Source organism: Paenibacillus sp. P46E, assembly GCF_001909095.1.
Lineage (GTDB): Bacteria > Bacillota > Bacilli > Paenibacillales > Paenibacillaceae > Paenibacillus_AQ > Paenibacillus_AQ helianthi.
Genome location: NZ_LVYZ01000035.1, coordinates 1 through 115,343, shown reverse-complemented (window position 1 = coordinate 115,343; position 115,343 = coordinate 1). Strand labels below are relative to the sequence as shown.

The following is a 115,343-nucleotide window of genomic DNA, read 5'->3' as shown; positions in this document are numbered from 1 at the left end:
GACTAGTTGAAGCACTGCTGTTGCGGAAGGTATTCACCAAGCTCACGATGCTGCCGAGACTGGAATTCGGATCGCCTGAACCATATTCTCCGCCGTTTCCCTGATCCTCATATTTAACTGTTGTGGCATCTGCGGGAATACCGGTGATTGTTGTCGTTGCTCCCGCATGAAGTCTGTAGATATCGGTAAGTGAACCCAGGCCATCCATGACGCTGTAGCTCTGTTTTCTCCGGTCATCCAAATAGGCTGCATCAGCCTCACTGGAGGTTCGTTTGGCGGCCATGTCTACCACCTTTTGGATGTTGGCATCCAGCACGCTGCTGTTCAATTTCGTGCCAGTATCCCAGGCAGCACCAGGAGTCCACAGTTGTTCAAACCCGGAAAGAGTCCCGATCGCTGGGTTTGAGAGGGTCGTCTTGTTGGAGGAAGTATTGATTTTGTAATTGTCTACATAATACCCCCAGGCCGGTGCAGGCGGCAGCGCCACTGATTCCGGGATGGGAGCCGCACTCGCACTCGCAACCATTCCACTTATGGAACTTAAAAGTAATGACAGACCCAAAGCGGCTGATACTTGCTTTTTCCTAAATCCCATTCTCAAAATGTATCACTCCTCTGTTTTAGTTCGACATCACTGTAGCATTCGGGTGATCCGGGCCTCAATACAACAAATTCCCCATTCTATAAAAATCGTATGTTCTCTTTAGAATCAGGCTTCTTTACATAAACAGGGTCGATGTATAACGCTCTGTGAACATACTTCCAATAAGATTAGGAGATGGTTAAGATGCTTCAACACTTTCGAATCCGGAGACAACAACGATGAAAAAAAACGGGAACTCTGCTTTTGCCAACCTCGCTATTTCCTATGTAACGATCGTGATGGTCATTGTCCTTTTGCTCTGCTCCATCTTTTATATGTATTTTCCTAAAAACTACAATGAAGAAATCCAAAAAAAGAATCAGATTATCCTGGAGAGTGCGGCCAACTATATCGAATCGTCTGTGTTTCAGCGGGTGCAGCAAATTTATCTGGATCTTTCCCTGGGTGAGCCCGTTAGTATTGATGTATTTGCCAAAGAGACCCTTCAGGGCAATCACGGCACTGTACTGGATCTGCAGGACCTGCTTAAGAATGAAGTCGCGGATTATGCGGACATTGTTTCTGCAGTTCATTTGTATTATCCCAAGCCAAACATCATGATTTCGTCGGACGCCGGGCTGCGATACTTGGATCAGGAGCGTGAAGACACAGCCGCGGCAGTAAGCTGGATGGAACGTTTGCAGAATAGCGATTCAAGCTTTGTGTGGACCGAAGCGCGCATGGCACCCCAGGACATCAATAGGAGTTTGTCAGACGATAACCTGGCGGGCCCTATGATTTCATACGCACATAGCTATCCTTTTCACTCCACCGGTGCCGACTGCGACCTGATGATTGCTATCGATATGAAGGAGGAGGCCATCAGCGGAATCATCCGGCATATTATGCCTTCTGATTATAAGAACACTTTTGTTATGGGGCCAAGCGGGACGATTATCTCTGCGGCGGACAAAGGAATACTGGGTCATAGCGCCGGAAGCAGCTCACCTATCAACAAAATTCTGTCTTCCACAGCGGTAGCTGAAAGCTTCACCGAAACGATAAACCGGGGGTCCAATGAGGTTTCTTTTCACACCTTTCCATCCAATGACTGGAAAATATATAACATCACACCTACAGACAACTACTATCAGAAATCGATTCTATTGCAGAGGATGGTGCTCCTGATTTGTCTGCTGGCGGCTATCGTAGGTATGGTCCTGTCCGGTATTTTCACCGTCGCCATTTATGACCCCCTGAAGCGCTTAAGGGACAAAATGAAAGGCATGTTCGACAATACCCCGGATGCCGGGCTGAATGAATACACACTGATTGATACAGCCATCAACAGATTGACCCGCAAGGTGAGCAGTCTCGAGGAAACCCTGCAAGCCAACAGTCCGGTCATCAAGCATAATATCGTGCTCAATCTCCTGAATAACAGCTACAGTGAGGAGGAACTTGCGGAGCAATTGCAATCTATCCATATTCCCCTAACGTATACCCGCTACTGCTGCATGCTGATAGACCCGGTTAGTCCGGGTTTCAAAGCGCTCCATTCCAAAACTGCGCAATTTGTTCTCTACCGGATGATTAATCAATTGGAAGCTGCGGATTTTGCTGGATGCCATATCATTGCAGAAGAGCTTCCGGATAAAAAAGTAGCGGTTATTGTGTGTACAGACAAAGCAAAGGAAGGGCTGCTGGAGCAGATTTCAAACTTCATTCTTTCAGAGGCGGAACGCGGCTTTAACCTGAAATTCAAAATCTCCCTGGGCTGCTGGGTGCAGCGGTTTATGGAGGTGTATAAGAGCTTTGGTGAAGCGAAGATCCTTGCTAAATATGGATTCCTCCTGCCTGAGGTTTCCATTATTAAGGATACAAGCCTGCTGGAGAGGGAGGGCAGTCCTAACGAAATCCCGCAGACGGTTCTGCTGAAATTCAAAGAAAAGCTTCAGGCAAGGAATATTGAGGGTGCTTCCGCAGCCGTTGACCATCTATTGGATCAGATGCGGGAAGGGGTGTATTCTGCAGATTACTGCCGCTTTATATTGCTGAATACGGTATCGGTATACTCGGATTATCTATTAAGTGTGAGGTATACCCCATCGGATCATGTCAAAATAAACTTATACAATGAATATACTTCCATTCATGATATCAACGGCTATAGGGAATGGCTGACGGATTCCATTGCGGTGTGTATTAGTCATATGGAGAAGCGGAGCGACAATCGGACGAGCGAGAGCATTGAGGCGGTTAAGCGATATATCAGCTCACATCTTTCGGAGGAGCTTTCGCTCGATACGGTTGCGGGCAAGGTCTTTCTAAGCCCCAAATATCTCAGTAAGATATTCAAGGAAGAAACCGGGACAAACTATATTGAATATGTGACCGGGAAAAGGATGGAAAAAGCCCTGGAGCTGATGGCTAACCATAATATGACCATCGAGCAAATTGCGAACACCGTTGGATATGGCACGACAGCTTATTTTATCAAAAAATTCAAAGAGAAGAACGGTTATACCCCTAAGCACTATATACGACAATTAATGGAGCAGTCATAGGAGGCCGTGGACATGAAAATGAACCGTCTTCAATCACTCTCGTTCCTGTTGCTGTTGATGATGCTGATGTCTGCTGTCGGTGGATGTGAAGCTCCCCGGGATACCGGAGAAACCGCTCAAGCGGCACCTGCGTTGGACAGCGCCTATACCATTTCCTGGACGATGCATCAGAATGAGCCGGTTCCCGAAGATGCGCAAATGCTTACATATATCGAGAATAAATTCAAGGTGGACCTGAAGGTCTGGAATCTTGAAAATAATAAATATGAAGCGCTGCTGAACCTAAAGCTCGCACAAGGGCAAATTCCGGACCTGTTTCGGATCAGGCAGCCGCAGGATCTTTTGAAATACGAGTCACAGGGAGCGCTTGCCGAAATTCCTAAGGACATTCTGCTCCACAATGCACCGAACCTCATGCAGGAGATCCATCACAATGCTCCCGGATATTTGAACTATGGGGAAATTGGCGGGAAGCTCTATGGGATCCCTGTGGTGAATCCGACGAATATCTATAGAATCCCAGTTGTGTACAGAAAAGATTGGCTGGATAAGCTTGGGCTTGGGGTTCCAGAGACCTTGGCGGAGTTTGAGAAAGTCATGTACGCCTTCACGAACAATGATCCGGACGGTAACGGCAAGAAGGATACCTATGGGCTCTCCAGTGAAGGGATGAATGTTGTTTTTGGGGCGTTCGGACAGATTGTTTTTGCCGACCAGCTGTATTTCAATGTCAAGGGGCAGAACCTGGTCATTGGAGCTCTGGAGCCGGAGATGAAGGAAGCCCTGGGACTTCTGCGAAAGTGGTACAAGGATGGTATTATTGATCCTGAATTCATCACCGGAGAGAATAAGGGCGGCTACAAACACCTGTCCCATGCTTTTATCAACGGAAGAATCGGGATGACCTCGATGGGGAACTACTATCACTGGATTCAAGCCGGAGATTACATGGAGCTGGATGAAAAAGGTGAAGAGGTACCTGTGGAGGCCACGTTCAATGCACGAGAGCTTGCAGCCAAGAACAAGGACGCCAGGATCATATTCGGGCAGCCTGTGACCGGCCCCCAGGGGAAAAGTGGTTCGAAGGCGTATGATATGCTGATGAGCTTCACGGCGATTGGTGCCGACGCCGTCAAAGAGCCGGGGAAGCTGGAGAAAATTCTGCAGATTCTGGACTATGTCAGTGCGAATCCGGATGAGGATGAAGCAATGTCCATGCTGTACGGGATTCAGGGGGTACATTGGGAGTGGTCGGACAAGTCCACGGGTGATTTCATGATCCTCCCCCCGTTTGATGCCATCACCAATTATACCAACCGGATCGGCGCCGGAATCGGAATGACCGTTCCGCGCAAGCCTATGGGCCGCAGAGAGCAGTGGGCCTCGACCTTGGGCTTGGATAAGAATGGGATATACAATGCTCTGAAGGTTTCCACACCTTCACTCATGAAGTACAGCGCTGGGCTGATCAAATTCAAAAACAAAGCCTATATTTCCATTATCACCGGGGACCAGCCCATAGATTATTTCGATTCCTTCTTCAAGGAATTTATGGGAGCGGGCGGTGAGCAGGTTTTGCAAGAGGCCAATGACTGGTACCATATGGAGCCGGAAAATGAATAGGAGAGAAAATGAATATAAAAAACCGCGTAAGCCGGAATTTCTCCGGTGTACGCGGTTTTATATTTAGAGCCATCCTTTATGGCCATGTTGGTTAGTTTAGTTGGAATTAGTGGTATTTCACCGATTTGATCCGTGCCTCTTCCTGATAGGAGAGCGGGCTTGGTGAAGGTGGAGTATGCAGGTGACGTTCTGCCGAATATTCAATTTTCCAGTAATCCTCTTCTTCCGAGGCCATCCATGGCTGCCACATTCCCGATACCCAATTCTTAAGTTCTTTAAGTCCTGCCAGCATTTCTTCCATCCTCCTTGGGCTATGAAATCTATGATTCAAAGCTCCTTTTGGTTACGCTTTCATTATAACATATAATTACGATATTGAAAGGTGTGTCCGCCTGAAATAGACAGAAAATTGTGAACAAATTACGTAGATAAAGGGAATTGTATCTGTTTGAGAGATATGTGTCCTCCCTGTGGAGACAACGTTGATTATTCCTGAATAGTGGGGAAAAGTGACGGAAACAGATCATTCAATAAAAAACGGCTGCCCCGTTTTGAGGCAACCGCATGAACTAATTCTATAGGACAGATCTGTTATTTGATCCGTTTCAATGCTGCTTCCTGGTCAATGGATCGTCTGGACAGCAAATCAAGTGTGACGTCATGTCCCCGCAGCGTTTCTTCGATACGCTCTATGGTGTCACGGGTGGCAATCACTTCGGCGTTCACTTCCGATACGGCCTGCTGGATCAGTGGGATTAACTTGGTATCCTCTTTAATACTGGCGATATCCAGTTTTATGTCACTAATCTCGGATTTCATGTCACTAATCTCGGATTTCATGTCACTAATCTCGGATTTCATGTCACTGATCTCGGATTTTATGTCACTTAAGTCAGACTGTACACCAGTTATAGCAGTAAGTATTTGTTGAAGTAAGAGGTCACTCATCGTCACAGCTCCTCAGTTATTAATAATAAATTATCGATGGATGATGGATGCGAAAGGGTGTTCTTCATCGGTGTAATTTTGATTCATTATAGCATAAATGTGAGTGGACAAGAATTGGAAAAAGCATGAACTCGGATGGATTCCCCGTGAAAAAACAGAAACCTATAATTCTGACTGGTTTTTGCACTAATTATTGGGATATTTTCCATTTACCAAAGGTGCTATATTGATTTTCGTAAGCGGTTTCAAAAAACAATAAGGGAGGAAACAACTTTTTATGGCTAAAAAGAAATCGTTCCTGTCACTTGTATTAATCGCCGTTTTACTGCTTGCCATGGTTACACCTGTGGTATCCGCTGATTCATCGGAACAGGCACCGCACACCAACGCTGCAACCGCAAATCTGCAATCTTATGTGGATGCGCTGCTACCAGGCTGGAACCTGGGGAATACGCTGGATGCAACGGGGGCGGATGAAACCTCTTGGGGCAATCCGGCAGTTACTCAGGAACTCATTAAGAAGATTGCCGCCCAAGGGTACAAAAGCATTCGCATTCCAGTAACCTGGGATGTTCATGTTGGAGCCGCTCCGGGCTATACGATTGATCCGGCTTATTTGGCCCGGGTTCAGCAAGTGGTTGACTGGGCAATTGGCGAAAATCTGTATGTTATGATTAACCTCCACCATGATTCCTGGTTATGGATCAGCAAGATGGAGCAGCAGCATGATCAGGTATCAGCCCGTTATAACGCGATTTGGACACAAATTGCGAATAAATTCAAGAACCATTCCAGTAAGCTGATGTTCGAGAGCGTCAATGAGCCGCGTTTTACCGATGGGGGGACTACTGATGAGAACAAGGCGCTCCAGATGCTGGACGAACTGAATGTATCCTTTCGCAGTATAGTCAGAAAATCCGGTGGAATGAACGCCACCCGTCCGCTGGTGCTCTCTACTTTGGAAGCGTCTCCAACACAGGTCCGCATGGACTCGCTATATAATACCATCGCAAAGATGAACGATTCCAACCTGATCGCGACCGTGCATTATTATGGTTTCTGGCCGTTTAGCGTCAACATTGCAGGCTATACCAAATTCGATACGGATACCCAGAATGACATTAATACCACTTTCACGAATGTATATAATACCTTTACTTCTAAAGGGATTCCAGTCATCGTAGGCGAATACGGCCTGCTTGGCTTTGATAAGAACACGGGTGTGATTGAACAAGGCGAGAAATTGAAGTTTTTCGAATATCTGGCCTACTATCTGAAGTCGAAACAAATTACACCGATGCTGTGGGATAATGGCCAGCACTTTGGCCGTACCACCTATCAATGGTCTGATCCTCAGTTATACAATATAATGAAAACCAGCTGGAGCAATCGTTCTTCAACTGCTGAGAGCGATCTCATCAACTTGAAAAAAGGTGCATCTGCCAAAGACGTGACAGTGAAGCTTAACCTGAATGGAAATACGCTGTCCTCCATCTTTTTCGGGAGTCAGCAGCTGCTGCAGGGAACCGATTATACACTGAGCGGTGACCAGCTAACCTTCAAGGCTGCCCGGATCACCAGTCTTACGTCCTCCGGCAAGCTCGGTGTGAACGCAGTATTGACTGCACATTTCAACAAAGGGGCAGACTGGAACTTTAACGTGATTCTGTATGACACGCCGGTACTAAGCAATGCTCAAGGGACTACCAGTTCATTTAAGATTCCTGCTGTCTTTAATGGGACTACCCTGGCAACCATGGAAGCTGTGTATTCCACAGGCGGCAATGCCGGTCCGCAAAATTGGACGCCGTACAAGGAATTCGCTTATGCATTCACGCCTTCCTACAGCACGAATGAGATCAGCCTGCTTCCGGCCTTTTTTAACGAAGTCAACAATGGTGATGTCATTCTGAAGTTCCATTTTTGGAATGGTGAAGTTGTAAGCTACAAAATGACGAAAAACGGGACGAGTGTTACCGGGGTAACGATGTAGCGAATGGACTAAGCAAGAGCCTTCTTTTATCCTTCGGGCTGAAAGAGGGCTTTTTTGTTGCTGTTGAACAGGCGGTTTTGCCATATATCCCTGGGAGTTTTGGAGATACTATCTAAATCTTAGGCGAAGGTGTGGTTAGCCTTACGGCTACCAACCCGCATTGCCATGGAGAGTACATAGGCAAACTATTTAAATTTAGAAATATACAAAATAGGGTAATGGGTGTAAAATTGCTTTACTTGAGTTTCCGGAACATGGACAGCGAATCTATGATCTCGCAAAACGGATTGCATCAATAAAGGCCCCTCACCCGTTTCCACTTGTTACACGTCCTTATGTGAATTAATTCGCATGTGCAGATCGTATATCGCCAGTCCGGCCTGAAGCAGGAAGAGAAGCTCAGAAACCAATCAACAGAGAAGATGGAGGCTACCCGAGGAACATGAAGAGAACAAACTTGAAACACCTGATGATGCTGTTAATGCTGGTTGCTGCGTTTAGTGTGGTGGCGGCGGGCTGCGGCTCAAATACGAACAATACAGGCAAGGCAGATACAGGAAATGCTGCTGGAGACGCACCGGCTGCAAGCGAAGCACCCGCAGAGTCGGCTGAACTGACACTGGGACTTTTGCCTTCGATTGATGCTATTCCATTCATTTTGGCTCATGAGCAGGGTTTTGACAAAGAGCATAATGTGAATCTCAAAATTCAGACCTTCAAGAGTGCCAAGGATCGGGATGTGGCTTTTCAGGCCGGCAAGGTGGATGGCATCAGTGCCGATCTGGTGGCCATCTCGATTTATAACGAAGCGGGTCTGGATGTGAAGATTACAAGCACCACCACTGGCGAATTTGATCTGCTGACTGGTAATGACGAGATTCAGGATGTGAAGGATCTGAAGGGGAAAACAGTGATTTTATCCAAAAACACCTCAACCCAGTATACGGTCGCTACTATGCTGAAGCAGGCGGGTCTGACGGAAGCTGATATTAAGGTGACTGAAGTGCCCCAGATCCCGACCCGTCTGGAGTTGCTGAAGAACCACAAAGCCGATGCGGCTGTATTACCCGAGCCTTATGTCACTATGGGCAAAACGGCGGGGCTGCGCGTGCTCAGTTCGACCAAGACTGCAGGAGTGAACCCGTTTGTGCTGGCCTTCCCGCAAAGTGCGATTGATGCCAAGGGACAAGCCATTCAAGATATGTACGCCGCATATGATGAAGCAGTAGCCTACATGAAATCGCATGACCAGTCAGAGTATATCGATCTGATTATCAAGGAGGTCGGCTATCCGGATACCTTGAAGGATCAGATTACAGTGCCGGCATACCAGCCGGCGAACCAAGTAGATGTGAAGGAAGTGGAAGCGGCGTTCGCCTGGGCACGGGAAAAAGGCCTGCTGACCAAAAATATATCGGCTGAAGAAGTGATCTCCGATGTCCAGTTTAAGAAATAGCGGTCTTCGCATCAAAGACCTTCAAGTGGAATATACAAGCGGGCAACCGGCGCTCGGACAAGTCAGCCTGACCTTGCCTGAGCATGGAATCTATACGATTATCGGGCCTTCCGGCAGCGGCAAATCCACGCTGTTGCGCGCGGTAGCGGGATTGCTCCCAAGTTATGGGGGAGAATTGCTGTTCAACGGAAAATCCGTACATGACAAAGAAACACTGATCGGGCTTGTCCCGCAGAACTACGGGCTGCTGCCCTGGAAAACCGTCCGTGATAACATTCGGGTGGCTATGCGGATTACAAGTCCGGACCGGGAGAGCAAGAGAGTCACGGAAGCGGGAATTTCCCACTGGCTGAAGTCGATGGGGATAGCTGAACTTGCCGGACGCTACCCGCTCTCACTCAGCGGAGGTCAGCAGCAGCGGGTAGCCATTGCCAGGGCGTTTGCCATTCGGCCAACGATTTTGTTGCTTGATGAGCCATTCTCCGCACTGGACGCCATTACCCGTGAAGCGCTGCAGCAGATTTTCCTGGACAATTGGCTGGCACATCCGGCAACCACATTATTTGTTACTCATGATGTGGAGGAAGCGATTCTGCTCGGGCAGAAAGTGATTGTAATGCCGTCTGCGAAACAGGATACTCCCGAAATTCTCGACAATACCCCTGTGTTTGCCATGAAGCATGAAGAGAAACGGGACAGCAATGAATTCTTTGAGCAGAGCAAACGGATCAGAAAGGTAATGCTTGCGAAATGGTGAAAAAACGGGGTCTTCCACATTTACTGCGGTTATTATTTGTTTTTTTGTGCATGAACATCATTTGGTATATAGCCTATCTGCTGATGAATCACCCGATTCTCCCCAGCCCCGGAGCAGTCTATGAAGCTATGTTCCATCTGGGAGCCAGGGATGTAGCGCTGAATGTAGGGTACAGTCTGCTGCGCATCTTTGAAGGTGTGCTCCTGGCGCTTCTGATCGGCCTGCTGATTGGTCTTCTGATGGGTCGCTCACAGCTGTGGAACCGGCTGCTGGACCCGGTAGTGTACCTGACGTATCCGATCCCCAAAATTGCGCTCCTGCCGGTGGTTATGCTGTTCTTCGGTCTTGGCGAAATCTCCAAGGTGCTGATGATCATGCTGATCCTGCTGTTCCAGGTCATCATCTCCGTGCGTGACGGCGTCAAGGCGATTCCTGAAAGCACATATGATGTCTTGACCAGCATCGGTGCAAGCACAGGACAGAAATTCTGGAATGTGACGCTTCCCGGAGCGCTGTCGGTCATTCTCAGCACGATCCGGATCTCGCTTGGAACAGCGATTTCCGTCCTGTTTTTTACCGAAATTTACGGGACAGAACACGGCATGGGCTTCTTTATCATGGATGCCTGGCTGCGGCTGGATTATCCGGAGATGTACGCAGGTATTATGCTGTTCAGCCTGGTCGGCTTTGTGCTGTTCCTGCTGGTGGATGTTCTGGATTACAAGTTTATGAAATGGCGGCGTTGAAGAAGGCGGCTCAGAGATGAGCCGTTTTTTTCCTTGGCACAAATATCGTCCAGCATATCCCCAAAAGCAAATAAGTTCTTCACAACTTTAGGATATGCTGTATATATAAGAAGGAGGGAAACGAAATGAAAAAAATCGGGTTAGGCATTATCGCATTAGTATTGGTTATGGGAATCGGCACGAGCGTGTATGCGGCAGGCAATGACGATGGACAAAGCTGGTTTGAGAACATGCTGCCATTTGCGAAGCAGATGCATCCTGATCTGACCGACAGTCAGGTTAAAGATATGGTGAACCATTGCCGAAGCGGGCAAGGGACTAACACGAGCGGTATGATGGACCGTACATCAGGACGCGGCGGTATGATGAATTTCTGATGATAAAAAAATGAAGATGGACCTCCGGCCCCGTAAGGGCGGGGTCTGTCTTTTTATATAGAAGGGACGGTTGTCTATGAATACTTCAACCATTCTGCTTGTGGATGATGAGACGGATATTCTTGAGGTCATCAGGGCCTATCTGGAGAAGAACCATTATATAGTATACGAAGCCGAGAACGGAACTAGCGCGCTGCAGCTTTTTGAACGTGTGAAGCCTGATCTGGTGGTTCTTGATCTTATGCTGCCGGATATATCCGGTGAAGAGGTCTGCCGTATTATCCGCAGCAGCTCAAGCACTCCCATTCTTATGCTTACCGCGAAGAGCAGTGAGGATGATCTGGTGGACGGTCTGCTGAGAGGTGCGGATGACTACATGACCAAGCCCTTCAGTCCGCGTGAACTGCTGGCACGAATAACCAGCCTGCTCAGGAGAGCGCATCCCCCGCAGAATCAGATGCAAGGCAGTGCCCTGAACTTTGGAGGGGGCGGCCTCTCCATTGATGCGGAACGGCATGAGGTTAAAGTGGACGGTGAGCTTGCCATGTTAACTCCACTTGAATTCAAGCTGCTGGAGTGTCTGACAAGGAGTCCTAAGCGGGCTTTCAGCCGTTACGAGCTGGTTAATCTGATCCAGGGGGATGATTTCGACGGTTTTGAACGGACTATTGATGTGCATATCAAGAATCTGCGGCAAAAAATCGGCGATGATTCCAGGCGTCCCCGCTATATTGCGACTGTGTTCGGCGTCGGCTATAAATTTTTGGTGAACCGGGATGAATAAAAGCGGATTACGGACCAAACTCCTGCTATCCCATTTAGGTGTGGCCTTATGCTCTTTGCTAATCATTATGTTCCTGGTTAACCTGGTCATGAGCTTCTCTTTCGGAAGGTATGTGGAGGCGCGGCAGCGCGCGGAGGCAGGGTTCCTTCTGGCTGATCTGGAGCAGGCCTATGATTCCTCGAATTCCTGGAGCATGGACACATTGATGTCATTGTCCCATCAGGCCATGCTGCGGGATTATTCTATCCGACTCTATGATGCAGCGGGTAAACTCATCTGGGATACAGGGAATATGGGGATGTCGGCGGTTGCTTCAGATGAGGCTGCCAGCCGTTATTCGGTGATGGGCAACGGAGCGAATGTGGGTACACTCGAAATTCAGGGGAATGGCGGAGCAGAGCAGATGCAGAACCGTGACTTTTTGCAGATGTTCAATCGGCTGTCATGGGGCGCACTGCTGCTGGTGCTTGGCGGGGCCTATCTGTACAGCAGATACATGGCCAAGGATCTAAGCCGGCCACTCGTGCGTATCAAGGGAATTGCGGTACGGATGAGAGAAGGAGATTTGACGGAAAGGGTTACCCTGCCTGCCAGTAGACAGACGGAGATTGATGAGGTTGGACAGGCACTTAATTATCTCGCGGATACGCTGCAGCAGCAAGAAAAGCTCCGGAAGAATCTCACAGCCGATGTGGCCCATGAGTTGCGTACACCCTTGACCACTGTCCAGAGCTATATTGAGGCTTTTCAGGATGGAGTGTGGGAAGCCACGCCTGAGAGACTCCAGATCTGTCATGGACAAATCCTGCGGCTGGTGCAGCTTATTGATGATTTGGAAAAGCTGAATGCTGCCGAGAACCCGATGCTTCAGCTGCGGTCTGAGCGCCTGTGCCTGAATGACGTGCTCCGGGATTCAGTTCATTCCGTTGCGGGCAGACCGGAGCTGGACCAGGTAGTCTTGACGCTGAAGGAGGAGACGGAGCACTGGGTCAGTGGTGACTATGAACGGCTGGTGCAGGTATTCGTCAACTTGTTGAATAACGCGCTGAAATTTACCAAAGAAGGTCAAGTGGAAATCACCTTTTTGGAGAATCCCTCTGAGGTCATAGTAAGTATTGCCGATACGGGGGCAGGAATCGCTGAGAATGAGCTGCCTTACATTTTTGAACGATTTTACCGGGGAGAGAAGTCACGCAGCCGTAAAACCGGGGGAGCAGGGATTGGACTTGCCATTGTAAAAGCAATTGTCGAAGCCCATGGAGGCCAAATAACCGTATCCAGCACTTTGGGTTCAGGCACGAAATTCGATGTTCATCTGCCTAAATAAATATCCTTTGACAATGCTTCATCTATTGTGCCGCAAACGCAGGGCCTCACTGTCGATAAGACAGATGGGGTCTTTTTTGCATAAGGTTGTAATTTCCTGTCGTAAATAAAATATGGAAAAAATATGCACATATCCTTATACTTAGATAGAATAATGGAAGCATATTGAGGAGGATGAATTTTTTGGATAGACATGCAAGTAAACCGTACAGTACACCCTTCATTCATCAAACAGTCAAAACCGCACTGATTACTACAGTAGCCCTCGCTCTGTTGTTGCCCGGCGGACTGGCCGCAGCGGATTCAAGCCATACTACCGTTTCAGTGCCAATGGTTACGGAAGCTCAAGGACAAGCCGCAGATGCCCCTGATCCCTCCAAAGCCAAGATCACAGAGGATCAGGCCGTTGCCAAGCTCAGAGAGCTGTTTCCCGTTCTGAAGGATGCAACCGTTTCCGGTACCCGGCTGGGTGGGGACGGTTCCTGGCCAGCCAGCGGCAATCAAATGATGTGGAATATTTCGTGGAGTTTTGAGATCGGCAACTCAGGTTATGGTTTTTCGAGCCAGGTTGATGCGCTTACCGGGGACTTGATCAATACTAACATGCCTTATCCTTTCTTGCGGGAAGATGCATATTATCCACCCAAGTTGACGCGTGCAGAGGCACTGGAGCAGGCACGGAAATTTATTGCCAAAGCGGCCCCTTCCCTGGGTACAGGTGACATTCAGCTGGAGGATAACGAGGCCATGAATCCGGCAGGGGGAAGCCTGTTCGGAACGGTTCAGTACAACTTCTCCTTCAAACTCCTGACCAATGGACTGCCTACATCTTCGGATGCACTCGGGATCACTATCGACGGCAACGGCAATGTCCTCCAGTTCAATAAGCAGTCTCCTGGACTGGTGTACCCGTCGGCCAAGCCTGCCATTACTCTGGAATCAGCGCAGAAGAAGTATACGGACAGTTTTGCCTTGGGACTCTACTATATTCCGGTTTACAAGGATAGCCTTGTGGAGCGGTGGGTGCTGGGCTGGCGTCCGCAGGAACAGTCGCTATATTCGATAGATGCCCAGACCGGAAAGAGAATAGACAACGAAGGCACTGAAGTCTCCTCTTTGCCGGTAACCTATGAGGCCGTGCCTCAGACGAAGGAACGGTTCCAGGCAGTCAATACCGGCAAGGGGCTTACTGCCGCAGAAGCTGCTAAGCTTGTACAGCAGGTTATGTCAATTCCGGCAGGACGCAAGCTTAGTGAGCAAATGCAGGGCAACAGCTACCCGAATACGAAGCAAAAGGTCTGGAGACTGTCCTGGCGGGCGAACAGCAACGCGCCTATGGCCGGATTTCCACCTACCTCGTACGCCGAGGTGGATGTGGCAACCGGCCAAATATACCAGTATCAGCTGGAGCAATTCACCGGCAATACGGATGTGAAGCCGCAGCCTGCACCTGCCGGAGGAAAGAAGCTGTCTCAGGCAGAAGCCAAGCAGCAAGCGATTATGCTGGTTAACCGTTTATATGACCAGGCCAGCAGCGTTCTTAAGCTGGCTGAGCATGGCGGGACATGGAATGTGCTTCCAGATGGTAAAGGCTACCGTTTTCAATTTGTCCGTTATTATAAGGGTATCCCGCTAAGTGACTCAGGCATTACGCTGGTCATGGATATGTACGGCAGACTCGAAAGCTATTCCGCAATGAGCAACAGTGATCCCGCAACGATAAAAGAGCAGCCCGCCCCGGCTATATCCCAAAGCGAGGCGCTGAAAAGCTATAAGGACCGGTATGTCCTGAAGCTTCAATATAGCCGCATAGGCGGAATGTACACCAACAATGTCTACGTAAAACCGCTGGTGAAGCTTGTCTACAGTCCACTGCCGGTCAACGAACAAGATCTGTCTGCAGTCCTGGATGCATCCACAGGTAAATGGGTGCAGGTTAACGCCTATGCCGGTCAGAATAAGGTTGTGCCTGAGACAGTTGACGTAAAGGGCCATTCTGCGGAAAAAGCATTAACGGAGTTAGTGAAGTATAGTGTACTTGTCCCTGATGCTGACGGTAAAATAAATCCGGATCAGGAAATCACGGTGGGAGATTGGTTTACCTTTATCGTCAAAGCCTCAACTCCATACTACTCAGCATATTCGAATGTAACAGAACCGAAGGCCGTTGCCGGTGTAAGCCCGGACAATGAGTATTATAAGGTAATAAGCTTTGCTGTAGACTCCGGCTGGATCAGCAAGGAAACTGTGCTGCAGCCTGACAATAAGCTAAGCCGCGAACAGCTCGCCGTGCTGCTGGCCTCCTTTTTGAGATACAATAAACTCTCTTCGTTCCTGGTAAATGATACCGCTGTGACCAGCCTTAGTGACAGCGCTGCTATTAAGGAAAAAGGTGCGGTGGCGCTCGTTGTGAAGCTGGGGTTATTACAGGGAGACAACGGCAAATTTAATCCGCAGCAAAATGTTACCAAAGCCGACATCGCCACCGTGTTGATGAAGCTTGTAGAACTGCAGGGCAGAGTAGACACGGGTATCGGCCAGAATATCCGCCAGTACTAGCTTTATCTGCAGGCATAGCCAGGATGGGTATAGCTTATTTAATGGTCCATGAAGTGCTGAATCTGCAAATGGAAACACAACAAAGCCTGCTCCCCGCCTGATGGCGGGATGCAGGCTTTTGTGTGTTTGGCTAGACAGCTGATGTTATTTACTCAACTGCTTATCCACTTCACGAACCGGATTCTCGCCTTCGTTCGCTTCAACGGTGTGACTGCTCATGAACCAACCGGTGGCTGCAATGATTACAAGCACTACATAGAAGGTAGCCTTCCACCAGGTGCTGTGGGCGAAATCTTCAGAGAGCACACCCAGCGAAGGATGGGCCAGAGTGATGACGGCCAGCTTGACGCCGACCCAGCCGACAATAAAGAATGCGGCAACTTCAAGACCTGGACGGGAGTGGAGCAGCTTGACGAAGAAGGAGGCTGCAAACCGCATAATGACCAGTCCGATGAATCCACCTGCGAAGATGACAAGGAACTGTCCGCCGTCAAGACCCCCGATATTGCTGATTCCGCTTGGCGGAAGCGCAACGGCAAGCGCAACAGCCGCCAGGATAGAGTCAACGGCAAAGGCGATATCTGCCACTTCGACCTTTAGTACGGTAAACCAGAAGCTGGACTTCTTCTTTTCAACGGCTTTTTCACTGCCGCTTTCAGCAGCTTCATCGGTAACAGGCTTCTTGAACAGCACTTTTCGGAAAATATGATTACCGGCAATGAACAGCAGATAGATCGCGCCAATGGCTTGTACCTGCCAGATGTCCACCAGATAAGAGATAACAAAAAGCGAACCAAATCGGAACACAAACGCCCCGGCCAACCCGTAGAACAATGCCTTTTTACGTTCCTCATCAGGAAGATGTTTAACCATGATTGCCAGTACCAGTGCGTTATCTGCGGCGAGCAACCCTTCCAGTGCTACGAGAACGAGCAATACCCATCCGTATTCTAATAATAATCCCCAATCCATTGCTGCTTCCTCCTCATTTGGATGTAAGTACCACCATTAAATTCCTGTGATACCATTATCTTTGCCAAAAGTATATAAAAAAGACCTTTACCAAGCAGATCAGCCTTTGGAATAAAGGACTAACCTGATTGGTAAAGGTCTCGCTAACAATAGTTCATTGCCGATAAAACCGGAGAACATCCTCACATTCTCGTATTGACGATTTTATCTAACAGCTACTCCCCTTTACGGGATATATTAAATTTTATTGGTTGCGTGTGTGACTTAAAAGTATCATATATGACTTGAGAGCCATTGTCAATGCCTGTGAGAATAAATATCACTAGAAAATGACTAGAATGGAAACGGAAACATGATACATCTGAGTTAGATAATATAACATGTGATATGGCGAAACTGCAAACATAAGGAAAATGAGGGCTTTTTAAGCCTAAACTTGATTGACGATGTGTAGGAATGAAAATATGATGAGACTAATTACAGCGGCAAGGCGAGTTTATGTTATGAAATATAACATTAACTCATTTGACTCTGACAGATAAACTCTATTAGTAATTGAGCAAATGCTTACGAATCGAGTTTTGCTGTGAAGTTGATTCAAAGAGGTAGCGCTCCGTAAAACTTAAGCAAATGCTTACGAAGCGAGTTTTACTCGATGACACATCAGGGAAGCAGATGCTCGTGAAACTTTTAGGAGGTGGGAAATGATGCAGCCGTCGTCGTGTATATCAAGTACAGCAGAGGAGGAGCTCAGCCGCCACCCTTGCTACAGCGAGGAAGCCCATCGGTATTATGCCAGGATGCACATCCCGGTAGCTCCCGCCTGTAACATCCAGTGCAATTACTGCAACCGCAAGTTTGACTGCGTGAATGAGAGCAGGCCTGGAGTGGTCAGTGAGGTGCTTACCCCGGAGCAGGCAGAACGTAAAGTGAAAGGGGTAACTGCTCAGCTCATGCAGCTTTCGGTAGTCGGCATTGCCGGTCCCGGCGATCCGCTGGCGAATCCTGAGCAGACGTTCGATACGTTCGCCCGGGTTAAGGAATATGTGCCGGATGTCTCCCTGTGCCTCAGCACCAACGGATTGACGCTCTACAGGCATGTCGATGAGATTATGGAGCTTGGCATCCGCCATGTCACCATCACCATCAATGCCATTGATCCTGAAGTCGCTGAAGAGATTTACCCTTGGGTGTTCGACGAAGGCGTGCGCTACGAAGGAAGGGCGGCAGCGGAGCTGCTGATCAGCCGCCAGCTCCTCGGTCTGGAACTGCTGGCAAAGCTGGGGATTCTCGTCAAGGTCAATTCCATCATGATTCCAGGGGTTAACGACCATCATCTACCCGCAGTGTCCAAAAGAGTAAAAGAGCTCGGGGCTACACTGCACAACGTCACACCGCTTATCATCGCACCAGGGAGCCAGTACGAGCTGGATGGCCGCAAAGCGCCCCGTCCGAAGGAGCTGCACAATCTGCAGGAGCTTCTTGGCCGCGACGGCATGAAGGTGATGCGTCACTGCCGGCAATGCCGGGCTGACGCCATCGGGCTGCTTGGCCAGGACCGGAACCAGGACTTCCCTCTTGAAGGGATGGAAGCTGATCCGGTGATCAACCAGGAGGCCAGAGCTTTGTTCCAAGGTGAGCTTGATGCGAAGATCCGTGAGCGGGTCCAGGCCAAACAGTCCAGACGAATGCAGGAGAATGCCCCGAAGGTAAGGGTTGCGGTAGCTACCCGGGGCGGCGACAAGGTCAATCAGCATTTCGGGCATGCGACAGAATTCCTGGTATACGATACCGACGGAGCGGATGTACAGCTGCTCGGTGTCCGCAAGATACAGGCCTACTGCCAAGGCAAAGCAGACTGTAACGGTGATAAAGCTGCCACGCTGCAAGAAATCATATCCATACTAAGTGATTGCCGCATTCTTCTCTGCTCCGGCATTGGGGATGGCCCGCGTGCCAGCCTGAACAAAACCGGAGTCTTGCCTCTCGTCCGTAAAGGTGGAATACAGGAAGCGATTCTCGAAAGTGTGAAGTACAGCTCTTATTTTGAAAATATAAACATTTCGAAGGGATGATGAATCATGAGACAAATAGCTTTCTACGGTAAAGGCGGCATCGGTAAATCTACAACTTCCCAAAACACTTTGGCCCAATTGGCAACCAAATTCGAACAAAGAATTATGATCGTTGGCTGTGACCCGAAGGCTGACTCCACCCGCCTGATTCTGAACACCAAAGCACAAAATTCCGTATTGGAACTTGCGGCCGAACTGGGTTCGGTAGAGGATCTGGAGCTTGAAGATGTGCTGCAGACCGGATTTGGCGACATCATCAACGTAGAGTGCGGCGGACCTGAACCGGGTGTAGGCTGCGCAGGACGCGGAATCATTACTGCCATCAACTTTTTGGAGCAGGAAGGCGCGTATCAGGATCTGGACTTCGTATCCTATGACGTACTGGGCGACGTGGTTTGCGGCGGGTTCGCAATGCCAATCCGCGAAGGCAAGGCACAAGAGATCTACATCGTCTGTTCCGGTGAAATGATGGCCATGTACGCTGCTAACAATATTGCACGCGGTATCCTGAAATACGCAACAAGCGGCGGCGTGAGACTGGGCGGACTGATCTGCAACAGCCGTAACACTGACCGTGAAGATGAGTTGATCATGGAGCTTGCCCGTCGTCTGAACACTCAAATGATTCACTTTGTACCCCGCGATAACATCGTTCAACATGCCGAGCTGCGCAGAATGACAGTAGCCCAATATAACCCTGCTCATCAACAAGCTAAGGAATACGAAATCCTGGCTGAAAAAATCCTCAACAATAAAATGCTGACGATCCCTACTCCGATTTCCATGGAAGAGCTGGAAGAGCTGCTGATGGAATTCGGTATCATCGAAGATGAAGAAGCAGCGATCAAGAAGCTCAAAGCTTCCGGTCAATAAGACTGCCCAAGCCGTGATTACCCAGTCATCCGGTGAATGGAGTGGAGAGACGTCTTCACCGGATGAACTTTCAGTGGCTAATGGCCACGCAGGCAGCTTAAGCATCCTGCACCACGATAAGGAGGGTCAATAAATGGGACTGAATATCGAAGAGAATAAGAAATTAGTAGAAGAGGTTCTGGAAGCCTACCCCAAAAAAGCAAAGAAAGACCGCGAGAAGCATTTCCAGATCAATACCGAAGAAGCTCAATCCTGCGGCACCTGTGCCCTGAAATCTAATATTAAATCCCGTCCGGGCGTAATGACGCCCCGTGGATGCTCTTATGCAGGCTCCAAAGGTGTGGTATGGGGCCCCATCAAGGATATGGTTCATATCAGTCACGGTCCCATCGGCTGCGGACAGTACAGCTGGGGTACACGCCGCAACTATGCCAACGGGACGCTGGGAATCGATAATTTTACGGCTATGCAGATCACAAGTGACTTTCAGGAAACGGACATCGTATTCGGCGGTGATAAGAAACTGGAAGTGATTATGCGTGAGATCACAGAAATGTTCCCCCTTGCCAAAGGGATTTCCGTACAATCCGAATGTCCGGTCGGTCTGATCGGCGATGATATTGAAGCGGTATCCAAAAAAATGTCCAAAGAACTGGAAATGCCGATTGTTCCGGTACGCTGTGAAGGATTCCGCGGCGTCAGCCAATCGCTGGGTCACCATATTGCCAATGATGCTATTCGCGATTTCGTACTTGGCAAAGCTGAGCTGGCTGAAACCGGCCCATACGATGTCAATATCATCGGCGATTATAATATCGGCGGCGATGCATGGGCTTCGCGGATTCTGCTGGAAGAAATGGGCCTCCGCGTTATTGCCCAATGGTCGGGCGACGGTACTCTGAATGAACTGGAAATTGCCCATAAAGCTAAGCTGAACCTGATCCACTGCCACCGCTCGATGAACTATATGGTGGAGCATATGGAGAGGGCCTACGATATTCCGTGGATGGAATACAATTTCTTTGGTCCGACTAAGACCTATGAGAGCCTTCGTGCGATCGCAGCCCGGTTCGATGAGACGATTCAGGAAAATTGCGAGAAGATGATCGCCAGACACCAACCGGAAATGGATAAAATCATCCATAAATTCAAACCGCGGCTGGAGAACAAAAAGGTTCTGCTGATGATCGGAGGACTGCGTTCCCGTCATACGATCGGTGCATATGAGGATTTGGGCATGGATATCGTAGCATCTGGTTATGAATTCGCCCATAAGGATGACTATGAAAAGACCTTCCCGATGATGAAGGAAGGAACCATCATTATGGATGACCCGACTGCATATGAGCTGGAAGAGCTCGCTCAGAAATTGAATGTCGATCTGGTAGGCTCAGGCGTCAAAGAAAAGTATGTGTATCACAAGATGGGCGTTCCGTTCCGCCAAATGCATTCCTGGGATTACAGCGGTCCGTATCACGGGTTTGACGGCTTTAAGATTTTTGCCAAGGATATGGATATGACCGTGAACAGTCCGGTATGGAATCTGATCAGTAAGAAGGAAAAAGTGCAGAAAGAGGGGGCGGGTGTATGAGTAAGGAGAGACTGGATATTCCAGACTACAACTCACTTTTCGCAGAGGAACGCTACGTTCAGCAGCGGGCAAACAAAAAGCAATTTGAGGCGCCCTGCAGCGACCAGGATACGGCAGAAGCGCTCGCCTACTCCAAGTCCGCAGAATATATGGAAAAGAACTTTGATCGTAAAGCTGTGGTCATCAATCCGCATAAAGCCTGCCAGCCGCTAGGTTCGGTCATGGCCGCACTCGGATTCGAGAAAACACTGCCATTCGTTCATGGGTCACAGGGCTGCAACTCTTATTTCCGCAGTCATCTCAGCCGCCATTTCAAGGAACCTACGCCTGCGGTTTCCTCATCCATGACCGAAGATGCAGCAGTATTCGGCGGCATGAACAATCTGATCGACGGATTGGAGAACAGTATTGCCCTTTACAAACCGGAGATGGTGGCCCTCTGTACAACTTGTATGGCTGAAGTTATCGGTGACGACCTTTCATCTTTTATTGGCAATGCCCGCATTAAAGGCGTGATCACGGAAGAATTTCCGGTAGCCTTTTGTAATACGCCGAGCTTTGTCGGCTCGCATATCACCGGCTATGATTCCATGCTGAAAGGCATTTTGAGTTACCTGTATGAACGCTCTGGAAGTAAGGCTAACCCTGGAAGCGGTGCGGAATCCGGTGAGAAGCTGAATGTATTGCTTGGTTTTGAGCCTTACACCGGCAACTTTGCGGAAATCCGCAAAATTCTTGACGCTTTTGACACCCAATATACGATCCTTGGAGATCACAGCGGCAACTATGACTCTCCGGCAACAGGCGAGTATGAATATTATTACGGCGGTACGAAGCTTGCTGATGTCCCCTTGGCGGCTAATGCGCTGGGATCGCTGTCTCTTCAAAAATACACCCTGAAGAAGACGCAGGATTTCATCAGCGGAACCTGGAACCAGCAAATCACTGCAATGTCTACGCCACTGGGGATCACCGGTACGGATAAGCTGCTGGAAGCGGTCAGCGAGCTGACGGGGCTTCCGGTTCCAGCTTCACTTACCGAAGAACGGGGCCGGGTCGTGGATGCCCTGACGGACAGCCATCCTTATCTGCACGGCAAACGGGTAGCGCTCGTAGGCGATCCTGACCTGTTGATCGGACTCATTGGATTCTGCCTCGAAGTGGGGATGGAACCCGTGCATATCGTCTGCTCAAACGGTGATGTGGATTTTAATGATGTGAAATTCAAGGACGAAGCTCAGGCTCTTCTGGATTCAAGCCCTTATGGTTCGGAGGCTGCCCTGTACATCGGCAATGACCTCTGGCATATGCGTTCGCTGCTCTTGAATGATCCGGTTGATCTGGCTATTGGAAGCTCCCATCTGAAATTCGCCGCTAAGGACGCGGGTGTTCCGCTGATCCGGGTAGGATTCCCGATCCTCGACCGTCATCATATGCACCGTTATCCCATTATCGGTTACCAGGGTACTCTGAACCTGCTGAGCCTGATCGTGAATACCGTACTGGATGAGCTTGACCGTAACAACTCCGGCTTTAACTATGATTTGGTCCGGTAAGAAATTCTTACTTGAAGCAGAATAAATCTAAAATGATTTCACCCGGCGTTCTCTGGTTCCTACATCTTGGCGAAGAATTCTTTCAGCCAAACTTCTGGGGCGGGGCAGGCCGGGAATTTGGCAATCATGTAGAATGGCCGTCTTAGCAGCGCAAGGTTTGCGTGAAGCAAGCAACTTTTTGCGAAGGAGATGAAGAGCCGATGGAACCTGTTCGAAAAAACGAATTTGACTCCGGGGCTTGCGGGAGCCTGGCCCCCAAAGTAAAGCCCTGTCCACGGCCCAAACCGGGTGAAGCGGCTGGAGGCTGCTCCTTCGACGGAGCCCAAATTACACTGCTGCCGATTATGGACGCTGCGCATCTTGTCCATGGTCCGATTGCTTGTGCGGGGAACAGCTGGGAGAGTAGGGGGACCCTGTCCAGCGGCCCGTCCCTGTCTCAATATGGTTTTGCTACGGATCTTACGGATTCCGATATTATTTTTGGCGGAGAAAAGAAACTGAAGGATAGTATTGACTATATTGCCGAGCGCTTTGCGCCTCCGGCAATATTTGTATATTCAACGTGTGTGACTGCTCTGATTGGTGAAGACATGGATGCTGTCTGTAAGACTGCAGCCGAGCGGCTCGGCATCCCGGTCATCCCTGTGAACAGTCCAGGATTTGTCGGCAGCAAGAATCTCGGCAACCGTCTGGCCGGAGATGCGCTGCTGCAGTATGTTATCGGGACCGGGGAACCGGCTCCTGAGATGCCCATGGGTATCAACCTTATAGGCGAATATAATATTGCCGGTGAGATGTGGGATATCGAGAAGCTGATGAACAGTACCGGTATTTCGGTGACCTCACGTATTACTGGGGATGCCCGTTATAAGGAGCTTACCTGGGCGCATCGTGCGAAGGTGAACATGGTTGTCTGCAGCCGGGCCTTGCTGGGGCTCGCCAAGGAGATGGAGTCGAGATACGGTATTCCTTATTTCGAAGGTTCTTTCTATGGCGCCAAGGAAACAACCTATTCATTAAGACAAATGGCCTATTTGATGAATGACCGCGAAATGGAGCGCCGGGTAGACCGCCTGACCGAACGTGAAGAGGCCCGTCTCACCCAGGATCTTCGCCCATACCGCAAGATTCTGAAAGGCAAGAAGGCGGTGCTCTATACCGGCGGCGTCAAAAGCTGGTCCGTTATTTCTGCACTTAAGGAGCTTGGTGTTCAGGTAGTGGGCGTTGGTACGAACAAAAGCACGGAAGATGACGTCCGGCGTATCGCTGATCGTGTAGGCGACGACACCGAATATATCCCCGAGGGCGGAGCCAGCCGCATCCTCAAAACGGTCCGGGAACGCAAAGCGGATATTATGATCGCAGGCGGCCGTAATATGTACGTGGCCATGAAGGAACAGATTCCTTTCATTGATATCAACCAGGAGAGGCACAAGGCTTACGCTGGTTACGAAGGGCTCTTGCGGCTCGCCAAGGAGCTGACCTATTCCCTGGCCAATCCGATCTGGAAGCTGGCTGCCAGTCCGGCCCCATGGGATAAGGAGGCGCCCCCCTATGACTGTTAACAGAAGGAAGAAGCCGGCTTCGGTCAATCCGATCAAAATCGGCCAGTCACTCGGGGCTGTGCTGGCACTGCAGGGCTGCTACCGCGCCATGCCGCTGATGCACGGTTCGCAGGGCTGCTCTGCTTTTCCTAAGGCGCTGCTGACCCGTCACTTTCGGGAGCCGATCGCCGTTCAGACCTCAGCGCTGCAGGAGATGGATGTGATCTTTGACGCGAACCGCAATCTGGAAGAAGCCCTGAATGTGGTGTTAAGCAAGCACCGGCCTGATATTATCGGGATCATCGGGACGGAATTGACCGATGTAGCCGGGGTGGATTATCAGAGCATGCTCAAGTCCTACAAGCGGGAACGGAATATGCGCGGGGGGCTTGCTTTTTCCGTGGTATTGCCGGATTTCCGCGGGTCACTTGAATCCGGCTTCAGCGCTACCGTGGAGTCCATGATCGATGAGATGATCCAACAAGTAGGGCATAAGGGCTCACGAAGCGTAAATACCCGGCAGATTACACTGCTGCCCGGATCATTTCTGACACCTGCGGATGTGATGGAGCTGAAGGAGATGATATCTTCCTTCGGATTCGAGGTTATTGCGCTGCCGGACATTTCGACTTCCTTGTCAGGGCATTTGCTGACCGGGTTCTCTCCGCTGACCCGTGGCGGTGTGCCGCTGGATTCCATGCTGCAGAGCCTGCAGTCCGGGCTGACGATCGCGGTCGGCGGCAGTATGGAGCGTCCGGCAAGGAGACTTCATAATGCGCTCGGTACGCCATATAAAGTATTCGAGAGTGCGATGGGGCTTAAGGCTTCGGATGAACTGCTGCATTTTCTGCACCAGATCAGCGGAGAGCCGGTGCCGCTGCGGTATTGCTGGCAGCGGGAGAATCTGCTCGACAGCATGCTTGACGCGCATTTCCAGTTTGCCGGAATGTCGGTTGTGGCTGCGCTGGAGCCAGACCACCTGTACTCCATCTCCGGGTGGCTGGAGGAGCTGGGTGTGGAGCAAAAAGCACTGATTGCCTCCTATGAAACACCGCTGATTGCAGGGATGGAGCGTGAGGTATGGGTAGGGGATCTGGACGATGCCGAAGTGCTGGGCACAGGCGCTGATCTATGGATCGGCAATTCGCATGGTATTGCCGGAGCGCAGCGGATGGAAGCGGCATTTATGCCGGCAGGGTTTCCGGTATGGAGTGAGCTGGGGGCATATATGTCAGTCTCCGTTGGATATAGAGGGGCTATGGAGTGGAGTAATAAAGCAGGGAATTTGTTAATGCAGAGGGAGGTGGGCCGCCGTGAAAGTAGCATTCGCCACAGATGATGGAAACCGGGTGAATGCCCATTTCGGGCAAAGTCCTATGTTTGCCGTATATATTGTGACCAAAAATGGCGGTGAACTGCTTGAGCTACGCAAGCTGCCGGTTGTTCTGAATCAGGATGAAGCCGGGAAAATTGACAGCCGCCTGGCGGCGGTAGAGGATTGTACGCTGATCTTCATCATGCAGATCGGCGCTTCGGCCGCCGCGCGGGTGACACGCCGCAAGATAATGCCGGTCAAGGTTCCCTTCGGCAGCCCGATTGATGAGCAGGTGAAACGTCTGGTTGAGATGCTTCAGGGCAAGCCGCCGATGTGGCTGGCCAAAGTCCTGCGTGCAGAAGAAGAAGGCACAGGTGAAGGGGAGGAAGCGAATGGAACCGTTGGCTAATGACAAGTTGGCATTTCAGGCGGGAACTTTCCAAAAGGAGGCGTCGGTGCAACCCCGCCGCCGCAAGGCGGTAAAAGAACTGGATCAGGAAACGGCGGATGCCTTTGTCCGCCGTTTGTGCAATCTTTTGGATACAGCCGACTTCTTCGGACGTCATGCTTCGCTGTCCCCGCAGGAGAAGATAACCAAGCTGTTCCTGGCTTCGGCCGAGGACAAGGATAAATCCGAATTCAACTGTGCGGTATCACCGAAGGTTCGCCAGCAGGTTCCGGTTCTGTTCCAGGCGATCGCCGGGGTCATGGAAGAGAAGAGCGGAACCATGGTGCAAAGTACTGCCGAGATTAATGTAGAGGGCTTTGGGCGGGGGCTGCTGTACACCGGGCGTGTGATTCTGGTGCTCAAAAGTCTGCGGGCCGGTGCTCCTTTTCCGTTCACTTCCGAGGAAAAGACTATTCGTTATGGAGTGGAATGTATCGAGGAAGGCCTTGCGTTTCTGGAGAAATATAATGATATGACTGCCTTCCACGGTTTGCTGAGTCTGGAAGGCTAGCGATCAGAAATCTAATGTTCAGTCACAGGGGGAATCAGGGATGGAGCAGCTTGCCGGAGGTTTGGAGCTGGAACGGTACGCCCGGCAGTTGAAGCTGCTGGGAGAAGACGGGCAGAAGGCGCTCAAGGAAGCGACGGTCATGGTGGCCGGAATTGGCGGACTTGGAGGAACAGCTGCGATGTATCTGGCCGCAGCGGGCGTTGGTAAGCTTATTTTGGCCCATGAAGGAATAATTGTCCCGCCTGATCTCAACCGACAAATTCTGATGGACACGGATCATCTGGGGATGGAACGGATCAGCACAGCTATATCCCATCTGAAGCGCCTGAACCCGCATGTTGAGATCAAGGGATATAATGCAAAGATTGAATATGACCTTGCTAAACCCTGGGTACAGGACGCTGATATTGTAATCGACGCCCGTTATGATTTCCCGGAGAGGTATGCTCTGAACCGCTTGTGTGTAGATACCGGCACACCTATGGTGGAAGCTGCAATGTACGGATTTGAAATTTCGCTTACCACCGTAATCCCTGGTGTTACACCCTGCCTCGAGTGCTTATACCCGGATGTGCAGCCTCAGTGGGAGCCATTAGGTTTTCCAGTTTTGGGAGCGACATCCGGAATTGCAGGTTGTATGGCTGCGCTGGAAGCCGTAAAATGGATTACAGGGGTAGGGACAACTTATGCGGGCGTGATGCATCGCTTCAGCTCACTCGACTTCGCCTGTTACAGCGTCCATATTTCCCGTAATCCGAATTGCGCTTGCTGCGGAGAAGGAGGTACAACGTGAAAAGTCTCAAGCTATGTGACACGACACTGCGGGATGGCGAACAGGCGGCTGGAGTTTCATTCACGAGGGCAGAAAAGCTGGAAATCGCAAAGTTGCTGTCGGAGAGCGGAGTTGAACAGGCAGAGGTGGGAATTCCTGCTATGGGTAAACGGGAGCAGGAGGATATTGCGGCAATTGCCGAATTGAATCTCCCGATGAAGCTGATGACCTGGAATCGCTCGGTGCCGGGGGATATCGACAAGGCACGGGCTACCGGAGTGAACTGGAGCCACGTGTCTATTCCGGTATCGGTGATTCAGCTGCATGGTAAGCTGGGGTTAACACCAGCGGAGGGGCTGAACAAGCTGCTGGGTGCAGCGGAATATGCCCTGTCGCTCGGGATGACGGTGTCGGTGGGAATGGAGGATTCGTCCAGGGCTAATATGGGCTTTCTGGTGGAGCTGGTGAATTCTCTATATAAGGAGGGCATTCGCAGGTTCCGTTATGCGGATACCGTCTCAGCGCATCATCCGGGACAGATCGCCGAGCGGGTAAGCACGCTGCTTGGTGAGGTTCCTGCAGATGTTGAGCTGGAGGTGCACTGCCATAACGATTTCGGCCTGGCCTGCGCGAATACGCTCAGCGGCGTAGCCGCAGGGGCAGTCTGGGCCAGCACCACAGTGGCCGGAATCGGAGAACGGACCGGCAACGCAGCCATGGAGGAAGTCGCTATGGCCTGGCACCATCTGTATGGTGGAGAGAGTAACGTCCGATTTGATCTGCTGAAAGGCTTGGCCGACAAGGTGATTGCTGCTTCCGGACGAAGTGTTGGCGATGCCAAACCGATTGTCGGGCAGCTGGCTTTTACCCATGAGTCGGGAATTCATGTGGACGGGCTGATGAAGGAGAGAGCTACTTACCAGACCTTTGATCCCGCGGAAGTGGGCCGGAGCCATCAATTTGTACTGGGCAAACATTCCGGCACCGGCGGCGTATCCCATGTGCTGGACCAGTGGGGCCTCCAGATTACCCCGGATACCGCAGGGCATTTGCTGGAGCGTGTCCGCGAATACGCGGAGTCCCATAAAGGCACGGTCCCGGAATATATGCTGGTGCAGTGGCTGATGGAGGAGCAGCAGCGGGCTCAGAATGCTGTATAAGCATAAGGAGTATTGCCGGGTATGGCGATAGTGATGTTGTCTATCTGCCGGGCAAGATTCCGGCAATGGGATGAGCCGATGCGTTAGGAATTCTCGTGGTCGGGAGTATGGGCAATGCAGGCAGTGGAGTCTTCTTTGGGGAGACGGCCACTGCCTGTTTTTTATACTCTCAGGCGCTTAATATCTTGTCTTGGAGGAGAGCCAAACATTCGGGAATACTCGCGGCTGAATTGCGAGGGGCTTTCATAACCTACCCGAAATGCAACATCCGTAGCATCTGCCGACTCAGTTAATAATAGGCGGCGTGCTTCCTGAAGCCTTAGTTGCTTTTGAAACTGAATAGGGCTCATGGCGGTTACTTCTTTGAAGTGCCGGTGAAACGAAGAAACACTCATATTTGCTATTTCGGCAAGCTCCTCAATCCGGAAAGAACGATCATAATTATGGATGATTTGCTCAATAACATCTTTGATTTGATGAATGGAATTTCCCTCCATTACCATCTGCTTCAGAATGATTCCATTCTCACCTTGCAATACCCTATATAGTATTTCCTTCGTAAATAACGGTGCAAGCATCGGAATATCTACGGGATTATCCAACAAACCAACTAATCTGGTGACTGCATCCAGCAAGGACATTTCCATCTGGCTAACAAACATAGCCCGCTTGGAATCTTCCGTCATATTAAACCGGAATTCAGATTGGTGTAAAACCTCTAAGATTTGGCTCGGTGTAAATTCAAGCCTGAAACCTAAATATGGAACGTCAGGAGTGGCAACAGTGACTTGGGCAGTAACCGGCAAGTGAACAGAGGCAACAAGGTAGTTGGCCGGACTATATCTGAAGTGCTCCTGTGACAGCCATACCTCCTTGACACCCTGAACAACCAAACATAAAGAAGGCTTGTACACTCCATGCCTGGGTACGTCTGCATTCGAGTCACGGATGAAAAACAAGGACGGAATAGCAGTGGAGTGAACACCATCTTTTACTGTATAGCGCTTAATGATCTTGGCGAGTTCATTTTGCTGTTGAATCATTATGGTAGACATTTGCTTCTCCCCGTTCTGTCATTCCTCATAGTTCAATTATAGTCCATATGGTTCTGCTAAATAAATGGTAGTGAGAGGATTAGGCAATCATTTGGCACGATTGGGATAACGTCCCTTTGCTCATCTGCTGCATAATAAGAACGTGAAACGGGTGGAGTTATGGATATGAATGAGTCAATTCGCACAAAATAATAGAAAATACTGGAGGATTACTAGATGCAAAAAGTAACTTTGAACAATGGCGTTGAAATGCCTGTACTTGGTTTTGGTGTTTTTCAGATGCAGGATGCAAGTGAATGTGAACAAAGTGTCTATGACGCTATTATGGCAGGCTATCGGCTGATTGATACCGCTGCCTCTTATATGAATGAGGAAGCGGTTGGCAGAGCGATTAAACGCAGCTGTGTGGCAAGAGAAGAGTTGTTTATCACAACGAAACTTTGGGTTCAGGATACAGGATATGACCGCACCCAAAAAGCATTTGAAAAATCACTGGAACGATTGCAGCTGGATTATTTGGATTTGTATTTAATTCATCAGCCATATGGAGATATATTCGGCTCTTGGCGCGCAATGGAAGAATTGTATCGTGAAGGTAAGGTACGGGCCATTGGTGTCAGCAACTTTCATGAGGATCGTCTGATCGATTTGATTATTCATAATGAAGTGACTCCTGCCGTAAACCAGGTTGAGACGCATCCTTTTACCCAACAAACTGAAAATGCTAACTTTATGAAAGAGCATAATGTTCAAATCGAATCCTGGGCTCCTTTTGCTGAAGGGAAAAACAACCTGTTCCAGAATGAGGTACTGGTATCCATCGCTGCAAAGTATAATAAATCCGTTGCTCAGGTGGTTTTACGCTGGATGACACAAAGAGAAGTCGTTGTGATTCCTAAGTCTGTTCGTAAAGAAAGAATTATTGAAAACTTCGATATCTTTGATTTTGCATTAGATCAAGAGGATATGGCGTCGATTGCTGCGCTGGATACGAAACAGTCCCTGTTCTTCTCACATCGTGATCCTGAAATGGTGAAATGGATCAGCAACCGTAAGCTTGATATCTAAACGTTGGGGAGGGTCAATCAAATGGAATATGTGAAACTCGGCAATACGGGTATGGACGTATCAAGATTGTGTATCGGCTGTATGAGCTTTGGCGTTGCGGAAAGGTGGAGCCATCCGTGGGTACTGGACGAGGAACGAAGCCGGCCGATCATCAAAAAAGCCTTGGAGCTAGGTATTAACTTTTTTGATACTGCCAATATGTACGCGGATGGAACGAGTGAGGAGATTGTCGGGAGAGCTCTGAAGGATTATGCCAACCGGGATGAAATTGTCCTTGCAACGAAGGTTCGTTTTCCGATGCGCCAGGGTCCGAACTCAGCGGGTCTATCCCGGAAGGCCATCATGGCGGAAATCGATCACAGCTTAAGACGTCTGGGAACGGATTATGTGGATTTGTACCAAATTCACCGTTGGGATTACGAAACGCCGATCGAAGAAACCATGGAGGCACTTCATGATGTGGTGAAGGCTGGCAAAGCGAGGTATATCGGCGCTTCCGCCATGTACGCGTGGCAGTTCCTGAAGGCGCAGTATACCGCAGAGAGAAATGGATGGACCCCGTTCGTATCGATGCAGAATCATTACAACCTCATCTATCGTGAAGAGGAGAGGGAGATGCTCCCGCTATGCAAGGACCAGAAGGTCGCCGTCATTCCGTATAGCCCGCTTGCCAAAGGGAGATTGACGCGGGATTGGGTGGAATCGACCCATCGTTCCGAAACGGACCAAGTGCAGAAAACCCAATATGGTCCACATGAGGACGCGGACCGGTTGGTTGTGGAGAGGGTAGCGGCACTTGCGGAGAAACGCGGCGTTTCCCGCTCCCGTATCGCGCTTGCCTGGGTTTTGCAAAAGGAATCCATTACCTCACCAATCATCGGTGCAACCAAAATTTCCCATTTGGAGGATGGAGCAGCAGCTCTATCAGTCTCATTAACGCCAGACGAGATTGCCTTTCTGGAAGAGCCGTATATTCCTCATCCGTATATCGGTTTTCAGTAAATCTATTCTAAAATTTGCTTAAGAGAAACGGCTGCCGTCCTGCAGGGGAGGAGGTCGTTTTTTTCTTTTCGCGCTCATTTTGCGCTCTGGAATTTACGGTTTTTGAGTAAAGACAGCTTGCATACCATACTACAAGCCTCTACAATCTTGAGCAGGAACGTTAAGCAGAGAGAGCAAGGATGAGGAGAATGGAGAGGCTATGACTAAGAAAACAATCTTTTTTGATATTGACGGTACGATCTATGATGAGGAGAAGAACATACCCGCGTCCACGAAGGAAGCCATTGCTGAACTGAAAAGACAAGGACACCATGTAGCGATTGCCACAGGCAGAGCCGCATACATGTTCGAGGATTTGCGCGAAGAGCTGGACATTCATTCTTATGTGTCGCTCAACGGGCAGTATGTTGTTTTTGAAGGAGAAGTGATTTACCGCAACCCGCTGGATACCTCTTCCCTGCAGGATCTTACCCTGTTCGCCGAAAAAAATGATCATCCGGTGGCTTATATTGATGCCGTAGGCATGAAGGTGAATGTTGCGGAGCATGAGTATATCAGAACCAGTATCGGGTCGCTTAAGCTGGCGTTTCCGACACATGATGCGGAGTATTTTCTGCAGCACGAAATCTATCAGGCGCTGATTTTTTGCCCCGAGGAAAATCAGGTGTTATACGAAAATACGTATCCGCAATTTCATTTTATACGCTGGCATCCCTTGTGTATGGATGTGCTGCCGGGAAATGGCTCGAAGGCGGGGGGCATCGCTCAAATGATGAAATCGCTCGGGGCCCGGAAGGAAGATATCTATGCGTTTGGTGATGGCCTCAATGATCTGGAGATGTTGGGCTTTGTGGGTCATGGTATCGCGATGGGCAATGCAGAAGATGAAGTCAAGGCTACCGCGCGCTATGTCACCAAGCCAGTCAGTGAGAATGGAATTCTTGAGGGCTTGAGAATGGTGGGGCTGTTGTAGAGGAAAAGCTAATCCTTAGAAGCTTGGGCGGGTTGTCTATCTATATTCTATACTTACTGTAATGCGGATGTGCCCGGGCATGTGAACAGTTTGTTGTGTTTCCGGGTGATTTTAGCTTGTCCAGGCGATATGAATGCCTAATTTTCCGGAAAATAAATAGCAGCCTACGAGACGAATGTCCATGCTTCCCATAGGTAAATGGAGTACTATACATCAGAGTCTATGGGAGGTGCTGAAATGAGCCGTCTGAAGCTTAAGAAGAAATGTGCAATTCCTGAAAAGGAACTGCTTGAGTGCCCCTTACCGAAGCTGTCTAAGAAACGCCCTGCAAGGAAACCTTCAAAACGGAAACACGAACATAGCAAGCAGTGCTGCTGCAAGGAAATCATCGTCAAAAAGCAAATTGTTCGTGTGAATATTCCCCTTGGTGCACTTGGCGCGGCTGGAGCCGCAGGAGCACTTGGCGCCGCTGGTGCTGTAGAAGCGCTGGGTGCAGCAGGAGCCGCCGGAGCCGCAGGAGCCTTGGGCGCTGCTGGTGCAGGAGGATTACTGGGTGCAACGGGTTCCGCAGGAGCCCTCGGAGCTGTAGGCGCCGCCGGGGCGCTGGGTGCAGCGGGTGCAGCCGGGGCATTAGGGGCGCGTGGTGCAACCGGTGGCTTGGGGGCTATCGGAGCCGCCGGACTTCTTGGCGCAGCCGGGGCTGTTGGCGCACTTGGCGCAGCGGGTGCAACGGGCGCACTGGGTGCAGCAGGCGCAGCCGGAGCGCTAGGCGCGGCTGGGGCAATAGGCGCGGCTGGAGCTATCGGCCCGGCGGGAACCGGCGGGCTGGTGGGTCCTCCCGGACCCGCCGGGCTGGCTGGGCCAGCAGGGGTTCCGGGACCGACTGGTGCTGCCGGACCTGCCGGTGCACCAGGAGCCACGGGAGCAGCGGGACCCGCAGGAGCCACGGGAGCAGCGGGACCCGTAGGGGCCGCTGGACCAGCGGGAGTAGCGGGACCTGCCGGGGCTACTGGTGCGGTTGGTCCGGCCGGTCCGGCCGGCGCGGCAGGCGCAACTGGAGCGACGGGCGCAACCGGCGCGGCTGGCGGAATAGCCCAATTCGGCTATGTGTATAACCTCGGCGCGCAGGTGGTGCCGATAGAGGCTGATGTATCTTTTGATACGAACGGTCTGCTGACACCCGGAATTACCCATGCTCCCGGAACAACGACGATTTCGGTGACCAATGCGGGGATTTATGAGGTCAATTTCTCGGTATCCGGTGTGGAACCGAATCAATTCGCGCTGTTCGTCAACGGAGCCCTGGTTCCAGGCACTGTATACGGCTCAGGTGCGGGCACTCAGCAGAACACCGGGCAGGTAATCCTGGCCTTGTCTTCAGGAGATGTGTTGACACTGCGCAACCACAGCTCCGCGTCGGCTGTTACGCTGCAAACGCTGGCCGGAGGTACACAGGCAAATGTCAATGCGTCGATTGTCATCAAGCAATTAAGCTAGCTTCAGATGGTTGGGCAAGCAAACGGATCGAACACAATCCAATGGAGCAAACTGGTGAAATAGTCACAATCAGAGGACAGGAGCTCTTCCTATGAGAGGGAGCTCTGTCTTTTTTGCTGCCACTTTATATGCTGAAACGAAGGTTTTATAAGAAATTTGTTATTCCCTTCCTCTGGAGTGGTTAAGATATATTAATGTGTCCGTAAGAGGCCGGGAAGGTCTTAAGGCCGGAACATATTTCATATCCAAGCAGGAATCGCAGAAGCGGAGGGAATCCTTGTGAACCCGAAATGGTGGAAGGAAAGCGTAGTGTACCAGATTTATCCGATCAGCTTCATGGACAGTAATGGTGACGGGATCGGTGATTTGCGCGGAATTATGTCCAAGCTGGATTATTTGCAGGATCTGGGCGTGGATGTCATCTGGATCTGCCCGATTTATAAATCGCCAAACCATGACAATGGCTATGATATTAGTGATTATTGCGACATTATGAAGGAATTCGGGACGATGGATGATTTTGACCGGCTGCTGCGGGAGATGCACTCCCGCGGGATGAAGCTGATGATGGATCTGGTGCTGAACCATACTTCCCATCAGCATCCCTGGTTTATTGAATCCAGAAGCTCAAAGGATAATCCCAAGCGGGATTATTATATCTGGAGAAAAGGTAAAAACGGCGGTCCTCCGAACAACTGGGAGTCCTATTTCAGCGGCTCGGTCTGGGAGCTCGACCCCAAGACGGATGAATATTACCTGCATCTGTATTCCAAATTTCAGCCGGATCTGAACTGGGAGAATCCCGCTGTGATCGACAAGCTGCATGAAATGGTACAGTGGTGGCTGAAGAAAGGAATCGACGGCTTCCGTTTTGACGCAATCGCCCATATTGTGAAGAAGGACGGCTATCCCGACGCCTTGAATCCTAAGGGTACGACGACTGTGCGGGCGTATGACATGTTCTCCAATCTGGAGCATGTGCACACGCTGTTGCGCAATCTGAACGAGCAGGTGCTCTACTTTTACGACATTATGACGGTTGGCGAAACTTCGGGGCTCGGCCCGGAGCAGGCGCTGGATTATGTCGGTGACGGACGCCGCGAGCTGAACATGACCTTTCAATTCGAACATATGAATCTGGACTGCGCGGCTCCAGGCGGAGGGAAGTGGGATACGATCCCCTGGAGTCTCCTGGAACTTAAGAAGATCATCAGCAATTGGCAGACGGTCTTGCATGATAGAGGCTGGAACGCCAACTATTTGTGCAACCATGACCAGCCGCGTTCGGTATCCCGGTTTGGCAACGATATGTATTACCGTATCCCCTCGGCCAAAATGCTGGCTACCTTTATTCATATGCTGGAGGGAACTCCTTATATCTACCAGGGTGAGGAGATCGGGATGACCAATGCGGGTTTTGAGTCGATCGATGATTACCGGGATGTAGAAACACTGAATTATTATGAGGACAAGCGCACGAATGGCGTTCCCGAAGCTGATATCATGGCCGCTATTCATAAAAAAAGCCGGGACAACGCCCGCACTCCGATGCAATGGGACGATGGAGAGGACGGTGGATTTACAGAAGGTGTTCCGTGGATCCGGGTGAACTCCAATTCCCGGGAGATTAATGCAGCCAGCGCGGTCAAGGACCCTGACTCGATCTATCATTATTACAAGAAGCTGATCCAGCTGAGAAAAAAACACCAGGTCATTGTCTATGGTGAATACGCCCTGCTGCTGGAAGAGCACCCGGAAATTTATGCGTATACCCGCACGCTGGAGGATCAGCGGCTGCTGGTGGTGCTGAATTTCTTTGAGCGGGAGCCGGTGTTTGAGCTGCCGGAGGCATTTCAGCCACAGCGGCTGGAGCTGCTGATCTCTAATTACACGCCAAGTAATGAGGAAGACCTGAGGAATCTGAAGCTCCGTCCTTATGAGGCAAGAGTATATCTGCAGCGACAGAACTAGAGTGGTCAAAAGAGTTGCCATGACGCGGGAAGTATGGCGAAATGGCGACTCTTTTTTGAGTTTAGCTATAAAAGACGGTACAATTGCGATACATTAGGTGATATGTTCAAACCCGTTATTCTGCGGAGAATCAGGGACATCGTCATGGCAACCGGGAGAGCGTAGGTTCAAGTACACGATTAGTATACATAGAGAGGTTTGTGCAGGTGCTGCTGCGGGAGGAGAAGGAACATGGGTGAGTGGTATGAGGAGAGTTTTGGTGAGGATTACTTAATTGTATACAGACACAGGGATTTTGGCGGGGCGCGGCGCGAGGTGGAGCGGATGATCGGATGGCTGGAGCTGCCTCAGGGGGCCAGGGTACTTGATCTGTGTTGCGGCATGGGCCGCCACTCTCTGGCGCTCGCGGAAGCGGGATATGAGGTTACTGGTGTGGACCTGTCTGAGGCGCTCCTGCGCGAAGCGCGGGCACAGGCCGGAGCCGAAGCCGTGACCTGGATACGTTCAGATATGCGTCAGCTGCCGCTTGAGGGCGGTTTTGAGGCTGTGGTGAATTTGTTTACTTCCTTTGGCTACTTTGATGAGGATGAGGAGCAGGTGAAGGTGCTGCGGGAAATCCACCGCATGCTTGTACCGGGCGGCAAATTCATTGTGGATTTTCTGAATCCGGCTCATGTCATCCGTCATCTGGTTCCGCACTCTGTCCGTGAGGACGGGGACACCCGTATTGATGAGTCGCGGCGGATTGAGGATGGCTATGTTAAGAAGGATATCATCCTGACCTCGAAGTCCGGCGGGCCCCCCCGTGAGTACCATGAGCGCGTCAAGCTGTACCCGCTGGATCAATTCCGTGAGATGATTGCAGCCGCAGGTCTTCAACTGGAGGCGGTCCACGGCAGCTATGAGGAAGAGGAGTATGTGGCGGAGAGCTCGGGGCGGATGATTTTTACGGGTGTACGTCCGGTAAGGGGATCGTGAGGAAGACAGAGCTAATTTCAGGGAATGGCGGTGACGATAGCGTGAGGAAGATAGATCCGACCCCAGGAGAAGGCGGCAGCGATAGCATGCAAAAGGTTGGTATGACCTCATGGGAAGGCGGTATTATTCAGGTCTCGGTTCCGATGGACCTGCCGCTGCGTCAGGTGAACAGCTATATTCTCCCTGACCGGAACCGACAGTTTACGGTTATCGACCCTGGTCCGCATACGCCCCAAGCAGAGCTTGCCTGGGAGAATGTGCTGAAGGAACTGGGCTATTCATGGGGTGAAATTCGGGATATTGTGATCACGCATCATCATCCGGACCATTACGGTCTTGCAGGATGGCTGCAGTCCCGCAGCGGAGGCAAGGTGTGGATATCGGAACGGGCCCATGCCGAAGCCCGCTTGACCTGGGGAGAGGCAGCTACTCTGAATGAGGCGCTGCCGCAATTCTTCCTCAGCCATGGCATGCCTGGGGAGTGGATACAGGGAGTCCGAGAGCATTTGGAACGCTTCCTGCCCCAGGTCACCCCTCAGCCTGACGTGACCTATCTCAACACCACGGAGCCGTTCCTCATGGGGAACCGCAAGTGGAAGCCGATTGTGACCGGTGGACATGCACCGGGGCACCTATCCTTTTATGATGGTGGCAGCGGGCAGATTCTGTGCGGTGATGCTGTGCTGCCGCAGATTTCACCCAATGTCAGCCTGCAGCCGGGCAGCGATCCGCAGCCGCTGCTGACCTTCATGGAGGGGCTGCGCGAGCTGCGCAGTCTCCGGGTAAGCCAGGCGTTTCCGGGTCACCGGAAACCGTTCGCGGGTTTCACGGAGCGGGCGGACAGCCTGCTGCGCCATCATGAAGAGCGGCTGGATACGACTGCTGCTCTGCTTGAGGATGGCCCGCTCAGCGGCTTCGCGGTATGCGAAGCGCTGTTCCGCAGCCGTGTGTCGAACGCACACCAAATGCGGTTTGCCATGAGCGAGGCATTGGCACATCTGGCCGAGCTGGTACGCCGGGAGCGGGCGGCGGTTATCCGGCCGGAGCACGGCGGAGTGACCACGTTCGCGGCAGTGAAGTAAGCTGCGTGTAAACCAGCAGCAATAGTATAAAGGCCAGGCCACGTATGGACAGGGGGAACCCCATGCATACGTGGCCTGGCCTTTTTGAGGAACAACGGCAGAAGTGCCGTTGTTGGCCCGCCGCGGGCGGGTTTGCTCAGGAACAACGGCAGAAGTGCCGTTGTTGAACCGCCGCGGGCGGGTCTGCTCAGGAACCAACGGCAGAAATGCCGTTGTTGGCCCGCCCAAACGGTCAATGTGAATTGCACCGTAACGTTTATTCTACCTTTTTCATCTTGGACGGGTTGTTGATTTTGTACTTCACAGGATGCTGAGTGAGCTTCTTGGCCACGACCTTTGCTTCAAAGGAAACGGTATCGCCAACAGCCAATTCCAGTTTTTTTAACGTTGCGCTGTGGCTGGACCAGATTTCATCGATCGCAAGGTCGTGCCCCTCCACAGACACTCCCTCATAAATGATTACCTCGTCATCGTTATCGGAGAAATGATTGGGCACGGTCGTGAACTCTTTGACCACGGCCGTCATCTGCAGCTTCTCTTCAGGCAGAACAATAGCAGTCTTCTTTGGGGATTTGGCGGGCTTCTTCTTTGGGACTTCCGCCGTTTCAACGGCATCAACGGCTACAGCTTCTTCAGCCCTTGAGTCTCCAGCCATTGATGGCATGACGTCATCATCTCCGCTATCTTCAGGGCCCGCTGCTGAATCTACAGCATCTGCTGCCCCCTCTTCCGCCACAGCTTCTTCAGGATCATTCCCTGAATCCTCCGTCTTCGCCGCTTCAGAAACAGCGCCTGCTCTTGAACCGAAGGCGGCAGTCTGCATCTCTTTTAGATAAGCAGGATGAATGCAGTGCTGCTGCTTGTTCTCGAACTGTATCACAACGGTCTGAGGATCAACATATCCTACAATCTCACAGGGCAAAGTAAGCCCTTGCCGCTTGTACAGATAGGTTTTGATCCGGGTTGCTGTGGTGGATAATAGGTTCCATTCCTTGCAGCGCTCAATGAGTTCATCTTCACTCTCAAAATCCTGTACCAGCATGGGGCTGATCACAAAGGGATAGGTCATCCTGTGCTCACCTTCCTTACCATCTATTATCCGGAGCAGACCAGCCCAAGGTGGTCTGTCCGATGCCAGTATAGCAACAATACGTTGTCCGCTATTCCGGCTGTGTCTTTTCTTTCTCCGGCGCTGCCTCTCGTGAGGCTTCCTCAAGATCCTCGGGCGCATGCGGATGACCAAGCTCCTGTTCGCGTTCGGCCTGCTTCCGGTGCGCGATACGCGAGCTGGCGGCAGCAGCCACCGCTCCTACAATGTCGTCCAGATAGGTATGGATTTGTCCGGTAGTTTTGTCGTTCAGACGTTCGAGCACCCCTGGCTTCAGCTTGTCCACATAGCCGTAATTGGTGAAGCCGATGCTCCCGTATACGTTCACTATGGAAAAGGCCAGAATTTCATCGACGCCATACAAGCTTTCATCATTTTCTATCATGTCCTGCAGAGGGGGGAGCAGCTTGCCCTCTTCTGCCAGCACATCCAGCTGGATACCTGTCAGAACAGCGTTCTGTACCTCGCGTTTGCTCAGCACCATCTCCACGTTATGCACACACTCTTCCATGGTGAGGTTCGGATAATATTTCTTCTGCAGCAGCATTACCAGCTCGGCGATTTCTTCCAAGGTTACTCCACGTTTATGCAGCCAGAACCTGGTTGCTTCCGCGACCTTTTTGCTGTTTAGACTATAAGGTATTTTTGCATTAGCATCAGCCATGATCAGTCACCCCGTAAATGTGTCTTAGTTTGGATAGCTTAGAAAATTGTAACCTGCCTGTACTGCAATTGTCCAGATTCCGGGAATTTAGGATAAGCTGTTGTTATTTTTTGAGCAAAGGGCTCGTATACATAGCAGTACAACTGATCTCAAGCGTTGAAAGGGGTAATCATTCATGAAGCATATGAAACACATCCGCGGGCTCTCCGCAGCTTGTCTGCTCGCGGTTCCGTTAACTTTGTCCGGCTGCAGTATGTTCGGATCGGAATCGGCATCGGTGGATCCGCCGCCTGGTGAAGTGGAAGCGCAAATGCTGCAAGTCAGCGGTGATGGAGCATTGAATACAGGTGTGCTCGGGCCCGCCGCACTGGATGGTGCTGACCTTTCCGCCGGAGTGAGTACAGATACTTCGTCTGCTGCTGCAGCCGGAGAGCGGACAACCGTCTTCCTGGAGGATGGAAATGGCCTGTTAGCCCCGGTATCTCTAAGCCTGCCGAAAGGCGATGATACCGCTATGCTGAAGGACTCCCTGACCGCACTGGTCAGCAAAGGAAACTATGCCTCTGCACTACCCGAGGGCTTCAAGGGTGTGCTGCCTGCCGGAACGGAAGTGAAGAACATCACCGTAGACAAAGCTAAGCTGGCCGTGGTTGAGTTCAACTCCAAGTTTAATGATTACGAACCGGCAGATGAACGCAAAATACTTGAAGCGGTCACCTGGACGCTGACCGGACAGGACGGAATTCAGGGCGTGCAGCTGTGGGTAGACGGGAAAAAACTTACGGAGATGCCGCTGCAGGGGACGCCGCTGGACCGCCCGTTAACCCGCACCCTCGGAATTAATCTGCCCAAAAACGGACCGCTGCTGATGAATTCCAGCGCGGTCACGGTATATTTTTCAGCAGCAGCTTCTGACGGCAGTTATCAATATTATGTACCGGTTACCCGCTTTGTACCCGCAGGGCAGGATCCCCTGAAGGCAGCGCTGAATGAACTGATTGCCGGTCCGGAAACGCAGAAAGGACTGGAGACGGTAATGACTCAGGAAACGGTGCTGGATTCGGTGGAAGCCGGGCAGAACGGTGTGGTCACTGTTTCTCTGAATGATGATATGTTCGAGGACGGTAAGGGAGTACCGGCGGAAATGCTTGAATCCGTTGTACTTACGGTTGCCCAGAACTCCGACGATGCGCTGGTGCAAATCCGCATGAACGGGCAAAAAACAGTAACCGGCACCAATAACGTTGACTACGGGCAGCCGGTATCGGCCCCGGAATATGTGAATGTGCTGCCGCTGTAAAATCGAAAGTAAGGTCAAAAGATGCTTTTGTGCCTGCTCTTTGGTAGAATAAAGCTTGCTACGCAGCTACTTGGAGTCAGAGAACTCTGAACCGGCTGTTTGCCGTAAGCGTTGCAGGTATTTGTACTTAGCTTTCCGAATCTTATAGATGAAATTTCAAGGCGATGCCGTCCTGATCTTTATAGGGGTGGCATCCCTTTCTGCGTAGAATGTAAGAGGGCGGACGCTGAGGCCATACAACAAACTTAGAGCTAGAGATGTAGGAGGCAGAAAAGATGAGATCAAACGGGCGCAATGCAGATCAGCTTAGGCCGCTGACAATAACCACTCAAACCAATAAATACGCGGAAGGTTCCGTGATCATTGAAATGGGGGATACCAAGGTCATTTGTACAGCCACGGTGGACGAGAAGGTTCCTCCATTCCTGAAAGGACAGGGTAAAGGCTGGGTAACCGCAGAATATTCCATGCTTCCCCGTGCAACGCAGACGCGGAACCAGCGCGAAGCAGCACGCGGCAAACTGACCGGACGCACGATGGAAATTCAACGTCTGATCGGACGGGCACTGCGTTCTGTAGTGAATCTGCACGCACTTGGCGAGAGAAGCATTACACTGGATTGTGATGTCATTCAGGCGGATGGCGGAACACGGACAGCTTCGATTACAGGCGCTTTTGTAGCTATGGCCTTTGCGATCAACAAAATTGCGCTTCAGCATAAACTGAGCGTATTTCCAATTACGGACTATCTGGCAGCAATTAGTGTCGGGGTTGTCGGCGACGAGACCCTGCTTGATTTGAATTATGAAGAGGATTCCAAAGCGAAAGTCGATATGAACGTGGTCATGACCGGAGGCGGGGCGTTTGTAGAAGTCCAGGGTACCGGAGAAGAGCGTCCTTTTACCCGTCAGGAGCTGGATCAGCTGCTGGGTCTGGGTGAGAAAGGGATCTACGAACTGATTGCTGTACAGAAGGAAGTGCTCGGAGCGATCGCGCTCAAAATCCCTTCCGGCCAGCCTGGCCAAGAGGTGTAGCAATGGATGCCGGGGGTATTCTGATTGTCGCGACGAAGAATAAGGGGAAGGTACGGGAGTTTCAGCATGCATTTGCACCGCTCGGCCTAACCGTTAGAAGCATGTTCGATTACCCGGATCTTCCTGATGTGGTGGAGGATGGGGCGACTTTTGCCGAGAATGCGCTGAAAAAGTCCCAAGCCGTCGGGGATGCCCTCGGCCACCCTGTTCTGGCAGATGACTCTGGTCTCTGTGTAGATGCCTTGGAAGGAAGACCGGGGGTCTACTCGGCCCGTTATGCTGGTGAAGGTGCAAGTGATCATGAGAATAATCTGAAGCTGCTGAACGAGCTGGAGAAGCTGAAACAGGGCGAGGACACCGGCCAGCCGCTGCTTAGTACGGCCCGCTTCGTCTGCGCCTTATCCCTGTACGATCCTTCTACGGGCAAAGAATTGACCGCTGAGGGAACTGTGGAGGGCTGGATTACCTCCGAGCAGGCGGGGGCCGGCGGCTTCGGCTATGATCCCCTCTTTTACCTGGCAGAGTACGAGAAAACCATGGCCGAGCTGACGCTGGAAGAAAAGCAGGCCATCAGCCACCGGGGCAAGGCATTGCGGTTATTAACCGGGAAGCTTGCGGCACACCAGGAACTGCAGGGCTAATAACATAAGAAAAAACAGGCGGGTATTTTGCGCTATCCCGGCTTTCTATGCCTCGCCTGTCCCCTTCAAAAAGTCTGTCCGCGAGAGCTGCGGCAGACTTTTTTTGTGGAACGATAAATGGAAATTAGATGATATTACCCCCTAAGTATGGAAATTTCCCCCTAGCTTAATCCGGTGCTTTGTATGAAAATAAGAATTGCCTTCATCCTTTCCTTTGCTATGAATCCTCTTATTCTATGTACACTATCCCTCCCAATCGTTTTGTAGGCAAGGCATTGCCCGACAACAACGTATAAAACGTACTTCTCAAGCACCTGACCAGCTTCGCACATCAGGCAGCATTACCGGAATTGCAGGCTATGAGAGCATTACAAGATTAAGAGCACAGATGATTATTTTTCGTGCGCTTTTTTTGTGTACTTCATCTAGCATCCGGATCTCGTGAATCTGATAGAGACAATGGATGAAGGTAAATCCAAAACTGGAGGTGACACAAGGAGCTTTGTCTGTGAAACAGGATTGCAAGCTACGCATAGAACCAGGGAGGTAAATGAAAATGAGGTTGACAAACATCAGATTTCGCAAAACCTTTGCGCTTGGGATGGCTGTTGCTCTTGTGATTGCACTCTTTTCAACAATAGGCACCCATGTCAAAACTGCAAATGCGGCTGCGGGCTACAAGCTCGTCGGTTATTATGCTTCGTGGGCTGCCTATGGACGGGCTTACAATGTTACAGATATCGATCCCACTAAGATGAATGTGATCAACTATGCTTTTGCTGATATTTGCTGGAACGGGATTCACGGGAATCCCGACCCGGCCGGACCGAATCCGGTTACCTGGACCTGCCAGAATGAACAAGGCCAGCCGATCAGCGTCCCGAATGGCACGGTTGTGCTGGGTGATCCCTGGATCGATGCCCAGAAAAGCTTCGGAGATGACAAATGGGATGATCCGATTAAAGGAAATCTGAAGCAGCTCTGGAAACTGAAAGAGAAGAACCCGAACCTCAAGACAGTAATCTCCGTCGGCGGGTGGACCTGGTCGAACCGGTTCTCCGATGTTGCCGCAACAGCGGCGACCCGTGAAGTATTTGCGAATTCTGCAGTCGATTTCATCCGCAAGTATCAAATGGACGGTGTCGACCTGGATTGGGAATATCCGGTTAGCGGCGGTCTTGCAGGCAACAGCTACCGTCCGGAGGATAAGCAGAATTACGTGCTGCTGCTGCAGAAAATCCGTGAAAAGCTGAATGCCGCCGGAACTGCCGACGGTAAAACCTACCTGTTGACCATTGCCTCCGGCGCAGGCCCGGCATACATTCAGAACAACAATCTTAGCGGCATTGCAGCCGTTGTCGACTGGATCAACATTATGACCTATGACTTCAACGGCAGCTGGAATACGACTACAGGGCACAATGCTCCGCTCTACTACGATCCGGCTGCAGCCGCATCAGGTCTGACTGAGCCGGTGAACTATAATATAGACAAAGCCGTCACAAGCTATCTCGCAAACGGAGTCCCGGCGAATAAGCTCGTTCTGGGCATGCCGTTCTATGGACGCGGCTGGGGCGGTGCGCCGAGTGCAGGAAACGGACAATATCAGGTGTCAGCCGGTATTTCGTCCACGGGCACATGGGAAAAGGGAAGTTATGACTTCTACGATCTCGAAGCCAACTATATTAACAAAAACGGCTATACCCGCTATTGGAACAATACCTCAAAAGTACCCTATCTCTATAATCCGTCTACACAAACATTCATCAGCTATGATGACGTGGAATCCTTCGGTTATAAAACGAGCTATATCAAAACCAAAGGGCTGGCAGGAGCGATGTTCTGGGAGACCAGCGGCGACCGCAACAAAACATTGCAGAACAAGCTGAGCACCGATCTGGGTGGCGGAGTGGTGCCGACGCCAACGCCTACTGCTACAGTGAAACCGACAGCTACACCAACGCCTACCGCTACAGTGACACCGACTGCTACGCCAACGCCTACCACTACAGTGACACCGACACCGACAGCTACACCAACACCAACCGCTACAGTGAAACCGACTGCTACGCCAACGCCTACCGCTACAGTGACACCAACCGCTACGCCAACGCCTACTGCTACGGTTACCCCAACTCCGACAGCCACTCCAGGAGTAACCGCCTGGGCAGCAGGAGTTGCCTACAAAGTGGGCGACAAAGTGAGCTATGGCGGCAATGTGTACACCTGTCGCCAGGCACATACCTCGCTGCCAGGCTGGGAGCCGGTTTTGACGCCTGCTCTCTGGCTGTTGAACTAACACGCGCATCTTGAACAGTAAAAAGCTTGCAGAGAAGGCTGAGCCGACTCTGCAAGCTTTTTGTTCAGCTGGAATTTCCGGCGGATCGCTTGGCGACTGAATCCTACATACGGATTTTTATACAAGAAAAGAAATAGCTGCTCATAAGCTTACACGCGCTGAAATATAATGCTATGTATGCCTATGTCCGTACTAATAAAATTTATGCAACGCCATTCGGTTTATTTCGTTATAGTAGTATATAGCGGAAGGTGGTGGGTTCACCGATGGTGGTCTGGGTATTTTGGTTAATTGCAGCCGGTGTCCTGTTTGTCGTTGAAATGATGACGCTTACGTTTTACCTGCTCTGGTTAAGCATTGGTGCTCTTGTGGCTAGCCTTGTTTCCCTTGTGCTGCCGGATGCGATATTGCTGCAGGTGTTGGCAGGTTCGATCGTTGCCCTGGGGCTGACGATTTGCTCCAAGCCGCTGGTGGCGAGATTCCGGAGTTCGCGGGGGTTCAAGGATACAGGGACAGAAATTGTCGGCAGGCAGGGGCTCGTTGTAGAGCCCATTGAGCCGGGACGGTTCGGTCAGGTTAAGGTAGGCGGCGACACCTGGAGTGCAACCTCAATAGAGGCGCTGGGCAAGGATGAAGTAGTCAAAGTAGTCGGAAGAAGCTCCACAATTATTGAAGTAGTAAAATGGGGGGATATGTACTAATGCAATGGGCTATTATTGGGATTGTTATTTTTGTTGTTGTCGTATTTGTCGCACTGACCATCAAAATCGTACCGCAGCAGCGGGTAGGGGTTGTAGAGCGTCTCGGTAAATTCCACCGGCTGCTTACACCGGGCCTGAATATCCTTATTCCGATTATCGATCAGGTGCGGACGTATCATGATTTGCGGATTCAGCAGGCCAACGTCCCTCCACAGACCGTGATTACCAAGGATAATGTACAGGTACAGATCGATACAATTATTTTCTATCAGGTGGTAGGTCCGGAAGAGGCAACCTACGGTATTTCCGATTATGTATACGGGGTGCGCAACATTTCCACAGCCACTATGCGACAGATCATCGGTAAGCTGGAGCTGGATGAAACCTTGTCCGGCCGGGAAAAGATTTCTTCGGATATCCGCCTTGCACTGGATGAGGCTACGGAGAAATGGGGCGTGCGGATTGAGCGTGTAGAGGTTATTGATATTAAGCCTCCGCTCGATATCCAGGAAGCAATGGATAAGCAGATGAAGGCGGAACGAAGCAAACGTGCGATTGTGCTGGAGGCTGAAGCTGCCAAGCAGGATATGATCCTGCGTGCCGAAGGTGATAAGCAGAGTAAGATCCTGAAGGCAGAAGGTGATAAGGAAGCGCGTATCCGCCAGGCGGAAGGCTTAGGCCAGGCACAGGAGCTGGAAGCCCTTGGTCAGGCCAAAGCGATTCAGGCGGTAGCCGAGGCTGAGAAGGCCCGTATTCAGCTGATCAGCAGCGCCGGACTCGATGAACGGGTACTCGCGTATCAATCCTTTGAGGCATTGACCGAAATTTCCAAGGGAGCGGCCAACAAGGTATTCCTGCCTACCAGTGCTGTGGATACGCTGGGGACGCTCGGCGCTATGGCTGAGGTATTCAAGACGAGCAAGGAGAGCAAGTAAGAGGGATATTTTACAATTGCGCCACATTCCGTTAAAGTAAAAGCAAAACGAAGCGCATGCTTACGAAGTCAGTTTTGCTGTGCAAAACTTAAGGCGTGTGCTTACGAAGCCAGTTTTGCTTGGCAAAACGAAGAGTATGCTTACGATGCCAGTTTTGCTACGCAAAACTCTTAGGAGAGAACATGATGACGCAAAAAGAAATTTCACCACTGGTGGAAGCGTTGGGGCTACAGCCCCACGTGGAAGGCGGCTGGTATAAAAGATTATGGAATGCTCCTTTTGAGATTCCGCAGGATACCCTGGGTGAGAGCTACTCCGGGCCAAGAGCATCGGCCTCTTCCATTTATTTTCTACTGCATGCGGATGAAGCCTCGGAATGGCACACGGTACTCTCGTCTGAAATCTGGCTGTGGCATTCCGGTAGCCCGATAGTTCTGAGTCTGGGGGGCAGCGGCGACAAGCCGGAGAATGTGACTGAGGTCGTTCTGGGCCTTGACATTGCTGCCGGCCAGCAGCCGCAGGTAGTTATTCCGCCAGGCGTATGGCAGGCCGCCCGGCCGCTCGGCGAAGAGCCGGTGCTGGTCTCCTGCATCGTCTCTCCCGAGTTCCATTTCGATGATTTTAAGCTGATCGGCAAATAAAGTGAACGGCAAATGGAGTGTGGCTGTGATTGCAGCCGCACTCCATTTTTTGTATCCAAGGCATGAACTGCTATACTGATTTTGAGAATGGCTGATTACCATGCCGATTATAAGGTTAAAGGAAGTTTGTTCAGGGATAAGCACGCTGAAATGCAGCGGTTTACATTATCCTTATTTTTCTCGCTGAGACGGACACTAGCCGCGGATAAGGTAGCGGGCCGTTTCCGCTTAATACCATTACGACTGGAGGGCTAATCATGACAGAAGCAAACGGACCCTTTTCCGGGGGGCCTACGTTAAATGACGGGGCAACCATGCCTTGGCTGGGACTTGGGGTATGGCAGACCAAGAACGGGGATGAAGTGATTCAAGCTGTGAAGTCGGCAGTGGAGACCGGTTATCGCAGTATCGATACGGCTGCCGGATACAAGAATGAAGAGGGTGTCGGACAAGCTATCCGTGAATGCGGAGTGGACCGGGATGAGCTGTTCATTACGACCAAGCTGTGGAACGGTGACCAGGGGTATGAGTCGACACTGAAGGCTTTTGAGGTCAGCCGCAAGAAGCTTGGCCTGGATGTTGTGGATCTGTACCTGATCCATTGGCCTGTGGCCGGCAAGTACCGCGATTCCTGGAAAGCTCTGGTGCATCTGCAAAAGGAGGGGCTTGTCAAATCTATTGGCGTGAGCAACTTCCAGCCGCATCATCTGCAGGATATCATCGACGATACGGGAGTGGTGCCTGCGGTGGATCAGGTAGAATTCCATCCGCTTCTGACCCAGCGCGAGCTGCTGAAGTATGCGAAGTCGCATGATATTCAGGTAGAAGCCTGGAGCCCGCTTATGCAGGGCAATCTGGATCTGCCGCTGTTGAAAGAATTAGCCGGTAGATACAACAAGACGGCAGCGCAGATTGTGCTCCGTTGGGATCTTCAGCAAGGGGTCATCACGATTCCCAAATCCGTGCATGCCGAGCGCATCGTGGAGAATGCGGGATTCTTCGATTTTACCCTTAGCGATGAGGATGTCCAAGCGATTGAAGACCTGAATCAGAATCACCGCTTCGGTCCGGACCCGGATAATTTCAACTTTTAAGCACTTAAATGGTATTGGATAAAATATTGCAAACCAAAGAGCAAGTCTCCTTCGTGGGACTTGCTCTTTGGCTTAAATGGACGGATTAGCGGCAGCTCTGCAGCCGGATAGACTGAGCGGGAGCGCACAGGCTACGGCAGGTAAACACAGAAGAACGGCTGCCTGTCGGACAGGGCAGCCCCTCCCTTTACTGTTCTGGCGGGAGGCTGCCGCGTCTTCCCAGAATACGCATCAGCAGAATGCCGTGGATAATAACCAGCATACTGCAGACCATGGCCATCACCTCGGCCGCCTGGTCGCTGGCGGTAATCAGATCAAAGATGCCATGCCACAGGATCACAGGCAGGATGCTCCAGCGGCTTCCGGCACAGATCCAGGCCAGCACGACCGAGCCGTAGGTGAGGCTGACCGCCCAGCCGATCACGCTAAAGCCCATCCCGAGATAGCTCTCATTGAACCAGAAGGCTGGCAAATGCCAGGCCATCCAGATAACGGCAACCAGCAGGGCTGAGGTGAACAGAGAGTAACGTTGATGCAGCTCCGGCAGCAAGTAGCCGCGCCACCCGCTCTCCTCTCCGATCCCGAAGGTAAGCATCCACACGAGGGCGGTCATCCAGACACCAAACTGCGGGGGCAGATCAGAGGTTAGGCCGAACTGGCGCATATCCGGCGCACTGCCGGTAATTAGGGTATGAGCCAGAATGGCCGCCGCCCCGTAGGCCAGGGGCAGACCAGCAGCCAGCCCCAGCCATTTTTTGGGGAAAGCAAGAGAAAAAGCAGTTCTACACCAGGCGGTAAATCCGCCTGCTCCCGGCAGCCTCACGCTCACGAGTGTGCCAAGCAGGGGACCGAAAGAGCCGAGATAGAACTGTCCGGGCAGCACCGGCAGGCCAGCAGCAAACTGCTTATTCAGCAGCAGTGGCAGCCAGCACAGCCAGGTGAAGCCAAAGGTCACCAGAATAAAGACAGTCAGCTTTTTTGTAAACAGAGGATCACGGTGAAGAGAGGACTCCATATGGATTAAACCCCTTATGCCAAGATATGCTTCATCTATAGTTGTAGAGGTTTTCCTCCCTCCCGGCTGTGGGAATGATCACGCGGGCTGGTCTAGTGATAAATCTGCGTAAAGACTGACCCGGCAGCTGTTTTACCCGATCGAAACGTTATACTTGCGCAGCCATAGATTAACTTGGGACAGATAAGCAAACAGCTGCGGACCCGACATCAATTGGCCGAACCAGGGAAGATTGCTGGAAGATTCCGGTGATGCGGCGATTTCACGGATTTTGGCGGCGTCTATTAATGGAAGAATAGGTGAGGACGAGTCATCCAGAATGTTCAGCATCTGCGTCCGGACAGCATTTAAGTAAGCCGGATTATGTGTTTTGGGGTATGGGCTTTTTTTACGGTAGAGCACATCGTCCGGGAGAATGCCTTCCAGGGCTTTGCGGAGAATGCCCTTTTCCCGGTTGCCTACAGTCTTGATCTCCCAGGGAATGTTGAATACATACTGCACGAGACGGTGATCACAATAAGGCACGCGGACCTCCAGGCCCACGCCCATGCTCATCCGGTCCTTGCGATCCAGCAGGGTAGGCATGAAGCGGGTAATATTGAGGTAGGACATCACGCGCATTTGCGCCTGTTTACCGGTCTCGCCGTCAAGTTGTGGCACCTCTGCTACCGCGTCGCTGTATCTGTCACCCAGATACTCCAGCGGACGTATCCATTCACGGATCTCCGGTGACAGGAGCTCTGAACGCATTTTTGGTGCGACCGCCCAGGGGAAAGTGCCTGAAGACAGCATTTCCTCACGGTGGAACCACGGGTATCCGCCAAAGATCTCATCGGCCGCTTCGCCGGAAATAGCGACAGTCGCATTCTTTTTGATCTCCTGGCAAAATAAATAAAGCGAAGAATCCACATCGGTCATCCCTGGCAAATCCCGCGAATAAAGGGCGTTGTCCAGTGCCTCCACCAGCTCGGGGGTATCGAACGCCACATAGTGGTGGTTCGTTTTCAGTTCATCGACCATCCGCTTAATCCAGGGGCCGTCTGCACCGGGCTGGAAGGTGTGGCTTTTGAAATGCTTGTCATTATCGACATAATCTACGGAATAGGTGTCTACCTGGCCTTGGCCGGTCCGGTTGTAATAATCCACGGCGAGTGCGGTCAGCGCGCTTGAATCCAGCCCTCCGGAGAGCAGAGAGCAGACCGGAACATCGGAAACCAGCTGGCGCTCCAGAGTATCCTGCAGCAGTTCACGGACCCTGGCCGCCGTTTCATCCACATTGTCAGTGTGTTCGTAGCTAGTAAGCTCCCAATAGGCATATTTGCGGATTCCATTCCGGCTATAAATCATGGCATGACCTGGACGAAGCTCGAATATATCTTTATATATCCCCTGTCCCGGTGTACGGGCCGGACCGATGATGAAAATTTCCGCGAGCCCCTCCGGTCCGACAGCGGGCTTCACTTTAGGATGCTGCAGCAGCGCTTTGGGCTCAGAGCCAAAGACAAACACATCGTCGACCTGACTGTAGAACAGCGGCTTCACCCCGAGTCGGTCGCGTGCCAAAAACACCTGATCGCGCAAACTGTCCCACACGGCAAAAGCAAAAATACCATTCAGCTTCTCCGTGCAGTCTGGTCCCCACTCGATATAGGCGTGGAGCAGAACCTCTGTATCACATTCCGTGAGAAAATGATGCCCGCGCTGCTTGAGTTCGATTTTGAGCTCAGGGGCATTATACAGTTCGCCGTTATACACAATCGCATACACCTTGTCGTCATGGCGGGCGATCATCGGCTGGGCGCCGTTCTCGGGGTCGATCACGCTAAGTCTCCGGTGACCGAGAGCACACGGGCCTGAAATCCAGGTTCCGGCTGCATCCGGCCCGCGGTTCTCTAGGGTTTCAGTCATTTTTACGAGCAGTTGCGAGTGCTGTGTGAGGTCGCCGCGCCACTGGATAAATCCGGTTATTCCGCACATGATGTTTCATCCTCTCTTTTGTGCGATTATTGTCCAAATATAAGAATTTATATGCTTCTCGCAATCATTGATCCTTATATTTCCCGCTGAAACGGTTTCCTCAAAAGCGATACAAAGTATCGCTCCTTCGGAAGCATAGGCTTATTTGGGGACGGCACCGTTTCCGCTTGTTTCTTTTTTGCCAAGTAATACAGATATATGCCGAAGGAAGGCATAAAATGTATGTCCTTATCCGAACACTAGAGAAGAGGAAAATTTGCCAGGAGGGATGATGACCAGTGTATTACATTAAAGACGCCAAAATCCGCAGAATGACTGAATACGACGGCGCACCATGTGCAGAGGTTGGCGTTTTGCCGGGGGCTGTGGGCGATTCCGCCCTTTTGGTGTACATTGTGGAGGACCAGCGTGAGGAAGGCTATGAAATTGTACGCATTCTGACGAATGATGCCGATACCGCAACCGACTGGTTTGATAACAATTTGCATGACGCCTTTCAGGACGTAACGTTCAGCGGGTTCACCGGCAGCATCATTATGACTCCGGAGGATGAACGGTCGAAGTTTCAGCAGGAGCTGCTCATTTTTGGAGATCTGAAAAAACAGCTGGAGGCGCATTTCCATAAGCTGTCCTAAAGAGTAGGCTAAAGAGCAGCGGCAGCGGAATTCATGCCGCTGGACCTGCCCCGGCAGCGGTGTTTTGAGGAAGAGACGCATGGACTTCCTCTACATTCGCTCCGGGGGCAGAAATGCCGGTAAGCAGAGAAGGCTGGGCAAACTTTTAAACAGCCTCTTGAAAATTTTGCTGAATAAGGTATAATAGATAACGTTGCGTTAATACATATGTCTTATAAGCTTTTTCATTTTCACATGTGTCCCGGTAGCTCAGCTGGATAGAGCATGCGCCTTCTAAGCGCACGGTCAGGGGTTCGAATCCCTTCCGGGACGTCACTGGACAGCCTTCCTTCGGGAAGGCTGTCTGTGCGTCCGGAGGATGAGAAGCCCAAACGGTTCATTGGAGCATAAGCATCGAGAGCATTCTCTTCGCAATCAGCCCGAATGGGCTGTATCCCTTCCGGGACGTCACTGGACAGCCTTCCTTCGGGAAGGCTGTTTGTGCGTCCGGAGGATGAGAAGCCCAAACGGTTCGTTGGAGCATAAGCATCGAGAGCATTCGCTTCGCAATCAGCCCGTTCTTATTACATCCGGTCGGGCTTCGGCAGTCCGAGTACGTCCAAGACCTCGCCTAGGGTGTTCTGAAAGCGCAGGGTCAGCCAGATCCGGAAGCGGATGGAGGCATCCTCTCCCTTAAGGATCGGACAGGTGGAATAAAAGTTGTTGAACAGCGAGGCCAGGGTATGAGCGTAGTTGCAAATACTACCAGGCGTCAGCTCGCGGCCCGCCGTATAAAGGGTGTCCTCCCAGGTGCTGAGCTGTCTAAGCAAGGCTAGCTCGGCTTTCTCCAGCTGTGCCGGGAACTGGGGGACCGCTTCCTGTTCCGCGGGGGAATCTGCTTTGCTGAGCACACGGCCCGCGCGGGCGAAGGTGTACATCAGATAGACCCCGGTATTACCGGAAATCTCTGTGGCCTGCTTGAAGTCGAAGACAATCTCCGTGGCCAGATTGAAGCGCAGCAAGTAATAACGGATTCCGGCGGTGGCGATGAGCCGGCTGGAGAGGCCGGTTTTGTCGGAGCGGGCGGCTTCGATGCTACTCTCCATGAGCTGGACCAGATCGCTCACCTTGACGCCAATCCCTTGGCGGCCGGACATGGCATAGGAGCTTTTGCCCTCTGAAGTATCGATGCCAAGCTCAGCGGCGGAAGCCGGACTGAGTGAAACTACACCGTAGCTGACATGATGCAGCTTCTCTGCCTGCTCCGCATACCCCAGCACCTCAAGCGCCTGCTTCACCATCGCCTGCGGGTACTCCTGCCGGTAGTCGATGACGTTGACCACTCTGTCCGCCTTGCCAAAAGCCATAGGGCCTCCAGTCAAACCGGTTGTCCATAGTCCCGAGTTGAATTCGCTGTAGCTGAAATCCTTGTCCAGCAATCCGAATTTCCAGAGATGATAGGCAATATCCTTGGCAGTGTAGGTCAAGATTCCGTTAGAACGCACCAGCACCTTGTCCTTTTGATGATCCTCCGAATCGCTCTCCGTCCCGTCAGCACCCGGTTGTTTCAGAATCCAGCATCCTGCTAGTTTACCCTCTGTCTCTTGGACAAACACTGCGGTCTCTTTCAGCAGACTGAAGGCGGATGACCAGAAGCCCCCCTTTAAAATACTGCTCTCCCAGACCAGAAGATCGTACCCGATGCCAAAGTTGTCCATCTCCGCGACATGCTCTTTTACGATCCGTTCCGCAACCAGTTGGCCGAGCCAGGCCGTATTGCCGTGGCCTTCCTCCAGTTCATGGAGAATGTCCGTCCGTTTATGGACTCTCTCCGGCTGCAGTGCATACTCCTTGTTGACGGCGGCATAAATATCCCAGCAGTAATCCCCGAAACGGACATGCTCTCCGGCCAGCGGCACATGAAGCAGGCCCACTACCGTATCCGCCAGTTGATTGCCCAGATCATCCACATAGTTGTGGACCTCCACGTTGTACCCTGTTTTCCGCAAAATTCTGACCAGCGCATCGCCGATACAGGAGTTTCTCAGGTGGCCTATATGCATAGATTTGTTCGGATTGACGCTGGTATGCTCGACAATTACTTTTTCCCCGCTGCCCGGAGGCAGTTCGAAGGAATAGCCTGCCCATTCCTGCCAGTTGATGTATATATTAATAAATCCCGGAGCGGCGATCTCGATGCGCTCGAACAATCCGCCGGCAACGCCCATCTGCTGAAGCTCTGCGGTGATTAGTCCGGCGATGGACATGGGAGCTTTGCGCAGTTTTTTGGCTAACTGCATGGCAATGTTGCTTGAATAATCACCGAAATCGGCGTTCGCAGGCTGCTCCAGCGCAATGGTTACCGGTTCTGCAGGTTCTCCCCCGAGACTACGGATTACTTTGTTTACGCTTTGTTCCAAATGGTTGCTAATCAGTTGACTTAACATTGGATTCCCTCCTTAAAAAATGCACTACAGCTGCAAATCCAAGAGGCCCGGTAAACACAAAAAAGCCCCGTCTCTAAAAGAGACGAGGGCATAAGCGCTCGCGGTACCACTCTCGTTGCCGAACACAGGGTTCAGCCACCTCACAGGTTAACGGCCTTCAGCCGGGGCTTCCTACTGCAAGTTCAGAAGTCCATCTCCCGGGTGCGCTTCATGACAGGATCTGTACCGGCTTACACTCTCCCGGCTCGCTGGGGACTAGGGTCCTGAATCACTACTTTCCCGTTCATCGAATGTGGATTGATTTTTATCAGTATAGCGAATTTTTGGGAGAAAGCAATAGCCATTTTGTGGTGAGGCCAAACCAGACATCAGGGCGCCTGAGATTAACCGATCAATCCGCAGCGGGTGCACCCGTTAGATTTTTAATGTCTGTCGAGCCGTATATCAGCAGGGCAATTACGATTACAAGCAGAATACCGCCGGCAAAGTCTTCTCCGTCAAAGCTGTCCATCCGTCAACGCGCCTCCCTTTCGTCATTTTTCCGGGCTTCAGGAGTTATCGGTTTTTTTCTTCAGGGCGGTCATGATTTCGTTCAGGGTCAAACTGCTGTTATCATCCAGAAAACGGACCAGCTTATCTACATTGTTAGAATTACCGGTGCTTAAATCGCCCAAGGATTTATACTTTCCCGTCAAACTGACGAATAGGGAAGCATCGGTATACATCTGGATAGAATCTACCCGCAGTTTGCCGGTCAGCAGCAGCACAGCCACTGTATATTCCAATCCTTTTGGAATTTGCTTGTTGGGATTAGCCGGTTGTTTGTTGGCACCGGTCTTTTTTCCCTTTCCAGGAGGGGGCATGGAATCTCCCTTCTTCCATAAAACAATCTATTTCTACACTCTATGCACTTGAGCTGATATCGGTGAATGGAGCCTGTCTTCTGTCCACACGGTTAGCCGCTTGCTCGAATATGAATATATTGTGCGACTAGGATCAAACACTGCAAGAGTCTTAGCTTCATAGACTGAATGGTGAATACAAGAAAGGAGGAATGGGACAAGATGGCTATTGTATCAACGGGCCCCCTGGAGAACAATACGGTTCTGGGGGTTAGACCCACACAGCTGGTGACGGTGAAAATGGTATGCAGAAATACAGTAAATGCTGTCACTGTAACCATTCAAGGGTATGTGCTTGGCACAACAAGAACGTTGTATGTAAATGAAATGATTAATATCGGACCCGATGAAGTTGTGACGAGAAATTATTTTGCTGATTTGGATGCCTTCGAGTTTGTGTTTACAACCGGTTCTGGAGATGTGGAGGCTGTTGGAATATCCGTGTGGGGCAAACAATCTTCTGGTCAGCTGGTCGGAACACACCGGGTCGTGGAACACGAGAAAACAAGTCAGGGTGCATAATACGAATCAAATTGGAAAATGAAAACAGAAACAGGGACCTTCCGGCGGTATAAGTGAGGAGGTCCCTGCTTAGTTATGTGGGATGATTATTTCCAGATGTGGATCAGATCATCAGAATCTCGCGGATATCCTGCTCCGTTAGGGAAGATAAGGCTTCCTGACCCGGCTCGATGACTTCATCGATCAGATTTTTTTTCTTCTGCTGCAGCTCGTACATTTTATCTTCTACCGTGCCTTGAGCAATCAGGCGGATCACCTGCACCACTTTCTTTTGTCCGATCCGGTGTGCCCGGTCTGCGGCCTGCTGTTCGACAGCGGGATTCCACCACAGATCATAGAGAATGACGGTGTCTGCTCCGGTCAGATTCAGGCCTGTCCCCCCGGCTTTGAGCGAGATGAGGAACAGGTCCCTTTCTCCTTCATTGAAAAGTCCACACAGTTCAACCCTCTTAGAAGCAGGAGTATGGCCGTCCAGGTAGAAGTGTGAAATCCCCTGCAAGCCCAGCTCGCGGCTGATCATCCCAAGCATCTCGGTGAATTGCGAGAAAATCAACATCCGCTTGCCGGAGCTGCGGCATTCCTCGATAATCTCCAGCAGTTGCTCGAATTTACCCGATCCGCCCGTATAGCCTTCCACAAAAAGTGCAGGGTGACAGCATAACTGGCGCAGGCGGGTAAGTCCGGCAAGCACCTTGATTCGCCCATTACCGAACCCATTGCCGAATTCATCGCTGTCCAGATGCTTCAGCGCTTCCTTCCGCAGTCTGGCGAGATAGGCGACGTACAGCTTTTTCTGCTCCGGCAGCAGCTCGGAGGCCTGAAGGGATTCGATCTTCTCCGGCAGCTCTTGGAGTACATCACTTTTCAGGCGGCGCAGCAGAAACGGGCGGATCCGCCTGGCGACAGTCTCCCGGGGCAAATCGTGAAAGGCTTTTTTGCCCGGGAACAGTCCGGGAAACACGACGCCGTAGATCGACCAGAGATCCTCCAGCGCATTTTCGACCGGGGTTCCGGTGAGGGCGAAGCGGTAGCGCGCCTGCAATGCTTTTACCGCCTGTGCCGTCTGGGTGGCATGGTTCTTGATGACCTGCGCTTCATCCAGGATGAGTGTATGGAAAGAACGCTTAACGTACAGCTCGACATCGCGGCGCAGCAGCGGATAGGAGGTGATCAAAACATCACAGCCTGCTGTATTCCGCAGCGTCCGTCTCCGTTCGGTCAGGTCCCCGTCGGCGATAGCCGCTTGGATCTGCGGAGCAAAGCGCTTCAGCTCATTCTGCCAGTTGTAGAGCAGGGAGGCAGGCGCAACAATAAGCGCAGGCAGCCCGGTCTTGCGGATATCTTCCAGCTCTGAGAGCAGGAAAGCGATGCTTTGCAGCGTTTTGCCCAGCCCCATATCATCGGCCAGGATGCCTCCAAAACGGTAGTGAGCCAGCGTCTTCAGCCACTGGAAGCCATACTGCTGGTAATCCCGCAGCACCGGAGCTAGTGTCTCCGGGAGCGGAAAGTCAAGATTCTCCGGACTGTGCATGTTCGCCAGAAGACGGCGGAAGGAGCGTCCAATACGGATAGCATCGGTACCTCCTTTGCCAGTATCGGCATCCAAGTGAAGGCCCTGGATTAAAGGCAGAGAGAATTCTGCGGCAGGGATATCGGCAGTCCCCATTCCGAGCTCGTTAATGAGTGCAATAATTTCCTGGAACTCGGCGGTTTCCAGCGGCAGCAGTGCCCCGTCCGGCAGGCGGTAATATTTGCGCTTCTCCTGCAAGGACTTCAATACCAATACGATATCTGACTCGGGAATGCCGTCCATACCGAATTTGAAATCAAGCCAGTCGGTTTTTTCATTCCAGGTCAAACTGGCCTTAGGGACGTACGTACCGGTAGGCATCCTCAACTTGACAGCAGTAGTCGCGTATACCTGCAGCAAGGGCTCCAGCAATGGAATCGTATGGTACAGGAAGTCATATTCCCCTTCCTCGTCGTTCATAATATAGCCGCTGTCCGTCCGGGCAAAAGACTCATGGGCCATCAGCTCCAGAATCCGCTGCTCGGTTTCACTATCCCGCATGAGGATGACTTCATCGCCACGGTCCCGCACCTGCTCCTCCAGCGGATTGATAACAATCGTTCCGTACTGGAATTCAAGCCCGGCCAGCAGCCGGTCCCGCACCCGGTCCAGATAGAGTCTGGCTTGCAGCTGCGTTTGTACAACCCGGTCAGCAATGGCAGCAGCGATATGAACCTGTCCCAGCTTTTTGAGGCCGGGAATCACCTTGTCCATAAAAGGTTCCATCTGCCCTGGAGCGATAACGATCCCGTTGGTTCTGGACTCGGACAGCATCTTCTTCAGCTCAGAGAGACGTATGCATTCCTGCACCGGCAGCTTCAGCAGCTTGCTTTCAGACAGCACAAGCCCGTAATCCTCCATGACCGTAAGTTGTGCCAGTCCCTTAATGTCCAGCCGGTAGCCTTTTTCTTCAGCCTCATCAAACTGAAAACTTAGCTTAGGGAGCCCGCTTTCAATGGGAATGCCTGCGGTGACCGTGTCGCCAGCCTGCCAATGAACAGAAGAGGATGCTCCCAGAACAGGCAGAAGAGATTCCCAGAAAAAAGGCGGAATGGCCAGCACCCGCTCTCCGCCCAAATTTCCCGGATAGGAGGAATAAGGGGAGGTATGGCCTTGGTAGACCCGTTCATTCAGAAGAATCTCAATCAGCTTCAGCAGCACTGCATTGTCTTCCTTCTTGAAGCTGTGTTCTGCAGGGTCATAGATGAAGTGCTTGGAGAATTCAAAGGGTTCGCCGCGGCGGACGCGATCCAGAAATGCTCTTATTTTCTGGACAATGTAGAGGCGTTTGGGGCCAACCTTCAGTTCAAGGCCGAGCATGCGGTTGCCAAAGTTATAGGAAAAGGGTTTGCAGATAAATTCCATTTCCAGCGGGATTCTAACGTCTATATAGGCTCCTGCGCCGCTCGGGCGCTGACGGCTGTTCCCGAACAACCCCAGCATGCTGCTTACAAGATGCCGGTCATGTGATGTATCAGCTAAGTTTGGCGGATTACTCTCCGAATGACGGGGGAATAGCACGCCAGTCTTTCCTGTATACACCTCAAGATTGCTGAGGTCAGCCTCCGGCTCCGTTCCCGATGAGTGTCCATCCACGTCTTCCTCGGCATAGAGGATAGATACCAGAACAGCGGCAATATGCTTGCAAAACGGTCCACCGTGGGAATACGCGGGACAGGAGCATTTGCCGTTCACATCTCCGTCGCTGTCTATGGTTAGCGTGATATCGTAAGGCTCCAGTCCGTAGACAGTAGCCTGATATTTCGAATATTCCAGTCCCTCATTATCTTCTACGGCGGCCAGCCGGACCTTTCCAGCTTCATAATCCTCTGAGCCCCGTTCAAAAGCTGCCTTACCGCACAGCAGTCTGATTACCCGTTCCGGCACATAAAAACTCACCGCATGATCACTTCCTTTTAACATATCCTTAATTCCTGGATTGCTCTAGCTTCCATATTAGCAGAACATGCGTACGCCTTCAAAGCAGGAATCAAGTGGAAACGGCTTCGCCGTCCTTTTAAAAGCTTATGCTTCCGAAGCAGCGATACTACGTATCGCTTTCAGGAATCCGTTTCAGCGAGAAATATAAGGATGATTTATAGCGTGAAACATATAAATCCTTATATTTAAAAAAAGCCATCCTGGGCCCGCAGATCTGCAGGCCCAGGATGGCCGTGGGTCGGACGACGCGCTTAACGCGATTGGATGAGTCCGGATTTCTGGAGCAGTCTTTGCAGCATCACGGCTGCCTCCGCTCTTGTAACATGGGATTGTGGAGCAAGCTCCATTCCGCTGCGGCCTGTGATCAGACCTGCCTGCAGGCTGATGGCAATACTGTCCAGCGCCCACGCAGAAGCTTCACCCGCATCGGAGAAGCCTCTCAGAAGTTCAGCTGTGCTGCTGCTTGTGAGCTTCGCTGAAAGTCCGGTGAGATGCATCGCCTCTGCAATCATGGTCATCGCCTGCTCGCGGGTGATGGAATCGCCGGGCCGGAAGGTACCGTCATCGAATCCGCTGATCAACTGGTGAAGGTAGGCGGTTTGCACCATACTGCTGTACCAGTCGGAGCTGCTCACGTCCTTGAAAGGAGCGGAGCCGTGAGCCGTGTTAAGTCCGAGTCCACGGACCAGAATCGCGGCGAATTCGGCGCGTGTCATCTCACGGTCTGGCAGGAAGTAGCCTTTCCCGCTGCCGTCAATAACCATCCTTGCCCCCAGGTCATTGACGGCCGTTTTTGCCCAGTGTCTGGACATATCCCTGAATTCCACCGGGTGGGTAACAACAGCATATGTGCTATTGGTGAGACTGCTGATGACCGCGTTATACCCCCCTTCCTGCTGTACAAACCGGGTGGGAACATGGCGCACGGTACCGTCCGTTTCAATCACAATGCCGGTAGCGCTGCTTACATCTGTACCGGCTGGAAGAGAGAAGATCCGTTTTACATAAGTGCTGAAGCCGGACAGGTTGGTGGTTTGACTGCCGTGAATGAGCTTTACCGAGAAGTCGAGCGGCTCGGCAAGGAAGGTAAAGCTATGTTGGGCAGCGGCAGCGCGGGCGTTGCTGTCCAGACTTGTATCCAGAGCGGCAATCTCAATTTGAATGCGCACCTCTGCTGCGGATACGTTCGCTCCGAGCTGACCTGTTATCGTATTCCAGCTGATATGCTGTAAGGGAATGATATAGGTTGCTTTGCCGCCCTGAACGGATAAAGAGGCCTGATTCTGCTGTAAATATCGAAGCACTTGTCCGTTAAGTTCTACGGTCTGTACTTCTGAACTGTTGACAAATTCTATGGAGATCTCGGCGCCAGGCGGCTGTGCACCCAGGATTCCTTCGAGCTTGCCTTGATCCAGGGATAGAATGGAGTGCTGCCTGTTATTCACCTGGACATTGGATATAACGCCCAGATCTACCGTTTTGCCGTTCACAAACATCAATACGCTGGGAACCCCCACTGCTGGTGTTGACGGTACACTCGGTGTCACCGGTGCTGGGGGTTCTGCAGGATCTCCGCTTCCGCTGGTTGGGGCTATTGGTGTTATAGGATTAGAAGCGGCAGACCCGGGACTCTTGCCTGCTCCGTTTATAGCTCTGACGGTAAACGTATAAGCCGTTCCATTCACTAATCCGGTTACGGTAATCGGACTGGCAGTGCCCGTTGCAACGCTGCCGCCTGGTGAAGCTGTAATCTCGTAGGAGGTAACGGCGCTGCCGCCGTTGTCTGCAGGAGGAGCAAAAGCAAGGGTCACCTGGCCGTCTCCTACAATGGCACTGAGTACGACCGGTGCCGCAGGAAACGTTCTCGGTGTAGCGCTGACTTCATTGGATCGCGCGCTGTCGCCGCCAGGATTGGCAGCCTTGACGGTAAAATAATAGGGGGTTCCATTGGTAAGTCCTGCAGCATCATAGCTATAGACCGAACCGGAGACTGAACCGGCGATTGTACCATAGGGTTGTTCGTACTTTCCAGGCACCGTACTTTGGTAGATGGTATATCCCGAGGCACCGGCTGCAGGTTCCCAGTGCAGGTTAATCATGCCGTTGCCGGGAACGGGGGTCTCCAGCACTGGTGCACCAGGCGCAGGGACCTGCGGCGTAGCGCTGACTTCAGCGGAGGCCGGGCTATCCCCGCCGCCATTCACGGCCTTGACGATGAAATAATACGTCGTCCCGTTGGCGAGGCCTGTGGCATCGAAGCTGTAGACGCTGCTTGCCACCGTTCCGGCAGCGGCTCCATAATCGCCGGAGGCCACGCTGGTATAGACTTTATATCCGGTAGCTCCGCTGACCGTAGTCCATACCAGCCGCACCTGACCGTCGCCTGCGGTCACGGCTTCGACTACCGGCGCATCCGGCGCGGCCAGTACCGGCGGTGTCGTATCCTCCACCGCCAACGTGAACAATGGATGACTTCCCGCATCCATGACAAGTTCAAATGCATGCTCCCCTACTGATAGGGTGGACAGGTACTCCTTATGGAAAGTCAAAGTGCTCCCCGACACTGTATAGGCGGTAGTGTCCACTGCGGCTGCCCCCAGCTTCAAGCCGGTCAGCAGATTGCCGTTCAAGGTCAGCTCTGCCTGAACATCCAGGTAATGACCTGCTGTGGTATTGGAGGCATATTTATCAAAACTCCCCGTTGCAGGAGTAAGTGTGCTGTCCTGTATTCTTCTCACTGTGAGACTGTATACATTGGAATAGCGGGTGTCTTCAGCAGACACTTTGACACGGATGGTGTTGGTACCGGTGGTCAGAGGGACGGCTGCACCCTGCCCATCCGTTACTGTACTATAATTCCCGCCATTAACACTGATCTGGATCTGGCCAGCGGCATCCGATAGGGTTGGTGTTACCGTCAGGCTACCGGAGCGGACATCAGCCAGTGTATAAGCATTTACAACGCTGGAAAAGCTCTCATTCAGGCCCCCCGGCATGACAGAGAGCTGAGACAGGAGCGCATTGTTGCTTTTCCGGTGCACACTCAGGCGGTAGAACTTCTCAGTGATTCCGTCCTGGGCGGTAACCTTAATCACAATCGAATGGTCTCCTGGGCCTAATGCCAGAGGAGTGCTTAAGGAGCCGCTGGTTAGGGTATCATAGCCGCCTTGGCTGTTTTGAATGCCAACGGTTGCTGTGGAATCTGAAGTGGTGGGGATTACAGTAATGCCGGTGTCATAATCAACATCCGGTAACGTATAGCTTGTCACAGCGGACTGGAAAGAAGGGGTCAAGCTGAGAGTTTGGACGGACAAGGCACTCAAATTGGCATTGGTTGAGGGCAATCCGCGGGTGACGGTAAGAGCATAGGTTTTGGTGTTCGAACTATCCTGTGAGTTGACCTCGACATACACCATATTGCTTCCAACATTAAGCGGGACAGGAGAAGAAACACCGCCTTGGGCATTGTCCCCGCCAATACTTACAGCAGCGGCCGGATCATCCGCTTCAGCAGTAACCCCGAGATTGCTCACCGAATAGGGAACGTTTAAGGTGTAACCGGTAGTTGAGGGGTTAAAGGCAGGAGATATGTGGCCTGCGCTTACGCTTAGGCTACGAAGATTTGCATCATCCGTCTGTGGATAATAGACCTGGACGGTATAAATTTTAGCAGTTGAGCTATCGGATGAAGTCACTTTGTACTGGAAGATATTATTTCCCCGACTGGTTGCCAGATAGCCTGTCGAGACGTAAGAGCCAATGGGTGTCCAGGAGCCTCCATTCATAGAATATGACAGAGTTGCTCCCGAATTGGCCGGAATGGCTGCGGCATAATATCCTATATCCGAACTGCGCATATGTACTGTGTATTCCGTGATCTCAGGGGAGAAGGCAGGAGAGAGCTCCCCTCCTCCCTGATAAAAGTAACTCAGATTAGCATCGGAATTCGATACATCTGCCCTGGCAACCCATGGCAGGACGATAGCCAGTATGGACACGGCAAGACAGGTGGCCAAAAATCTTACTATTCTCATTAATAACCCTCCATATGTATGAAAATGATAATCGCTATGATTTTTATCATTATAGCATATGGATTTTTGATGAAATCGGGATTTTAACAAAATTTTCTGCTCGTTATTAGGGATTCTCACGCCGTGTTGCCGGACCGCTGATCCCATGCAGCATGAACTCAATAGTCAGGTTGACCTCAGCTTCATCATCCCAGTCTTTGTCCGGCATCAGCAGCAGGCGTGCCAATAGATACCCGATTACGGAGGAGATGGTGAAACGTATAATCGAAGGGGTGGGGACGTCAGCCACCTCGCCCTTTTCTTTGAAATGATCGGTGATATTCGTTACCCGCTCCAGTATATTGTTCATAACATTTTCAATGAACTGTTCCCGGAGAACCGGCTGGAAGGGGATTTCCTGTACGAATATTCTCAGGATCTTGAAATTTTTGCGGGCGAACTCCAGGCGGTTCACCATAAAGGCCCGCAGGAACGCTTCATAGCTCTCAAAAGGAACATCCAGCACTCCGCCGAAATTGCGGAGTACGAAAGGTGCGATCATCTTAGCCATCGCCGGGCTTACAATAGACAGCAGCAGTTCTTTTTTGGTCTTGTAGTAGCGGAATATGGTACCTTCTGCCACTCCCGCCCTTTGGGCAATTTCACTGGTGGAGGCAGCAGCGTAGCCCTTCTCGGAAAAAATCTCAATTCCCGCCTGCAGAATGGCCAGCTGCTTGGGTGTCATCTTTTGTTCTTCACTGAGGGTCAGCAGCTCCGCAATCCATTCTTCCTGACCTTGCTGCTCTGCCGCTTTGTTTTTTTGCATGCGGTTGTCCTCCCAAAACTTTTCCTTCAATATAGTCTATCACAGGAGATTCATAGTTTACATTTTACGGTGCTTGCGCAGAGCCAGCACATTGAGCAGCATGAATAGGAGGGAGAAGCCGATTAGCGCATAGACATCAAGGTCAATGGCGTTCCAGCCTTTGCCGCGGATCATGATATTCGTCAGCGCTTCCGAGCCGTAATAGATCGGCGTTGCCAGTCCGACACGCTGCAGCCACAGGGGAAGGGTATCCATCGGGAACAGCCCGCTCAGAAAAATCTGCGGAACAATAATCAGCGGAATGAACTGGATCATCTGCAGCTCATTGGCGGCATATGCCGAGAGCAGCGTGCCCAAAGTCAGAGCCGACATTGAGAGCAGGAGGGTTAGCAGCAGTACATAGCCGAAGCTCCCCGCCATCATAATGCCGAGCACCTGGATAGAGAACCAGGAGATCAGCAGCGCCTGGAACACGGTGAAGATACCGAACCCGCAGACATAGCCAAGCACAATCTCCCAGCGCTTCAGCGGGGTGGAGAGCAGACGCTCCAGTGTTCCGGTAGTCCGCTCCCGCAGGAAGGAAACACCGGCAATCAGGAAGACGAAGAAAAAGATAAATACACCTATCATAATCGGGCCAAAGCGGTCAATGGTCTTCATGTCCTCAGCGCCATACAGGTAGCTGATCTTCGGCTGCATCTGGCCTTGTCCCGCATCTGCCGGATGAAAGTTCTGGATGGCTGCAGACACAGCCATCATCACCGCTCGGTTTGCGGTCGGATTGCTGCCCTCAAGAAGAACCTCGGGTGAAGTTCCATTTAGAGTAATGAGGGCATCCAGCTCACTTTTCTGAAGGTCGACTTTGCCGAGGTCCGCTGATTGGTATGCAACAACCTTCGCGTTCTGTGCTTCGAGCGCACTGGTGAAAGGGATCGCTCCGCCGGAGACCCCGATCTTTGGCTCATAGGCATCTCCATTGAATACCAGACTCATCAGACTGAGCACGAGAAGCGGGGCGATGAACATAAGCGCCATGGTTCTTTTATCATGAATGAATTGCTGCAGGATCCGCAGGGTAATTGCGCGTACTCTCATCGCCGGGCACCTCCATAATATAGAAAAGCATCTTCCATCGAAGCAACGCCTGCAGAATGCAGCAGACCTTCCGGAGAGTCCACAGCCAGCAGCTGCCCATCCCGTATCATCGCGAGCCGGTCACACTTTTCCGCTTCGTCCATCACATGGGTAGTCAGCACAATAGTGGTACCTTTTCCGTTCAGCGCCCGCAGCTCTTTCCAGATAGACTGGCGCAATACCGGATCAATGCCCACCGTAGGCTCGTCAAGAATGAGCAGCGGCGGTTCATGCAACAGGGCGATCGCCAGCGACAAGCGCCGCTTCATTCCCCCGGAATATTGATCCACGCGCTTACGCAGATGCTCCTGCAGATTTACAATCTCCATTACATCGGCGATCCGCCGGACACGGTTTCCGCCCTTTAGTCCATAAAGGGACGCGAAGAACTCCAGATTTTCTTTGGCGCTTAGTTCGGTGTAGAGTGCATCCGACTGCGCCATATAGCCGATTTGCTGCAATAGGGAGAGCTTGGGCACACGGGTACCCAGCACCTTCACCTCCCCTGAGGTAACTTCATCAATGCCGGTCAGCAGCTTTACGAGAGTGGTTTTCCCTGAGCCGGAAGGGCCAAGGATACCGAAGGTTTCGGCCTGCTCCACCTGAAGTGAAATATCCTTCAGCACCTCTCTGCTGCCAAATACGCGGTGGACATGGGTTACAGCAATCACAGGATTCACTTGATTCATATCAATCTCCTCGATTCCGTGGATATGAGTGAGTACTCACTCATTATTCTAAATCAATCTGTTACAGATGTAAATTGCTTTTTCCGTAGTCAATCCCTATTGGGGAAGAATTTTTTAAATTTTAATCAAAATGGAGTTTTAATCTGTGGGATTTTAGGGTAATTATGGGTATCTGTTAATATTCTATTAATATACATTCCATAGAAGAGGGGTTGGGAGATGACCTACAGAAAGGTTGTGCTGGGTTTGCTGGTATGTGTGGCTGCGGCTGGACTTGGTGCATGCAGCAATCCCGGAAGTGAGACGGGCGAAGGGCATTTTCGCACTTTGGCGCAAGAGGGCGTGGATAAGTCACAGTATCTTCCCGGTGATTTGCCGATTCCAGCCGGCGCGGGTATTACATTTACTGAGGGCGAGACAGCCCACGGAAAAAAGTCCTCCATGCTGATCTATGAAACCCGGGAAAGTATGGATGAACTCGGCAGTACCTATCAAAAGTATGTGAATGACAAAGCGCTGAAACTCGGGACACAGATTGTGGACAGGAATAACATGCTGATTAGTGGCAAGGTTCCTAATGCATATTCCTATTCTATTATAGGCACTAGTTCGACTTCGCATCCCGGCAGTACCGAAATTATCGTAACATGGATTGAGAATTAATGTATTTAACCTAAAATTTACCTTAAGGCCGACCTTGATTGCTCAGGTGCGGTCTTATTTGTGCAGTTAATATTTCCATAACATTCCTCTCGAACAGAATTGACACTCGTAGATGAAAATAATATTAGCAGTTACCTATAGGAAAAGGGTGAGTCTAATTGAGAAATAGTAAATGGTTCAGCGCGGCTTTGGCTTCAGCACTTCTCGTAACAGGAGGAGCGGGAAGTATTTTGGCAACAAGCAGCAGTGCTAATGCTGCCGCCGTTAAGACCGCAGCAGTCAAAGAAGGCAGCACCACCTGGACTGTGAACGGAACGCCAGTAACCCTTAGCACTATTGACAGCAACGGCTATAAGCTGTATTCGCTAAGTCAAGTGGCCGGGGAGCTTGGCGCCAAGCTGATCTTAGGCAGCGGAGGTTTTGAACTGAACGACAGCAAGGGATTACATAATGTAGTCATTCAAGCAGGTGCAAAAAGCTATCAAGTAGATGGTGTGGCACAGCAATTCACCGTTGCACCTGTCCATTATAACGGTAAAACGTATGTAGAGCTGACTAAGCTGGTTACTTCACTTGGCGGAGAACTCCAGGCTGAAGGTCAGACAATTCTAAGCTTTGCCCGTCCGGAAGGCCAATTTGATACGCTGCACTGGAGTGCCGATGGAAGTATTATTGCGAACAAAGGCGATTCCGAAACAACGCAGCTGTTCAAATTCCGCGCATATCCTGGCGACTACGAGGTCTTCTCTTCTAATGACAGTGCACAGGATTTCGCAGTTTCCGCAGATCAGAACTGGGGGGCGTTCACCGATGAGAAAGGTCAGCTGAAGCTGATTAACCTCGCCAGCGGAACTATCACGACACTTGGAACGGATAACAGTGTGAAGACAGATCTGGTCTGGTCACAAGACGGCAAAACCATCTACTTCATCCAAGGTGACAAGCAAGAGAAGATCGCTCAAATCTCCGTGGAGACCGGTGCCGTCAAAGCGCTGCTTGAAGATAAAGTGGAGAACAAATCGGAACTGCGTCTGTCTGCTGATGCCAAGAGTGTTGTCTATATTGTTAACGTAACCGGGGTTGCCAAAAATGATGCTGACAGTACAGAAGATTCGCTTACTGTAGATTTCAGCAAAGCCGGAGAACAGCTGTACAAGCTGGATCTCGCTACCAAAGATGCGAAGCCTGTAGCTCTGACTACAGCGCTGGACAATAAGTTGTATCCGGAAATTCTGGCTAATGGCGCAGTCGTGTACCTGAGTGCAGATCCGGATGGCAATGCAGCCAACACCCTGAAATCCATCGCAGTGGACGGTACTACTGCGAACATCGCTCTTGATGTTGAACCATCATGGTCCACTGGAGTATCTACAGGTCTGATCGTCTCTGGTACAGCAGCGGATGGAAGTACTTCAATCTATTCCATTGATGCGAGCGGCAGCAAAACAGTGCTGTTCCATACGGCCGAAGATGTATCCGAAGTAGCCGTATCCAAAGATGGCAGCAAGCTTGCTGTTGTCAGCGACGGCAAAGTGCTTCTAATCCAGGGCGGCAAAGCACTTCAGCTCTCCAAATAAACGACTGAGTTAACACCACATCATATAACGGCGGAATCGCCGAGAGGAGAAATTATTCATGAAGATTTTCAAAAAATTCACAGTAACAGCTTTGACCGCGGTTATCGCGGTAACTGCATCTTTTGCCGGAATCGCGGCTGCAGCAGATTCACTTAAGGGGAAAATTACAGTCAACGGATCCACCGCATTGCTTCCGCTAACGCTGCAGGCAGCCAAGGAATTCCAGAAACTTCATCCGAAAGTCAAAATCGCTGCTTCCGGTAAAGGTTCTGTCACTGGACCGCAAGCCGTGAAGAAGGGGATTGCCGATATCGGCGCATGCGACTGGGATGCAAGCATGGACGTTCCGGGCTTCAAAGCTTTTGATGGACAAGTAGCTAACAAGGTAGCCGTTATTCCTTTTGCCACCATTGTTAACAAAAATGTGGGCGTAGACAACCTTACTACCGAACAGCTGCAGGGCATTTTCTCCGGAAAAATCACCAACTGGAAAGATGTCGGCGGATCGGATGCCAACATTGTAGTAGTTACCCGCGCTTTCGGTTCCGGTACACGTGTTAACTATCAGGCTAAGGCATTGGCTGGCGGGGATATCACGAAAAAAGAAAAGAACTATAAGGAAACCGGATCAAGCGGTGACATGAAAACAGCTATTGCCACAACTCCTAACTCTATCGGTTACATCGACCTTGTCTATGTAAGCGGCGGCGACATTAAGGCTGTGAAATTCAACGGTGTAGAAGCAACTTCAGATAATGTCATCAATGGCTCGTACAAGATTTGGGCTTACGGATACTATATGACCAAAGGCCAGCCTACCGGCGTAACCAAAGAATTCATTGATTATGTACAAAGCAAGAAGTTCCAGCAGGGTTCCCTGAAGAAGCTGAAATTCATTCCGATTTCCGCAATGAAGGGTTAAGGGTAAGTCTTTTAGAATCATGAACATATATTGAATGGTAACAGCGGCCAGCTCCGGAGTACATGCGGGGGTGGCCGCTTACAGGAGGGAAAGTATGGGGGCACCGGTCCAGAACCTGGCATCGCGGGCACAGAAGAGCAGTCTTGCAGAAAGTAGTATAAGCACCAAACGCCACAACAGGCATTTATTCAGCAACTCCATGTTCCGTTATTATTTTCTGTTCAGTATCCTTGCACTTTGTCTGGTGCTTGGACTTGTCATTGTATTCATCGGTAAAACGGCGCTGCTTCTGTTCGCTCATCTCTCGCCGCTTGAGTTCTTCTTCTCATTCAACTGGAGCCCGGAAGAGGAAGCTTTTGGCGCCGCTGCCTTTATTGTAAATACATTATCATTAACGGCCTTGACGCTGCTCATCGCGGTTCCTGTCTCTGTAGGAATGGCTGTGCTGTGTGCGGAGATTGCCCCGAAATGGCTCAAAGGCTTTATCCGGCCGGTGCTGGATTTGCTTGTGGGGATTCCTTCTATAGTCTATGGCTATCTGGGGTTGACCGTTCTATTGCCTTTTCTGCGCAGAGTCAGCGGGGAAGGGCTGGGAGACGGTCTGCTTGCGGCCGCGCTTGTCCTGGCTTTGATGGTGCTGCCGACCATTTGCCGGATCAGTGATGATGCCATCATTGCCGTTCCGCGCAAATACCGGGATGCCGCCTATGCCCTCGGTTCCACGCGTCTACAGGTGATTATGCGAGTAGTTCTACCCGCAGCCAGCAGAGGCATTATCTCGGCCATTATTCTGGGCATGACCCGTGCGGTCGGAGAGACAATGGCAGTTGTGATGGTCATCGGCAACACGCCGCAGCTGGCCAAAACCCTGTTCACACCCTCTTCCGTGCTGACCAGCAACATTGTGATGCAGATCTCTAATGTAGAATTTGACTCCACCTGGAACTATGCGCTGCACATGATGGCCTTTCTGCTGCTATTGATTTCGTTTGTGCTGATCCTTATCATCCGCGTATTAGGCCGTAAAAGGGGGGATGCAGCATGAATTTCACCCGTACACGACATTCTGCCCGTTCACAACGTAACAACAAAATTGCAACCATTGCTTTTTATACCCTTGGCGCTCTAGTTATGCTGCTGATTTTCTGGCTTCTCTTCACCATTCTAAGCAAAGGCTTGCCTTCGCTCAGACCAGACTTCCTGATCAAGCAGCCGGAGGAAATGGACGCCGGCGGCGGTATTGGTCCGGTGCTGTTCAACTCCTTCTATATTTTGTTCATTTCGCTGCTGATTTCGATTCCGATTGGTGTCGGGGCCGGAATTTATATGGCGGAATATGCGCCGGATAACAAGTTCACCGGAGCGCTGCGCATCTGCGTGGAGTCGCTATCCTCGGTTCCTTCCATTGTATTCGGGCTGCTGGGTCTCGCGATCTTTGCCGAATACTTTAATGTCGGACTGACCATTCTCGGCGGCGGTGTCAGCCTGGCACTGCTCAATCTGCCGATGCTGGCCCGTGTTACAGAAGAAGCGGTACGCGCCGTTCCCGGAGAGATCCGCGAAGCAGGTTATGCCCTGGGAATGACCAAGTTCCATGTCATCCGCAAGGTGGTGCTGCCGGTAGCCATGCCGGCCATCGTGACCGGTGTCTGTCTGGTGGCGGGACGTGCCTTCGGGGAGTCGGCTGTTATTATTCTGACTGCGGGCCTCAGCACTTCCGGTGAGATGTGGGATTTCAATCTGTTCTCGCCAGGCGAGACACTGGCTGTTCATCTGTGGTATGTACAGTCAGAGGCCATCGTTGAGGATGCGCGGCAGATTGCTGACAAGTCCGCAGCCGTGCTTGTGTTCGTGGTGCTGCTGATTAATTTCATCTTCCGGTTCCCGCTGTGGCTTGGACGCCGCCGGGGACGCTAAGCAGCAGATCTTTCATTTATGCGTTCTATTGAATACAGAAACGGATGCCTACCTGGGTACAGGGGCATCCGTTTCTGCTTATGCTCAAATGTTAATTGCTTAAAATTGTAAACAATACTAAAATGAAAGCAATCCCAATTCCATACAAATACCCCTTTCATCAGTTGTACCTTATAAGGAGGTGCGTAAGATGCCCGAACGTATGTCCGAGCAGGATCTGAACAAGCTGATCAATATGTTGGAGCTTACACCTAATACCGGTGAACACGAGTTTCTTGTTGAAGAACCATTCATTAGCGATAGGTCTCCTGACGATGAACTATCCGGGCGTCTGTTAGTAAGAGCAGACAAAATATTCGTCTCGGACCCGCTCCCCGGCGGAGCGCCAGCTGTGATCTCGGCTGTTCTCCCTGTAGTGATTCATGTCAATGGACAAGCCATTGAAGAGCCAACCTCCGTTACGTCACAGGATATTATCGATTGGGAGCTGTCTGAGCCTCCCTTATATGCAATTACCATTTCAGAAGACCGGCTGATGGCTTTTTTTACTCTATATTCCCCAAAGAAATTTCGCTGGCGGCTAAACAATCAATTTTCTTCGAGTGTGCTTAAAGTCGATGCTTCCATTGATGTGGAGACGGTAACCGGCCAACTGGGGCTGAATCAGATTATTGCCGATTTTGAGCAGCGGGGAATCATACAGAATCTGAACATTTCCGGCATACATGGAGAACTGCAGAATCCCACCTATCAGCCTATTCCTGCATCTAAAGGAAGAGCGGCCGTACCTGGGGAGAATGCACGTTTGGATTTGTTTTTTTCCGAAACCATTGAGAATGAATTTAATGAAATTGAAGGCCAGGTAGACTACCGCAGCCACCTTCGTATTCCATCAGCGATCAGAGGGCAGGTTATCGCCCGTAAGACTCCGATTGTCGAAGGGATTCCCGGCTATGATGTCTATGGAGAAATTCTCTACCCGCCTCCCCCGAATGACATTACTGTACTCGCAAGAAATAACACCGTGCTGCTGATTAATAACGAGGTGCGGGCGCTGTATGAAGGAAGGCCAAGAGTCACGGGTGATAAAATCAAAAGTTTCGATATCTGCACCACTTATCTCGTTCCCGGCAATGTGAATATCAAATCAGGTAATATCGTATTCTCAGGAGATGTCGTGATTCGTGGAGATGTCGAAGACAACATGATTATTGAGTCTCTGGGTAATGTGTATGTGGCTGGAAGTATTTATAATTCTACAATTACGGCTACCGGCAGTATTCTGGTAAAAGGGAATGTGGTCAACAGTAACCTGTATTCGGGATACTTTGGCGTAATGTACAACCGGATCTATAACTGTTCCAAACTGCTGATTGATGAGAGCAGAAATTTGCAAAAGGCGGTCTGGATGCTGAATCAGGCGGTGCAGAGCCGCAATCAGAGCGTAAATTACGGACAAGCGGTTCTGCTGCTGCTAGAGAGCAAGTTTCAAAAGATTCCGCAGATTATTAAGGAACTGCTTTCGGTGCTGACAACCGTTCAGGCCAATTATCACCAGGATTTGGGCCAGACACTGCACTTCCTGAATATGTTTCTGAACCCGGTTCAACTGGTCGATTTCCTGACAGAAGCTTCGCTGAGTGGAGTGATCGGGATGCTGGAACAATTGCATACCGGTGTGGCCCGAATGCAGGAGTCCAAAGTAGAGGTTAATATCGGCAAATGTCAGAACAGCACATTGAAATCGAATGGAGACATATTGATTCATAGAGACGGAATTGTGCAGAGTGAGCTGTTTTCCTCAGGAAATATTACGTTTCTGAAGACATTTTCCGTCTGCCGCGGCTCCAAGCTGGAGTCAGGAGGCACTATTTCTGCTTATTACGTCGGAGGCGAGAGCGGTGCGCAATCCCTGCTTAAGGCCAAGCACAGCATTACCGTACGCAAAATGTATCTTGGTAAAATTACCATAGACCGGTATACGACCGAAATCACCGAGCCTGTGGAGAATATGAATTTTGACGCCGAAACGGTGCGTATGCTGAGATTACAGATGGAATCCAAGTGAATGCTGGCAGAGGGGAGTAACGCACTCACACCTCTCTCTGCCAGTTTCATTCTCCGACACAGAAATAGCCCTCCGGAAGGAAGGCTGTTTCTTGTTGCGCCGGAAGTTCAATACAATCTGCTATAATCCCCGCGTACGTGCTTCTACAGCAATGCTCCACGCACGAATCCATCCGCTTTTGCAAGCCGCCGCCGTGCCTCGCCAGCATCAACATCACTTAGAATCATTATAATGGCTGTTTTCACATGACCTTCAGCAAGCGTAAAAGCGACCTCAATCTGCTCCTCGGAAGCATGGGTCGCCAGCTCAATAATACGCTTTGCCCTATAGACCAGCTTCTCATTGGAAGGGTTCAGGTCGACCATCAGATTCCGGTAGACTTTTCCGATTCTAATCATGGCGGTTGTCGTCAGCATGTTCAGGATCATTTTTTGTGCTGTACCTGATTTCATCCGCGTGGAGCCCATAACAACCTCCGGTCCTACTACAGCTTCAATCGTCAGCTTGCCAACCCCGGCCATCGGTGTGCCCGCGTTATTGCATAACCCAATGACGACGGCCCCCAGCTCCCCGGCCCGTTTCATTGCTCCCAGCACATAGGGGGTGCGTCCGCTGGCAGCGATCCCGATCACTACATCCTTATCGTTGACAGCACAATCGTCGATGTCCTGTGCCCCCAATTCTACGCTGTCTTCCGCACCTTCCACCGGATCTTTAACCGCCCGGAAACCTCCGGCAATTAGTCCCTGCACCATGGATGGAGGGGTGCCGTAGGTGGGCGGGCACTCCGAAGCATCCAGAATACCGATTCTCCCGCTGGTTCCGGCTCCGACATAGAACAGTCTGCCGCCGTTTTGAAAGGCGTATACAATATAATCCGCCGCCCTGGCAATCTGAGGGATCAGGCCCTGGATGCATTCAGCGACGAGGCGGTCTTCATTGTTAATCAACTGCATAATTTCAGCGGAGCTTAGGCTATCGATGTCCGTGGTCTTTTCGTTGGGCTGCTCTGTCATCAAATTTGCCAAAATATCGTTCATGAGGTTTCTTCCTCCTGTCTGTCTATTGTTGTCTGTGATAGTGTTTCGATTTCCCGTTCGCTTCGTCTAGAAGCAGCTTCCCCAGCCTTGCAGCCCCCGTGGACGGCGGAGCTTCATGGCTCCCATCCACAATCTCCAGTGCACTGCTGAATTTCAGCAGATTCTGGCAGAAGAGTCCGTAAAAAATGGGGGAATACCTGAAGACCGAACCGCTGAGGACTACAGGAAGATGCGTCAGCACCGGGTTTTGGCGTAACAGCGCAGCCGCCGTATCGCTAAGAGCTTCTGCTTCTTCGGAGAGAATGGCAGTTGCGGCGGGGTCCCCGGCCGCAGCCGCTCCGATACAGAGCTTCGAGAAGGCGGCAATCTCAGCTTTGGTATGGGAAGGATGATAAATATATTCCTTCAAATCAGTGATCCGCTGTAAACAGTATTCTTCCATAATCATACCGGTCATTGCGGTAGCAGGCTGAACCGCGTCATGGCTGCGCATTACGGTCTGGACTGCACGGAGTCCAATCCGGTAGCCGCTGCCTTCATCTCCAAGAAGATGCCCCCATCCCCCTGTACGATGGCAGGAGCCATCGGGGCTGTAGCCATAGCAGATCGAGCCTGTCCCCGAAATAATCAGTGTTCCGAAGCAGCTGCCCAGCGCAGCCATCAATGATATTTGTCCTTCGGATTGGATGAATACCGGGATGGATAATCTACGCTTCAATAAATGCTGATGAACAGCCTTCTCTAAGCTGGCTTGCTCCTCGTTTGTTGAAAAACCTGACACTGCGAGACAGATCGAAGCCACATCAGCTATGTCTGTCTGTAAACGTTCGAGCAATCCGTCAATAGCTGACATGACTCTTGTAAGCGCTACACTTAAGGTCGCGCTATGAGGATTGGAGGGTCCGCCGATATAGCGTGCAAGTAACTCTCCCGCCTCATTCAAAGCGGATGCATCGGTCTTTGTGCCGCCACCATCAAGGCCTAAGTACACTTTCATCGATCACTCACCACTTTGATTTTTTCCTAATTATATGAGAATCTACCCATAAAGTAAAACAAAATTTCATAAATAAAAAAGTTGTTGAAATTTTATTTCACAGCTCATATAATAAATTCATTCCAAGTGATTGGGAGAATAGCAAACGGAATAAGTTATATTATCTGACATTGATTTGTGGAGTATTTATGTAAGGTCGGCTATTACATGAGGGGGTGCTTGGATTTAATGAACGGCGGATTAATTCGGCTGAGGGAAATGCATGATGCATTAAGTCCTTCTGAACACAAGATTGCTGCTTATATCCTGCAGAACCCGGATGAGATGATTCAACTCTCAATTGCGGATTTAGCAGCGAAGAGTGGATCAAGCCAGGCGGCAATTGTAAGGTTGTGCAAGACTATTGGTTTCAAGGGCTATCAGGATCTAAAGATCAAGGTGGCGGGAGATCTGCAGGGTAGAGATCCGGCAATCATCGGCTATCAGGAAATCCGCCCGAATGATACCATTGCGGCGATCATGCAGAACGTATCCAATAATAATATTCAATCGATCCGGGACACGCTGACGATTCTGGATGAAGACATGGTAGAGCGGGCCGTGGAGGCCATTGACCGCGCCAAGCGAATCTATTTTTTCGGCGTGGGTGCTTCCAATCTGATTGCGATGGATGCCCAGCAGAAGTTTCTGCGGATTAACAAGACCAGCTTTTCCTTTGCTGACCCTCATGTTCAGCTTACGAGCGCGATAACAGCTTCGGAAGAAGATGTGGCTGTGTGTATTTCATACTCAGGAGAGACCAAAGAGGTCATCCGGGCCGCTTCTATTGTCAAAGAAAATGGAGGAACTGTCATCAGCATTGCCAAGTATGGAAGCTCTACCTTGAGCAAGAGCGCAGATATTCCACTATGCACCTCCGCTACCGAGAATGAAATCCGCAGCGGAGCGATGGCTTCCCGGATCACCCAGCTTAATCTGATTGATATTCTATATCTTGCTGTTGCGAGCCGGAATTATGAGCAGTCCGTAACTTATTTGGAGAGAAGCAGACAACATATCAAACGGCTATAGCCTGGAAAACAAAGGGGAGACAATAATGAAGAAAAGTTTATGCTTGGGTTTGGTTCTGGTCATGATGCTGATTAGCGCTTGCAGTAACTCCGGAAGCAAGGAGGCAGCAAACAGCCCGGATGCCAAGGACACCATTACGGTCTGGACCTATCCGGTTCATGGAACCTACGAGGATGAGCTCAAAGGACTGGTTGCTGATTTCCAGAAGGAACATCCAAACATTACCGTTAAGACGGAAGTGCTGTCTTGGGCAGAGGGTCCGAAGAAATTCGATGTTGCCCTGAACGCCGGCAGCCCTCCTGACCTGTATTTTCACAGTGTAGATGGTACTTATGTCAACACCGGACTGGCACTGGATCTCGACCCGTACATGACCGATGAGATCAAAAATGACTACCTGCCGGGAACACTTGCACTCGCGCAAATAGGCGGTAAACAGTATGGCCTTCCGCTGTACCAGTTCCAATGGGGCTGGGGCGGGAATAAGCGTATTCTCGAAGAAGCCGGAATTGACTGGGCTGCCATCCAGCAGAACGGCTGGACCTGGTCTGAGTTTGAAGCGGCGGCTGCTAAGCTGACCAAGAAACTCCCGGACGGCTCCACCCAATACCCGCTGGTCACAGACGGAACCTCGCTCGATTTCATTGAGATGCTGTCCCGCAACAATAATATGCCGGATGTTCTGGACGAATCAGGTGCTTTCCAGTGGAACGATGACCGTATCCTGGGTACGCTGAGCTTCATCAAAGGCCTGCTGGATAAAGGCTATCTGCCCAAAGAGACATCAGCGATTGCTCCAGCCAAACGTTCCGATATGTTCTATGCCGGACAAGCTGCCATTATCTCCAAGGCTATTCCTTACTACGATGTCATGATTCAGAACCGCAACAAGGAAATTGACGCCGGTACAGTAAAAGGCGAGAAGATCGACTTTGTCCTGCTCCCGGTTCCCCATAAGGATGATGCTCCGGAAAAAACGACTATGGGAGCAGAAGGCTACATTGCTTTTAAACAAAAGAACGACAAAGGCGAGCAGCATGCCAAAAATACCTTCCTTGTCCTGGATTACCTGAGCGGAGCGAAAGCCGGAAACTCCTCCAATGAATTGGTGCTGCCATTCGTACGCAAATCCCAGGCAGAACAGTATGCAGGCAAAGCACTTGGCACAGAAGAGACCATTAAGGCTTCGGAGATCATGGCCAAGAATATGGCGATGCCTGTTACCTTGAAGCTCGATACAGCCATTGCCGCCAAAATGAAGCAATTTAAAGAGCAGGTAGTCACTCCTAACATGCAGGCGCTGTATTCCGGAGAGAAAACGCCGGAAGCTGTTGCTGAAGATTTCAAGAGTAAGGGTAACCAAATGCTGGGCAACTAGTTCTTTTATCGGGGGCGTCCTTCAGATTACGGATAGGGCGTCCTCTCTGAATAGAGGAGGGGTAAGGGATGACGACAATCGCGCCAAAGCGGGTGCGCAGTTCCGCCGGCAGATTATGGCGTGAATACGGCTGGGCCTACCTGTTTATCCTGGCACCGGTCCTGCTGTTTCTGGTGTTTACACTGTATCCGGTCGTATCGGCTTTGATCATGAGTTTTCAGCAGTACAACATTATGAACTCGACCTGGATCGGCTTCGATAATTATGAACGGCTGTTTCAGGATGCAACCTTCTGGAAGTCGATGCGCAATACCGTCATTTTTACGGTGTGCACGGTTCCCGTCAATATCATCATCACCTTTGTGCTGTCTTATCTGATCTATCAGATGAAAACCAAATGGCAAACTTTCTTTAAGGCCACCTTGTACCTGCCTGCAGTCGCCTCGGGCGTAACGATTTCCATCGTGTGGCTGGCGATTTTTGATCCGACGAATGTCGGGCTGTTGAACCGGTTTCTGGAATGGTTTGGCCTTGACCCTGTGATCTGGCTGGGGCAGTCCAAAACCGCGCTGTTCTCGCTGATCCTCATGAACTGGCTGGGCTCGCACGGAGCGGGAATCATTCTGTATCTGGCTTCTATGGGCGGAGTTCCCAAATCGCTGTATGAGGCGGCGGACATTGACCATGCCAGCGGCTGGACCAAATTCACCCGGATTACCTGGCCTTTACTCAAACCGACCACACTGTATCTGCTCGTAACGGGAGTCATTACTTCCTTCCAGGTGTTTATCTCCGTATATATGATGACCCAGGGCGGACCTAACTTTGCGACAACAACAATTGCTTATCTGATCTACCAGACGGCGTTCCAGTTCTATGAATTTGGCCTGGCTTCCGCGCAGTCGTTTGTGCTGGCTTTTCTGATTATCCTGGTCTCTGTCATTCAATTTAAATACTTCTCGAGTGACGTCGAGTATTAGGGCGGAAGGAGTGAACCTGTTATGAAAACCAGATCAAAGACCATCTTTCTGCTGATTGCGGCTGCGTGTCTTATCGTGTGGAGCATCGTGACCATTATTCCGCTGTACTGGATGCTTGTCGGCTCTGTGCAGGACTCGGCGGCCACCGCCAGTTTCCGTCCCAGCATGCTGCCGGAGACATTTTCATTTGCGCCGTATGAGCGCTTTTTCGCCAAAACAGCGGCCTGGCGCTGGCTGCTCAACTCTTTGTTCATTTCCTCGGTGCTGACGGTTACCAATGTATTTTTTGCTTCCCTTGCGGGCTATGCTTTTGCGAAATTGAAATTTCCCGGAAGCATCGCGATTTTCTGGGTGCTGCTCAGCACGATGATGATCCCGGCTCAGGTCACGCTGATTCCGCTCTATATTCTGATCGTCAATGTGTTCAATCTCGGAGACAGCTATACCGCAATTATCCTGCCTACGGCCATTACGGTCGGCAACATTTTTCTTATGAAGCAGTACATGTCTTCGCTGCCGACCTCACTGATTCATGCGGCGCGGATCGATGCCTGCAGTGAATTCGGGATCTTTTGGAAGGTGATCCTTCCGCTGGCGAAGCCGGGGCTTGCCGTACTGGCAATTTTCACATTCGTCGCTTCCTGGAACGAATTCTTCTGGCCGTTTCTGATTACGAACTCTACGGAGATGCGGACCATACAGGTGGGCCTGGCATCCTTCGTGTTCGCGGAATCGACGGATTTTGGGGCTATTATGGCGGGGGCGAGCGTCGGAGCTTTGCCGATGCTGATTTTATTCTTCTCTCTGCAGCGCTACTTCCTGCAAGGCATTACTATCGGAGCCGTCAAAGGCTGAGTTATAGCAGAAATTCAATTTTTGGAGGGGAAGAGCAATGGCACGAGTTGAATTCCGCAATGTGCGCAAACAATTTGACGATCAGAACAAGCAGACCTTTACGGCGGTGGCGGGTTCCGATTTTGTGATTAACGATAAAGAATTTGTTGTGTTCGTAGGCCCATCAGGCTGCGGCAAAACCACCTCGTTACGGATGATCGCAGGACTGGAGCAGCAGACGAGCGGGGATATTGTGATCGGCGAACGCATCGTCAATAATCTTCATCCCAAGGACCGTGATATCGCAATGGTTTTTCAGGATTACGCGCTGTATCCGCATATGACGATCCGTGAGAATTTGTCCTTTGGCCTGAAAAATCTGAAGAAGCCGAAGGCTTATATTGAGCAAAAGGTCCAGGAGGCCGCAGCGATTCTCGGACTTGACGACATGCTGGAACGCAAGCCGCGCGAGCTGTCTGGAGGCCAGCGTCAGCGTGTGGCGCTGGGCCGGGCCATTGTGCGGGATCCGCAGGTATTCCTCTTCGACGAGCCGCTGTCCAATCTGGATGCCAAGCTCCGCATTCAGATGCGGGTTGAGCTGGGTGAGCTGCACAAACGCCTCGGCGCCACCATTGTGTATGTAACCCACGATCAGGTGGAGGCGATGACGCTCGGTGAACGGATTGTGGTCATGAATAAAGGGGTCATTCAGCAAGTAGCTTCTCCAACCGAGCTGTACGCCAACCCCAGGAATATGTTCGTGGCCGGTTTTATTGGTTCTCCGGCAATGAATTTCATTGATGCACGGGTTGAAGGGGGACGTATCCAGATTGACGGAGCGGAATTCGTCCTGTCACAAGATGCTGCGGAAGGGCTGAAGAGCTACAACGGGCGTGAAATTATTCTTGGCATCCGCCCGGAGCATATTTATGGCGAAGACTTCGCACCAGGTGTATCCACAGAACATCAGTTGCAGGCACATATCAAAGTTGTCGAGCATCTTGGCTCGGAGAATCTGGTCTATTTTAAAATAGGCCGTAGAACTGTTACCGCGAAGGTCCATCCGGAGACAAAAGCATACAGCAATCTCGGCAAGCAGTTCATCTTCGATCTGAACAAAGCGCGTTATTTCGATCCGGTAACGGAAGAGAGAATCGTTTGGTAAAGCAGCGGATTAAATTACAGAAGGAGGAGACAAGTTATGCAGAAACTGAATCAGGTGTTGGTCAGCACAGGAGTGGAATCATTTCGGGAGATTGTGCCCATCGCGCTGCTTAGTCTGGCCAGCTCAGCCATGCTGGTGCCGGTCGTGATTTTCACGCCTATGGCGCTGGCGTTTATTCTAATTCCGCTTCTATATATGCCTTTGTTCTATGGCGTATTCTATGCGTACCACCGGAGAACGGAGGGGAAGAGGCTGTTGGTCAAAGAGATGCTGTCGGGTGCCCGCAAGGGCTTTGTCCCGGCTGTCGTGTTCGGCCTGTTCTGCTCCTTGCTGGTGCTGATTTTAGGGTCCACCTGGTGGTTCTACGGCGGCCGCGACGGAGTGTTGAACTGGACGATAGCCATTTTTCAGACTTATTTTGTAGCAATGGCCTTTGTCTCCCAATTCTATACACTACAGCTGGTGCTCCAGAATAAGCTGGGTATCTTCAAGGCCATGGGGGAGAGCGTCAAACTCTTTCTCCGCTATCCTGCCTATACCATTGGTGCCTTCTTTCAAGCGCTTGTCGTTGGTGTAATGCTCGTGGTTACGGTTGTCGGTTTTGCCTCGCTGTTTAATGGTATGCTTGCCGTTTATCTGCATAAAGCGGCCTATAATGTGCTTCACCCTGACGAGGATGCCGAAGCTGATGGTGTTCCCGAGACAAGTGCGGCCTATGCGGAAGGTAGGCTGATATGACCGGAAGGGAAAGCAACGGAGCGGACCGGCGTTCTCGAGACGGCCGGGTTTTACGCGGAAGACTGGCTGCTGTAAGGGGGGCTGTCCACAGCGGAGCGGACCAGCTTGCTGCAGGTCTTTCTCATCCCTTGCTGGACGGACAGCGGATTGGGCTGGTGACGAATCCAACGGGCATATCAGCGGATTTTCGTTCTACGGTGGAGGTTTGCAGAGGACTTGCTTCCTCCAGGCTTACCGCCCTTTTTGCCTGTGAACATGGTATTTACGGTCAGCATCAGGCTGGAGTAAGGTTCGGGGATGAATTCGATGCTGTGCTGGGCATTCCCGTCTATAGCTTGTATGGGGAGCATAAGAAGCCGGTTTCTTATATGCTGGAGGGCTTGGACACCATTGTTTTTGATGTCCAGGATTTGGGGGTACGGTTCTATACGTATCTGTCGACACTTCTGTATGTTATGGAGGCCTGTGCAGAGCATGGCATAAGCCTGCTTGTGCTGGACCGGCCGTCCCCGCTTGGCGGCATTGGCTGCGAGGGAGGGCTTTTACAGGAAGGCTATGAATCTATGGTTGGCGCATGGACCATGCCTATCCGTACCGGAATGACGATTGGCGAATTCGCGCGGATGGCCAATGACAGGAAGGGCCTTCACTGTGATCTGGATGTGATTCCGCTGGCGGGCTGGAGCCGGGAAATGGAATTTACAGATACAGGGCTGCCATGGATGCTACCTTCGCCCAACATGCCGACGATGGAGACGGTGCGGGTGTATGGCGGCACTTGTTTTTTTGAGGGGACCAATCTGTCAGAAGGACGCGGGACGACGATTCCGTTCCAGTGGATTGGAGCACCTTGGCTGGATGGCGCCTGTCTTGCTGACGCGATGCGGAAGCATGAACTTCCCGGTGTGCATTTCCATCCACTGCATGCTACACCGGCGTTCTCGAAGCATCAGGGTGAATTGTGCAGCGGGGTGCGCTTGTTCGTGACGGACCCGAAAAGGTATGAGTCAGTTCACACAGGGTTAGCTCTGCTGCATGAGGTGAACACGCTGTATCCTGAGTATTTTGAATGGCTGACTCCGCCAGAGGGCAGGACGAGATATTTCATTGATTTGCTGACTGGCGGAGAGGAGGTACGCCGCTCTATCGGCACAGTGGAGGGATTGCAGGCAATCGCTGAGGAATGGCGCCGTGACAGTGCTAAGTGGCTGGCTATGCGTCAGCCTTATCTTTTGTATTCTTAAATCATAACCAGATAACTGAATTCGGGGAGGCGCAGTGATGGCAATCGTTTGGCGTGAAGTGGCAAGACAGGAAACCGTTCTTGATGCGGCGGTCGCCGCAATGAGTCTTAACGATAAAATCGGCCAGATGCTGATGTGCGGATTCGATGGAACTGTCGCATCGGATGAAGTGCTTAAGCTTGTGGCTGACAACGGGATTGGCGGTGTGATTTATTTTGCCCGCAATGTGGAGACGCCGGAGCAGGTTGCCTTGCTGACTGCGGATCTGCAGAAGGCGGCAGCCGAAGGGGGTAAGGCTCCACTCTGGATTTCGATTGACCAGGAAGGCGGGATGGTTGCCCGGATTACCCGCGGCATCGCCCTTATGCCTGGCGGGATGGCGATCACCGCTGCCGGATCACTGGAAGATGCCTACCAGGCGGCGCTTATCAGTGGCCGCGAGCTGGCCGCGATGGGCATTAATTTGAACTATGCCCCTGTGCTGGATGTCAACAACAACCCGCAGAATCCGGTGATTGGAGTCCGTTCCTTTGGAGAGTCGCCGGAACTGGCGGCTGATTATGGCGCGGCGATGATTCGCGGCTATCAAGAAGCGGGCGTTGCCGCTACAGCGAAGCATTTTCCGGGTCACGGCGATACTGACGTTGACTCACATCTTGACCTTCCAATGATCCCACACGGCCGGGAACGGATGGATCAGGTGGAGTTGGTTCCATTCCGCAGAGCCATCGCCGAAGGTGTGGACGCCATGATGTCGGCGCATATTTACTTTCCGGCACTTGAGCGCGAGAAGCTGCCAGTTACCCTATCGAAGACGGTGCTGACCGGGCTGCTGCGTGAAGAGCTGGGTTATCAGGGGATCATTATGACCGATTGTATGGAGATGAATGCTATTGCCGAGCACTACGGAACGGTGGAGGCATCGGTGCGGGCTGTTGAAGCAGGCGCGGATGTTGTCCTGGTCAGCCATCGTGCCGACCGTCAGCTCGCAGCGATGGAGGCGATCCGCAGTGCGGTAACGGTTGGTCGCATCAGTGAAGCGAGGATTGATGAATCCGTCCGGCGTCTGCTGGCGCTGAAGGTAAAGCGGGGAGTGATTGCCGCAGGCGCGGAGATTGTAGGGAAGGATGGTGCTGTGGGTGCAGCCGATAATGATCCTGGTGCAGGGGGGATTGTCGGACTAGAGGCTGATGCCGTTGGGGAAGCTACGGTTGCTGCGGGAAACTTGGATTCCAGCGGTGGGCTTGCTGATCTTGGAACTGGGGCTCATCTTGAAGTGGCACGGCGTATCAGTGAAGCCAGCATAACGCTGGTTTGCAATAACAGTTCTATCCTTCCCCTGAAGAAGACTGGGAGGACATTGGTGATTACGGCTGCACCTGTGGTGGCAACGCTGGTCGATGAATCGTTCTCAGCCGCACCCGGATTGGGAGCAATGCTCGCAAGACACGGGCTGGACAGCATTGACCGTGTGGTTCCTGCTGCTGAAATCGGGAATTATGCGGCACAGCTGCTGGAGAAAGCACGTGCAGAGGAGGTCGGGCAGATTGTCGTCGGCACCTACAATGCCCAGTTTCATGCCGGGCAGATTGAACTAGTTGAATTGCTGCTTGGTCTAGGGAAGCCGCTGGTGGTTGTGGCCCTGCGCAATCCATACGATCTGCTGGGTATGCCGGGTGTTCAGGCTTACGTGGCTGCTTACGAGAGCCGCCCACTTGCGTTGGAGAGCGCAGCCCAAGCGCTCCTCGGACTCATTGCGTTCCAGGGTAAATTGCCCGTGTCACTTGGTAAGGAATATCCTGCTGGCTGGGGTATAGAGTTATGACTGGCCCGCTTTGGAAGAATAAGCCCAGCTCTGTGGTTGTCGGACTTATGTCTGGCACTTCCCTTGACGGCATAGATGCCGCGATCGTTTCTATAGAAGGAAGCGGACTACAGGCGGAGGTTAAGCTGTTACATTACTATAGCACCCCTTATGATGAGGAACTGAGGGAGCGGCTTAAGGAGCTGTGTACAGTGCAGCATTCGTCGGTTGATCTGGTGTGCGGCATGAATGTGTATCTGGCGGAACGTTTTGCTGAGGCAGCCATTGAGGCTGTTAGCAGTGCTGGAATGGTGATGGAGGAGATCGATCTGATCAGTTCGCATGGGCAGACCGTATGGCATATTCCGCAGCCGGATATTCATGATCCCTATCTTGTCAGATCTACGCTGCAGCTCGGCGATTTGTCCGTGCTGGCTAAGCGCACTGGGTGCGCGGTTGTCGGAGATTTCCGTCCTGCAGATATGGCAGTGGGGGGCCAGGGTGCACCGCTGGCTCCTTATGGGGACTTGATTCTGTACCGCGATCCCGGCAGGGGGAGACTGCTGCAGAATGTTGGGGGTATCGGCAACTGTACGGCACTGCCACCGGCGGCGGAGCCGGAAGATGTCTTCGCCTTCGATACCGGACCCGGCAATATGGTCATCGATCAGGTGGTTTACCTGCTGAGCGGCGGCGAGCGGTCTTATGATGATGGCGGAACCTGGGCAATGCAGGGAATAGTAGACTGGATACTTGTAGAGGAAATGATGCAGCATCCGTATTTTGGGCTGCAGCCTCCGAAGTCTACAGGCCGTGAGGTATTCGGCAAAGCCTACGCCGAGAATTTTGCCGCCAAGGCGAGAGAACGAAGTTTAGCCGATGCGGATATCGTAGCAACGGCTACAGCCTTTACCGCGCGGACGATAGCGGAAGGCTACAACCGGTACGTGTTCCCGTTATGCCGGATAGACGAGGTCATTGTCAGCGGAGGCGGCGCGCATAATGCTGCACTGCTGGATATGCTGCAAGCAATGCTGCCTGATCAGAAGGTACTCACCTCAGGCAACCTAGGCTACAATGATGATGCGAAGGAAGCTATTATTTTCGCTTTGTTGGGCAATGATTTTATGCACGGAGTGGCGAATAATCTCCCGTCCGCTACAGGGGCCGAGCGGCAGACTATTATGGGCAAGCTAGCCTTTCCTTAGGTGCTCGCGGCTTACACAACAGATGCTCAAGGCTGCTAACGGCTCTGAGCATCTGTTTCTAATTCATTCACGCTTAAGAAACTGCAACGATTGAATTTATGATGGATTTTAACCCCGGAATCCCCTGGTTCAACTATATTGGTACAAGACTTTTCCAATCACCAATGTTACGGACACAGAAGATACTATTTACTGGGAAAACCCTGTTGGCAGACACTTGCGGACAGAGAAGCCGTTATTGGAGCAGAATTCCTCTGTTTTGTGCTGCCTTAGCCAGATTAACGACTCACCAGTCCGCAACCACCCCGAATAGAGTGGTATTGTGCAAATAGCGTCTCTGGTGTCCGCATAACACATAAATCGGGAACACACACAAACAGCCTCCCCGAAGGGAGGCTGTTCTATGACGTCCCGGAAGGGATGCAGCCGAAACCCGGCTGATTGCGAAGTGTGTGCTCCCGAGGCATATGCTCCAACGAACCCGCCTTGGGGCTCTCATCCCCGGACACACAAACAGCCTCCCCGAAGGGAGGCTGTTCTATGACGTCCCGGAAGGGATTCGAACCCCCGACCGTGCGCTTAGAAGGCGCATGCTCTATCCGGCTGAGCTACCGGGACATGATTATATACTGAAAAGCAAGCAAAAATTATGTTATCATATATAGATAACTTTTTCAACTTGTTTTTTTGAAACAGCAGTGGGATATGCTATAATCTACAATTGATCATGGTTCGGAGAAAAGGAGGTGCCCTCATTAATCATTCGAATTCCCCCGCCAAAGAGAATATCGTGCTGTTTCCGAAGACGCTGGATTATTATCAGATTCAGTTGACGGTAATGCTGGAGAGTGAACGTTACGGGGAAGCGATGGAACTGCTGCGGTTTCTGCTGCAATGCCAGGGACAGGAAGAGCGGCACTACGAGGAATGGCAGTCACTTTTGGAATGGCTGGAGGCAGCTTTTCCCTATGCAGCTCATAACGGAGACGACAACACGGATAACTCTACTGGTGAGCAGGATCTGAAGGAAGAAGACATGGCCCGGATACTGGCCAAATCCAAACTTGAAGAGGATGCGGATTATCCTAACAAGCTGCTGCACAAGGTAATGCAAGAGCCTTTGTCGGAGGCAACGATTCTTGCACTGGAACAATTGTCCTATCTCGAAGGTGGTCAGATTGACGAATCGCTTACCGGCTGGCTGGAGCAGACGGCGGTTCATCCGCTTCTGCAATTCAGGACCCTGCAGACACTCCGCCGACGCGGAGCGCAAGGCACCATCGGGTTGCTTCGCTCCGGTGAGATGTCCTATATTGAGATCGAAACGGTACCGCTGGCCAATGAAGAATTCCCGCCTCAGGTGAGTCAGGTACTGGAACGGGTAGCTGAGCAGGCGGAGGTGCACGAGCCGACACTGTATTATTTTGCCCAGGAGCTGTGGGGGCAGTTCATGATGTCGATTTATGGTTCGGAAGAATACCGCAAGCTTCTGGAGGGAGAGGACGCGCAGCTTGATATTTGGGCAGGTGCGCTTCATCAGATGGTGTCCGAGAGCCTCAACGGAACCCGTCAGGAGGAGGAAACGCGGGCTATGTACGGGATTACAGGCAGCATGCGCTTTCAATTCGAAGGGGCATACCGCTCTCTCAAAGGATTTGTAAAGAGTTCTCTACTTGATAAATAGAGCAATGTTGTATATAATATAATGGTTATTCTGTGCGTGAATTGCGTGATAATTTTTAAGAAAACATGTAACCTATTTTTGGAGGGAAAAGTATAATATGAAAGCAACCTGGGAAAAAATAGAGAAGAACCTTGGAGTTCTTGAAGTCGAAGTAGAAGCAGAACGTGTAGCTGCAGCGCTCGACAAAGCTTTTAATAAAGTAGTTAAGAAAGCAAACGTACCTGGTTTCCGTAAAGGTAAAGTGCCACGGCCGATTTTTGAATCCCGTTTCGGTGTTGAAAGCCTGTATCAGGATGCCATCGACATTCTTCTTCCTGAAGCTTACGGTGAAGCGGTTGAAGAAACCGATATCTTCCCTGTTGACCGCCCAGAAGTAGACATTGAGCAGTTCGCCAAAGGTCAGCCGTTCATCTTCAAAGCAAAGGTTACAGTGAAGCCAGAAGTGACCTTGGGCCAGTACAAAGGCGTAGAAGTTCCAGTTCAGAAGGCAGAAGTTACTGAAGAAGAGCTGGATGCTGAACTGAAACGTCTGCAAGAGCGTCACGCTGAGCTTGTTGTTGTGGAAGATGCACCAGCAGCTAACGGCGACATCACTGTGATCGACTTTGACGGTTCTGTAGATGGCGTGCAATTCGAAGGCGGCCAGGCTGAGCGTCATTCGCTGGAACTGGGAAGCAATTCCTTCATTCCAGGATTTGAAGAACAAGTAGTAGGTATGTCCACTGGCGATTTCAAGGACGTTGAAGTAACGTTCCCTGAGGCTTACCATGCTGAGAACCTTGCCGGCAAAGCAGCAGTATTCAAAGTGAAGCTGCATGAAATCAAACGCAAACAGCTTCCTGCCCTGGACGATGAATTCGCTAAGGATGTAAGTGAATTTGATACCCTTGAAGAATACAAGGCAGATCTGAAGGCACAGCTGGAATCCCGCAAACAGGAAGAACTCAAAGGCGTTCGTGAAACTGCGGTAGTTGACGCAGCAGCAGCAAATGCTGATGTTGAAATTCCAGATGCTATGATCGCAAGTGAAGTAGCGAACATGGTTCGTGATTTTGATAACCGTCTTCGTCAGCAAGGCATGAACATGGACATGTTCCTTAGCTTCTCCGGCCAGACTCGTGAAGATCTTGAGCTGCAGATGAAGGGCGACGCCGAAAAACGCGTTCGCAACAACCTGGTGCTGGAAGTAATCGCGAAGGCTGAGAACATTGAGGTTTCTGAAGAAGAAGTAACAGCAGAACTCGCTTCCATGGCAGAATCCTTCAAACGTACTCCTGAAGAAATCCGCAGCATCTTGGCGGCCAATGGTTCCCTGAGCAGCTTGAACGATGAAATTTCGCTGCGTAAAACAATTGATTTCCTCGTGGAAAACAGTGTTGAAGTTGAAGCTCCGGCAGTAGAAGAAGCTGCAAAAGAAGAAGCTAGCGCTGAGTAATCATTTTCGGGAACTGCATTCCAACTAGAACGGCCAAGCAAGTGGCCTCCATAAACATAGATAAGGCGCGTAATTTCTGTTACGTGCCTTATTTTTATCGGTGGAGGTAGATATCACATACATAATCACAGTCATAGGAATTGGCATTCTCATGGGATTTGCGCTATAATGGCATGCACATGAACAATGCGATATCTGCAGCAGTGAAAAAATGACATAGCGCCTTGAACGTGTTAAAATATTTTTGAAACGGAAAGACTAATCTGTACAGAGAAAAGAGGTTGGTGGCATGAGTCTGGTACCAATGGTTGTGGAATCAACAAGTCGGGGAGAACGGTCATACGATATCTATTCCAGATTGCTGAAGGACCGTATTATCTTCCTAAGCAGTGCGATTGACGATGATGTCGCCAATCTGGTCATTGCCCAATTGCTGTTCCTGGCAGCAGATGACCCCGAAAAAGACATTCACCTGTACCTCAACTCGCCCGGTGGTTCTGTGACAGCCGGCATGGGTATATATGATACGATGCAATACATCAAACCGGATGTCTCGACGATCTGCGTGGGCATGGCGGCAAGCATGGGATCGCTGTTGCTTACGGCAGGGGCTCCAGGCAAAAGATACGCGCTGACTAACAGCGAAGTGATGATTCATCAACCGCTCGGCGGCGTTCAGGGGCAGGCATCCGATATCTGGATTCATACCGACTGGATTCTCAAGACAAGACAGAAATTGAATCAAATATATGTGGATCGCACAGGTCAACCCCTTGAAAAAATCGAACGGGATACAGACCGCGATAACTTTATGAGCGCGGAAGAAGCGAAGGAATACGGGCTTATTGACCAGGTGCTCTCTTCACCGATCAAATCTTAAAGGGGTGGTTAGATGTTTAAATTTAATGATGAAAAAGGGCAATTGAAATGTTCTTTTTGCGGCAAATCTCAAGAGCAGGTTCGCAAGCTTGTAGCTGGACCGGGCGTTTATATATGTGACGAATGCATCGAGCTGTGCACGGAAATCGTGGAAGAAGAGCTCGGTCATGAAGAAGAGCTGGATCTGAAGGATATTCCGAAACCGAAGGAAATCCGTGATATTCTTGATCAATATGTCATTGGCCAGGAGCAAGCAAAGAAATCTCTCTCCGTTGCCGTGTATAATCACTACAAGCGTGTCAACAGCCAGAGCAAGATCGAAGATGTTGAACTGACGAAGAGCAATATTTTGCTTCTCGGTCCAACTGGCTCCGGTAAGACACTTTTGGCGCAGACTATGGCTAAGATTATTAATGTTCCTTTTGCTATCGCAGATGCCACTTCCCTTACGGAAGCGGGGTATGTCGGTGAGGATGTTGAGAATATCCTGCTCAAGCTGATCCAGGCTGCCGATTACGATGTGGAAAAAGCAGAACGAGGCATTATCTATATTGATGAAATTGATAAAGTAGCACGTAAATCCGAGAATCCGTCCATTACCCGTGACGTTTCCGGTGAAGGTGTGCAGCAGGCTTTGCTGAAGATTCTTGAAGGTACTGTAGCTTCTGTTCCACCGCAAGGCGGACGCAAGCATCCGCATCAGGAATTCATCCAGATCGATACCACGAATATTCTGTTCATCGTGGGTGGTGCTTTTGATGGTCTGGAACAAATGATCAAACGCCGTATCGGCAAAAAAGTCATTGGTTTCAACGCTGCGGTTGAAGGTCAAAAAGATCTGAAGACGGGCGAATATCTGTCTATGGTATTGCCGGAAGATCTTCTTAAGTTCGGTCTGATTCCTGAGTTTGTCGGCCGTTTGCCGGTTATTTCGACTTTGGAGCCACTTGATGAGAACACACTGGTTCGTATTCTGTCCGAACCGAAGAATGCGCTCACTAAGCAGTATATCAAGCTCCTGGAGATGGACAATGTAGCGCTCAAGTTTGAGCCGCTCGCTCTGGAGGCTATCGCTAAGGAAGCCATCAAACGTAACACGGGAGCCCGAGGACTGCGCGCCATTATTGAGAGCATTATGCTTGATGTAATGTACGAGGTTCCTTCACGTGATGACATCAAAGACTGTGTAATTACCGAGCAGGTTGTACAGGAGAAGTCACTGCCTGAGCTTAGCCTGAAGAAAGACAAGAAAAAAGAGGAAAGCGCCTAAGCGCCTTCCTTATCTATACAAGTGATTTACAATACAAGTCATTGTCTCCACCTTACAACCGCCTGTATGGCGCGGGGAGGGTGGAGCTTTGATCGTTATGGGGGAGAAAACCATGTTCTTGAGACACCAGACCCGTCCCGTCAATGTCGGCGGGGTAATTATTGGGGGAAACAACGAGGTTGCTATTCAAAGCATGTGTACAACCAAAACAGCTGATGTGGAAGCAACTGTAGCCGAGATCCTGCGGCTGGAGGAAGCGGGCTGTCAGCTTGTGCGCGTGACGGTCAACAATGAAGAAGCTGCGGCTGCAATCAAGGAGATTAAGCAACGGATTCACATCCCGCTAGTAGCGGATATTCATTTCAACTATAAGCTGGCCCTGCTTGCGATTGAGAACGGTATAGACAAGGTTCGCATCAATCCGGGGAATATTGGCCGGCGCGACAAAGTCGAAGCTGTAGTCAAAGCCTGTAAGGACAAAGGCATTCCGATCCGTATCGGTGTCAATGCCGGTTCTCTGGAGAGCCATCTCCTGGAGAAATACGGGTATCCGACTCCTGATGCAATGGTGGAGAGCGCCCTGTATCATATCGGAATTCTGGAAGAACTCGATTTCCATGATATCATCGTATCTCTCAAAGCTTCCGATGTGCCGATGGCGATCGAAGCTTACCGCAAAGCAGCGGAAGTCATCCCGTACCCGCTGCATCTTGGAATTACCGAGTCGGGCACATTGTTTGCCGGTACCGTGAAGAGTTCAGCGGGTATCGGTGCGCTACTCTCTATGGGTATTGGCAGTACTGTGCGGATCTCGCTCAGTGCCGATCCGGTCGAAGAGGTGAAGGTAGCCCGTGAACTGCTCAAGACCTTCGGTCTGATCTCCAATGCTCCAACGCTGATTTCCTGCCCAACTTGCGGACGGCTGGACATAGACCTCTTTTCCATCGCTAATGAAGTGGAAGAGTATATCTCCAAGCTCAAGGTGCCGATCAAGGTGTCTGTGCTAGGCTGTGCGGTTAACGGTCCGGGTGAAGCTCGTGAAGCGGACATCGGGATTGCGGGTGCGCGCGGAGAAGGTCTGCTATTCCGCTATGGACAGATGATTCGCAAGGTTCCTGAAGCGGATCTGGTATCGGAGCTCAAGAAGGAAATTGACGCCATTGTCGTTCATTTTGAAGAAACCGGTGAAATTCCGGGCCGCAAGCATGCAGGACTGGCTCCAACCGTGCAAGTGGGCAACTCAGAACAGTGATCGATTCGGAACTTATTATTCATTCCATCCATTTGTGAATTGCATACAAATCTGGTGACGAAGAACGTCCCCTCATGCCCCGGATCATCCGGTGGTGGGAGGGGACGTTCTTATTTACACATAGCTCATATCTTTAAAAAGATGAATGTCCCCTGCAGTAAACAAGCCATATCCTTTAAGTTCTTGTTCATCAGAACCTCCTGTAGGACCAGTGCAGTTTCGTTATTCTTTCATAAATCCCTTTATGGGCGTTTACGAATGACCGAAAAGGCTATACTACCTAGTAGTAGCCAAATACAGGACAGGTAGACTGTAGCGAACAGGAGGATGACCTATGGAATTAAGTATATTGCTGATGATTGTGCAGCTCTTTTTCGCGCTGGTCATCGGCGTTTATTTTTGGAATCTGCTGCGGGGACAGAAGACCAATAAAACGGCGGTGGACCGCGAATCGCGCAAAGAGCTCGACAAGCTGCGGAAAATGCGGATGATCTCCCTCACCAAGCCTCTATCGGAGAAGACGCGCCCGGCCAGCATTGGAGATATTGTCGGACAAAAAGACGGACTGCGCGCACTGAAGGCAGCCTTGTGTAGTGCCAACCCGCAGCATGTCATTATTTATGGGCCGCCAGGCGTTGGCAAAACTGCGGCTGCACGTGTGGTAATGGAGGAAGCCAAGAAAAATGGGCTGTCCCCCTTCAAAAGTGATGCTAAATTTACGGAGATTGATGCCACTACCGCCCGTTTTGATGAACGTGGGATTGCCGATCCGCTTATTGGCTCGGTGCACGACCCGATTTATCAAGGAGCCGGGGCCATGGGAGTAGCCGGTGTGCCGCAGCCCAAGCCGGGGGCAGTTACCAAGGCGCATGGCGGGATTCTGTTCCTGGATGAGATCGGCGAGCTGCATCCGATTCAGATGAACAAACTGCTTAAGGTTCTGGAAGACCGCAAGGTGTTGCTGGAGAGTGCATATTACAATTCCGAGGACAATAATACTCCTGCGTATATTCATGATATTTTTCAAAATGGCCTGCCGGCTGATTTCCGGCTGGTCGGTGCCACCACGCGCTCACCGGATGAAATTTCACCAGCGCTGCGTTCCCGCTGCATGGAGATCTATTTCCGGCCGCTGCTGCCGGAGGAGATTGCCGTCATCGGACGTGATGCGATCCAGAAGATCGGGCTGAAGCCAAGTCCCGAAGCCATTGAGGTGGTGCAGCAATATGCCACTAATGGACGTGAGGCGGTGAACATGATCCAACTGGCCGCAGGACTTGCGTTAACGGAAGGGCGGGATACCCTGAGTGCAACAGAAGTGGAATGGGTGGCCAGTAGCAGTCAGCTGCCTATGCGAACCGAAAGAAAGATTCCATCCTCGCCTCAGATTGGGCTGGTCAATGGACTTGCGGTATACGGGCCGGGTATGGGGACATTGCTGGAGATCGAAGTATCGGCAGAACCGGCTAAGAACGGACAAGGCAGAATTAACGTGACCGGAGTAGTAGACGAAGAAGAGACCCGTGGTGGTTCGCGAACCATCCGGCGTAAAAGCATGGCTAAGGGCTCCGTGGATAATGTGCTTACGGTTCTCCGGACGATGAATCTGGAGCCAGACCGTTATGATATTCATGTTAACTTCCCAGGGGGAACACCGATTGACGGTCCTTCCGCCGGGGTGGCGATGGCTGTGGCTATAGTTTCTGCGATCCGGCACCTGCCGGTGGATAATACAGTAGCCATCACCGGAGAGATTGGCATTCATGGGCGGGTGAAACCTGTAGGCGGAGTAATTGCTAAGGTTGAAGCAGCCTTTCAGGCGGGAGCGACCACAGTATTGATTCCCAAAGAGAACTGGCAGTCACTATTTGCTGACCTTGCACCACTGCGGGTAATTCCAATGGAGACGGTTGAAGAGGTTTTTCGTCATTTGTTCGGGGCTGAAACGGCGGACGTGCGTCTGCCGGCCGTATCCGGGGAGACCTTCTCTGCGTCACCGTCGCTGTTAAAAGCAGATGCCAGTGGTGACAGTGCGAAGGGTTGATCCTCTGTGCGAGGGGAAACCGCAGTTTTTTCCTTTTCAGCGTGACCCTGAGGATATACCAGCAGGCCTTTTTCACACAAAACGATGTGTGTCAGAGGCCTGTTTTTAGCTTGAGGACAGAGCGGACATATTCAGGGTAGAAGTAGCAAATAATAAATCAGGTCTGGCTGCGCGGAGTAGTTGGGCTGTAAGCTGTAGCGGTGTGCATCCTGTTGGTGTTTTGATGCCGCTTTTGTTAGAATGAAACATATGACACTACTTGAGAACCATGGGAGGTGCGAAAGCGATGATACAAAGCAAATCCAAAGGTCGTCGTTTTCCTTTATTGCCGCTTAGAGGTCTTCTTGTATATCCCAGCATGGTTCTTCACTTGGATGTGGGACGCGAGAAGTCAGTTCGGGCGCTGGAAAAAGCTATGGTTGAAGATAACCTGATTCTCCTCTGCTCGCAGTCGGAAGTGAATATAGAGGAGCCGGGACAAGAAGATATTTTTCGGGTGGGTACAGTCGCTAATGTGCGGCAAATGCTGAAGCTTCCTAACGGAACGATCCGTGTGCTTGTGGAGGGTGTGGAGCGCGCCGAGATTATTCATTATACGGATAATGAGGAGTATTACGAGGTCATGGCCCGCGTGCTTCCGGAGGAAGAGGATGTGGATCAGCAAAGTGATGCCTTGATGCGCACCGTGCTGAACCAGTTCGAGCATTACATCACCCTCTCCAAAAAAGTCACACCGGAAACCCTGGCTGCTGTCTCCGATATCGAAGAACCTGGCCGGCTTGCGGATGTCATTACGAGCCACTTGGCGCTGAAGATAAAGGATAAGCAGGAGATACTCGAGACGATCGATGTCAGCAAACGCCTGGAGAAGCTGCTCGATATCCTCAACAATGAGCGTGAAGTACTGGAGCTGGAGCGTAAGATTAACCAGCGGGTGAAGAAGCAGATGGAGAAGACCCAGAAGGAATATTATCTCCGCGAGCAGATGAAGGCGATCCAGAAGGAACTTGGAGATAAAGAAGGCCGGGCAGGTGAAGCCGAAGAATTACGCGGTCAGATGGAAGAGAAGCAGTTGCCCGAACGCGTGCAGGAAAAGATTGAGAAGGAGATCGACCGGCTCGAGAAAATGCCCGCAAGCTCGGCCGAAGGCGGAGTGATCCGCAATTATGTCGATATGCTGCTGAGTCTGCCGTGGAGCGAGTCAACGGAAGATGACCTGGACATCCTGAAGGCGGAACAGGTGCTGGATGCAGACCATTACGGTCTAGAGAAGCCGAAAGAGCGTGTGCTGGAGTATCTGGCCGTTCAGAAGCTGGTCAAGAAGCTGAAGGGTCCGATTCTCTGTCTGGTAGGTCCTCCGGGTGTCGGCAAAACCTCGCTTGCGCGTTCCATCGCCCGTTCGTTGAACCGCAAGTTCGTACGCATCTCTCTTGGCGGCGTGCGTGACGAAGCAGAGATTCGCGGCCATAGACGTACTTATGTCGGCGCTATGCCAGGCCGGATTATTCAAGGGATGAAGACTGCAGGCAGTATCAATCCTGTATTCCTGCTGGATGAGATCGATAAAATGGCGGCGGATTTCCGCGGCGATCCGTCGGCAGCACTTCTTGAAGTGCTGGATCCGGAACAGAACAACACGTTCAGCGATCATTTTGTCGAACTGCCATTTGACTTGTCGAATGTCATGTTCGTGACGACAGCCAATACCGTGCATAACATTCCGCGTCCGCTGCTGGACCGTATGGAGATGTTATACATTCCCGGGTATACGGAACTGGAGAAGCTGCAGATTGCCAGCCGCTACCTGCTGCCGAAGCAGCGTAAGAACCATGGTCTGGAGGATGCGCAGCTGTCTATTGGAGACGATACCTTGCTGAAGATTGTCCGTGAATACACCCGTGAATCCGGGGTTCGTAATCTGGAACAGCAAATTGCCGCGCTGTGCCGCAAGGCCGCGAAGCAGATTGTATCCGGTGAGAAGGAGCAGGTTAGCATTTTTCCGGCAGAGATCAAGGATTATCTGGGTGCCTCGAAGTACCGCTACGGAATGGCGGAGCTGGAGGATCAGATCGGTACGGTTACCGGACTGGCTTGGACAGAGGTTGGAGGCGATACGCTTCTGATCGAAGTCACAGTGGTTCAGGGGACCGGTAAGCTGACCCTGACCGGACAGCTGGGCGATGTGATGAAGGAGTCGGCACAAGCCGCCTTCAGCTACACACGTTCCAAGGCTGAGGAGCTGGGACTCGCGCCAGATTTTCACGAGAAGAACGATATTCACATTCATATTCCCGAAGGCGCCATTCCCAAAGATGGCCCGTCTGCAGGGATCACTATTGCTACAGCCCTCATCTCCGCACTAACGAAACGTTATGTCTCCAAGGATGTGGCGATGACAGGTGAGATTACGCTGCGCGGACGGGTTCTGCCGATTGGCGGATTGAAGGAGAAGTCGCTAGCCGCCCACCGTGCCGGTTACAAAAAAATCCTTCTGCCGAAGGACAACGAACGCGACCTGAAAGATATCCCAGAGAGCGTCCGCAGTGATGTGGAGTTCGTGCCGGTCTCCCATATGGATCAGGTACTGAAGCATGCGCTTGTTGAACACCAGAACGAAATTAGCAGTGAAGCGCCGAGTAGTGTGCATTAGAAAGGAAGTCCTATGAAAGTTAACAATGCCGAATTTATCATCAGCGCCGTAGGCCCTGATCAATACCCTGTTGACGCCTTGCCGGAGATTGCTCTGGCAGGGCGCTCCAACGTCGGGAAGTCTTCCCTTATCAACCGTATGATTAACCGTAAGAATCTGGCCCGAACCAGCTCTACACCGGGCAAAACACAGCATATGAACTATTACCGTGTGAATGAGAGTATGTATTTTGTCGATTTTCCTGGCTACGGTTATGCCAAGGTCTCCAAGACGCAACGTGCCTCATGGGGCAAAATGGTTGAGAAATATATGGCCGAGCGTGATACGCTGAAGCTTGTTCTGCTCATTGTGGATCTCCGTCATCCGCCTACCGGCAATGACAAGATGATGTTTGACTGGCTGAAGCATTATGACCTGCCGTTATGTGTAGTGGCTACCAAAGCAGATAAGATCCCTAAGACCCGCTGGCCTAAGCATATTAAGATCATGAAGCAGGAGCTTGGTGTGCTGCCGGGGGATAATTTTATTTCCTTTTCTTCAGAGATCGGACTTGGCAAGGATGAACTGTGGGAACTTATAGATCGCTATAATCAGGTCTCTGAAGAGGGGCCGTTAGCTGACCCGGAGATTGAAGATAGTGGAAATGGACCCCAATCCGAAGAACCAACCGAAGCCTAAAGATCAGCTGCGTGATGCGTAATCTATAGGATCAGCGCGTATTACTCACAGAATAGTGAGGAATACATATGTAATGTGAAGCTCTTATCCTTTTCTCCCGCTATAAGATGAAATATCGGTGTATATCCTGTTCCTCCTGATGAGAAACCCACGGCTCTTCATTGTATAATCATGCTAAAGGCTGTTACACAGAATTGAGGGATGGTCATGGCTCAGAGATTGGCTACAGAATATGTGAAGGCGACTTTGCAAATGACGGAATTTCAGATGAAACAATTTCTGCTTACTGCCGATACCTGCTTCATCAGCCACCGGGTGAAAATTCTGGGCGGCGGAGAACAGGAGATCGTCCTGGAGGAAGCGGGGGGCGAGGAGGTTCATTTATCCTTCCAGCAAAGAGGCAGCATCTATGTATGTGCCCTGTCCTGCACCATCGTGAACCCGCATCTGAACAATGCAATCCGTAAGCTGTTCGTTACGTACAAAGGGAGCGGAATAGTAAATCGAATATATCAGGGCTTCTCCATGGTCTATGTGTACGAGAACGGTTCAGTCCGCAGAATCTCTGAAGTTACCCCACTGGGCAGCAAGCTGGTCTATCAGCACAAGCACTCGCTGGTGGAGATGATGCGTCTCTACAAGTCTGATGCGATTGAGCGGGAGATTGAGAGCCTGCGTGTGACAATTGATAGTTTGCTGGATCAACGCAATCGATTATATAGGGATGAAGAGATTCGCGAGATAGATCTAAGACTTGCACATATCACCCGCAAGCTGTTTGAATGGGAAGCGTAGATTACAATTGAGTGTCAGGAACTAGCAATCATTTCCTAGTGAAATGGTTGTATTTTTTTGAGCAATCTCTAACGATATGAACATGAGGGGCCGATAAAAAACATATGATAGATATCCATAGTCACATTCTACCTTTTATGGACGACGGGGCTGCCGATTGGGAGTCTGCTCTTGCCATGGCGCAGGACGCTGAGAAGGATGGGATTTCCACTGTTATTGCCACGCCTCACCATGCCAACGGAGTGTATGTGAATCCCGCCCAGAACATTGGACAAGCTGTTGCGCAAATGAATGAGAAACTCCGGCAGGCCGGTTATCAGCTGCAGGTCCTTCCTGGTCAAGAAATCCGCCTTTATAGTGAACTGCTGAATGATCTGGAGAAAGGGGAACTCCTGACACTGGCCGGTTCGCGGTATATCTTACTGGAAATGCCTTCTTCACGCGTACCCCGCACGATGGAGGAGACTTGTCATGAGCTGATTATTCAAGGCTTCGTACCTGTCATTGCCCATCCGGAGCGCAATGCCGAGGTTGCGGCCGATCCTTCCAGACTAATCCAATTAATAGAGCTCGGTGCATTGGGGCAGTTGACTGCCCAGAGTCTGGCCGGAACCTTCGGAAGCAAGCTGCAGAAGCTGTCGCTGGACCTGTGCCGGAAGAATGCTGTACATATGATCGCTTCCGATGCACACGATAACCGGCACCGTCCTTTTGGCCTGAGCGAGGCTTACGAGGTTTTATCCAAAGAATTGGGAAAAATATCATCCGACTTTTTTCGTCAAAATTCGCAAAGAATTATCGACAATGAGGAGATTATTCGAGCAGAATCTACTCAGTCTCACACCAAACTTCATAAATTGTTCGGATTTTTTTCTCGTAAGGGGTGACCCCGCTAGAGATTAATGGTAGAATGGGCATTACTGGGTTATTGTTATTTTTTATCAGAATAGTGTAGACTTAGGGTTGCTACTCTATCTATGCTAGCAGTAGTACTAGAATTATAACTACATACAAAGAGGTGGATGAAAAGTGACTTTGAAGAAGAAACTGGCAGTATCATCATTAGCAGTAAGCATGGCAGCAGCATCTTTTGCAGGTTTCCCGTTCAGCAGCACAGGTTTGGCCCAGCATTTAGGTCTCGTAGGAACAGCAGCGGCGGCAACCAGTCATACTGATGTGAAAACGAAGATTCAGAATATCTATGCACAGTTGAGTGTAACAGAAGTAACTTATTTGAAAGCCTATTCGGATGAAGTTGCAGGATTGAGCCAATCGAAGTTTGACGAGATTTTCTCCCCGATTATTGGCAAACTTCAACTGAGCAATAAAGAAAAGGCGACCTCCCTGAAACTGTTCCAGAGTGTTTCAAGTGTTGTTTATGATGTATATGCAGATAAATTTGATGTCCTTAAGGGCATACGTTATGACGTTGACAACGTTGCTTTGTTCAACAGCATTGCAGCTAAAGCTGGTGTGAATGAACTTAGCTTTGACGACATTCTGGATTTCTTCTTCGCATCTAATGGCGTGGAAGCAGAACTTCGCGCATTACTGGGCAGCAAGTCCAGCGCAGATCTGATCAACATCATTGCTGATCCTGCTTCACAGAAGACATTGGTTAAGGATGCAGTTTATAAAGTTCTAGACCACAAGACTGGTGTTGGAGCGTTGACTGTAAGTGATGCCGTTTACAAACTGGGCATTACTGCTGACAACCTCGTACAGACTTTTGACAATGTAAATACAGAAATCAAATCTGCTAAGAAAGCAGCACAAGCTCTTGCTCTAGGCTACATCCGTGCGTATCCGCTTGTTAATGGCGGCGGAAGCGGCGGTGGAAGTATTGGTGGTGGAACAACAACTCCAACAGTGAATGGTGTCTATAACGTATCCGGACTGGTAAGCGTTGTTGGCGACAAAGCAACCCTGAAACTGGTTGATGCTGATGTTCTGAAGGCATTCGACGCATTGCTTGCTGCGAACCCTGGTAAGACTGGCCTGACACTGACGTTGGATCTGGGAACGGTAAATGCTAAGGTTGTAGAAGTTCCACTGTCCAAAGCTATCATTGAAGCGGCTAAGGCAAAAGGCATCGCTAACATTGCAGTAACCTTTAATGGCTTGACTGTTACGATTCCGGTATCCCAGTTCAGCGATGCAGTGACATTGACCGTTACGAATGAAGCTGACACTACAGTAACTTCATTGACAAGCTTGAAATTGGCTTCGAAGGTGTACACTTTCGATCTGACTGTTGGTGGCGTGAAGACAACAACGTTCAAACAGCCTTTGACTATTAAGCTTCCTTTGGCGAATGCTGCTTCCCTCGACAAAGAATTGCTGTCCGTAACCAAGATCGTTTACAAAGAACTGCAATTCCAGGGTGGTGTAGTTAACGGTGATTTCATCGTTGAACCACGGGATACTTTCTCCTCTTATGCTGTACTGGAGAACAAAGTGAACTTCAATGATATTGCAAGCGTACAAGCATGGGCTGGAAGACAAATTCAAGTTGTAGCTGCTAAAGGTGCAATTGAAGGTGTTGGCGCCAGCAAGTTCGCTCCGAAGAGCAATGTTACCCGCGCTGAATTCTCGAAGATGCTGATTCGTGCTCTGAACCTGGAGAACAGCACAGCAACTGAAAGCTTCAACGATGTAGCTTCCACAGCTTGGTACGCTCCTTATGTAGCGGTTGCTGCTGAGAAAGGTATCGTAACTGGCCGCAGTGCTTCCCAGTTCGATCCGAATGCTACAATTACCCGTGCTGAAATGGCAACTATGATTGCCCGTGCGGTTAAATCGGTTAACTCTGCAGCTACTGCAGGAGATGCTTCGTCGCTGACTAAATTCTCGGATGCCGCGAAGATCGCAGCTTCCCTGAAAGACGGAGTAGCCTTTGCAGCCAGCCACAACCTGGTAATCGGCAATGCTGGTAAGTTCAACCCGAACAACACAGCTACCCGTGCAGAAGCAGCTGTAATCATCTACCGTACAATCAACTTCAAGTAAGAATCAACAATAAGCAAGCGGAGAGCCTCCTCTCGTCTAGGTGAGAGGGGGCACTTTTTTAGCTTATATACACTGAACTTGCGAATAAGAGACTAAGTACGCCTACATCCTTTAGGTACTGGATTCACAAGTTCATTGTGTATAGGATGAAATATTACAGAATCAGCTTGGAGGGAATTTCACTTGTCAGCACAAGAATTGGATCTTCGCGATTATTTCCAGATTATCAGGAAGAGACTGTGGATGATTGTAAGCATCGTGGTTGTAGTTTGTATTCTTGCCGGAGTATACAGCCTGTATATCAAGAATCCGGTATATGAAGCTTCAACGAAAATTATCGTCAATCAGACCCCGACGCAGTCTACAGTAGGACAGCTTGATCTGAATCAGATCAACACTAATATCCAGTTGATTAACACGTACAAGGAAATTATTAAGACGCCGGCCATTTTGGATATTGTAGCCAAGAGCTACCCGCAATTCAATGTTACGTCGGAAGATTTACTAAATAAGGTTAACGTGAGTTCCGTCAATAATACGCAGGTGATGACACTTGTCGTTCGAGATAATTCGTACCAGAGAGCCGCAGAAATTGTGAATGCCATTTCACTTGTGTTTAAGCAGGAGATTCCATCGCTGTTCAATGTTCAGAACGTATCCATACTGAACGAAGCCAAGGTTGATCCTCCTGTAGCTCCGGGACCTGTAGAACCTAATGTGGTAATGAACCTGGCCATTGCATTTATCGTTTCATTGATGATTGGTCTGGGTATCGCTTTCCTGCTGGAATATATGGATGATACCTTGAAGACTGAAGAAGATATTGAGAAATATCTGGGTCTGCCAACGATCGCGATGATTACCAGACTTGGACAAGAAGAGACTAAAGCAACTGAATCTCAAGCTCAGACGCTGAACAGAAAGGCAGGGGAACTCGAACATGTCACAGCAGCTAAGTAAACAACGCCATCTGATTACCGTGACGAATCCGCGTTCACCTGTATCTGAAGCCTTCCGGGCACTGCGTACGAATATTGACTTCTCATCGGTAGATAAGCAGATTCAGATTATTATGGTTACCTCCTCCGGCCCTGAAGAGGGGAAATCTACAGTCACGGCTAACCTTGCAGCGGCCTATGCCCAAGCAGATAAGAAGGTACTGTTAATCGATGGGGATATGCGTAAACCGACGGCTCATAAGACCTTTTCGTTAAGCAATCGTTTTGGATTGTCTTCATTACTATCACAGCAAGCTGATCTGGAAGAAGTTGTCCAGGAGTCAGGTGTGGCTAACCTCTTCATTATGACATCGGGTCCAATCCCCCCTAATCCGGCAGAAATGATGTCCTCTAACCGGATGAGTGCTGTACTGGAGGAACTGCGTCAACGTTATGATATGATTTTGTTTGATACTCCGCCGCTCTTGGCTGTTACAGATGCGCAAATTGTCGCTTCTAAGAGTGATGGAGTCATTATGGTGGTCAGCTATGGTAAGGTGAAGCGGGAGATTGCTGCTAAGGCTAAGGCGAACCTCGATCGTGTGGGTGCGAAGATGCTGGGTGTTGTACTCAATAATGTGAAGCGCAAAGCCAGTGAAGGATATTATTACTATTACTACGGGAATTGACTTTCAAGTATGAAGAAATATGTTATTTTTGGAGGCACTAAAAATGACAGCGAAATCCAGGGTATTCATGTTATTCCTCATCGATCTGGTGATCATCTGGTTCAGTATCACAACATCGTATATGTTCAGGTTCTATGACGGCATTCCTCATGAGTATATGGTACAAATGCTCCAGTTCGGGCTGATCTCGACCATTGCTATAGGTGCTAGCTTGGTCTATTTCGGTCTATACCGGCGGATGTGGCAATATGCAAGTATCGGAGAAATCGTATCCATACTTAAGGCTATTGTGATAGGTGCGGTAATCTCTTATGGTATCGCGTTATTGATTCTCCCTGCACGTGTTCCTCTTGGGGTAGGTGTCCGGACCATGGAAACCATCCTAGTGCTGGTAGGTGGTATCCGTTTTGTGTGGAGATTTTTTCGGTATGAACGGGTCAGCTACAAAGATACGGAAACTCATGCACTCATTGTAGGTGCCGGAGACTGCGGGATGCTGATTGCCAAGGAAATGATGGGGCCATCATTTGCTCAGACCAAGTTGATTGGCTTTATCGATGATAATCAGAACAAATACCATATGTCGATCCTGGGACTGCCCGTATTGGGCAACAGATATGACATTCCCCGCCTTGTCAAAGAGAAAGATATTCATGAGATTATCATTGCTATGCCGTCCGTATCCAGAACGGAAATATCGGATATCATTAATCTGGCTAAGACAACCGGAGCCAAACTGAAGATCATTCCAGCACTAAATGATCTAATCGCTGGTAAGATATCCGTTAAGAAACTAAGAGATGTTAGTGTGGAAGATTTACTTGGACGGGAACCGATCATAGCTGATCTGAACGGCATCCTCGGTTATGTACATAAGAAGACGGTTATGGTTACCGGTGCAGGAGGTTCGATCGGTTCGGAGCTGTGCAGGCAAGTATCTCCATTTGCTCCAGACAAGCTATTGCTGCTAGGACATGGTGAGAATAGCATTTATACCATTGAGATGGAGCTGCGACAGAGCTTTCCCGAGCTGGAGATTATTACGGTAATCGCAGATGTTCAGGACCGCAATCGGATGATGGACGTATTCCGCAGCTACAGACCGCATGTAGTCTTTCATGCAGCAGCACATAAACACGTTCCCTTGATGGAGCGTAATCCTTCTGAAGCCATCAAGAATAACGTATTCGGTACCCGGAATGTAGCGGATTGTGCGGACCGGTTCGGAGCAGAACGATTTGTGATGATTTCCTCAGATAAGGCCGTTAACCCAACGAGTGTTATGGGAGCAACCAAGCGAATTGCGGAGATGTATGTACAGAGCTTGAATACCACGAGCCAGACTAAATTTTCAGCTGTACGATTCGGGAACGTATTAGGTAGCCGTGGTAGTGTAATCCCGGCATTTAAGAAGCAGATAGCTGCAGGCGGGCCAGTTACAGTTACGCATCCCGAGATGGTACGTTATTTCATGACGATTCCAGAAGCGGTTCAGTTGGTGATTCAATCGGGATCGTTTGCCAAGGGTGGCGAAGTATTCGTCCTAGATATGGGAGCGCCGGTTAAGATTCTTACATTGGCAGAAGATTTAATTACATTGTCCGGTTATGAACCCTATTCGGATATCGATATAACCTTCTCTGGTATAAGAGAAGGGGAGAAGTTATATGAAGAACTGCTGACTGACGAAGAAAACCTTGGCTCTACCCAGCATGACCGTATTTTCATTGGTAAACCGAATGTAATCAGTCAGAATCAACTGGAACTGGAATTCAAACGCTTAGAGCGCGTCTTGACGGAAGAGCCAAGTGCGATCCGTGAAGTAATCAATCAGATTGTTCCGATGCAACCTGTTGCACAAGCCGCGATCAGCTAACAAATACATTACGGAGGATTACTATGTTCAACAAGAGATGGAAGAGAATACTGGTATGGACTCTGTCGGTAGTTATAGTATTAGCGGTTGGTGGTTTATTTGCTGCTAATTATGCGGTGGATAAATTAATGAGTTCGATGGCTGGAGGATTGGACTTGGAGTCTGAGGATACTGCTCCAGTTACTAATCCGGTCGCAATTTCCGATCCTACTTCTGCACCTATAAGTACTGAAAGTGCGCCATTAGCGACATCAACTGCTGAACCTACACCAGGTGTTGTCTCGGAGAGTGCCAAACCGGCAGCTGCAGAAGAGCCTTCCACTAATCCAACTCAGCAAGTTGTTCCAAAGTCAACTCAAACCATTGCTGCACCAACGACTAAGCCAACGAGTACAGTGCCTCCGGCCAAAGATAAGAATCAGGACGGATACTCGGCTCAGGTTTCTACGGATAAAGCCAAACAGATACAGGAAAATGTAACGGTGAAAGAAAAGGCAGATGTAGCCTCTATTGTACTAGGACAGTTAAGTGTGTCGGACATCAAACGTCTGCAAGAGCTTGCCTCTGGTGGGCTAACGATTGAAGAGAAGCGTGAAGCTCGTAGTATTATTCTTGGGAAAGTCTCAGATGAACAATATAATGAGCTATCGCAAATAGCGAAGAAGTATGGTGTAAGTGAAGGGAAAACCAAAGATCAGGTTATTGAAGAAGAAAAGGCTTTACAACAAGGGAGTGAACAATAATGGCTAAAGTAAGAATATCCGCAACAGCGTTACTACTGTTAGCGCTAATTGGAGTGGCTCCATTAACGGCATCTGCACCTTTATCTGCCGCCGCAGCAGCTGTGACATTGCCTGCTGTTCAGACGGATTCAATCAAAGCACAGAACATGAATGTGAAAATGATATTTGACGGTGTTAGCATGACTCCGCCATCAGGGCAGTTAGTATTCATGTATAACAACACTACTTATGTGCCTTTGCGATTCATGTCTTATGCACTTCAAAAGAGTGTGAGTTGGGATGCTAAGAATCTCAAGGTTACTGTAGCGGAACCAACGAGTACTGAATTGGTAGTGATTAAAGAGTATCTAATGAATGTAGGGACTAGTCAGAATACATCGTCGAAGAGTGCAAATCTACAACCTGTAAAAGCAAGCTTTTCTTTTAATGGTTCTGCTAAGAACCTTCCTACAGGTCAATCTAGTTACATTTTAAATGGAGCGTTATATGTTCCACTTCGTTATCTGTCTGAATCAGTAGGCAGTGCCATAGTATGGGATCAGAAGGCTAAAACAATTACAGCAACTTCAAAGGCTTATCAAGAACAAAATAGTACTTCTGGAGGTAACATAGAACCAAAGCCAACGGCTTCTACGAAACCATCCCAAGACGGCGGTTCAAGTGATACAGGTAAAGTGTCCTACGAGAGTATTACGAGTGCTACTGAAGCAAAACTGAACGCTTTGAAATCTCAAAGTCAGTCCACTTTATTAAGTACAGCAATGGAATATCTTGCTGCAAAAGACGATGCTAGTAAGCAAAATATAATAGCTAAGGGTAAACAGCAATTATCATCCTTTACAGCCAGCTTCAATAGTATAGTTTCAGATGCTGAACAACAATTGAAGTCAAATGGATATAGCACTGATATTATTAATCAGTATAGAAGTGCATTTGAGTCTGAAATTCAGAATGGACTAAATAAAGTTGCAGGTATGGCGGACTAATCTCCGCCTATTATTCTATATTGATGAGGTTAAGAGCATGATGAAGCCATATTTAATTATCAAAAGAATACTAGATTGTTTTTTTGCTAGCATATTGATTATTATCACATCTCCTCTTATGTTAGCTGCTTTAATTTTGATTAAACTAAGTTCAACGGGACCAATCCTATTTCGTCAAAAACGGCCGGGTAAACACGGTGAGATCTTTATCGTATTGAAGTTTAGAACGATGTCATTAGAAAGGGATGCAGCAGGAGATTTATTGCCTGACATTGAGCGAATGACTCGTGTTGGTTCCTTCCTGAGAAAAAGTAGTATTGATGAGTTACCCCAACTTATAAATGTATTAAAGGGTGAGATGAGCTTTATAGGACCGCGTCCTTTATTGGTTCAATACCTTGAATGTTATACTCCTGAACAGGCTCGCAGACATGAGGCTACTCCTGGTATTTCCGGATGGGCTCAGGTTAACGGACGAAATGCGATCAGCTGGGAGGAGAAATTTAAATATGATGTTTGGTATGTAGATCATATAAGTTTTGTATTGGATCTTAAGATAATACTCAAAACAATTAAAAATGTTCTTATTAGAGATGGTATTAACAGTTCTCAGAATGCTACAATGCCAGTTTTCAAGGGTACACGAATTGAAAACTAATATAGATTGCAAATAGGGGTGTTATATTGTCAAAACTATTAATATTAGGAGCTGGTGGTCATGGTAAAGTTGTGGCAGACGCAGCAATGGCTTCTGGTAAATGGGACTCTATAGCATTTTTGGATAATAATCAGGAAATACATGAAGTGATGGGATTCTCTGTTGTAGGGGATTTTGAAAGCTACAAATTACAATTAGAGGAGTATTCAGCAGTATTTATTGCCATAGGGAATAATAAGATTCGGATGTACTGGTTAAATAAGTTAGAGCAAGAAGGTTATAATATAGCAACCATTATTCACCCCTTTAGTGTGATTAGTAGGTTTAGCTGCATAGGTAAAGGCAGTGTTATTTTAGCTGGCGTTGTAGTGAATGCTAATTCATCTATAAGTAGAGGTTGTATAATTAATACTTCTAGCACAATTGATCACGATTGTAGATTAGGTGAAGGAGTTCATATTTCTCCAGGAGTAAGTATTAGTGGTACTGTTACTGTGAAAGATTACACTTGGATTGGTGTTGGATCGAAGGTTATCAATAATATTTCCATTGGAGAAAATGTCATAGCTGCTGCTGGTTCTATAATAATAAAGGATATACCGGATAACGTTATGGTTGCCGGAATTCCCTCAACAATAAAAAAGTACTTTGGAGATGAACGATAATGCAGGAACGGATTTTTCTATCCCCTCCACATATGAGTGGAAATGAAATGAAGTACATACAAGAAGCATTTGATACAAATTGGATAGCGCCCTTAGGTACAAATGTAGACAAATTCGAAGAAGAATTATGTGAATATGTTGGAGTGAATCATGCATTGGCTTTATCTTCAGGAACAGCTGGAATTCATTTGGCTTTAAAATACTATGGTGTTGGCCCAGGCGACTATGTTTTTTGTTCGGATTTAACTTTTGCAGGTAGTTGCAATCCTATATTGTATCAATATGCGAATCCAGTGTTTATCGACTCTGAACCGGAAACTTGGAATATGTCTCCGGTTGCTCTTGAAAAGGCCTTTGAATGGGCTAAGAATGAAGATAAAATGCCAAAAGCAATTATTATTGTTGATCTTTATGGACAGAGTGCTGATTATGATCAATTGCTACCGATCTGCAGAAAATATGGTGTTCCTGTTATTGAAGATGCTGCAGAAGCACTAGGAGCAACATACAAAGGGAAAAAGTGTGGTACATTCGGTGATATAAGTATATTTTCATTTAATGGGAACAAAATCATTACCACTTCAGGTGGAGGAATGGTTGTCTCTAATGATGAGGCTGCAATTAAGAAAATGCGTTTCTGGTCTACACAATCTAGAGAAGCGGCTAAGCATTATGAGCATAAGGAAATTGGTTATAATTATAGAATATCTAACATTAGCGCGGGAATAGGGCGAGGACAACTACAGGCTTTAGAAGGATTTATTAAGAATCGAAAAGAAAATTATTACACTTATAAAGAGGGATTAAAGGAATTACCTCTTCAAATCATGCCCATTTCTGAACACGGTAGCCCGAATTATTGGTTATCGGTTGTAACTGTGAATATAAGCTCTTCCATTACTCCTGAATATATCATAGATCTACTTGGAACGAAAAATATTGAATCACGACCATTGTGGAAACCAATGCATATGCAACCATTATTCTCTGAAGCACCTATGTTCTATCATTTGGAGAGTGAATGTATTGGTAGACAATTGTTTGAATGTGGAATATGCCTTCCTTCGGGCTCATCCCTGACTAAAGTTCAACAGAGTTTAGTTTTACAAACTATTGATGAAGCTTTCTTATCGGTGCAACAATGAGGGTTCTATTCTTGACTCTTGCTTATCCAGAAGGTGAAAATTCAAGAAACTTATATGTAGACTTAATGCAGGAATTTTATGCGCGTGGTAATGAAGTCTATGTGATATGTCAGCGTGAAAAAAGATATGAAAAAGAAACTGAGCTTAATGAAGAGACCGGGATTCAAGTATTACGGGTGAGGACTGGCAATGTAACAAAAACTGGTTTTATTGAAAAGGGTATATCCACGCTACTAATTGAAACTCAGTTTAAAAAAGCTATTAAAAAGTATTTTAAACATATTAAATTTGATTTAGTTATATATTCTACTCCACCAATTACTTTTGTGAAAACTGTAGAGTATATAAAAAAACGTGATAAAAGCAAAACATATTTATTATTGAAAGATATTTTCCCTCAAAATGCAGTTGACTTGGGAATAATTAAAGAAAAAAGTTTAATAGGGCAATATTTTAGAGCAAAAGAAAAAAAATTGTACGGGATTTCTGATCATATTGGTTGTATGTCAAAAGCCAATGTTGATTACGTAATCAGTCATAATCCTGAGGTGGACACTGCTAAAGTTGAAATTTGTCCTAATTCTATTAATCCCCTAGCATTGTCAGTAATTTCTCCTTGGAAGAAAAGTGAGCTTAGGGAAAAATTTAATATTCCTGATAAGTCGGTACTCTATGTCTATGGAGGGAATTTGGGCAAACCTCAAGGAATTGATTTTCTAATTGAAGTTTTGAAATTGATTAAAGAGATGAAGAATATATTCCTTTTAATAGTTGGTTCAGGTACTGAATTTGATAAAATTAATAAATATTTAGTAGAAAGTAAGCAGACAAATGTGAGATTAGAAAAATACATGCTTAAGAATGAGTTTGACGAGATATTGACTATAGCAGATGTTGGACTTGTATTTTTAGATTCAAGATTCACCATACCGAATTTCCCCTCACGTATGAACTCTTATATGGAGTTTGCTTTACCTATCTTGGCTGCGACCGATGTTAATACGGATATTAATAAGATGTTTCAAGATGCAAATTGTGGATTATGGTCTCAAAGTGGGGATTTAAAGGGGTTCGAAAAAAATCTTGCAGTCTTAAACGAAAATGAAAAATTACGTACGGATATGGGCATGAATGGAAGGTTATATCTAGAGGCTAACTTCACCGTTGATAAATCTTATAATATTATAGTCTCTCATTAAAAAATGGATGTGGGGTATCAGCTTATGTTTACAGGAAAGACCTTGTTAATTACTGGAGGAACAGGTTCTTTTGGTAATGCAGTCTTAAAGAGGTTTCTAAACACAGAGATTAGTGAGATTAGAATATTCTCCAGGGACGAAAAAAAACAAGATGATATGCGCAAAGAATTGAGAAATGATAAAGTGAAATTCTTTATTGGGGATGTAAGAGATTATAATAGTGTGACAGCAGCAATGCATAATGTGGATTATATTTTTCATGCAGCGGCATTGAAACAAGTACCTTCATGCGAATTCTTCCCTATGGAAGCCGTAAAGACAAATGTTATTGGTACTGAGAACGTCCTCAACGCTGCAATTGCTTTTGGAGTGAAGAAGGTAGTATGTCTATCGACAGATAAGGCAGTATATCCTATCAATGCTATGGGCATCTCAAAAGCTATGATGGAGAAGGTTATGGTTGCCAAATCCAGAACTGTATCTCCTGAAGATACATTGATTTGTGGAACGCGTTATGGAAATGTGATGTGCTCCAGAGGTTCTGTTATCCCATTATTCATTGATCAGATTAAAAAATATGAAGATATTACAATTACAGATCCTGATATGACTCGTTATCTAATGTCCTTAGAAGATGCTGTTGAACTTGTGTTATTTGCCTTTAATAAAGCAGTACAAGGAGATATCTTTGTTCAGAAAGCGCCTGCCTCAACAATAGGAGAATTAGCCATTGCTCTAAAAGAACTGTTTCAATCAGATAGCCACACAAGAGTTATTGGAACTAGGCATGGTGAAAAGTTATATGAAACATTGCTTACACGGGAAGAAATGGCGAAAGCAACTGATTTGGGGAGCTATTATCGGATCTCTGCTGATACCAGAGATTTAAACTATGACAAATTCTTTGTAGAAGGCGATAAAGAAATTTCTGAGGGTTGGGAATACAATTCTCACAATACAGAAAGATTAGATATTCAAGGGATTAAAGAGCTCTTGTTAAGTCTAGATCTGATTAATAAAGAACTTAATGGCAGGGGCTAAGATAATGAAAACTGTTTTGGTAACAGGTGCCTACGGATTCATTGGTCGTAACTTGGTAGCGTCTTTAAACAGAAGAGAAGATATCGAGGTTATGAAGATTGACTCTAAGAATTCACTCCAAGAATTAGAAGAATATGCACATAAGGCCGATTTTATTTATCATCTTGCTGGAATTAATCGACCTGAAAATACTGAGGAATTCATGACTGGTAATTTGGGTTCCACTCAACACTTAATCAATATATTGAATTCGACCGGAAAGAAGACCCCAATACTTCTTTCTTCATCGATCCAAGCTGAGCAGGATAATGCCTATGGGAACAGCAAGCGCGCAGCGGAGGAAGCGGTTTCCGCTTATGGACATCAAAAGGGAGCTCGTACATTTATCTATAGACTACCAAATGTTTTTGGGAAATGGAGTAAACCTAACTATAATTCTGTAGTTGCAACTTGGTGCTACAATATTAGCAGAGAAATACCCATTCAGGTGAATAATCCAGAATCGGAAGTTAAGTTGGTTTATATTGATGATGTAGTTGAATCCTTCATAGCTGCACTGGATACTTTAAGTGGAACGTACTCAAGTGATTACTATGATATTTCACGCTCCTTTAATGTAAAGCTTAAAGACCTGGAAGCTAGCTTAGTATCATTTAAAATGAGCCGGAATACACTGGTTATTTCGAGTCTGAAAAGTGATTTTGAACGCTTTCTTTACAGTACTTATCTCTCATATTTGCCAGAGAACAATTTCGGATATGATTTGGAAATGAAACACGATAACAGAGGATGGTTAGCAGAGTTTATTAAGACTGAACATTCAGGTCAAGTATTTATATCCCGAACTAAACCAGGTATCACAAGAGGTAATCATTGGCATCATACTAAAGTGGAGAAGTTCCTTGTTATCGAAGGAGAAGCTGTAGTGAAATTCCGCCAGATTGAAGGCGAAGAAATCTTAGAATATCCGGTGAATGGATTATCTTTGAGAGTGATAGATATTCCACCGGGATACACACATTCCATCACTAATACAGGTACAACTGATGTAATAACCCTTTTCTGGGCAAATGAATTGTTTAATCCTGAAAAGCCAGATACTTATTACTTGGAGGTTTAAAGATGGTAAAACTTAAAGTTATGACAATCCTTGGCACCAGACCAGAGATCATTCGTTTGTCTGAGTGCATTAAAGCTTGCGATAGATATTTCAATCATATTTTAGTACATACAGGGCAGAATTGGGATTATACATTAAACGAAGTATTCTTCAATGAACTCGAACTTCGTCAACCTGATTACTTCCTTGAGGCAGTGGGAACTAATCTGGGCGAAACGATGGGGAATATAATAGCAAAATCGTTTGAAGTACTAGAGAAGGAAAAACCTGATGCTCTGCTGATCTTAGGTGATACTAATAGTGCACTTAGTGCAATTGCTGCCAAAAGACTGAAGATACCAATCTTCCACATGGAAGCAGGCAACAGATGTTTTGATCAAAATGTCCCTGAAGAAATCAATCGTAAGATTGTTGACCATATCTCGGATATCAATCTGCCTTATACAGAGCATTCCAGAAGATATCTTCTATCTGAAGGATTCCGTAAAGAACATATTTTTGTTACGGGCTCACCGATGCAGGAAGTTCTTCAAGCTCACATGGATAAAATTGATGCAAGTGATGTACTCGAACGGTTAAACGTGGAACCAGAGAAATATATAATTGTTTCCGCCCATCGTGAAGAAAATATTGATAATGAACAGAATTTCATGTCTTTGATGACTGCAATTAATAATATTGCCGAACAATATCAAATTCCAGTAATTTATTCTACGCATCCCAGAAGTATGAAATATATTGAGAAAAGAAAATTCAAATTTCACCCACTAGTTAGGAATATGAAGCCGTTTGGTTTTTTAGACTATAATAAACTACAAAAAAATAGCTATTGTGTCCTTTCTGATAGTGGCACACTTTCTGAGGAGAGTGCTATATTGGGATTTGCGGGTATATTATTAAGAACTTCTACTGAACGTCCGGAGGTTTTTGACAAGGGAACTGTTATAATTGGCGGGATTGATAAATCAGGTATTGAACAGTCAATAGAACTTGCGATCTCAATGAAAAATAATCAAGAAAAAATGGTTTTAGCCAATGATTACCAGGATAATAATGTTTCAGTTAAAGTAATCAAAATATTACAAAGCTTTGTGGGTATTGTTAATCGATCAGTATGGAATAAAACACAATAAAATGGCATTGAAGGGTTTGTTTTTTGATGAAAAATATTGTATTCGTAAATAATCCAGCGGCAACTAGTGGCGGAGCTTTGACAATTTTAAAGCAATTTATTCAACAAGTTGCTCAAAAAAATAAAAATATAAGTTTTTATATTTTTTGCTCATCTGATGATTTGATTGTTTATGAACGGGAAAACATTAAAATAATAGTGTTAAGCAGTACGAAAAATTGGATGTATAGAATGTATTGGGATTATATAGGATTAAAAAGATGGAGTATAAATAATAAAATATTTCCATCTATGATAATCTCACTACAAAACACGGGAGTATATAACTTCAAGAGGGTACCACAGGTGATTTATTTACATCAATCATTCCCATACTATCGAGAATATACATGGAGTCTTTTTAAAAGTGAAGAAAGAGCTTACTGGTTTTATAGAAATGTCTACAAGCATTTAATTCATTTATCATTAACAAAACAAACAAAAATTATAGTACAAAGTAATTGGTTGAAAAAAAGGGTTTCTAATATTCATAATTTAAATGTAAATGATATATTTGTTATCAAACCACATATAGAGGCTTTTGATAAGCAAACACAAGATGATAGCTATGAAAGTTTTATGTTCTTTCCTGCATCTGGGCAGTTATATAAAAATCATGAGATATTAATTAGAGCTTTGTCTATAATTAAGCAAAAATATCAAATGGAAGTTCCTATTGTTTTTACTTTGTCAAGAAAAAGTCAATATTCCATTCATTTATCTGCTTTAGCAAGTCAACTTGGGGTGGATAATCTAATTGATTTTGTTGGGGATTTGTCATATGAAGAAGTACTTGAATATTTCAGGAAAAGTAGATTAGTTGTTTTTCCAAGTTACATTGAAACGTTTGGCCTTCCTTTAGTTGAAGCTGCTTCGTTTAAGAAACCTATAATCGCTTCAGATTTAGAATATGCAAGAGAAGCATTAGAAGGTTATACAGGTGTTGAATTTGTAAGATATAATAATTCAAATGAATGGGCAGAAGCCATTTCTAATAACTTATTAGCATTAAATCATCCATCATATAGCTATGAAGGTGAATTTGACACAGATGATAAATGGAAAGCGATTTTCAGGGATATATTGGACTGATATATTATAGTAGATTCGACATTGATATTATGTATCCGCTGAAAATAACGTGTTAATGAGTAGAAAAGGAAGAGGTTGATATGGAAGATACGATAACAATTCTTATGGCAACATACAATGGAGAGAAATTTTTGAAAGAACAATTAGAAAGTATTCTTAAACAGAGTCATGAAAAATGGCGACTTATAATTCGAGATGACTGTTCAAAGGACAGTACACCAAAAATATTAAATGAATATAGTCAGAAAGACTCTAGAATTAAGTTTATATTGGGAGAAACAAATTTAGGTCCTGTTCTAAATTTTAATGAGCTAATAAAGCTGGCACTTAATTCAAAATATATCATGTTTGCGGATCAAGATGATGTATGGTTTGATTCTAAAATAGAAGTCTCTTTGGAAAATATTAAGAATATTGAAACAAGAATGGGTGAAGATATACCGATTCTTGTTTATTCGAAATTAAAGTATGTCAGTGAAGACCTTACTC

General features: G+C 49.5%; 95 protein-coding genes, 2 tRNA genes and 1 other annotated feature (1 of these 98 running past the window's edge). Of the genes, 78 read left to right on the top strand and 19 right to left on the bottom strand.

The annotated features are described in order from the left end of the window. A protein-coding gene (locus A3849_RS11960; RefSeq protein WP_074111621.1) for an S-layer homology domain-containing protein crosses the window boundary here: on the bottom strand, positions 1–595 show its 5' end (the start). 2,744 nt of this gene lie to the left of the window's left edge; 595 of the gene's 3,339 nt are visible here — the first part of the coding sequence; the start codon lies at positions 593–595; its stop codon lies off the left edge, out of view. A 227-nt stretch (positions 596–822) separates the two neighbouring features. Between A3849_RS11960 and A3849_RS11955 the strand changes: the two genes are divergently transcribed. Then, on the top strand, positions 823–3,150 hold the full coding sequence (locus A3849_RS11955; RefSeq protein ID WP_074111620.1) for a helix-turn-helix domain-containing protein: 2,328 nt from the start codon (positions 823–825) through the stop codon (positions 3,148–3,150). 12 nt (positions 3,151–3,162) lie between these two features. Beyond that, complete coding sequence (locus A3849_RS11950; RefSeq protein ID WP_074111619.1) at positions 3,163–4,773, top strand: type 2 periplasmic-binding domain-containing protein; 1,611 nt, start codon at positions 3,163–3,165, stop codon at positions 4,771–4,773. Positions 4,774–4,879: 106 nt separating this feature from the next. Here A3849_RS11950 and A3849_RS11945 read toward each other — a convergent pair whose 3' ends face one another. Further along, entirely contained in the window at positions 4,880–5,065 is a 186-nt protein-coding gene (locus tag A3849_RS11945) for a hypothetical protein (RefSeq protein WP_074111618.1), read from the bottom strand. 299 nt (positions 5,066–5,364) lie between these two features. Then, complete coding sequence (locus tag A3849_RS11940) at positions 5,365–5,721, bottom strand: histidine kinase (protein WP_074111617.1); 357 nt, start codon at positions 5,719–5,721, stop codon at positions 5,365–5,367. Between the two features lie 277 nt (positions 5,722–5,998). On the opposite strand from A3849_RS11940, the gene A3849_RS11935 reads away from it, so the two are divergent. The 8 genes from A3849_RS11935 (at position 5,999) to A3849_RS11900 (ending at position 15,719) form a co-directional block, all read left to right on the top strand. Next, on the top strand, positions 5,999–7,714 hold the full coding sequence (locus A3849_RS11935) for a cellulase family glycosylhydrolase (protein WP_074111616.1): 1,716 nt from the start codon (positions 5,999–6,001) through the stop codon (positions 7,712–7,714). Positions 7,715–8,156: 442 nt separating this feature from the next. Beyond that, entirely contained in the window at positions 8,157–9,170 is a 1,014-nt protein-coding gene (locus A3849_RS11930; RefSeq protein WP_083613469.1) for an ABC transporter substrate-binding protein, read from the top strand. After that, positions 9,151–9,927, top strand: a complete 777-nt coding sequence (locus A3849_RS11925; protein WP_074111615.1) for an ABC transporter ATP-binding protein — start codon at positions 9,151–9,153, stop codon at positions 9,925–9,927. Before A3849_RS11930 ends, A3849_RS11925 begins: the two co-directional genes overlap by 20 nt. After that, positions 9,921–10,673 carry an ABC transporter permease gene (locus tag A3849_RS11920; RefSeq protein ID WP_083613468.1) on the top strand — a complete coding sequence of 251 codons (753 nt, stop codon included), beginning with the start codon at positions 9,921–9,923 and terminating at the stop codon, positions 10,671–10,673. Before A3849_RS11925 ends, A3849_RS11920 begins: the two co-directional genes overlap by 7 nt. Positions 10,674–10,798: 125 nt before the next feature. Next, on the top strand, positions 10,799–11,050 hold the full coding sequence (locus A3849_RS11915) for an FAD/FMN-containing dehydrogenase (RefSeq protein WP_074111614.1): 252 nt from the start codon (positions 10,799–10,801) through the stop codon (positions 11,048–11,050). Between the two features lie 76 nt (positions 11,051–11,126). Then, positions 11,127–11,834 carry a response regulator transcription factor gene (locus A3849_RS11910; protein WP_074111613.1) on the top strand — a complete coding sequence of 236 codons (708 nt, stop codon included), beginning with the start codon at positions 11,127–11,129 and terminating at the stop codon, positions 11,832–11,834. Continuing rightward, the gene (locus A3849_RS11905; protein WP_074111612.1) at positions 11,827–13,161 is read left to right on the top strand and encodes a sensor histidine kinase; all 1,335 of its coding nucleotides are present in this window, start codon (positions 11,827–11,829) and stop codon (positions 13,159–13,161) included. The genes A3849_RS11910 and A3849_RS11905 overlap by 8 nt, the downstream gene beginning before the upstream one ends. A 182-nt stretch (positions 13,162–13,343) precedes the next feature. Continuing rightward, a complete protein-coding gene (locus tag A3849_RS11900) occupies positions 13,344–15,719 on the top strand; it encodes an S-layer homology domain-containing protein (protein WP_074111611.1) in 2,376 nt (791 codons plus the stop codon). Between the two features lie 144 nt (positions 15,720–15,863). On the opposite strand, the gene A3849_RS11895 is transcribed toward A3849_RS11900, so the two are convergent. Beyond that, on the bottom strand, positions 15,864–16,691 hold the full coding sequence (locus A3849_RS11895) for a TerC family protein (protein ID WP_074111610.1): 828 nt from the start codon (positions 16,689–16,691) through the stop codon (positions 15,864–15,866). A gap of 704 nt (positions 16,692–17,395) precedes the next feature. Between A3849_RS11895 and nifB the strand changes: the two genes are divergently transcribed. From nifB to A3849_RS11845, 10 genes are all read left to right on the top strand, one after another. Then, a complete protein-coding gene (nifB, locus tag A3849_RS11890; RefSeq protein WP_074111609.1) occupies positions 17,396–18,766 on the top strand; it encodes a nitrogenase cofactor biosynthesis protein NifB in 1,371 nt (456 codons plus the stop codon). A 6-nt stretch (positions 18,767–18,772) separates the two neighbouring features. Then, entirely contained in the window at positions 18,773–19,639 is an 867-nt protein-coding gene (nifH, locus tag A3849_RS11885) for a nitrogenase iron protein (RefSeq protein ID WP_074111608.1), read from the top strand. A gap of 133 nt (positions 19,640–19,772) precedes the next feature. Further along, positions 19,773–21,230 (top strand): nitrogenase molybdenum-iron protein alpha chain, encoded by a 1,458-nt coding sequence (nifD, locus tag A3849_RS11880; protein WP_074111607.1) that lies wholly within the window; start codon positions 19,773–19,775, stop codon positions 21,228–21,230. After that, positions 21,227–22,786, top strand: coding sequence for a nitrogenase molybdenum-iron protein subunit beta (gene nifK / locus A3849_RS11875; protein WP_074111606.1), 1,560 nt, complete (start codon positions 21,227–21,229; stop codon positions 22,784–22,786). The genes nifD and nifK overlap by 4 nt, the downstream gene beginning before the upstream one ends. Positions 22,787–22,986: 200 nt before the next feature. Beyond that, positions 22,987–24,351: a nitrogenase iron-molybdenum cofactor biosynthesis protein NifE gene (nifE, locus tag A3849_RS11870; RefSeq protein ID WP_074111605.1), complete on the top strand. Its 1,365-nt coding sequence runs from the start codon at positions 22,987–22,989 to the stop codon at positions 24,349–24,351. Beyond that, positions 24,341–25,669 carry a nitrogenase iron-molybdenum cofactor biosynthesis protein NifN gene (gene nifN / locus A3849_RS11865; RefSeq protein ID WP_074111604.1) on the top strand — a complete coding sequence of 443 codons (1,329 nt, stop codon included), beginning with the start codon at positions 24,341–24,343 and terminating at the stop codon, positions 25,667–25,669. Before nifE ends, nifN begins: the two co-directional genes overlap by 11 nt. Then, positions 25,644–26,054 (top strand): nitrogen fixation protein NifX, encoded by a 411-nt coding sequence (nifX, locus tag A3849_RS11860; RefSeq protein WP_074111603.1) that lies wholly within the window; start codon positions 25,644–25,646, stop codon positions 26,052–26,054. Before nifN ends, nifX begins: the two co-directional genes overlap by 26 nt. Beyond that, on the top strand, positions 26,038–26,604 hold the full coding sequence (locus A3849_RS11855) for a DUF269 domain-containing protein (RefSeq protein ID WP_074111602.1): 567 nt from the start codon (positions 26,038–26,040) through the stop codon (positions 26,602–26,604). Before nifX ends, A3849_RS11855 begins: the two co-directional genes overlap by 17 nt. 40 nt (positions 26,605–26,644) lie before the next feature. Then, the gene (locus A3849_RS11850) at positions 26,645–27,397 is read left to right on the top strand and encodes a HesA/MoeB/ThiF family protein (protein ID WP_074111601.1); all 753 of its coding nucleotides are present in this window, start codon (positions 26,645–26,647) and stop codon (positions 27,395–27,397) included. Further along, positions 27,394–28,536, top strand: coding sequence for a homocitrate synthase/isopropylmalate synthase family protein (locus tag A3849_RS11845; RefSeq protein ID WP_083613466.1), 1,143 nt, complete (start codon positions 27,394–27,396; stop codon positions 28,534–28,536). Before A3849_RS11850 ends, A3849_RS11845 begins: the two co-directional genes overlap by 4 nt. Before the next feature lie 161 nt (positions 28,537–28,697). On the opposite strand, the gene A3849_RS11840 is transcribed toward A3849_RS11845, so the two are convergent. Beyond that, on the bottom strand, positions 28,698–29,591 hold the full coding sequence (locus tag A3849_RS11840; protein WP_074111599.1) for an AraC family transcriptional regulator: 894 nt from the start codon (positions 29,589–29,591) through the stop codon (positions 28,698–28,700). A gap of 216 nt (positions 29,592–29,807) precedes the next feature. Between A3849_RS11840 and A3849_RS11835 the strand changes: the two genes are divergently transcribed. From A3849_RS11835 to A3849_RS11805, 7 genes are all read left to right on the top strand, one after another. Continuing rightward, positions 29,808–30,659 carry an aldo/keto reductase gene (locus tag A3849_RS11835; protein ID WP_074111598.1) on the top strand — a complete coding sequence of 284 codons (852 nt, stop codon included), beginning with the start codon at positions 29,808–29,810 and terminating at the stop codon, positions 30,657–30,659. Between the two features lie 21 nt (positions 30,660–30,680). After that, positions 30,681–31,661 carry an aldo/keto reductase gene (locus A3849_RS11830; protein ID WP_074111597.1) on the top strand — a complete coding sequence of 327 codons (981 nt, stop codon included), beginning with the start codon at positions 30,681–30,683 and terminating at the stop codon, positions 31,659–31,661. 199 nt (positions 31,662–31,860) lie between these two features. Next, positions 31,861–32,634, top strand: a complete 774-nt coding sequence (locus A3849_RS11825; RefSeq protein ID WP_074111596.1) for a Cof-type HAD-IIB family hydrolase — start codon at positions 31,861–31,863, stop codon at positions 32,632–32,634. A 237-nt stretch (positions 32,635–32,871) separates the two neighbouring features. Continuing rightward, positions 32,872–34,131 (top strand): BclA C-terminal domain-containing protein, encoded by a 1,260-nt coding sequence (locus tag A3849_RS11820; protein ID WP_083613465.1) that lies wholly within the window; start codon positions 32,872–32,874, stop codon positions 34,129–34,131. A gap of 279 nt (positions 34,132–34,410) precedes the next feature. Then, positions 34,411–36,102, top strand: coding sequence for a glycoside hydrolase family 13 protein (locus A3849_RS11815; RefSeq protein WP_074111595.1), 1,692 nt, complete (start codon positions 34,411–34,413; stop codon positions 36,100–36,102). A 231-nt stretch (positions 36,103–36,333) separates the two neighbouring features. Next, the gene (locus A3849_RS11810) at positions 36,334–37,080 is read left to right on the top strand and encodes a class I SAM-dependent methyltransferase (RefSeq protein ID WP_074111594.1); all 747 of its coding nucleotides are present in this window, start codon (positions 36,334–36,336) and stop codon (positions 37,078–37,080) included. After that, positions 37,077–38,162 (top strand): MBL fold metallo-hydrolase, encoded by a 1,086-nt coding sequence (locus tag A3849_RS11805; RefSeq protein WP_306010701.1) that lies wholly within the window; start codon positions 37,077–37,079, stop codon positions 38,160–38,162. The genes A3849_RS11810 and A3849_RS11805 overlap by 4 nt, the downstream gene beginning before the upstream one ends. A 256-nt stretch (positions 38,163–38,418) precedes the next feature. On the opposite strand, the gene A3849_RS11800 is transcribed toward A3849_RS11805, so the two are convergent. Together A3849_RS11800 and A3849_RS11795 are read right to left on the bottom strand one after the other, a co-directional pair. Continuing rightward, on the bottom strand, positions 38,419–39,231 hold the full coding sequence (locus A3849_RS11800) for a hypothetical protein (RefSeq protein WP_074111592.1): 813 nt from the start codon (positions 39,229–39,231) through the stop codon (positions 38,419–38,421). A gap of 91 nt (positions 39,232–39,322) precedes the next feature. Then, positions 39,323–39,934 (bottom strand): phosphatidylglycerophosphatase A family protein, encoded by a 612-nt coding sequence (locus A3849_RS11795; protein WP_074111591.1) that lies wholly within the window; start codon positions 39,932–39,934, stop codon positions 39,323–39,325. Positions 39,935–40,109: 175 nt separating this feature from the next. Between A3849_RS11795 and A3849_RS11790 the strand changes: the two genes are divergently transcribed. The 8 genes from A3849_RS11790 (at position 40,110) to A3849_RS11755 (ending at position 48,579) form a co-directional block, all read left to right on the top strand. Then, the gene (locus A3849_RS11790) at positions 40,110–41,234 is read left to right on the top strand and encodes a GerMN domain-containing protein (protein WP_074111590.1); all 1,125 of its coding nucleotides are present in this window, start codon (positions 40,110–40,112) and stop codon (positions 41,232–41,234) included. Positions 41,235–41,509: 275 nt separating this feature from the next. Continuing rightward, a complete protein-coding gene (rph, locus tag A3849_RS11785; RefSeq protein WP_074111589.1) occupies positions 41,510–42,268 on the top strand; it encodes a ribonuclease PH in 759 nt (252 codons plus the stop codon). Between the two features lie 2 nt (positions 42,269–42,270). Beyond that, on the top strand, positions 42,271–42,909 hold the full coding sequence (locus A3849_RS11780; RefSeq protein ID WP_074111588.1) for an XTP/dITP diphosphatase: 639 nt from the start codon (positions 42,271–42,273) through the stop codon (positions 42,907–42,909). Between the two features lie 550 nt (positions 42,910–43,459). Further along, complete coding sequence (locus A3849_RS11775) at positions 43,460–45,208, top strand: glycosyl hydrolase family 18 protein (RefSeq protein ID WP_074111587.1); 1,749 nt, start codon at positions 43,460–43,462, stop codon at positions 45,206–45,208. A 266-nt stretch (positions 45,209–45,474) separates the two neighbouring features. After that, positions 45,475–45,909 (top strand): NfeD family protein, encoded by a 435-nt coding sequence (locus tag A3849_RS11770; RefSeq protein ID WP_074111586.1) that lies wholly within the window; start codon positions 45,475–45,477, stop codon positions 45,907–45,909. Continuing rightward, complete coding sequence (locus A3849_RS11765) at positions 45,909–46,844, top strand: SPFH domain-containing protein (protein WP_074111585.1); 936 nt, start codon at positions 45,909–45,911, stop codon at positions 46,842–46,844. Before A3849_RS11770 ends, A3849_RS11765 begins: the two co-directional genes overlap by 1 nt. Before the next feature lie 185 nt (positions 46,845–47,029). Then, on the top strand, positions 47,030–47,485 hold the full coding sequence (locus tag A3849_RS11760) for a cupin domain-containing protein (RefSeq protein ID WP_074111584.1): 456 nt from the start codon (positions 47,030–47,032) through the stop codon (positions 47,483–47,485). A 257-nt stretch (positions 47,486–47,742) separates the two neighbouring features. Next, positions 47,743–48,579, top strand: a complete 837-nt coding sequence (locus A3849_RS11755) for an aldo/keto reductase (RefSeq protein WP_074111583.1) — start codon at positions 47,743–47,745, stop codon at positions 48,577–48,579. 187 nt (positions 48,580–48,766) lie between these two features. Here A3849_RS11755 and A3849_RS11750 read toward each other — a convergent pair whose 3' ends face one another. Together A3849_RS11750 and asnB are read right to left on the bottom strand one after the other, a co-directional pair. After that, complete coding sequence (locus A3849_RS11750) at positions 48,767–49,594, bottom strand: CPBP family intramembrane glutamic endopeptidase (RefSeq protein WP_074111582.1); 828 nt, start codon at positions 49,592–49,594, stop codon at positions 48,767–48,769. A 132-nt stretch (positions 49,595–49,726) separates the two neighbouring features. After that, positions 49,727–51,571, bottom strand: a complete 1,845-nt coding sequence (asnB, locus tag A3849_RS11745; protein WP_074111581.1) for an asparagine synthase (glutamine-hydrolyzing) — start codon at positions 51,569–51,571, stop codon at positions 49,727–49,729. A 278-nt stretch (positions 51,572–51,849) separates the two neighbouring features. Here asnB and A3849_RS11740 point away from each other — a divergent pair, with 278 nt between their 5' ends. Then, positions 51,850–52,206, top strand: coding sequence for a hypothetical protein (locus A3849_RS11740; RefSeq protein WP_074111580.1), 357 nt, complete (start codon positions 51,850–51,852; stop codon positions 52,204–52,206). A 238-nt stretch (positions 52,207–52,444) separates the two neighbouring features. Next, positions 52,445–52,518, top strand: a tRNA-Arg gene (locus A3849_RS11735). A 251-nt stretch (positions 52,519–52,769) separates the two neighbouring features. Here A3849_RS11735 and A3849_RS11730 read toward each other — a convergent pair. Together A3849_RS11730 and A3849_RS11725 are read right to left on the bottom strand one after the other, a co-directional pair. Further along, on the bottom strand, positions 52,770–54,632 hold the full coding sequence (locus tag A3849_RS11730; protein WP_074111579.1) for an arginine--tRNA ligase: 1,863 nt from the start codon (positions 54,630–54,632) through the stop codon (positions 52,770–52,772). Between the two features lie 75 nt (positions 54,633–54,707). Then, positions 54,708–54,928 (bottom strand) — a binding site (T-box leader). A 252-nt stretch (positions 54,929–55,180) separates the two neighbouring features. Further along, entirely contained in the window at positions 55,181–55,495 is a 315-nt protein-coding gene (locus A3849_RS11725) for a hypothetical protein (protein ID WP_074111578.1), read from the bottom strand. Between the two features lie 201 nt (positions 55,496–55,696). Here A3849_RS11725 and A3849_RS11720 point away from each other — a divergent pair, with 201 nt between their 5' ends. After that, positions 55,697–56,056 (top strand): hypothetical protein, encoded by a 360-nt coding sequence (locus A3849_RS11720; RefSeq protein ID WP_074111577.1) that lies wholly within the window; start codon positions 55,697–55,699, stop codon positions 56,054–56,056. Positions 56,057–56,159: 103 nt separating this feature from the next. Here the strand turns inward: A3849_RS11720 and A3849_RS11715 are convergent, their stop codons facing one another. From A3849_RS11715 to A3849_RS11695, 5 genes are all read right to left on the bottom strand, one after another. Next, entirely contained in the window at positions 56,160–59,549 is a 3,390-nt protein-coding gene (locus A3849_RS11715) for a DEAD/DEAH box helicase (RefSeq protein ID WP_256700742.1), read from the bottom strand. 269 nt (positions 59,550–59,818) lie between these two features. Then, positions 59,819–63,601, bottom strand: a complete 3,783-nt coding sequence (locus A3849_RS11710; RefSeq protein ID WP_074111576.1) for a cadherin-like beta sandwich domain-containing protein — start codon at positions 63,599–63,601, stop codon at positions 59,819–59,821. A 106-nt stretch (positions 63,602–63,707) separates the two neighbouring features. Beyond that, on the bottom strand, positions 63,708–64,406 hold the full coding sequence (locus tag A3849_RS11705; protein WP_074111575.1) for a TetR/AcrR family transcriptional regulator: 699 nt from the start codon (positions 64,404–64,406) through the stop codon (positions 63,708–63,710). 57 nt (positions 64,407–64,463) lie between these two features. Continuing rightward, positions 64,464–65,501 carry an ABC transporter permease gene (locus tag A3849_RS11700; protein WP_074111574.1) on the bottom strand — a complete coding sequence of 346 codons (1,038 nt, stop codon included), beginning with the start codon at positions 65,499–65,501 and terminating at the stop codon, positions 64,464–64,466. Continuing rightward, positions 65,498–66,229 (bottom strand): ABC transporter ATP-binding protein, encoded by a 732-nt coding sequence (locus A3849_RS11695; RefSeq protein WP_083613462.1) that lies wholly within the window; start codon positions 66,227–66,229, stop codon positions 65,498–65,500. The genes A3849_RS11700 and A3849_RS11695 overlap by 4 nt, the downstream gene beginning before the upstream one ends. Before the next feature lie 219 nt (positions 66,230–66,448). On the opposite strand from A3849_RS11695, the gene A3849_RS11690 reads away from it, so the two are divergent. The 6 genes from A3849_RS11690 (at position 66,449) to A3849_RS11665 (ending at position 73,376) form a co-directional block, all read left to right on the top strand. Then, the gene (locus A3849_RS11690; protein ID WP_074111572.1) at positions 66,449–66,892 is read left to right on the top strand and encodes a hypothetical protein; all 444 of its coding nucleotides are present in this window, start codon (positions 66,449–66,451) and stop codon (positions 66,890–66,892) included. A 158-nt stretch (positions 66,893–67,050) separates the two neighbouring features. Next, on the top strand, positions 67,051–68,469 hold the full coding sequence (locus tag A3849_RS11685; RefSeq protein WP_143191792.1) for a TolB family protein: 1,419 nt from the start codon (positions 67,051–67,053) through the stop codon (positions 68,467–68,469). Positions 68,470–68,527: 58 nt separating this feature from the next. Further along, complete coding sequence (locus A3849_RS11680) at positions 68,528–69,391, top strand: phosphate ABC transporter substrate-binding protein (RefSeq protein ID WP_074111570.1); 864 nt, start codon at positions 68,528–68,530, stop codon at positions 69,389–69,391. Between the two features lie 94 nt (positions 69,392–69,485). Next, the gene (gene pstC, locus A3849_RS11675; protein WP_074111569.1) at positions 69,486–70,436 is read left to right on the top strand and encodes a phosphate ABC transporter permease subunit PstC; all 951 of its coding nucleotides are present in this window, start codon (positions 69,486–69,488) and stop codon (positions 70,434–70,436) included. After that, complete coding sequence (gene pstA / locus A3849_RS11670; RefSeq protein ID WP_074111568.1) at positions 70,433–71,308, top strand: phosphate ABC transporter permease PstA; 876 nt, start codon at positions 70,433–70,435, stop codon at positions 71,306–71,308. The genes pstC and pstA overlap by 4 nt, the downstream gene beginning before the upstream one ends. A gap of 190 nt (positions 71,309–71,498) precedes the next feature. Beyond that, positions 71,499–73,376, top strand: coding sequence for a FapA family protein (locus A3849_RS11665; RefSeq protein ID WP_074111567.1), 1,878 nt, complete (start codon positions 71,499–71,501; stop codon positions 73,374–73,376). A 143-nt stretch (positions 73,377–73,519) separates the two neighbouring features. Here the strand turns inward: A3849_RS11665 and murQ are convergent, their stop codons facing one another. Both murQ and A3849_RS11655 read right to left on the bottom strand, forming a co-directional pair. After that, positions 73,520–74,416, bottom strand: a complete 897-nt coding sequence (gene murQ, locus A3849_RS11660; protein ID WP_074111566.1) for an N-acetylmuramic acid 6-phosphate etherase — start codon at positions 74,414–74,416, stop codon at positions 73,520–73,522. A 22-nt stretch (positions 74,417–74,438) separates the two neighbouring features. Continuing rightward, complete coding sequence (locus tag A3849_RS11655; RefSeq protein ID WP_074111565.1) at positions 74,439–75,413, bottom strand: N-acetylglucosamine kinase; 975 nt, start codon at positions 75,411–75,413, stop codon at positions 74,439–74,441. Positions 75,414–75,641: 228 nt separating this feature from the next. Between A3849_RS11655 and A3849_RS11650 the strand changes: the two genes are divergently transcribed. The 9 genes from A3849_RS11650 to A3849_RS11610 all read left to right on the top strand — a co-directional run bounded on the left by A3849_RS11650 (position 75,642) and on the right by A3849_RS11610 (position 85,835). Next, on the top strand, positions 75,642–76,484 hold the full coding sequence (locus A3849_RS11650) for a MurR/RpiR family transcriptional regulator (protein WP_074111564.1): 843 nt from the start codon (positions 75,642–75,644) through the stop codon (positions 76,482–76,484). A 25-nt stretch (positions 76,485–76,509) separates the two neighbouring features. Continuing rightward, on the top strand, positions 76,510–77,862 hold the full coding sequence (locus A3849_RS11645; RefSeq protein ID WP_074111563.1) for an ABC transporter substrate-binding protein: 1,353 nt from the start codon (positions 76,510–76,512) through the stop codon (positions 77,860–77,862). A gap of 68 nt (positions 77,863–77,930) precedes the next feature. Then, on the top strand, positions 77,931–78,842 hold the full coding sequence (locus tag A3849_RS11640; RefSeq protein ID WP_074111562.1) for a carbohydrate ABC transporter permease: 912 nt from the start codon (positions 77,931–77,933) through the stop codon (positions 78,840–78,842). A gap of 21 nt (positions 78,843–78,863) precedes the next feature. Beyond that, complete coding sequence (locus tag A3849_RS11635; protein ID WP_074111561.1) at positions 78,864–79,697, top strand: carbohydrate ABC transporter permease; 834 nt, start codon at positions 78,864–78,866, stop codon at positions 79,695–79,697. Between the two features lie 37 nt (positions 79,698–79,734). After that, entirely contained in the window at positions 79,735–80,841 is a 1,107-nt protein-coding gene (locus tag A3849_RS11630; protein WP_074111560.1) for an ABC transporter ATP-binding protein, read from the top strand. Positions 80,842–80,877: 36 nt separating this feature from the next. Next, positions 80,878–81,579, top strand: coding sequence for a hypothetical protein (locus A3849_RS11625; RefSeq protein WP_074111559.1), 702 nt, complete (start codon positions 80,878–80,880; stop codon positions 81,577–81,579). Further along, complete coding sequence (locus A3849_RS11620; RefSeq protein WP_083613461.1) at positions 81,576–82,823, top strand: exo-beta-N-acetylmuramidase NamZ family protein; 1,248 nt, start codon at positions 81,576–81,578, stop codon at positions 82,821–82,823. Before A3849_RS11625 ends, A3849_RS11620 begins: the two co-directional genes overlap by 4 nt. A 37-nt stretch (positions 82,824–82,860) precedes the next feature. Continuing rightward, the gene (gene nagZ / locus A3849_RS11615) at positions 82,861–84,648 is read left to right on the top strand and encodes a beta-N-acetylhexosaminidase (RefSeq protein ID WP_074111558.1); all 1,788 of its coding nucleotides are present in this window, start codon (positions 82,861–82,863) and stop codon (positions 84,646–84,648) included. Then, the gene (locus tag A3849_RS11610) at positions 84,645–85,835 is read left to right on the top strand and encodes an anhydro-N-acetylmuramic acid kinase (RefSeq protein WP_074111557.1); all 1,191 of its coding nucleotides are present in this window, start codon (positions 84,645–84,647) and stop codon (positions 85,833–85,835) included. Before nagZ ends, A3849_RS11610 begins: the two co-directional genes overlap by 4 nt. A 544-nt stretch (positions 85,836–86,379) precedes the next feature. Here the strand turns inward: A3849_RS11610 and A3849_RS11605 are convergent. Further along, positions 86,380–86,453: transfer RNA gene (locus tag A3849_RS11605), tRNA-Arg, on the bottom strand. Between the two features lie 109 nt (positions 86,454–86,562). Here A3849_RS11605 and A3849_RS11600 point away from each other — a divergent pair. The 25 genes from A3849_RS11600 to A3849_RS11480 all read left to right on the top strand — a co-directional run. Then, a complete protein-coding gene (locus A3849_RS11600) occupies positions 86,563–87,519 on the top strand; it encodes a hypothetical protein (RefSeq protein ID WP_178382662.1) in 957 nt (318 codons plus the stop codon). A 97-nt stretch (positions 87,520–87,616) separates the two neighbouring features. Continuing rightward, positions 87,617–88,954, top strand: a complete 1,338-nt coding sequence (gene tig / locus A3849_RS11595; RefSeq protein ID WP_074084200.1) for a trigger factor — start codon at positions 87,617–87,619, stop codon at positions 88,952–88,954. A 289-nt stretch (positions 88,955–89,243) separates the two neighbouring features. Continuing rightward, complete coding sequence (clpP, locus tag A3849_RS11590; RefSeq protein WP_025708435.1) at positions 89,244–89,834, top strand: ATP-dependent Clp endopeptidase proteolytic subunit ClpP; 591 nt, start codon at positions 89,244–89,246, stop codon at positions 89,832–89,834. Between the two features lie 12 nt (positions 89,835–89,846). Continuing rightward, positions 89,847–91,103 carry an ATP-dependent protease ATP-binding subunit ClpX gene (gene clpX, locus A3849_RS11585; RefSeq protein ID WP_020430248.1) on the top strand — a complete coding sequence of 419 codons (1,257 nt, stop codon included), beginning with the start codon at positions 89,847–89,849 and terminating at the stop codon, positions 91,101–91,103. 112 nt (positions 91,104–91,215) lie between these two features. Continuing rightward, the gene (ispG, locus tag A3849_RS11580; RefSeq protein WP_074111627.1) at positions 91,216–92,355 is read left to right on the top strand and encodes a flavodoxin-dependent (E)-4-hydroxy-3-methylbut-2-enyl-diphosphate synthase; all 1,140 of its coding nucleotides are present in this window, start codon (positions 91,216–91,218) and stop codon (positions 92,353–92,355) included. 334 nt (positions 92,356–92,689) lie between these two features. Further along, positions 92,690–94,399 (top strand): ATP-dependent protease LonB, encoded by a 1,710-nt coding sequence (gene lonB / locus A3849_RS11575; protein ID WP_074111556.1) that lies wholly within the window; start codon positions 92,690–92,692, stop codon positions 94,397–94,399. Positions 94,400–94,685: 286 nt separating this feature from the next. Beyond that, the gene (gene lon / locus A3849_RS11570; RefSeq protein ID WP_074111555.1) at positions 94,686–97,049 is read left to right on the top strand and encodes an endopeptidase La; all 2,364 of its coding nucleotides are present in this window, start codon (positions 94,686–94,688) and stop codon (positions 97,047–97,049) included. Positions 97,050–97,061: 12 nt separating this feature from the next. Then, positions 97,062–97,727, top strand: coding sequence for a ribosome biogenesis GTP-binding protein YihA/YsxC (yihA, locus tag A3849_RS11565; protein WP_074111554.1), 666 nt, complete (start codon positions 97,062–97,064; stop codon positions 97,725–97,727). Between the two features lie 207 nt (positions 97,728–97,934). Then, entirely contained in the window at positions 97,935–98,522 is a 588-nt protein-coding gene (locus tag A3849_RS11560; RefSeq protein WP_074111553.1) for a non-ribosomal peptide synthetase module, read from the top strand. A 104-nt stretch (positions 98,523–98,626) separates the two neighbouring features. After that, positions 98,627–99,409 carry a tyrosine-protein phosphatase gene (locus A3849_RS11555; protein WP_074111552.1) on the top strand — a complete coding sequence of 261 codons (783 nt, stop codon included), beginning with the start codon at positions 98,627–98,629 and terminating at the stop codon, positions 99,407–99,409. Between the two features lie 142 nt (positions 99,410–99,551). Continuing rightward, positions 99,552–101,531, top strand: a complete 1,980-nt coding sequence (locus A3849_RS11550) for an S-layer homology domain-containing protein (protein ID WP_074111551.1) — start codon at positions 99,552–99,554, stop codon at positions 101,529–101,531. A 183-nt stretch (positions 101,532–101,714) separates the two neighbouring features. Continuing rightward, positions 101,715–102,491, top strand: a complete 777-nt coding sequence (locus tag A3849_RS11545; RefSeq protein WP_074111550.1) for a YveK family protein — start codon at positions 101,715–101,717, stop codon at positions 102,489–102,491. Then, positions 102,472–103,158, top strand: coding sequence for a CpsD/CapB family tyrosine-protein kinase (locus A3849_RS11540; protein WP_074111549.1), 687 nt, complete (start codon positions 102,472–102,474; stop codon positions 103,156–103,158). Before A3849_RS11545 ends, A3849_RS11540 begins: the two co-directional genes overlap by 20 nt. A gap of 43 nt (positions 103,159–103,201) precedes the next feature. After that, complete coding sequence (locus tag A3849_RS11535; RefSeq protein ID WP_074111548.1) at positions 103,202–105,034, top strand: polysaccharide biosynthesis protein; 1,833 nt, start codon at positions 103,202–103,204, stop codon at positions 105,032–105,034. Between the two features lie 23 nt (positions 105,035–105,057). Beyond that, positions 105,058–105,777, top strand: a complete 720-nt coding sequence (locus A3849_RS11530) for a hypothetical protein (RefSeq protein ID WP_074111547.1) — start codon at positions 105,058–105,060, stop codon at positions 105,775–105,777. Beyond that, the gene (locus A3849_RS11525; protein ID WP_074111546.1) at positions 105,777–106,763 is read left to right on the top strand and encodes a copper amine oxidase N-terminal domain-containing protein; all 987 of its coding nucleotides are present in this window, start codon (positions 105,777–105,779) and stop codon (positions 106,761–106,763) included. Before A3849_RS11530 ends, A3849_RS11525 begins: the two co-directional genes overlap by 1 nt. A 40-nt stretch (positions 106,764–106,803) precedes the next feature. Further along, a complete protein-coding gene (locus A3849_RS11520) occupies positions 106,804–107,421 on the top strand; it encodes a sugar transferase (protein WP_074111626.1) in 618 nt (205 codons plus the stop codon). A gap of 26 nt (positions 107,422–107,447) precedes the next feature. Beyond that, complete coding sequence (locus A3849_RS11515; RefSeq protein WP_074111545.1) at positions 107,448–108,086, top strand: acetyltransferase; 639 nt, start codon at positions 107,448–107,450, stop codon at positions 108,084–108,086. Next, a complete protein-coding gene (locus tag A3849_RS11510) occupies positions 108,086–109,231 on the top strand; it encodes a DegT/DnrJ/EryC1/StrS family aminotransferase (protein WP_074111544.1) in 1,146 nt (381 codons plus the stop codon). Before A3849_RS11515 ends, A3849_RS11510 begins: the two co-directional genes overlap by 1 nt. 11 nt (positions 109,232–109,242) lie before the next feature. After that, complete coding sequence (locus tag A3849_RS11505; protein ID WP_256700736.1) at positions 109,243–110,430, top strand: glycosyltransferase family 4 protein; 1,188 nt, start codon at positions 109,243–109,245, stop codon at positions 110,428–110,430. A gap of 24 nt (positions 110,431–110,454) precedes the next feature. Next, positions 110,455–111,471: a polysaccharide biosynthesis protein gene (locus A3849_RS11500; protein WP_074111542.1), complete on the top strand. Its 1,017-nt coding sequence runs from the start codon at positions 110,455–110,457 to the stop codon at positions 111,469–111,471. A 4-nt stretch (positions 111,472–111,475) separates the two neighbouring features. Next, complete coding sequence (locus A3849_RS11495) at positions 111,476–112,591, top strand: polysaccharide biosynthesis C-terminal domain-containing protein (RefSeq protein WP_074111541.1); 1,116 nt, start codon at positions 111,476–111,478, stop codon at positions 112,589–112,591. A gap of 2 nt (positions 112,592–112,593) precedes the next feature. After that, a complete protein-coding gene (gene wecB / locus A3849_RS11490) occupies positions 112,594–113,724 on the top strand; it encodes a non-hydrolyzing UDP-N-acetylglucosamine 2-epimerase (RefSeq protein WP_074111540.1) in 1,131 nt (376 codons plus the stop codon). A 26-nt stretch (positions 113,725–113,750) separates the two neighbouring features. Further along, on the top strand, positions 113,751–114,854 hold the full coding sequence (locus A3849_RS11485) for a glycosyltransferase (protein WP_074111539.1): 1,104 nt from the start codon (positions 113,751–113,753) through the stop codon (positions 114,852–114,854). A gap of 80 nt (positions 114,855–114,934) precedes the next feature. Next, on the top strand, positions 114,935–115,343 hold a 409-nt coding region (locus tag A3849_RS11480), incomplete at its 3' end, for a glycosyltransferase (protein ID WP_143191790.1).

Coding starts and splice junctions, on each gene's coding strand:
- A3849_RS11955 (WP_074111620.1), top strand. CDS start 823: ATGAAAAAAAACGGGAACTCTGCTTTTGCCAACCTCGCTATTTCCTAT.
- A3849_RS11950 (WP_074111619.1), top strand. CDS start 3,163: ATGAAAATGAACCGTCTTCAATCACTCTCGTTCCTGTTGCTGTTGATG.
- A3849_RS11945 (WP_074111618.1), bottom strand. CDS start 5,065: ATGCTGGCAGGACTTAAAGAACTTAAGAATTGGGTATCGGGAATGTGG.
- A3849_RS11940 (WP_074111617.1), bottom strand. CDS start 5,721: ATGAGTGACCTCTTACTTCAACAAATACTTACTGCTATAACTGGTGTA.
- A3849_RS11935 (WP_074111616.1), top strand. CDS start 5,999: ATGGCTAAAAAGAAATCGTTCCTGTCACTTGTATTAATCGCCGTTTTA.
- A3849_RS11930 (WP_083613469.1), top strand. CDS start 8,157: ATGAAGAGAACAAACTTGAAACACCTGATGATGCTGTTAATGCTGGTT.
- A3849_RS11925 (WP_074111615.1), top strand. CDS start 9,151: ATGTCCAGTTTAAGAAATAGCGGTCTTCGCATCAAAGACCTTCAAGTG.
- A3849_RS11920 (WP_083613468.1), top strand. CDS start 9,921: ATGGTGAAAAAACGGGGTCTTCCACATTTACTGCGGTTATTATTTGTT.
- A3849_RS11915 (WP_074111614.1), top strand. CDS start 10,799: ATGAAAAAAATCGGGTTAGGCATTATCGCATTAGTATTGGTTATGGGA.
- A3849_RS11910 (WP_074111613.1), top strand. CDS start 11,127: ATGAATACTTCAACCATTCTGCTTGTGGATGATGAGACGGATATTCTT.
- A3849_RS11905 (WP_074111612.1), top strand. CDS start 11,827: ATGAATAAAAGCGGATTACGGACCAAACTCCTGCTATCCCATTTAGGT.
- A3849_RS11895 (WP_074111610.1), bottom strand. CDS start 16,691: ATGGATTGGGGATTATTATTAGAATACGGATGGGTATTGCTCGTTCTC.
- nifB (WP_074111609.1), top strand. CDS start 17,396: ATGATGCAGCCGTCGTCGTGTATATCAAGTACAGCAGAGGAGGAGCTC.
- nifH (WP_074111608.1), top strand. CDS start 18,773: ATGAGACAAATAGCTTTCTACGGTAAAGGCGGCATCGGTAAATCTACA.
- nifD (WP_074111607.1), top strand. CDS start 19,773: ATGGGACTGAATATCGAAGAGAATAAGAAATTAGTAGAAGAGGTTCTG.
- nifK (WP_074111606.1), top strand. CDS start 21,227: ATGAGTAAGGAGAGACTGGATATTCCAGACTACAACTCACTTTTCGCA.
- nifE (WP_074111605.1), top strand. CDS start 22,987: ATGGAACCTGTTCGAAAAAACGAATTTGACTCCGGGGCTTGCGGGAGC.
- nifN (WP_074111604.1), top strand. CDS start 24,341: ATGACTGTTAACAGAAGGAAGAAGCCGGCTTCGGTCAATCCGATCAAA.
- A3849_RS11855 (WP_074111602.1), top strand. CDS start 26,038: ATGGAACCGTTGGCTAATGACAAGTTGGCATTTCAGGCGGGAACTTTC.
- A3849_RS11850 (WP_074111601.1), top strand. CDS start 26,645: ATGGAGCAGCTTGCCGGAGGTTTGGAGCTGGAACGGTACGCCCGGCAG.
- A3849_RS11840 (WP_074111599.1), bottom strand. CDS start 29,591: ATGTCTACCATAATGATTCAACAGCAAAATGAACTCGCCAAGATCATT.
- A3849_RS11835 (WP_074111598.1), top strand. CDS start 29,808: ATGCAAAAAGTAACTTTGAACAATGGCGTTGAAATGCCTGTACTTGGT.
- A3849_RS11830 (WP_074111597.1), top strand. CDS start 30,681: ATGGAATATGTGAAACTCGGCAATACGGGTATGGACGTATCAAGATTG.
- A3849_RS11825 (WP_074111596.1), top strand. CDS start 31,861: ATGACTAAGAAAACAATCTTTTTTGATATTGACGGTACGATCTATGAT.
- A3849_RS11820 (WP_083613465.1), top strand. CDS start 32,872: ATGAGCCGTCTGAAGCTTAAGAAGAAATGTGCAATTCCTGAAAAGGAA.
- A3849_RS11810 (WP_074111594.1), top strand. CDS start 36,334: ATGGGTGAGTGGTATGAGGAGAGTTTTGGTGAGGATTACTTAATTGTA.
- A3849_RS11800 (WP_074111592.1), bottom strand. CDS start 39,231: ATGACCTATCCCTTTGTGATCAGCCCCATGCTGGTACAGGATTTTGAG.
- A3849_RS11795 (WP_074111591.1), bottom strand. CDS start 39,934: ATGGCTGATGCTAATGCAAAAATACCTTATAGTCTAAACAGCAAAAAG.
- A3849_RS11790 (WP_074111590.1), top strand. CDS start 40,110: ATGAAGCATATGAAACACATCCGCGGGCTCTCCGCAGCTTGTCTGCTC.
- rph (WP_074111589.1), top strand. CDS start 41,510: ATGAGATCAAACGGGCGCAATGCAGATCAGCTTAGGCCGCTGACAATA.
- A3849_RS11780 (WP_074111588.1), top strand. CDS start 42,271: ATGGATGCCGGGGGTATTCTGATTGTCGCGACGAAGAATAAGGGGAAG.
- A3849_RS11775 (WP_074111587.1), top strand. CDS start 43,460: ATGAAAATGAGGTTGACAAACATCAGATTTCGCAAAACCTTTGCGCTT.
- A3849_RS11770 (WP_074111586.1), top strand. CDS start 45,475: ATGGTGGTCTGGGTATTTTGGTTAATTGCAGCCGGTGTCCTGTTTGTC.
- A3849_RS11765 (WP_074111585.1), top strand. CDS start 45,909: ATGCAATGGGCTATTATTGGGATTGTTATTTTTGTTGTTGTCGTATTT.
- A3849_RS11760 (WP_074111584.1), top strand. CDS start 47,030: ATGACGCAAAAAGAAATTTCACCACTGGTGGAAGCGTTGGGGCTACAG.
- A3849_RS11755 (WP_074111583.1), top strand. CDS start 47,743: ATGACAGAAGCAAACGGACCCTTTTCCGGGGGGCCTACGTTAAATGAC.
- A3849_RS11750 (WP_074111582.1), bottom strand. CDS start 49,594: ATGGAGTCCTCTCTTCACCGTGATCCTCTGTTTACAAAAAAGCTGACT.
- asnB (WP_074111581.1), bottom strand. CDS start 51,571: ATGTGCGGAATAACCGGATTTATCCAGTGGCGCGGCGACCTCACACAG.
- A3849_RS11730 (WP_074111579.1), bottom strand. CDS start 54,632: ATGTTAAGTCAACTGATTAGCAACCATTTGGAACAAAGCGTAAACAAA.
- A3849_RS11725 (WP_074111578.1), bottom strand. CDS start 55,495: ATGCCCCCTCCTGGAAAGGGAAAAAAGACCGGTGCCAACAAACAACCG.
- A3849_RS11720 (WP_074111577.1), top strand. CDS start 55,697: ATGGCTATTGTATCAACGGGCCCCCTGGAGAACAATACGGTTCTGGGG.
- A3849_RS11715 (WP_256700742.1), bottom strand. CDS start 59,549: ATGTTAAAAGGAAGTGATCATGCGGTGAGTTTTTATGTGCCGGAACGG.
- A3849_RS11710 (WP_074111576.1), bottom strand. CDS start 63,601: ATGAGAATAGTAAGATTTTTGGCCACCTGTCTTGCCGTGTCCATACTG.
- A3849_RS11705 (WP_074111575.1), bottom strand. CDS start 64,406: ATGCAAAAAAACAAAGCGGCAGAGCAGCAAGGTCAGGAAGAATGGATT.
- A3849_RS11700 (WP_074111574.1), bottom strand. CDS start 65,501: ATGAGAGTACGCGCAATTACCCTGCGGATCCTGCAGCAATTCATTCAT.
- A3849_RS11695 (WP_083613462.1), bottom strand. CDS start 66,229: ATGAATCAAGTGAATCCTGTGATTGCTGTAACCCATGTCCACCGCGTA.
- A3849_RS11690 (WP_074111572.1), top strand. CDS start 66,449: ATGACCTACAGAAAGGTTGTGCTGGGTTTGCTGGTATGTGTGGCTGCG.
- A3849_RS11680 (WP_074111570.1), top strand. CDS start 68,528: ATGAAGATTTTCAAAAAATTCACAGTAACAGCTTTGACCGCGGTTATC.
- pstC (WP_074111569.1), top strand. CDS start 69,486: ATGGGGGCACCGGTCCAGAACCTGGCATCGCGGGCACAGAAGAGCAGT.
- pstA (WP_074111568.1), top strand. CDS start 70,433: ATGAATTTCACCCGTACACGACATTCTGCCCGTTCACAACGTAACAAC.
- A3849_RS11665 (WP_074111567.1), top strand. CDS start 71,499: ATGCCCGAACGTATGTCCGAGCAGGATCTGAACAAGCTGATCAATATG.
- murQ (WP_074111566.1), bottom strand. CDS start 74,416: ATGAACGATATTTTGGCAAATTTGATGACAGAGCAGCCCAACGAAAAG.
- A3849_RS11655 (WP_074111565.1), bottom strand. CDS start 75,413: ATGAAAGTGTACTTAGGCCTTGATGGTGGCGGCACAAAGACCGATGCA.
- A3849_RS11650 (WP_074111564.1), top strand. CDS start 75,642: ATGAACGGCGGATTAATTCGGCTGAGGGAAATGCATGATGCATTAAGT.
- A3849_RS11645 (WP_074111563.1), top strand. CDS start 76,510: ATGAAGAAAAGTTTATGCTTGGGTTTGGTTCTGGTCATGATGCTGATT.
- A3849_RS11640 (WP_074111562.1), top strand. CDS start 77,931: ATGACGACAATCGCGCCAAAGCGGGTGCGCAGTTCCGCCGGCAGATTA.
- A3849_RS11635 (WP_074111561.1), top strand. CDS start 78,864: ATGAAAACCAGATCAAAGACCATCTTTCTGCTGATTGCGGCTGCGTGT.
- A3849_RS11630 (WP_074111560.1), top strand. CDS start 79,735: ATGGCACGAGTTGAATTCCGCAATGTGCGCAAACAATTTGACGATCAG.
- A3849_RS11625 (WP_074111559.1), top strand. CDS start 80,878: ATGCAGAAACTGAATCAGGTGTTGGTCAGCACAGGAGTGGAATCATTT.
- A3849_RS11620 (WP_083613461.1), top strand. CDS start 81,576: ATGACCGGAAGGGAAAGCAACGGAGCGGACCGGCGTTCTCGAGACGGC.
- nagZ (WP_074111558.1), top strand. CDS start 82,861: ATGGCAATCGTTTGGCGTGAAGTGGCAAGACAGGAAACCGTTCTTGAT.
- A3849_RS11610 (WP_074111557.1), top strand. CDS start 84,645: ATGACTGGCCCGCTTTGGAAGAATAAGCCCAGCTCTGTGGTTGTCGGA.
- A3849_RS11600 (WP_178382662.1), top strand. CDS start 86,563: ATGGTTCGGAGAAAAGGAGGTGCCCTCATTAATCATTCGAATTCCCCC.
- tig (WP_074084200.1), top strand. CDS start 87,617: ATGAAAGCAACCTGGGAAAAAATAGAGAAGAACCTTGGAGTTCTTGAA.
- clpP (WP_025708435.1), top strand. CDS start 89,244: ATGAGTCTGGTACCAATGGTTGTGGAATCAACAAGTCGGGGAGAACGG.
- clpX (WP_020430248.1), top strand. CDS start 89,847: ATGTTTAAATTTAATGATGAAAAAGGGCAATTGAAATGTTCTTTTTGC.
- ispG (WP_074111627.1), top strand. CDS start 91,216: ATGTTCTTGAGACACCAGACCCGTCCCGTCAATGTCGGCGGGGTAATT.
- lonB (WP_074111556.1), top strand. CDS start 92,690: ATGGAATTAAGTATATTGCTGATGATTGTGCAGCTCTTTTTCGCGCTG.
- lon (WP_074111555.1), top strand. CDS start 94,686: ATGATACAAAGCAAATCCAAAGGTCGTCGTTTTCCTTTATTGCCGCTT.
- yihA (WP_074111554.1), top strand. CDS start 97,062: ATGAAAGTTAACAATGCCGAATTTATCATCAGCGCCGTAGGCCCTGAT.
- A3849_RS11560 (WP_074111553.1), top strand. CDS start 97,935: ATGGCTCAGAGATTGGCTACAGAATATGTGAAGGCGACTTTGCAAATG.
- A3849_RS11555 (WP_074111552.1), top strand. CDS start 98,627: ATGATAGATATCCATAGTCACATTCTACCTTTTATGGACGACGGGGCT.
- A3849_RS11540 (WP_074111549.1), top strand. CDS start 102,472: ATGTCACAGCAGCTAAGTAAACAACGCCATCTGATTACCGTGACGAAT.
- A3849_RS11535 (WP_074111548.1), top strand. CDS start 103,202: ATGACAGCGAAATCCAGGGTATTCATGTTATTCCTCATCGATCTGGTG.
- A3849_RS11530 (WP_074111547.1), top strand. CDS start 105,058: ATGTTCAACAAGAGATGGAAGAGAATACTGGTATGGACTCTGTCGGTA.
- A3849_RS11525 (WP_074111546.1), top strand. CDS start 105,777: ATGGCTAAAGTAAGAATATCCGCAACAGCGTTACTACTGTTAGCGCTA.
- A3849_RS11520 (WP_074111626.1), top strand. CDS start 106,804: ATGAAGCCATATTTAATTATCAAAAGAATACTAGATTGTTTTTTTGCT.
- A3849_RS11510 (WP_074111544.1), top strand. CDS start 108,086: ATGCAGGAACGGATTTTTCTATCCCCTCCACATATGAGTGGAAATGAA.
- A3849_RS11500 (WP_074111542.1), top strand. CDS start 110,455: ATGTTTACAGGAAAGACCTTGTTAATTACTGGAGGAACAGGTTCTTTT.
- A3849_RS11495 (WP_074111541.1), top strand. CDS start 111,476: ATGAAAACTGTTTTGGTAACAGGTGCCTACGGATTCATTGGTCGTAAC.
- wecB (WP_074111540.1), top strand. CDS start 112,594: ATGGTAAAACTTAAAGTTATGACAATCCTTGGCACCAGACCAGAGATC.
- A3849_RS11485 (WP_074111539.1), top strand. CDS start 113,751: ATGAAAAATATTGTATTCGTAAATAATCCAGCGGCAACTAGTGGCGGA.